Below are 115343 nucleotides of genomic sequence, written 5' to 3'. Positions count from 1 at the left end.
CTTTTGTTTGGCTGGCTGTTAAGTATTTTTTCTCAATGATCATTCGTTCTTCATCGTCCAGGCTGTTTTCTAGCGCCCTTTCCATCTGCTTAACCTTCAGTTCATTTAATATGAAAGAATCTCTGATTGAAGGAAACGGACTGATGCCAGCGTCAACCGATTCCTTTTTATTCTCAAGCTGTACTTTTAATGCTCGATAATCTTTGAGTTCTTTGATCACGATTTTACGGACTGCCTTCAAATCCACAGGATGAAGGAATGAAAGTTGTTCTGTCACACCCGTCCTCCTTTCCTTATTTTTCACGTTCCCATTTTTGTATTCGTCGTTCAGTTAAGCAAACCCACACAATGAGGGCAAATGAGTTCAACATGAAGAGAGCAGCTATAATAGAGATAATCATTCCGCGGCCTCCCTACCTAATCTTGTGGGTATCAAATATCATTTGTATAGAAATACTCACTAAATAATTCAGATCGTTTATACTTTCGGCGTGCGCTATTCTTCTAATAGTCGCGATTTCAAAATCATTAAACTCGTGGCTTTTTCTGTCACACTTTGCAATAAGCCGATCTATTTTTCTTTTTAATCGCGCCAGTTCCTTATCCTCACTCACTTCATACCCTCCCGTCCTTTTGGTTTTTTCAAACCGCATTCCAACGCATTCAAAATATCTTTCAACTTGCTGTTATCATACGGGCCGTATATTTTATTTTTTATCACTAATACAAACTCACGTTCGGTTTCAATGTATGCAAAATCCCCCAAAAGGTAGTTCCTGACTACCCCCATTTATTTCACCCTTGAGAGACGCTGTACATCCGAAATAGTCAGTTGGTGATCAGCTTCACGGACAGCCTCGGCAAATGTTTCAATTCCGGTATCCCACAAACCATGACGCTCTATAATCTCAGAAAATTCCTCAACATCATGCTCACGGATACCCCAGCTGTCTGGATCAGTAGCGGCACCGTATACCTTCACCCATTTCCTTTGATCTTCCGGGTCCGGCTCTTCCCATTCTTCTCGAGTAAAATGGCAAAGCTCATGATCTACCAGGGCAGCGCGCTGTTCCTCCGGCATCGTCTTCCATGCAGCCTTATTGATAAACACGAATAGCATGTAATCCGTCATATGACGTTCGAACGCTGTGCATTTCTTCGCCTTTCCTGCCCACTTGCTGTTACCCTCACGGAGATAAAACCCTATTTGTTGTTTAGCGTCTTTTAAATGTGGGTGATGCTCGTCAATTATGCTTTCAGCCAGTTGCCGTACTCCCTTCGATTCCTCAAAACCTACAAATGCCATGTTACTTCCTCCCTTTGGTTTTTATTGATTTATACAAGCCCGCCTTTCAGCAGTTCCCGAGCCATATAATGAAAGTGGTGATAAATGTAATTGCCGGTAGCGTTAGGACTGATAAAAACGGTCGAAAAGCCGTAGCGCACTTCGAATGTTTTCAAACTGCCCAGCAGCGCTTTCGGTTCATACTTTGAACGATATTTTCCGTTCAATATTTTTTGATACCCCTCCAGGTCTTCCACCAGAAGAGTGAAAGGATGCCTGGACGCCCGAATCAATTCATTTTCAAAACGGGAACGGTCTTTTATCGACTGAACCAGCTCGTCCACTCCGTTTTTCCGTTCTATGGCTGCATTCAAATACATGTCCCGGCTGATTCCGTATTCTTCGTTTTTTGGAATCATGGCGGAATAGTCGCCTGTTTTCATCCCTTTGAATTTAATTAAAGCTTTCTTTTTGCGGAGATACTCAAGCACGTGCTGGTTCTTTTGCTCTCTCGTATCCACAATAATGATCATGCTGTCCAGAATCTCTTTTAACTCCGTTTCCGAATAGTTATAGTGAATAATTGTCATGCTTTCTTCCCCTTAAAATACGACATGGCTCGATCATAAATTTCTATGGAAAGCTGGTCCGTTTCCTCACTCTCAAAGTTTGAAACGGATTCTTTTAGCTCCCTCCAGCCGTTCTCCCAAAAGAGAACGAGTAATTTCATCACTTTCATAACTGATTCAAAATCATGATTGAACCAGTCGTCTATTTTTCTATTAATATCTTGATCAATGCCCATGTAATAATTAATAATTTTATCTATGGTCTGTTTCACATTATGTTCATCATCCGAGTATTCACCTTTCAAATACCGGATAATACGCTTTTTATAAGATTGGACAAACGCTTCAAGCTCTGGATAGACTTTTTCATGATTCTCAATATAGAGATCGTTTCCATCAAGAACCAAACGAGACCCCAACACCTCTAAATCGGAACAAATTTGTTTTGGGTGCAATTTTCTCACCTCTTTTTATCAAAACGGGTTAATGAGTTAACGAAGGTTAATGCATTTTGTATTAAAGCTCTATATATATATTTATTTTTTTATTAATTAATTTTCATGTGAGGGGAACAAACAAAATCATTAACCCTTATTAACCCTAAAAATAATTAAAATCTATAGATAGAGCCTTAATCCCTTGATACTAAAGGATTTATAGCTTTTTTCTATTTATAGAAGTAACCTTTTTGGAGTCACTGTTTGCATTTGATTCATTAACCCCTTCGTTAACCCTTTCCGAAAAATTCAAGTGGCTCTGATATTTGTTTAGCCCTATACCATAGAAGAAGACTTTATTTTTCGCTCCGTTTTCCTTCTTAAACCCTCGAATTTCAATTTGTCTATAAAAAGCACGATTTTTGAGTTCAATCTCATCATTTTCATAGCACCAGTTTTTGTAATCCTTATAGAGCTCTTTTGCTTCAATTTTTGCTGAGGGATGAACAACACATCTTTCTGACATATACGGCCCTAATATATCCATATCCTCGCGGTAACCTTCCGTTGCTTTTCGGATCACTTCTGGTTCTTTAAGCCCTTCCTTCTGCCATTTCAAGCAGCCTTCGACCGCCCACCTGAGAATCCCAGGCATTTCTACGGCAAGTTTCTGCGGGAGCTTTTTGTCCACTTTTTCTTTCGGAATAGTAACAGTGAATGGTACAAGCCGGATACGGCGCCAGATACCCTCATCGCTGCCTTTTACAATTGGTTTATGGTTTGTCGTAAAGAACACTTTGAATTCTGGGGTAAACTCAAAATACTCCTGACGTAAGAAACGCGCGGACATCTTTTCGCCCCCGGTGATCTGCTTCACCAAAGACTCAGACAGCTGCTGGCCTTCTTCACTCTCAACGGCCGACACAAAGCGCGCCCCGTCGAGCCGGGCAATATCATTGTTGATGCTACTATCATTCTTCTTTTTTATGAATGTGTCACTGTTCGTCTGCCGGCCGTAGTCGCCCAACAGTTGTTGTACGGTATTGATAAACGTTGACTTACCGTTACGGCCATTCCCGAACAGGAAGAACATGACCTGTTCCGTAGTTTCCCCGGTCAATGAATAACCAATTGCTTTCTGCAGAAATTCAATAATTTCATAGTTCGGGTTGCCCTCTTCATCTATGAAAATACTCTCCATGAATGCTTTCCAGTTAGGACAGTCAGCATCCTTTTCATATGCAACCGGTGAAATTTTTGTAAATAGCAAATCGCGGTCATGCGGCAGAAGATCGCCGGTTTTTAAATCAATTACGCCATTTTCGCAATTAAACAAGTATTTATGTGAATCAAGCTCCTGTTTTCTCACGGAAACCATTGGCCGTGCGTCGAGGATCGTATTCATCCGAATATTACGGCGCTCGCATTTCTTGGCCCAATCATTCAATTGCTTTTTCCTATATCCGTCTTCAGTAGCCTGGGCCTCGCCATAAATCGCCCGGAGGGTTTGAGCTGTTATAGCTTCAATCTTTCGCTTGCTGTCCTCCTGCCACATCTTCCCGTTCCATATAAGCCATTCAAGCTCATTACAATAGCGAATATTTTTCCCGTGGTAATATACGATGCGTTCAGCATTGCCGAGCTCCGTTAAGTGAAAAGTCGGCGGTGTATCTATGATTTCCTCAGTGTCTTCTACCTGGGCGGTAGGTGGCTGAGAAAAATAAACCTCATATGGCTTTTCCTGCTGTTCCATCAGGTCGGATATTGTGGGGCCGGTCGAGTAGATAGCTGCAGCAATGGTCATTTCTCCATATGTAGCCCCGTCGGCTGAATGCTGCCGATCCCACTTTTCGCGAAACAAATTTGATTCACGAAACATAGAATCCATTTTCGATGCGTCCTTATCCGTCCAGAATGCCAAGTGATTACATAAAGCCATATCTGTGGAGGAATGGTCGCCATTAACCAGTTGGCCGTTAAACAGGTCCTGTATGCTTTTTCCGTTTTTACTGTTGAACATTCTTTCCCAAATTTCTTTATTTGAAAGGTTACTCATATCGCTTTCTGGTTGCGATCGGGTGCTGGCCGGTCTTGCTTCTTCCTTCTCAGTCAGATACTTATCAAAGATGGTTTTGATCTCTGCCGATCGTTCCTGAACAGGCCCAACATCAAGGCTGCTTCCCGTGAATGTAAAATAACGGCCATGCCTGTATACTTCCAAGCCCTTATCTATATTTTTTCTACCTGTGCCCGGCCCGCGTAATGGGAGCTTACCTTTGGCGATAATATGAACGCCCCCGCCACTCGGAGAGTATTCAGTATAACTGCTGACCGTTTGAATAATTTCCTGGGCGAAAGGAGACAGGACACCATCATTTACACAGTGATCTATATCTATTCCAATGAACGGATCATCTTTAGAGAACATGAAGCCGATGCCGTCATACTCCTGTTCATTGAAAAACTTCATGATAGTTGCAAAGGTGGACCAGGTTCGCTTATTGCTTGATTGGGCCATGCTGCCGTCAATCTGATATGGCACTTTCGTTTTTTTACCGTTACGCTCTTCCGAACGCCATAGAATCCACTGAGGGGCGTTTTTTAGCTCTTGCGGTATATTTTTAAAGTCGTACATGTGGTTAACTCCCCTTTAAAAACGAGGGAGCTATACACTCCCTCAAATGTGTTTCTTGTGATCAAAATGGTACATCTTCGTCGCTCACTGTAAATGAGCCGGTAGCCGGTGCCGGCGCTTCTGACGGCTTGAATGCTTTAACTTCTGGATATTTTTTGCCGTTATGCTCTCTTTCTCCGACAACTAAGCGAACCGGTTTATTGAGAAAAGCATTTGCCCATTCAATATGATCCTTAAATTTCATTCCGTTCGGGAAGCCCGCGGCCTTTGATGCTTGATGAAATCTCCACATGGCGTTATCTGTAACAGTGAAATTGTCATATAAAATTTTCTGCCCCTGACATGGCTGCTCAACGTCGGAACGGATTTCATAATCAACAACAAGACGCTGGTTGCCGGATGCGGCTGTTTTTCCTTCAAAGTTGATAACTGTTGCCTCATATTCTCCTGGTTTAATTGGTTCAAATGAATCGCCTTTGCTGTGGTCTACTGTAAACATATTTAATTCCTCCAAATTTTTTATTTGCCGTTCAGTACGGCTACAAGATTTTCAGTAATTTGCTCAACTACATGTGGATTGGTGATGTCTTCATTTCTCAGATCATAAAGCACGCTGTCTATGCCACTGTTTAATCTATCAATCTCTGAAATTAACCAGAGTATGTCTTGACGGGCGTGTGCGATGAATCTGGCGTCTTGCTCTCGTTCACACTCACCGCTAATGAGGTCACTGTCTTGATCGAGTATATATGCCCCTTCCGTGGTGATAACATAATGCCACGGACCTTCCGTTGCTGCATCGGCACGCTGCCGGATTTCCTCAAGCTTCATTTTGATCACCTCCCGCAGCCTTTAATCTCTTAAGGGCAGCTGTCGCCAGTTTGATATTCCATTGTTCAAGCTTCTGGTTGGCTTTAATCTGAAATTCCTCAATCATTTGAGCAGCCTTTTCGTTGTCCTCAATCATCATTTTGATGTGAGTAATCAAGCCGACGCGTTCTGTTTCTTCCTCCGCCTTTACGTCAATACCGAGCTCAAGCCACTGATAAAGTTTCCGGCCGACTTCCGGGCTTAACTTGATTGAAGAGCCTTCAAACATACGCGTATTGTCCTTGGACGTCTCAGCCATATGATCAATGCCGATAGTGAAATTGAGCATGAATTCATATTCCATTTCATCTTTTTGGACGGGCTTTGTCCCAACCTTACGCGGAGCCATTTTGCCTTTATCATCGGGCTCCACTACATACTCCGTTTTTGTTCTCAATGTCGCCAAGATGTGAACATCATTTTGCGTTAACGTCTTAATTAGCTTGGTTGTTTCCGGCGCAAGCTTGCCCCAGTTTTGAAACGAGTTACCGGACATGCTGCCATGTGTTTCAACTATTCCGCCTTCACCCTGCCAGTTGTGTGAGAGTGAATCAATTACGACAACTTCGGCTCCGGCGTTCTTAATTGCTTCGACTGCCATTTGATATCGTTCTGTTGTGTAAGGCGGGGTAAAATCGATGTGCTTAAAGCTCCCGATCCGCACATCATCAAATTGCAAGTTTGCATATAGTTTGGCGCGCCGGTGTTCGGTATCAACTACGCCGATCTTTGACCAGATTTCCTCATCGCTTACCTCTGGGTATGCTTCACACATCATTCCGTAGGCTACCAGCAGGGCGCCGGCTGTTTTACCAGAACCACTTGGACCAATAAAACCCACAATTGCTTTTTCCTTTTGACGCTGCGCGTCTGTTACTTGAAACATCCCTTACACCTCCACTTTGAAGCTGACTGTTTCCGGCTGCACTTCTACGCCCGGGACAGCTTGTCCATTTGAATCAATTACGATCGGTTTACCTTCAAGCTCAGTGACAGTCAATGTCTTCTTAAGGTCACCCCAGGATACAGACTCTTTTATAAACTCTGTCATACCGGCATCCTTCACATGCTGCAGAAGTTTTTCCTTGTCCACTTCTTTAGGGGCTGCTTTTGTTGTCCGGCTTTTAGATTTCCCGTAAGGTGTGGAAAGTGTTTTTACCTTCGGGTCTTCCTGCAACTGCTTTGTATGATAGACATTCACCAGATTCTCAAAGAATGAAAGACTGTCAGCTAAAGGCTTAAGCTCCTGCCTTTCCCATTCTTCAATACGTTGCTTTTCTGTGGCTGCCAGCGCTTTGATTTCCTTTTCCTGCGACTTGAGAGCAGCTATTTTCCGGAAAGCCCAGTTCAGGCTGTTCATATCAGTAATTTCAAACTGTGGACGGTCTCCCGGCAGTTCGCCGTTATTAATTTCATTTAGTTCAAAATCCTGTAATGGATTCATATGAGGCACCTTCCTCTATTTGATTTTGTTGAGAGATCCATTTAAAATGGAATTGCTTTTGTTTTTATAAGTCCACATTGCCGTGTGGGCTTTTTTATTGATCTTCTTCATCGGCATCCTCTTCCCGATCCCGGTCATAATGGAGATACTCTTTTGGATAACCGTAACGGTTTATTTCCGTTATGATTGGATGCTCAAGGTTCATGAACCTGGCCGCCTTATTAGTTCGACGTTTATCCCCCTGTTAAAAAATCGGGTTGCTATTTCACGCAATTGAACAACTTGTATCGGGTGATGCATCCGTTTGAGTTCTTCGCAATGCTGCTTTAGGGTTTCAATCATTTCTAAACAGCCGTCGAAGTCACCATCTTGAATGGCGTCCGGAATCAAGTCTTGTAGAAGAAATTCCATTGACTTGATTTTTCGTTCTGCATTTTGACGATCTGTTTTCAAAAATTCATTTAAGTTCATGGATTGGCTCCTTTCCTTCCGCATTTAAATAAACAGCACAGTATTTAACCATTTTTTTTCTACAGTAATCGCCGATGAGTGGCCGATTTTTTTTGATCATCATTTGTTCAAATTCAGCGAAGAAGGCCGCGAGGTCAAGCGCCTTTTCTTTCCGCATTCGGCTTCTCTCCTTTCTCCAGGGCTTCTTTCTCAAGCAACCTTGGAACTGATAGTTTCATAAAAATCTCATAAAGCCTGTCTTCTACATGTGCCGGCAGCTCTATCATATCCACCCTCCTCAACTACTTGTATTTCCGTCATTTTTAACACATTTAAATCCAGATTTATTAAAATCGCTATTCTGGAAAGTGTTTTTGTACTCGGCAGATATCTGCCGTTTTCGATATCAGAGAGATAAGTTCTGGACATACCCAGTGCCTTCGCCATTTCTGTCTGTTTCAAGTGCTTTTCTTTTCTTTTGTCCTTAATTAAAGCCCCAAGCTTTTTCCCATCCAGCATGATTATCACCTCCCGTTAAGGTACGTCTAAATTGTATGGTATTCACGACATTTTGTAAAAGTCGAAATTTGACGAAATTCAAGCATTTTAAAGATTCAGAGAGTATTTATCTTGTATTTCCGTCAATTTACTAAAAAATACTTGTATTTCCGTCTTTTTTAGTATTGTATTTCCGACATTCGGATACTATAATTGTGTCATGCCACAAGACACAGTGGCACAGTGAGGCACTATGTGTTGTAAAGGAGATAGGTGATCATAATGACTGTAGGGCAAAGAATCAAAGCCATTAGGAAGGAACGTAAATTAACCCAAGTGCAACTGGCTGAAAAAGCCAATCTTTCACGTTCATACCTTGCAGATATTGAAAGAGATAGATACAACCCAAGCCTTTCCACATTAGAAGCAGTTGCAGGCGCGTTGGGCATTCAGGTCTCTGCCATTGTTGGCGAGGAAACTCTTATTAAAGAAGAGCAGGCCGAATATAATTCAAAAGAAGAAAAGGACATTGCAAAACGTATGGAGGAAATAAGAAAGGACTTAGAAAAATCGGACGGTCTTAGCTTTTCTGGGGAGCCCATGAGTCAAGAAGCTGTTGAGTCTCTCATGGAAGCGATGGAGCACATAGTTCGTCAAACGCAAAGAATAAATAAAAAGTACACTCCAAAGAAATATAGAAAAGACGATCAAGAATAGGGGGCCTTATACTTTGATAAAAGCAGCTGTGCAAAGACTAATTAAAAAGTATAAAACCAGTAATCCTTATGAGCTTGCATCATACATAAATATAAATGTTATTCCATGGAACTTGCATCATGAAATAATGGGTTTTTATAAGTATGATAAGCGAAATAAATATATCGTTATCAATTCCAACTTAAACCAGGCAGAAAGAACTTTTGTGTGCTCCCATGAATTAGGGCATGCACAGTTACACCCACGGGCAAATACACCATTTATGAAAGAGCGTACTCTTTTCTCAGTTGATAAATATGAGGTTGAGGCAAATACCTTTGCGGTTGAGCTCCTTCTTCCCGATTGGGTAGTAAGCCAATATAAAAATACTGAATTCACCCTTGATGATATAGCTGTCATGAATGGGGTTCCTGCAGAGTTAGCCCACCTAAAAGACCTATCAGAGCTAAAAAATTTTTAGCCCAAAAACAGAACATACGTTTCCAAAAAGGGAGGATAGATTATCATGAACTTGATGGATGAAAACACTCCAAAGAATGTCGGGATATACGTTAGGGTTTCAACAGAAGAACAAGCAAAAGAAGGGTACTCAATATCTGCCCAAAAGGAAAAGCTAAAAGCGTATTGCATTTCTCAAGGATGGGATAGTTACAAATTTTATATTGATGAAGGCAAGTCCGCAAAAGACATACATAGGCCGTCGTTGGAGCTGATGCTTAGGCACATAGAACAGGGCATTATTGACACAGTTTTAGTCTACAGGCTCGACCGTCTGACCCGCTCTGTCCGTGACCTCTATTCCCTTTTAGATTACTTTGATAAATATCAGGCAGTCTTTCGTTCTGCTACGGAAGTTTATGACACAGGATCAGCAACAGGCCGGCTATTTATTACATTAGTGGCCGCCATGGCGCAATGGGAGCGAGAGAACTTAGGGGAGCGGGTTAAAATGGGGCAAGTTGAAAAAGCGCGTCAGGGACAATTTAGCGCGCCCGCACCATTCGGATTCACAAAGGAGGGTGAGAGCCTGGTCAAGAATCCAGAGGAGGGCGAGGTCCTTTTAGATATGATAGATAAGATCAAGAAAGGCTATTCGCTCAGAGAACTGGCTGATTATCTTGACGAATCTGACGCTATTCCGAAAAGGGGGTATAAGTGGCACATAGCTTCTATCCTGGTTATCTTGAAAAACCCGGTATTATATGGCGGATTTCGTTGGGCGGGTGAAATATTAGAGGGTGCATTTGAGGGCTACATATCAAAAAAAGAATTCGAACAGCTCCAAAAAATGTTACACGATCGGCAAAATTTCAAAAGAAGGGAAACCTCATCAATATTTATTTTCCAAGCAAAAATATTATGCCCCAATTGCGGCAGCCGCTTAACGTGCGAGCGCTCCATATATTTTAGGAAAAAAGACAATAAGAACGTAGAAAGTAATCACTATAGATGCCAAGCATGCGCCCTAAACAAAAAACCGGCAATTGGAATAAGTGAGAAAAAATTCGAAAAAGCACTTATAGAATATATGCAGAATGCGAACTTTAAGCGCGAGCCTAAAATACCTCAAGAGAAGCAACAGGACTACGATAAACTCCATCAAAAAATAATTAGTATTGAAAAGCAGAGAAAGAAATATCAAAAAGCCTGGTCCATGGAGCTAATGACTGATCAAGAGTTTGAGCAGCTTATGGCTGAAACAAAAGAGGCACTGCAAAAAGCTTTGGCCAAACTTGAGCAGAATGATTTACACCCCATAGAAAAACCTTTGAATATTGAGCGAGCTAAAGAGCTAGCAAAGATGTTCAGGGAAAACTGGTCTGTCTTAACAGGAGAGGAAAAAAGGCAAACTGTACAAGAGTTAATAAAACATATTGAGTTTGAGAAGAAAGACAATAAAGCCAGGATTTTAGACATTCATTTTTATTAGGGTTTATGTAAAGTATAAACAGACAAAATGCTCCTGGGATAAAAAGCGCATATCCTCCATCACATACTTCGCCCCGTCTTCCGGAGAGCGGATGACGCAATGCTCCCCGGCGGATGTCTTATGAATGCGGCTCCCCAGCTCAATTGCGGCAAGAATCTGAACGGCTTTCACCGTGCCGATTCCCGGAATGCTGGAAAGCTCCTGGGCAGAGGCGCCTTTTAACAGTCGCAGCCCGTCAAACGTCCGCAGCAGCCGGTGAGCGAGGTTCATGACGGACTCATGTTTCGTTCCCGTCCGCAGCAGGATGGCGAGCAATTCATTGTTAGAGAGATGTTCGGCTCCAAAGTGCAGAAGCCGCTCTCTCGGTTTTTCTTTTTCGGGGAAATCTCTTAATTTTAACGGCAGATCACGGATGATCAACCCCTCCTTGTTCCCCTTCCCGGTTTGAACATCAAGCTTTTATATTAAATTCTTTCAAGGCTCTCATTGTTTTAGCGACAGGAAGCCCGACGACAGAATAAAAATCACCGTCTATTTTTTTCACTAAAAGCGCGCCTTTTCCTTGGATGCCGTATGCACCTGCTTTATCCATCGGTTCTTTTGTTTCAATGTAGAGCTGTATGTCGTCTTCACTGAGCGGCCAAAACGTCACTTCCGTCGTGTCACAGAACGTTTCTTTCCGGTCATGCGTCTGAATGCTGACCGCCGTAATGACTTGATGGCTTCGGCCGGAAAGCCTCCGCAGCATGTGTGCCGCTTCTTCTCTGTCATGCGGTTTGCCGAGGCATTCGCCGTCTATGCACACCATCGTGTCAGCCCCGATAACGACTGCATCGGGATTTTCGGCCAATACAGCACCGGCTTTTTGCTCGGCCAAACATTGGACGTTTTCTTCCGGCGAAAGGTTTCGATTTAATTTTTCTTCTGTGCGGCTTGCAATAATGCTGTAAGGAATCTGAAGAAGATTAAGGAGTTCTTTTCTTCGCGGAGATTGTGATGCGAGTATTAAGCGTTTTGTCATGATTGTCATCCTTTCAGGGTTTGCTTAAGAAAAAAAGATACTTGTCTATCCTACCAAATCAAACGGGCAACCACAATTTCAGAAAAATAACTTTTTGATGACAAAATAAAAAATCCCGCCGGATGACGGGAAATGAGATACTATTTTACAACACTTAAAAGCTCTTTTTGGGCTTTCCAGCCGGATTCCGAACCCGACGTTTCCAGTTCTTTCAGCGCTTGAAGCACGGCCTCTTTCTGCTTTTTGTCAGCGGCGTCTGCACCGTCTGCCGTTTTTGCCGCTTCAGCCACTTCCGTTTTTGAAAGATCTTTGCCGGTAATCGCTTTGGCGGAGAGCTCAGATGCTTGTTTAAAAGAGTCTTCCAGTCCTGAATCGACCGCAAAGCTGAGCTCTTTACCGCCCCAAGCCTCAAAATCATGGTCTATCAGTGTCTGACCCAATTGCTGTGATAAGCTTTTTTCCGCTGCAAGCCCGGCGATCACGTATGTGTATCCGTCTTCTTTAGCCAGAGAGACGGCCGAGTATCCTTTTTCAGTCAGCTGGTCAACAAGCGTTTGCGCTCCTTTTTCTGATGAAAATTTTCCGGCCTGCACCGCATATGTTTTATAGTTTCCCACTGAAGATTCCGCATCTCCTGTGCCGGCTGTTTCAGATTTGTCTTTAGAAACATCTCCCGCTTTCACCGTCTGCCCTTGTGAACCTTTGTCAGCTGATGCCGGAGCGGAGGCTTCTTTACTTCCCGACATATTTAAGGCGACAAGGCCGAGCCCGGTGCCTAAAACAGCCGCAACGGCAATTGTCGTGACCGCTTTTTTAACCGGAGAAGACGGCTGCTTTTTTTTCGGAAAATGAGGGCCTGTTTTTTTCTTCTGGTATGGCGGAACGACTTTCGGGTCATCTTCAAATACCTCAGAATTCTTCTCATGATCCCAATTGAAATCTTCTTCTTTCGGATCTTCATGGGAAGCGGCGGTCTCCTGCTCCGCCTTTTTTGTTTCCTCCCAATTTGAAAATGTGACGGTTTTCTCCCCGCCTTCTTTCACATCTTCTTGTCCATACATCGTTTCTTCTTGTCCGTTAATGGTTACTTTAAGGGCATTGTTTTTTGCTTTGCTGTGCTTTTTGCTCTTCCTTTTTTTCAACGTCTCTTCCCCCTTGCATTCGTCTTGGCCGTACCTTGAACTGATCATGGTTCACACTTTAGCATAGGCAAAAAAAAAAAGAACAAGACTTTTGTCGTCTTGTCCAAAAAACGTTCGCCAAATTTTTTAAGCTCCGCCTGAAGCGAGCTTGATGTAAAACGAAAACAGCTCTTCTCCGTATAAATAACTCAAAGCGCTCCCGGCTGAGATGGCCGGCGCAAACGGAAATGGCTGCTTTTTACCAAGCCTGCCCCGGGCTGCGGCGCACATACCGTATACGGTTCCGATCATAACGGAAAGAAAGAATGCAATGAGCACGAGCTTCACGCCGAGCGGCAGGCCGATCACCCCAAACAGTTTCACATCACCTGCACCGATGCCTCCTTTACTGACAAACATGATAAAAACAAGCAGAAAAAATCCGCAAACGGCTCCGGCAAACCCTGCATACCATGTATCCAGCGGAGAAAACATACGGCCGGCGATGAAAAGCGGAAGAAAAAACAGCAGAACCTTGTCAGGAATCAGCATATATTGCAGATCCGTCATAGTAACAATCATGAGCAGAGACAGAAATAACAGCGCGACTAACAGTTCTTTTGAGAAACCGAAATGAATGCCTGCAGCCGTGAATAAACACGCCGTCCAGCATTCCGCCGCCGGATACATAACCGACAGCTTCGCACGGCAGTTTCTGCATCTGCCTCTTTGCAGAATATAGGAAACGACGGGCACAAGCTCCCCCCAGGAGAGCGGCAAGCCGCAGAACGAACAGGCTGAACGCGGCGAAATAACCGAGATTCGAAGCGGGATACGACACGCTGCTGTATAAAAAAAAGAACCGAAAATCAAGCCGAGAAAAAACAGAATCAAAAGCACTAGAGACCACACCTTTACTATCAATCTGGCTCAGATTATAGCAAAGAAAAACACCATGACTGAAATGGCTGAAAATATATTTTCAGCATAAAAACACCCGGCAAAACCGGAAAAGGGTCTGCCGGGCATCCGAGGGGCTGTCAGATAAGCCGCTTTCTCATTTCTGAAATAAAATATAAGGAGCCGGTAATGATGATGACATCATCCGCCCCGTCTTTTTGTTCTATCCATTCTTTCACACTGTCCGGGTTCTCATCGAAGCTCTTATCCGTTAAACTGCTTGCATTGTAAAGGGCTTCGGCGCTTGAAGCACGCGGAAAGTCAAATGATACAAAGTGAATAGAGTCCGCTTCGGTTTCAAGCTTTTTAATCATTTCCTGATACGGTTTGTCTTTTAATGCGCTGAATACGACATGGACGTTTTTATCGGCAAAGCGCTGCCTGATCGTTTCTGTCAGTGTGTCAACGCCTTCTTCGTTATGTGCGCCGTCCGCAAACACTAAAGGGCGGCTTTGAAGACGTTCAAACCGGCCCGGCCAGGAAGCTTTTTTCAGACCGTTTCGCATCGCTTCTTCAGAAATGGCTGCGGCTCCCAGACGATTCATCCATTCAGCGGCCAATATCGCCAATGCTGCATTGTGCCTTTGGTGAATGCCGATCAGCGACGTTTGAATGTCTTCATAGCATTTCGTTTCCGTTTCCAGCGAAAAGCTTTCACCGGACGGAAGCGCCGCTTCATTAGACAGTCTGCACGTTTTATATAGTGACTGATACGGAGCCTGCTTTTTTTCGGCTTCCGCTTCAATAACGCCGAGTGCTTCCGGCTGATTGACGCCCGTAATGACCGGAATGGAATTTTTAATGATACCGGCTTTCTGCCCGGCGATCTCCTCGATGGTATTGCCTAAAATCGCCATATGGTCATGTCCGATACTTGTAATGACCGACAGAAGCGGATTCACAATATTGGTTGAATCAAATGTGCCGCCCAGTCCCGCTTCAAAAATGACAAAATCGATATCAGCCCGCTTCGCAAAATATAAAAATGCACACGCTGTAATGATTTCAAATTCTGTCACCGTCCCGGCATCGGTCTTATCAAGCTCATCGACTATCGGTTTTATGTCATTAACGAGCGTTCTCCATTCCTCATCAGAAATCGGCGTGCCGTTGACGCTGATACGCTCATTAAACGTAATAATGTAAGGCGATGTGAACGTGCCGACCGTATAACCGGCTTCTTGAAGCACGGAACGGATAAAAGCGACGGTCGATCCTTTGCCGTTTGTGCCCGCCACATGAATAGCGCGAATGTTCTTTTCCGGGTGTTCCAGTTTTTCCATCAGCTTTTCCATACGGAGAAGGCCCGGCTTAACGCCGAACTTGAGTCTGCCGTGAATCCAGCTGATCGCTTCTTTGTACGTATTAAACAATGAAATCCCCTCTTTTATACGACAAGGCGGTTTCTTAGGAAACCGCCCCGCTGTTTTATCAGCCTTTCAGCTCTGCAATCCGCTGCCGGACAGCTTCGCGTTTTGCCGTGTAGTCTTTCTCTTTTCCGCGTTCTTCTTCAATGACATGCTCAGGAGCTTTTTTAATGAATCCTTCGTTGCCGAGTTTTTTCTGAACGCGTTCGACTTCTTTTGTCAGCTTGTCGAATTCTTTTTGCAGACGGGCGATCTCTTCATCAATGTTAATCAGCCCTTCAAGCGGCAGAATGACTTCCGCTCCGGTGACGACCGCTGTCATCGCTTTGTCTGCCGCAGTGATATCCGTCCCGATTTTCAGCGTGCTCGGATTCGTAAAGCGTTCAACGTAAGAACGGTTCTTCTCAAGGCGGCCGGCAATGTCTTCCGTAGATGTTTTAATGTAAAGCTCAACCTGCTTGCTCATCGGCGTGTTGACTTCGCTCCGGATATTGCGGACAGAACGGATTAATTCGACGAGCAGTTTCATATCCGCCGCTGCCTCTTTATCCGTATGTTCCGGCACCGGAACCGGCCAAGAGCTGATCGTGATTGACTCGCCTTCATGAGGAAGGTGCTGCCAGATTTCTTCCGTTAAGAATGGCATAAACGGGTGAAGAAGACGCATCGTCTGGTCAAGCACGTATGCCAGAACAGAACGGGTTGTTTTCTTCGCCGCTTCATCTTCCCCGTACAGCGGAAGCTTCGCCATTTCGATATACCAGTCGCACACATCGTCCCAGATAAAGTTGTACAGGTGGCGTCCGACTTCACCGAATTCATAACGATCCGCAAGCTGTGTTACGTCTTCTATCGTTTCATTCAGTCTTGTGAGGATCCACTTATCAGCAACTGATTTTTCACCGGACAGATCAAGCTCGTCATACGTCATGCCGTCCATGTTCATTAATGCAAAACGGGAGGCGTTCCAAATTTTATTTGCGAAGTTCCATGTGGATTCCACTTTTTCATAGCTGAAACGGAGATCCTGTCCCGGTGAACTTCCGGTTGCCAGGAAATAGCGCAGGGAATCCGCTCCGTACTTGTCGATGACATCCATCGGGTCCACGCCGTTCCCAAGGGATTTACTCATTTTTCTGCCCTGCTCGTCACGGATTAAGCCGTGAATCAGCACGTCTTTGAACGGACGCTCGCCGGTAAACTCAAGACCTTGGAAAATCATCCGGGATACCCAGAAGAAAATGATGTCATATCCCGTTACAAGAACATCGGTTGAGTAATACCGCTTAAAGTCTTCAGCGTTTTCATCAGGCCAGCCCATTGTAGAAAACGGCCAAAGCGCGGAGCTGAACCATGTATCAAGCACGTCTGAATCCTGTTCCCAATTTTCACTGTCCTCAGGCGCCTCAAGGCCGACGTACACTTCTTTTGTTTCTTTATGATACCAAGCCGGGATGCGGTGGCCCCACCACAGCTGACGGGAAATACACCAATCACGGATATTTCCCATCCAGTGCAGGTACGTTTTCTCGAACCGGTCAGGAACGAAGTGAACTTTCTCTTCTTTTGACTGAAGGTCAACCGCAGCATCGGCCAGCGGCTGCATTTTGACAAACCATTGTGTGGACAGGTACGGCTCAACAACGGCGCCGCTTCTTTCACTGTGGCCGACAGAATGCATATGGTCTTCGATTTTAAAGAGAACACCGGATTCCTGAAGATCTTTGACGAGTTTTTTGCGGCATTCAAACCGGTCCATGCCGTTATATTGCAGCGCTTTTTCATTCATTGTTCCGTCTTCATTCATGACGAGAATCCGCTCTAAATTGTGGCGGTTTCCGAGTTCAAAGTCATTCGGGTCATGGGCAGGCGTGATTTTAACAGCGCCTGATCCGAATTCCATATCAACATAATCATCGCCGACGATCGGAATTTCGCGGTTTGTAATCGGCAGAATCACCGTTTTGCCGATTAAGTGCTTGTAGCGCTCATCTTCAGGATGAACCGCGACAGCCGTGTCGCCAAGCATCGTTTCCGGACGGGTGGTCGCGATTTCAATTGAGCCTGAACCGTCTGCTAACGGGTAGCGCAAATGATAAAACGCGCCCTGTACGTCTTTGTAAATCACTTCAATATCGGATAAAGCCGTTTTTGTGGCAGGGTCCCAGTTGATGATATATTCGCCTCTGTAAATCAAGCCTTTCTCGTACAGCTTGACGAATACTTCACGCACGGCTTTGTTCAGCCCTTCATCAAGAGTAAAACGTTCGCGTGAATAATCGAGTCCGAGTCCCATCTTGGCCCATTGGCTGCGGATGAAATCAGCATACTCTTCTTTCCACTTCCACGTTTCTTCTAAAAACTTTTCACGGCCGAGGTCATAACGGCTTGTGCCCTGTTCGCGGAGTTTCGCTTCGACTTTTGCCTGAGTGGCGATGCCGGCGTGATCCATGCCCGGAAGCCAGAGCACGTCATAGCCCTGCATGCGTTTCATACGCGTAACGATATCTTGCAGCGTCGTATCCCACGCATGTCCGAGGTGCAGCCTGCCCGTCACGTTCGGCGGCGGAATGACGACAGAATACGGCTGTTTCGTTTGATCGCTGCCCGCTTCAAAATATTTTCCTTTCAGCCAAAAATCATAGCGGCCTTTTTCAATCGCAGACGGATCATATTTTGTCGGCATTGTTTGTTCGTTTGTATCCATGATAACCCTCCAGCATGTTTAGAAATGGCTGAGCAACTAAAAAAGAGCCTTCATCCTGATAAAGGACGAAAAGCTCTTTCGCGGTACCACCTTTTTTCATGAACAGATTTGTTCATGCACTTAAACGGATAACGGGTGCGGCCCGAATTTCTCTACTGTATGTTCAAGAAATTATGCTCCCGGGCGACCTTCCAATGAGACGGCATAAGAAGCCTTTCAGCACAGTAGCTTCTCTCTCTTCATGCGTCTTTCTTGTACTCTTCCCGTTCAAAGCAGGTGTATTTATATCAGCTCATGATCTTATTTATTATGTTCTTTATTATAGTAAAAGTGTTTTTGATTCGTCAATCATCTTTTCCAAAAACCGCTGCCGTCATACATAAATGGGCATGCACCCCGCCCTTTCCCTTACATACGATACATAGAAAGGCGAATGTGAGGAGGAATTGCCCGTGAGAAAAAAATTCAATTCTTATTCGCTCCCCCAGTGGGCCAGACAGGTCCGCCTTGTATCCGTGCAAGTCATTATCCCGATTACGATCTTTCAGGGGATCAGGACGATTTTCTTTCCGACGACTTTTGATGTCCTGCTGCTTGCCATCCTGCTGTTTTTAGCGTGCGCCCTGCATTTGGAATGGATATAAAAAAACGAGTCCCGTTATGAAGAGGACTCGTTTTCCGCTTTTATTTTTTTCTCCCGCTCAATCTGATGAACCTTCATGAGAAAAGGCTCAACATTTTTCATCTGCCAAAACGCTCTTAATAATTGCGTGCACTCTTCTTTTTCAGAGCCCCTTTGGCCGGTCTGATACCGTTTCAGCACTTTGTACATGGCGGACGGATAAGCCATATAGCTGAGAAACAGGCTGATTTCCGCTTCACGGAGCGGGAATAATTTGTGATACGTATAAAACCAGTCCAGACACTCCGGGCATGCTTTCGGATAGCTTCTGAACATTCTGGAGTAAAAGCCGAGCAGGTCGTTTTGCGGAGGGCCCAGCGCAGCTTTCTCGAAATTCGTGAAAAAGCCCGATCCCGCATCATTATACAGAAAGTGGCGGCTCGATAAGCTGCCGTGGTTGATCACCGCTCTCGTCTTGTCATGGTCCTTTGCCGCCTCAAACCATTCTTCCAGACGTTCCAGAGCAAAATTGACGGCGGAAACCGTTTCTGTAAGATACGTAACAGCCTGCAGTTCAAAAGGTGAAAGGTACCACTCTTTTTCCGCCCGGTCGGCGAATTGTTCATAGACAAGCTTATCATTTTCCCAATCTCTTTTCGTTGCTTCATAAAAGCCGCTGATATCTTCAGTCCGGATTTGGATGTCCCGCACAGTCGCGGAATGGAGCTTCGCGACCTCTTTAAAAAGGTAAACATGTTTTTGATCCCGTTCCTCTTCCTGATCGTACTGAAGCCAAGGCATTAAATAATAAGAATTCTCCGTCTGTCTTCCCGCAAAAAAATCGCCGGCATACGTGCGGCAGATCGGCACAAATGATCGGTAGCCCTTCTCCTCAATCTCAATCATAAGATCCGTAAATTCACTGCTGCGGGCCGGCTTGAGCTGTTTCAAAGCAAAAATGCCGTAGTTTGAGTAGACCTTCCAAACATGCGGGCTGACAGGCTCAATATACTCTGCCGCCAGCCCGTATTCCTGAAGCACTGATTGGACTGCTTCCATTCCATTCACCACATTTTTACGGCCTCTTTGTGCTTACGCATGGCTGTTATTATATTCAGGTATATACAGAAGCTGACCTTCTTCAAGCTCGTCATCAAACGATAAAGCATTCGTTCTGATGAGCTGCTGGGATGTTATGTCATATCGTTCACACACCCGGTCGATAGTATCTTGCTGCTGTACGATACAAATTTTCATTCTTGAAAACTTTTCTTCTTCCCTTGTAAATAATTTTGTCAAGTAATGAGAGTTGTCATTTTCCTTCTGCTCGGTTCCCGGTGCCGCTTCTTCATTCTTTCTTTCAGACTTAAGCGGCTCAGGCGGTTCAGCTTGCGCCGGCTCCTCAGGCTGCAGTTTGGAAAACTGAAATGACAAATCGAGAGGCTTCCCGGTTTCCTCCTCCGGCTGCGCCATCTTCCTTACCTCAATTTCAAACCCTTCTTCATCATGAGCCTCTTCTTCAAGCAGCTTAGGAGCGCTGTAAAACTCCTCTTCCTGCTGTTCCGGAACGAACTCGCGATAAACGGGCGCCTGCTCTTCTTGAAAAACCGCAGGCTCATCTTCGTCTTCTGCCGCCTCATGATCGCTCTGACGGAGAAGCGGCTCGGCCTCTGGCTGCTCTTCTTTTTGAAGGAAGGGCTGTTCCGCAATTTTTGGTTTTTCTGCATGCGGAGTCAGAGTGAACGCAGGGAAAACCGGCTCGTTATCATCTTTTGGCTCTTCCTGCACTTCTGCTGAATCATCCTCAAATACAGGTTCATTCCTCACAGCCGACATGATTGCAGGCTCCTCAGCTTCTTCCGGCTCTTCTTCGTGTTGAAAGGAAACGGGAGGAGGAGGCTCAGTAAAGGAAACAGGTTTCGGCACCTCTTCCTGCTCCCTCAGAATCGGGGCAGTCTCATGCTCTTCTTCTTCCCGCTCCCTCAGAATCGGGGCAGTCTCATGCTCTTCTTCTTCCCGCTCCCTCAGAATCGGGGCTGCTTCCTGCTCTTCTTCTTCCCGCTCCCTCAGAATCGGGGCAGTCTCCGGCTCTTCTTCTTCCCGCTCCCTCAGAATCGGGGCAGCTTCCTGCGCTTCTTCTTCCCGCTCCCTCAGAATCGGGGCAGTTTCTTGCTCTTCTTCTTCCTGCTCCCTCAGAATAGGGGCAGTCTCCGGCTCTTCTTCTTCCTGCTCCCTCAGAATAGGGGCAGTCTCCGGCTCTTCTTCTTCCCGCTCCCTCAGAATAGGGGCAGTCTCCGGCTCTTCTTCCCGTTCCCTCAGAATCGGAGCAGTCTCCAGCTCTTCTTCCTCCTGCCTGAGTAAAGGCGGAGTTTCTTCCTCGTTCTTCTCGGTTTCTTGTGCTGCTTCTTCTGATACAGTCAAAGGTATTTCAGGCTCATGGCGTATCATTAATTCTGGTTCGTTTTCGTCCTCAGAATAATGTCCGGCAAGATTGATCATTTCTTCTCTGGCAAATTCAGGCGCCACGTACAAAGGGATCTCCGGCTCTTTTGGCTCGGATTCCTCAAGCAGCCCTTCAATTGCCAAATCAGCTTGAATGGTTAAGATCCTTGAATCCGTCAGCTGATAATCAAAGGCATCAATAAATACGAAAACATCATTGAGGTGGCTCACTTTATTTTTCGGAATCGTGATGTCCACCGGGAAACAATGAATGAGCTCGGCCGTGCCATCCTCCCTCGCCCTCACTTCCTCTACATGCCTCAGCTCCCTATCAAGCTCTTCAAAATGACTGCTGTGATCTATGTTGTACTCGCCAGTAAGTTCTAATGATCCTTTAATTGAGACATAATCATTTACTTCCTGCACCCTGATGTCAGGGTCTAATGAAATCGAAAGTAATTCAGAAACTTCCTGTCCTTTTTGGAAACAGATTGATTCTTCAACAGAAAATTGCAATCGGTGATTATGCGGCAAGTTCATATCCTCCTTTCATCTAATCCATACAATTAGATGTCACTAAAGGTGTATGCCGCAATCCGGGAAAATATGATAATGGAGGCATTGAAAAAAGCCGATACAAGTCTTGCTTGCATCGGCTTTTCGTTATCAGCGGCTGATCGCCTGGAACACTTTCTCAGCGGCTTGAATGGTTTTTTCAATATCCTCCATTGTATGCGCAGTGGAGAGAAACAATCCTTCAAATTGAGACGGCGGCAGAAATACGCCTGCGTCGGCCATCCCTTTATAATATTTGGCGAACAGCTTTAAATCAGAAGATTTGGCTGCTTCATAGTTAATGACAGGCTCATTTGTGAAAAAGAAGCCGATCATGGAACCCGCCCGGTTAAACGTGTGCGGAATGCCATGTGCTGCAGCTGCTTTTGAAATGCCTTCTTCAAGCATATCGCCTTTTTTCACAAATTCTTGGTAAGATTCAGGTGTGAGCTGCTGTAGCGTCTCAAGTCCCGCTGTCATGGCAAGCGGATTTCCTGACAATGTTCCCGCCTGGTAGATCGGACCGCTCGGCGCGATTCGTTCCATAATGTCAGCTTTTCCGCCATACGCACCGACAGGAAGACCGCCGCCGATGACTTTGCCGAGACACGTTAAGTCAGGCGTCACGCCGAAATACCCTTGCGCACAGTTATAATCCACGCGAAAACCGGTCATGACCTCGTCAAAAATGAGCAGCGCGCCATACTGTTCCGTAATGTCGCGAAGTCCTTGTAAAAAGCCTTCCTGCGGCGGAACAACGCCCATATTGCCTGCTACCGGTTCAACAATGACCCCGGCAATATCTTCACCGTACTCCCGGAATGCGAGTGCAACGCTTTCCAAGTCGTTGTATGGAACGGTAATCGTATTCATTGCTATTCCTTCCGGCACGCCCGGGCTGTCCGGTAGGCCGAGTGTCGCCACTCCGGATCCCGCTTTGATCAGCAGCGAATCACCATGGCCGTGGTAACAGCCTTCAAATTTCAAAATTTTGTTGCGGCCGGTATATCCTCTTGCCAGACGCAGGGCGCTCATTGTCGCCTCTGTGCCGGAGCTGACCATCCGCACGATTTCAACAGACGGCACACGGTCAATGACCAATTTGGCCAGTTCGTTTTCCACCTCAGTAGATGCCCCGAAACTTGTCCCGTTCTCGGCTACTTTTTTCAGGCTTTCAACGACCCGGTCATTTGTGTGGCCCAAAATGAGCGGCCCCCAGCTCAGGACGTAGTCGATATATTCATTGCCGTCAATATCAAAAATTTTCGATCCTTTTCCGCGCTGCATAAAGATCGGGTCCATATCAACTGATTTAAACGCGCGCACCGGGCTGTTCACTCCGCCCGGCATCAGTTTCTGCGCTTCTTTAAAAGCGGCTTTTGATTTTTCATAGCTTCTCATCTGCCTCAGCTCCCGTCAAATGAAATCGTTACTCAGCAAGCCATTTTGCTGCGTCTTTTGCATGATACGTCATAATCAGATCGGCTCCTGCACGTTTCATGCTCGTTAAAATTTCCAGCACCATTTCTTTTTCTTTAATCCAGCCGTTTTGGGCTGCCGCTTTCACCATGGAATACTCCCCGCTCACATTATATGCGACCAGCGGCAGGTGATGGCGGTTTTTCACATCACGCATAATATCTAAGTATGACATAGACGGTTTGACGATTAAAAAGTCAGCGCCTTCTGCCGCGTCTGATTCAGCCTCACGGAGCGCTTCCAAGCGGTTGGCCGGATCCATCTGATATGTTTTTCGGTCTCCGAACTGCGGCGTGCTGTCAGCCGCGTCGCGGAACGGACCGTAAAATTCACTTGAATATTTCACGGCATAAGACATGATCGGAATATTCGTGAATCCTTCTTTGTCGAGCGCTTCTCTGATCACTGTGACAAAACCGTCCATCATATTTGAAGGAGCGATGATGTCAGCGCCTGCTTTGGCCTGGCTGACGGCTGTCTGCGCCAGCAGCTCAAGCGACTCGTCATTTAAGATTTCTCCGTCTTTCACGACGCCGCAATGGCCGTGATCCGTGTATTCACAGAGACACGTATCAGCGATTACGATCATTTCAGGATAATGCTTTTTAATTTCAGCAATCCCTTTCTGCACAATGCCGTGATCGTGAAAAGCCTGGGTTCCGCAGGCGTCTTTTTCTTCCGGCACGCCGAAAACGATGACCGACTTAATGCCGAGCGATATCAGCTCAGCCATTTCATCCTTTAACAAATCGAGTGATACATGATAAACCCCCGGCATGGAAGGAACTTCTTTTTTTCCTTCAAGTCCTTCAACGACAAATAACGGGTAAATAAAATCTGAAGGGTGAAGACGTGTTTCTTTTACTAAATCTCTCATCTCAGCGTTCACGCGCAAACGGCGGTGTCTGTTAAATGTTTGATTCATCATTATCAATCCTTTCCCGACATGCTGCACATGACGTCCAGCATGCCTTCAATCGTATAGATGTCAGGCACATGGGATGAGATCCCGTATTCCAAGAGCGCTTTCTCTGTCAAAGGGCCGATGCTGATATAGCTCGCACCGCTGTTTTCCCACGCTTTTTCTCCGTCTCCGACCGCGTGCATAAACGTATGCACCGCCGATGAGCTGGTAAACGTAATAAAATCAAAATGAGAGCGGGATGCAGCCCGTCTCAGCTCGTCCATGCCTTTTTCATCCTGAATGGTATTGTATAACACCCATTCCCTTATTTGATAGCCAAGCGGCTCAAGCTCCGCTTTTATGACATCGCGTGATAAATTGCCCTTTATCACTGAAATGGGTTCGGCAGCTGATGCGTGCCGTTTTAAAGTATCAGCCAGACATTCCGCCACATACTCGTCAGGCATCGCATCCGTCCGGGCTCCCCGCTCTTTCAGGGCGCGCGCAGTCTTTTCACCGACGGCTGCGATTTTTTTCCGTCCCGAAAGCGCAAGACCGTGCCGATCAAGATAGGAAAAAAAGAACCGGACACCGTTTACGCTTGTAAACACAAGCCATCCCGGCTCAGAAAGGTCTTCCCTGAGACTGTCCGCACATTCATCCGGGAGCGCTTCCTGAAAAGCGATCAGCGAAGCGGAAACAGCCGTTCCGCCGAGCGCCTCCACTTTTTTTCGGAACGGTGCGGCCTGTCTTTTGTTCCGGGTGACAAGCACGGTCTTTCCTTGTAAAGGAAGGTCATTTGCCATCCTGATCGAGCTCCTGTTTCACGCTGTCGATTAATGCTTTGGCTCCTTTTTCAGACATCATCGCCGCACAGCGTTTCCCGATTTCTTCCGGATCATGTCCCGCCGCTGTTTCTTTATAAATCGTCTTTCCGTCCGGAGACGCGACAAGACCGACCAATTCAACCTCATCCCGGTCATTGACGGACGCATACCCGGCTATCGGCACTTGGCAGCCGCCTTCCATCGCGTGTAAGAAAGCCCGTTCGGCTGCCACCGTGCGCTGCGTATACTCATCGGTAAATTGCGCAAACAGCTTCAAAAGCTCCTCATCCGACTCTCTGCATTCAATGGCAAGAGCGCCTTGGCCGACCGCAGGCAGACAGCGGTCCGGTTCGAGAAATTCAGATACGACATCATCTTTCCAGCCCATTCTCGAAAGTCCCGCAGCCGCTAAAATAATAGCATCGTAATCTTCCGTTTCAAGCTTTTGAAGTCTCGTATCGATATTGCCTCTGATCCACTTAATTGTAAGATCAGGGCGTTCAGCAAGAATCTGGGCGCTTCTTCTTAAACTGCTGGTGCCGATGATGCCCCCTTCTTTTATGCCGTCCAGCTTTTGATGCCCCTTTGAAATCAGCGCATCACGCGGATCCTCACGTTTCGGTATGCAGCCTATGACAAGACCCTCAGGCAAAACGGCGGGCATGTCTTTCATGCTGTGAACCGCCATATCAATCTCCTGATGCAGCAGCGCCTGTTCAATCTCTTTGACAAACAAACCTTTGCCGCCCACTTTTGACAGTGTAACATCAAGGATGCGGTCGCCTTTTGTGACAATCTCCCGGATTTCAAAGTTATAGGAAGGGTTCAATTCCTTCAGTTTGTTAATCACCCATTTTGTCTGGGTCATAGCCAGTTTGCTCCGTCTGGAACCTACCTTAATCGTTCTCATTTTCTTTCCTCCCGAATCTGTTTGGGCGCGTGCGTTAACTGAACCAATGGAATTGCGACAGGCTTCCGAGCAGGAAGTAATTAATCATCAGCACGAGAAAACATGCTGAATTCCATAACGCCGCCACTTTTCCCTGCAGTTCCTTAATCATTCTGATATATAAATAGTAGCTGTATAAAAGCAGCACAATAAACGAACCGAGCACTTTTGAATCAAACCAGTACAGCGTTTCCAGCGACACATACGCCCAGATCACGCCTAATATCAGGCTCAACAGCAGCATCGGAACCCCGATGACATTTAAAACGTAAGCCATATAATCAAGTTTTGACAAATCTTCAATTCTCAACAGCCATTTTCCCCACTTTTTCTTCTTTAATAAAGAATATTGAAACTGATAAAGAAGCGAAAAGACAAAAGAAAGGGAAAAAGCGCCGTAAGACAGAATCGCCATTGTAATATGAATGACCAAAAGCTCTGAGACCAGCTGGCCGGAAAAAGCGGCCGAATGCTGATCCGTCGGTGAAAACGTATGGATCGCAATCATCGAGAAACCGATGACATTCGTGAAAAATACGATAAAATCAACGCGCAGAATCTGCGTGACCACAAGTGAGAGCGTGACAAGCACCCACGCATAAAAGTAAAGGGCCTCTGTAATATTCAAGACCGGAAATCTGCCCGTCTGCCACATGAAATAAGAAAGATAGACGGTTTGCAGAGTCCAGACAATAGAAAGCAACCAGAAGGCCATTTTCCCAGCCTTCCGGTTGTGTTGAAGAAAATCTATAAAGTAAAAAAGGACGCTTACTGCATAAATAACAATTGTCGCTTCATTAAGTCTTGCCATTGCTGTATCAATCATACAGCCCTCACTCACTTACAAGCGGACGTAAGCCCGTTTTTGCTTCTGCCTTTTGAAACGAATGAACCGTCTGGCGGTTATCCAGGCTTTTGTCCAGCTGGCGGCCGGCCTCTTCCTCAATATCGAATATCTGCATAAACAGCTTCAGCTTTTCATCTGAATCCGCTTCAGCCGCAAGCTCTTTCGCTTTCAGAATCGGGTCGCGCAGCATTTGGTTAATGATGCTTTTCGTATGTTTGCTGAGAAGTTTTTTCTCTCTTACCGTCAGATGAGGCAGCTTGCGCTCAATGCTCTGCATCGTATCGGACTGGATGGACAGCGCCTTTTCACGCAGCGCCGAAATGACCGGCACGACGCCGAGCGTATTAAGCCACTGCTTAAACTCAACAATTGCCGCTTCAATAAACAGCTCGACTTTTTCAGCGGTTTCACGGCGTTCTTGTAAGTTAGCTTCAACGATTCCTTCAAGGTCATCAATATCGTACAGAAAAACACCTTCAAGATCGTTAAGCGCCGGATCGAGGTCTCGCGGCACAGCGATATCCACCATAAATAACGGACGGCCTTTCCGCTGTCTGCCCGCTCTCTCCATCATTTCTTTGGACACGACGAAATCACTTGCGCCTGTCGAACTGATTAAAATATCAGCTTCAGCAAGTGCATGTTCAAGCTGGTTTAAGCTGCGCGCTTCTCCGGAGAAACGGTCAGCAAGCGCTTTTGCCTTCAAAAACGTTCTGTTGATGACCGTTACTTTGCCGATGCCCTGACCGTGCAGGTTTTCTGCGGCGAGCTCGCCCATTTTTCCCGCACCGAGAATCAAAATGTGCTTATTTGACAATGAGCCGAAGATTTTTTTCGCGAGTTCAACGGCGGCGTAACTGACGGAAACGGCATTGGCGCCGATATCGGTTTCGGCATGCGTGCGTTTGCCGACGGTCACCGCCTGTTTAAACAGCTCATTGAAAATGGTGCCGATCGTCTTTTCTGCCTGCGCCGTTTTAAAGCTCGAGCGGACCTGGCCGAGTATTTGCGTTTCTCCGATGACCATGGAATCCAAGCCGCACGCCACACGGAATAAATGCTCGATCGCCGCGTCGCTCTCATAAAATTTCAGAAACGGAGACAGCTCTTCTTTCGGCAGCGAGAACCATTCGGATAAAAATGTTTTTATATAATAACGGCCGGTATGGAGCTGGTCGACCACCGCATATATTTCGGTGCGGTTGCAGGTTGACACGATAATGTTTTCAAGAACGCTTTTTTCTTCTTTTAAACGGAGCATCGCTTCTGCAAGCTCATCCGGCTGAAAACTTATTTTTTCGCGTATTTCAATAGGGGCGGATTTATAATCTACTCCCACAACAAGAATATGCATCGCTTTCATGCACCCCCGTACATCGCAATTTATTTATAATCATTCTAACATAGAATTTATTATTTATAATAATTATAACATAGTTTCTTCGGGAAAATGTGAACAGATTTCAAAAATGTTATGCTATAGTATAAAAAGCTCGTTTCCACTTAATCATCATACTAAAAATCCTTTACTGCGGGTAGGTGACAGGATGAAAAAAACATCAATTTTATTACCGGGACTTCTGCTTGCCGCTTCATTATTCGCATGGCTTCAGAGCGGACAGGTTCACCTGTTTGCGAATCAGGGGGAATGGCCGGTGCTCCTTATGCTCTTGGGCGCCGTGCTCTTGTATCAGGGCAAAAAGGAAGCGGCCGGGCCTCACGTCCTGATCGGCTTGCTTCTTTTCGGCATAGGTTTACACTTTTTCGCCAAACCTGAGCTCTCATGGTGGCCGGGAGATTTTGAAATGATTCTCTTCGTCTTCGGATTCTCCTTATTTGCGGCAGCCAGAAAAGAATATGTATACGAAGCGGCTGCCATGATTGGTTTTTCCCTCTTTTTATACTTCTTTAAACAAATTACGGCGTGGCTGGAGTCCGTCCATATTCCGACGGAACACTTCAAAACATACTGGCCGTATGTTTTCATCGGAATCAGCCTTTTATTATTGTTTATCAAGCGGAACAAAACTATACGATAAAACCCAAAACGCACTGCGTTTTGGGTTTTTCATTATCGGCTGATCATTTTTTTAATGGCTCCCCATGCTTCATCTTTGCCTTTTTTCGTTTCAGAGGAAAATAAAATCAGCTCATCTTCAGGATCCATATCAAGCGTCTGTTTGACAACCTTTAAGTGCTTGTCCCATTTTCCTTTTGGAATCTTATCCGCTTTTGTCGCGATAACGATGACGGGAATGCCGTAATACTTCAGGAATTCATACATGTTCACGTCTTCAGCAGACGGCGCGTGCCTGAGGTCGACAATCTGCACGCAGGCTTTCAGCTCTTCGCGGGTCGTCATATAGGTTTCAATCATTCTCCCCCATGCTTCCCGCTCGCTTTTGGAAACTTTCGCAAATCCGTACCCGGGAACGTCGACAAAATGCAATTCATCATTGATGATGTAAAAGTTTAAGGTCTGTGTTTTCCCCGGTTTTGATGACGTTCTGGCCAAGTTTTTCCGATTGATTAATGAATTGATAAAAGATGACTTTCCTACATTTGATCTTCCCGCCAGCGCGATTTCCGGAAGCCCCCCATCAGGGTACTGTTCGGGTTTGACCGCGCTGATCACGATTTCTGACTTTGTGACTTTCATTTCTTCTCTCCTACTAAGGCATGTTCCAAAACGTCATCCAGGTGAGAAACGAATATAAACTTCAGTCCTTCTCTGACGCTTTCTGGAATATCCTCTATATCTTTTTCGTTATCTTTAGGCGCAATAATAGTAGTCAGGCCCGCTCTGTGCGCGCCGAGCGCCTTTTCTTTCAGTCCGCCGATCGGAAGCACGCGGCCCCGCAGCGTGATTTCTCCCGTCATACCGACTTCGCGTTTTACCGCACGGTCCGTTAATGCTGAAACGAGCGCCGTGGCCATCGTAATTCCGGCAGAAGGGCCGTCTTTCGGCACCGCTCCTTCAGGGACATGGATATGAATGTCATACTTCTCATGGAATTTCGGGTCGATTCCGAACTGTTCCGCTTTCGAGCGGACATAACTGAAAGCGGCCTGCGCTGATTCCCGCATGACATCTCCAAGCTTCCCGGTCAGAATCAGCTTTCCTTTTCCCGGTGACAATGACACTTCGATTGACAGCGTATCTCCGCCGACCGTCGTATACGCGAGCCCCGTGACAACCCCGATTTGATCTTCGGTTTCCGCCTGTCCGTATCTGAATATCCGTTTTCCGAGATAGTCGGCCAGATTTTTCTCTGTAACGGTAATGCGTTTTCTCTCCTCAGACACAATGGCTTTCGCAGCCTTTCGGCAAATGGCGGCAATCTGGCGTTCAAGCGTTCTCACGCCGGCTTCCCTCGTATAGTAGCGGATGATGTCCGTAATCGCCTGGTCCCGAATCTGCAGGTTGCTCTTTGTGAGCCCGTGCTCTTTGATTTGTTTCGGAAGCAGGTGGTCCTTCACGATTTCCAGCTTTTCGTTTTCAGTGTAGCCTGACAGGCTGATAATCTCCATTCTGTCTCTGAGAGGTCCCGGTATGGAAGCAAGGTTATTCGCAGTCGCGATAAACAGCACTTTCGATAAATCGAACGTCTCTTCAATATAGTGGTCGCTGAATGTGCTGTTTTGTTCCGGATCCAGCACCTCAAGCATCGCCGAAGACGGATCGCCTCTGAAATCAGACGACATTTTGTCGATCTCATCCAGGAGAAAGACGGGATTTTGTTTACCGGCTTTTTTCATCCCCTGTATAATACGGCCCGGCATCGCTCCGACGTATGTACGCCGGTGCCCGCGGATTTCAGACTCATCGCGCACTCCGCCCAGTGAAATTCTCACAAAACGGCGCCCCATGCTCGTACTGATTGATTTTGCAAGAGATGTTTTACCGACTCCCGGAGGTCCGGCCAGACAAAGAATCGGCCCTTTCAGCGTTTTCGTCAGCTGTTTCACGGCCAAATACTCCAAAATCCGCTCTTTCACTTTCTCTAAGCCGTGATGCTCTTTATCTAAGATTTCCCCGGCTTTTTTAATGTCAAGTTTATCTTCTGTTTCATCCGACCACGGAAGGGCGATGAGCCAGTCAATATAGTTGCGGATAACAGAGCTTTCCGCTGAGCTTGACGGCACTTTTTCGTAACGGCTTAATTCCTTAAGCGCCGTTTCTTTGACACGCTCAGGCATGCCTGCTTCTTCTATCTTTTCCGTGAGCGACTGAACTTCGCCGGTTTTTCCTTCTTTGTCGCCAAGCTCCTTCTGAATGGCTTTCATCTGTTCACGCAAGTAGTATTCCTTTTGAGTGCGTTCCATCGAACGTTTGACGCGCTGACCGATTTTTTTCTCAATCTCCAGCACTTCTTTTTCATTATGAATGGAACGAATGACCTTATTCAGACGTTCTTTAATATCCGCCGTTTCTAAAATGTCCTGCTTGTCCTTTAATTTCAGCGGGAGATGAGAAGCGACGATATCCGCCATTCTGCCGGGCTCTTCAATATCAGTCACAGCCGCATACGTTTCTGCGGAGATTTTTTTAGAAATTTTTATGTACTGGTCAAAATGGTCCAGCAGCGTCCGCATAAGCGCTTCGTCTTCCACGTCTTTTGAATCATCCTCATGCATCAGCTGTATATCGACCGAAGTATAATCTTCGAGCTCGGTGTATTCAAGGATCTGCGCCCGCTGAATTCCTTCTACAAGCACTCTGATCGTACCGTTGGGCAGCTTCAGCATCTGTTTAATTTTTGTATAAGTGCCGACGGCGAAAATATCCTCTTCACCCGGTTCGTCTATCGAAATATCCTGCTGAGTGGCTAAAAAAATCATATGATCATGCATCATTGCCTGTTCAAGAGCCTGAACCGACTTGTCACGGCCTACATCTAAATGTAAAACCATTGTCGGGTATACCAATAAGCCTCTTAAAGGGAGGAGCGGGATGCTGCGTTTTGTATCTTCTGCCATGTGACTGACACCTCCGTGACTTTAGTATGAACCATTATAATACAACTTTTTCATCGTTGTACAATTCCGGGATCGGGCAAAATCGGCTTATCCGCCTGCCCTGTATATAAAACAGTCTCTTCGTAGTATACCCTTTCTTTCTGTTCTGAAAAAGGAAAAGATGTCCTCCATAAAAAAACCCCATTATAAAAATGGGGTTTATACGGATTCTTTATTCATTTGGATATCAAACGGTTTTTGTTCTGAAGGAGGGTCAACCAATATGACGTCCAGCACTTCCTGGAACGTTTTTACCGCTTTAATGGTGATTCCGTCTATTCGTTTCAAAATGGACTGCTGATTTTCATATGGGATAATGACCGTTTTTGCTCCGGCCTGTTTTGCGGCTTTAATTTTCGGAATGACGCCGCCGATCGGTTTGACAAGCCCCGTCAGGCTGATTTCTCCCGTCATCGCCACCGTATGGTCGATCGGGATGCGGTGAATCGCGGAAAAAATCCCCGCGGCCATCGCGATACCTGCTGAAGGTCCGTCAATCGGGCCTCCGCCCGGAAAATTGACGTGAATGTCATAGTCTGAAGGTTTGATGCCCATTGTGCGCAGAACCGTCAGAACATTTTCCACAGATCCCTTCGCCATGCTTTTGCGGCGGATCGACTTCGATTGGCTGCCGATGCTTTCTTCCTCTGCAATTCCCGTGATATTCAGGCTTCCTTTGTCCTGCGCAGGTGTGACATTCACTTCGATTTCCAGCAATGCGCCGCTGTTCGGCCCGTAGACAGCAAGTCCGTTCACGATGCCGACTTGCGGTTCATCGGCGATTTTCTGCTCATTTTTAGGTGTAAGCTGACTGGAATGAACAACCCATTCTATATCTTCTGTCGTAATTTCTTGTCTGTCCTCAGTCACCGCCATGCCGGCGGCGATCTGGATCATATTGACGGCTTCACGTCCGTTTCTCGTATATGCGGTCAGCACACTGAGAGCTTCGTCAGAAATCTCTTTCTGAATTTTGTCGGCTGCTTTTTTCGCAACGATTTTAAGTTCATCCTTTTCCAGCTCGCGGAAAAATACTTCAAGACAGCGCGAACGGATGGCCGGCGGAATTTCATTCGGCATTCTCGTTGTCGCTCCGATCAAACGGAAATCTGCCGGAAGCCCATTTTGAAAAATATCATGAATGTGATTCGGTATTTGCGTATTTTCTTCACTGTAATACGCACTGTCTAAAAATACTTTTCGATCTTCAAGCACCTTCAGCATTTTATTCATCTGAATCGGGTGAAGCTCGCCGATTTCATCAATAAACAATACCCCGCCGTGAGCATGGGTCACAGCCCCCTGTTTCGGCTGCGGAATGCCTGCTTGGCCCATCGCACCCGCTCCCTGATAAATGGGATCATGCACTGAACCGATAAGCGGATCGGCAATCCCCCGTTCATCAAACCGCGCGGTCGTCGCATCAAGTTCAACAAAAACAGCCTGCTTTTGAAACGGTGACTGTTTATGTTTTTTCGCTTCTTCCAATACCAGCCGCGCCGCAGCCGTTTTACCGACTCCCGGAGGACCGTAAATAATGACGTGCTGCGGGTTCGGTCCGCAAAGCGCTGCTTTTAACGCTTTAATTCCGTCTTCCTGGCCGACAATGTCCTGAAAGCTTTTCGGCCGCACCTTTTCTGATAAAGGTTCTGATAAACTGATGGCGCGCATTTTGCGCAGCTGTTCCATTTCTTTTTTTGATTCTTTATCTATCGTCACTTTTTGTGTACGCTGGTTTTTGAGCAGATTCCAAAAATATAATCCGATGACTATTCCGAAAAACAGCTGTACAAATAATGCGATCCCTGTCCAACTCATGCTGGTCCCTCCTGAAAAAACGATTTATGTATCCAATTCATTCCTCTGTCCGCTAGTATCTCCCAGCAAAGCCCGGAATAAACATTTTCAGAAGGGTCAGGACAAGAAAAAAAACCTCCTGATCAATTCGGGTCAGGAGGTTTTGTCATGTTATGCTGATGTTTTATCTTGGCCGACAACTGTGCCGTCTTTTAATACAAGACGCGGTGCTTCACCGTCTGCGACTGTCGCTCCGGTAATGACACATTTTTCAATATCATCGCGGGACGGCAGATCAAACATGACGTCAAGCATGATGCCTTCAATGATAGAACGCAGGCCGCGTGCGCCTGTTTTACGCTCGATCGCTTTTTTCGCAATTTCAGATAATGCCTCGTCTTCAAATTCAAGCTCGACATCATCAAGTTCTAACATTTTCTTGTATTGTTTGACGAGTGCGTTTTTCGGTTTAGTCAGAATTTCAACCAGTGCCGTTTCGTCAAGCTGCTCAAGGCTTGCAATGACAGGAAGACGGCCGATGAATTCAGGAATCAGACCGAAACGGAGCAAGTCTTCCGGAAGAACTTTAGAAAGCAGTTCTTCTTTTTCCAGATCTGCCGCTTTATTATCAGAGCCGAAGCCGATGACTTTTTGTCCGAGACGGCGTTTGATGATTTGTTCGATGCCGTCAAATGCACCGCCGCAAATGAACAAGATGTTCGTCGTATCGATCTGGATGAATTCCTGATGAGGATGTTTGCGTCCTCCTTGAGGCGGCACGCTTGCAACCGTTCCTTCAAGAATTTTCAGCAGCGCCTGCTGAACGCCTTCGCCTGATACGTCGCGTGTAATGGACGGATTTTCAGATTTTCGCGCTACTTTATCGATTTCATCGATATAAATAATGCCTTTTTCTGCTTTTTCCACATCATAGTCTGCTGCCTGAATCAGCTTGAGGAGGATGTTTTCTACGTCCTCACCGACATATCCGGCTTCAGTCAGAGATGTAGCGTCCGCGATCGCAAACGGCACGTTCAGAATACGCGCAAGCGTCTGGGCAAGAAGTGTTTTCCCGCTTCCAGTCGGTCCGATTAAAGAAATATTACTTTTAGAAAGCTCGACATCATCCACTTTACTGTTGGAATTGATGCGTTTGTAATGGTTGTATACCGCAACCGCAAGTGATTTCTTCGCCTGATCCTGTCCGATGACATATTCATTCAGAATCTCACGGATTTCCTGCGGCTTCGGAACGTCTTTAAATTCGACTTCTTCTTCCGTACCAAGCTCTTCCTCTACGATTTCTGTACAGAGCTCAATACATTCGTCGCATATATATACACCCGGTCCTGCAACCAGCTTACGAACCTGATCTTGCGTTTTTCCGCAGAACGAGCATTTCAATTGTCCTTTTTCCTCGTTGAATTTAAACATTCTTTCACCCCTTAATCTTGTCTCACTTTTTCTTTTACCTGAAGGGCAAAAGAAAACGGTTCTTGCTACGATCGAGTATGTATTGCATTTTACCATACTTTCCAGTAAGACGGTAACAATGTGTTTCGCACTTGCACATTCTATATGTATGACGAAAAACAGCCCGGCAATGACTATCTTGCCCCAAGAAAAAGAGTTATATCATAATTGTACAAAACAAGGCACGAATTAATCGCGCCCTGTTTTATTATGTCTATTATTATGAACCATATTAACGGTTTTCTACAAGAAAATCAATTGCTTTTCGAACTTTTAAATCTTCTTTCATCGCGTCAGTTGAACCGATTGCCTGCTTAATGTTTTCAACCGGCATGTTGTAAGCTTCAGCCATTTTAGTCAGCTCAGCTTCAACTTCTTCGTCCGTTACTTCAAGGTTTTCAGCTTGAGCGATCGCTTCAAGAGTCAGGTTTGATTTTACGCGTTTTGCGGCATCTTCTTTCATTTGCTCTTTTAACGCGTTTTCATCTTGGCCTGAGAATTGAGTGTAAAGCTCAAGGTTCATGCCTTGCATTTGCAGACGCTGTTCGAATTCTTTCAGCATGCGGTCAAGCTCAGTGTCGATCATCGCTTGAGGAACATCAGCTTCAGCGTTTTCAGATGCTTTCAGAACAAGCTCTTCACGCAATTTAGCGTCAGCTTCGTTTTCTTTTGCTTCTTCAAGGCGTTTTTTTGTTTTCTCAGTTAATTCAGCAAGCGTTTCAACTTCTTCGTCAATGTCTTTTGCGAATTCGTCGTCAAGCTCAGGAAGCTCTTTCGCTTTGATTTCATGAATTTTCACTTTGAAAACAGCTGGTTTTCCGGCAAGCTCTTCAGCGTGGTACTCTTCAGGGAATGTTACTTCAACATCCTTTTCAGCGCCTGCTTCAAGGCCTGTTAACTGCTCTTCGAAGCCCGGGATGAATGAACCTGATCCTACTTCAAGTGAGTAGTTCTCAGCTTTTCCGCCTTCAAACGCTTCGCCGTCAACGAAACCTTCGAAGTCAAGAACGACTGTATCGCCGTTTTCAACAGCGCCTTCTTCTTTCACGACAAGCTCAGCCTGACGCTCTTGAAGAGCTTTAAGTTCGTTTTGCACATCTTCGTCAGTAACGGCAGTGTCATCTTTTTCGATTCCTAAGCCTTTGTAGTCGCCAAGTTTCACTTCCGGTTTTACAGTCACTTTTGCAGTGAAAATCAAGCTTTCGCCTTTTTCGATTTTTTCAACATCGATTTCAGGGCGGTCTACAGGTTCGATGCCGGCTTCTTCAACCGCTTTAGGGTATTCTACAGGAAGTAAAATATCTAAAGCATCCTGGTAAAGAGCTTCAACGCCGAAACGCTGTTCGAATAAACCGCGGGGAACTTTCCCTTTGCGGAATCCAGGAATAGAAACCTGTTTTACTACTTTTTTAAATGCATCATCAAGAGCTGTTTTGAACGTATCCGCGTCAACTTCAACCGTTAATACGCCTTCGTTGCCTTCTTGTTTTTCCCATTTTACAGACATGTGTTTCCCTCCAAAAATCTATTCAGGTTGTGTCGGTCTTCCATTCTAAAGCAATCCGCGGCTTTGTCAAAGAAAAAACCGCTTGAATCAGAATCATTATGTAATGAACTGGCAGCCTGTCCAACCGTAATTCTCATTTCAGTTAAACCGCTATACATAAATACAACCACTATATTATAACATAACGCCTACCGCTTTCAACTATATGGTGTGATTTACAAATAAGAAATTTCTTCAATATCCTTAATCATCGTGCAGGCTTCTTCGAGTTCGCGGCTGTCAAACTCGTACATCATGTGAAGTTCCTCCGGCTCAATGTCAATGCCGTGCATCTCGTAACCGACCTTATGAAGCGCCGCCGCCCATAAATCTGCGTTCAAAAACTTCGGCATAAAAGGGTGCAGGACGTACAGATGCCTTCTCCACAGCTCCTCGACGGCAGCGTATAATGTAGGGTTTTCATTGCCGAGCGTTTCATCAAGCACCCGGAGAACGCGATGCAAAACCGGAGCCGCATCAGGCTGAACCGTTTCACTCGGAACCGCGGTCATTGAATCGCCGAATTTTGTAATATGGACCGGCTTGCTGTAGTCATGGTCCGCCATCAGCGTCAAAATCATCGTCTTGATAAGAGGATGAGCGCCCGGATCTTGAAGAATTGTTTTTAAGAGACCCGTGTATTTTGCAATATTGCGGTCTTTAAGAGAATGAATCAGATTCATTTGTTCAGCGGGGCTGTTCAGCACTTTTTCCGCATCAAGAATGTCCTCGTATTCCTCCTCCCATGCTTCATCCTGCTGGTCGGGATCGGTCATTTTGCGGCTGAATTCGAGCAGCCGGTAGAATTGCTCCGCACTTTCTGCGGGCAGCTGGTTTTCTTCCAGCACAGCTTCAATTGTGCTTTTGACTTCTTCATATTGTTTCAGCTGAATTAAAATGGTCATATACACCTGCAGTACGGTAAAATAATGGCCGTACCCTTCATTCAGCATTTTCTCGCAAACTTGTTTTGCTTCTTCCAATTCCCCGAGTTCCAGAAAACAAATCGCCATGCCTAAATGTACGTCGGACTCGGTATCACCGTGGCTTACCGCCTCTGAAAACAGTTCGAGGGCCTCCTGATACTGTTTATCCTTCATGGCGGCCATCCCTTTATCAACCAAGCGTTCTTTCAGACGGGGGAAAGGAATGATATCAGCTTTTTTCTTGTCATGCGTCATACTTTATTTCCTTTCAGGCGCTATTTTGTTCAAGTGTATCAACACGCGTCAGGAAACACAAGAAAGGATGGTGCGCACGGTAAAAAAAGCCGCCGGACAGATGCCGGGCGGCTTTTTTCAGGCTTGAAGCCATGAACTTCTTTTCGATTCAAACTGCTGAATGTCGTCCTCCAGCAGAAGCGTTAATGAAATTTCATCATAACCGTTAATCAGCATTTCCTTCCAGTGCGGATCGACTTCAAATGAAATCTCTTTTCCTTCACTGTCGTGAATGAGCTGGTTTTCCAAATCAACCGTCATGTTAAGAGACTGATTTTCATATTGACCGGCGAGTTTTTTCCACTGATCATACGGCATACGGATGGGAAGCATACCGTTTTTAAAACAGTTTTGATGAAAAATATCGGCAAATGACGGAGCAATGATGATTTTGAAGCCGTAATCATCCAGCGCCCAAGGAGCGTGCTCACGGGATGATCCGCAGCCGAAATTCTCTCCGGCAATTAATATGGACGCGCCTTCATAGACTTTGCGGTTTAATTCAAATTCAGGATCAGGCTCACCGTTCTCAAGGTATCTCCAATCAAAAAACGCGAATCTGCCGTATCCGGTTCTTTCAATTCTTTTCAAAAACTGTTTCGGAATAATCTGGTCCGTATCGACGTTGATCCGGTTTAAGACGGCCGCTTTTCCCGTATGCGTTTTTAAAGGTTCCATCTTTTCGCGCACTCCTTACACAACTGTTTTTTCTTGATAAAACTTTCTTACATCGACGAAATGCCCGTGAATGGCTGCCATTGCCGCCATCGCCGGACTGACAAGGTGTGTTCTCGCGCCTTTTCCCTGTCTGCCTTCGAAGTTGCGGTTGGAGGTGGAAGCGCATCGTTCCCCTTCAGGCACGACATCATTGTTCATACTGAGGCACATGCTGCAGCCTGATTCTCTCCATTCAAATCCGGCCTCGAGAAACACGCGGTGCAGCCCTTCTTCCTCGGCCTGCTGTTTCACGCTTTGAGAACCCGGCACCACAATGGCCCTGACGCTGTCAGCGACTTTTCGGCCTTTGATCATATCCGCAGCCTGGCGAAGATCGGTCATCCGCGAATTTGTACAGGAGCCGATAAACACATGCCCGACTTTAATATCTTCAATTTTTTGATTCGGTGAGATTCCCATGTATTCGTACGCGCGGATGGCTTCTTTTTTACCCTCTTCAGAATCAATCGTTTCCGGCGCCGGTATTTGGGCATCGACCGGAAGAACCATACCGGGATTGACGCCCCATGTTACCATTGGAGAAATCTCGCTGCCGTCTAACACGATGGAATGATCGTATACGGCGCCCGGATCGGTTTTTAACGCTTTCCATTCTGCGGCGGCTTTTTCAAATTCCTCGCCTTTTGGCGCGTATTTACGGTTTTTACAATATTCAATCGTCGTGTCATCTGGAGCGATCAGTCCCGCCCGTGCTCCCGCTTCTATTGACATATTGCAGACCGTCATGCGTTCGTCCATAGACATGTTTCTGAATACTTCCCCGGTGTATTCAATGACATATCCGGTACCGAATTTCACCCCGTATTTTCCGATGACCGACAAGATGACATCCTTCGCGGTCACTCCTTTTTGGAGCGTTCCGTCAACGCGGATTTCAAGCGTTTTCGGCCGTTGCTGCCATAATGTCTGTGTGGAAAGAACATGTTCCACCTCACTTGTGCCGATACCGAAGGCAAGCGCTCCGAACGCGCCGTGAGTCGATGTATGGCTGTCTCCGCAAACGATCGTTTTTCCCGGAAGTGTCAGACCAAGCTCAGGCCCGACCACGTGAACGATTCCCTGGTCTGCGCTGTGAAGATCCGCAAGACGGACGCCGAACTCCTCACAATTCCGTTCAAGCGCGGTTACTTGGCGCTTTGCGACTTCATCTTTAATGTCAAAACGGTTGACGGTCGGAATATTGTGGTCCATCGTCGCGAATGTGTTCTGCGGCCGTCTGACCTTTCTCCCCTTCTGCCTTAACCCTTCAAACGCCTGAGGAGACGTCACCTCATGAATTAGGTGCAGATCAATATAGAGAAGGTCGGGTTTTCCTTCACCGCTTTTTACAACATGCCGATCCCAAATCTTTTCGATGATTGTTCGAGGCATCATCTTTGTTTCCTCCCTCTACCTATGAACTAAGACCGCTTTCTTTAAAGCGTCACACTATAGATTTTGTATTCGAGCCGGCTAATGCGGCTTTTACTTTTTCAGTAATGTCATGCGTTCCGGCATATTGGCCGTCCCGGGCGATATCACGTGTACGGCTGCCGTCTGCAAGCACCTTTGCGACCGCCTTTTCCACCGCCTGAGCTTCGTTTTCAAGTCCGAAAGATGTTCTCAAAAGCATCGCCGCTGATAAAATCGCCGCAAACGGATTGGCCATCCCTTTACCGGCGATGTCAGGCGCAGATCCATGCACGGGTTCAAACAAGTGAAGACCTGAACTTGATAAACTGGCTGACGGCAGCATGCCGAGCGAGCCTGTCAGCATGGAGGCTTCATCGCTTAAAATATCGCCGAACATATTCTCAGTTACGATGACGTCAAACTGGCTCGGAGCATAGATGAGCTGCATCGCGGCATTATCGACAAGCATATGTTCAAGCGTCACATCAGGAAATTCTTTTGCGATTTCATCCGCTGTTTCCCGCCATAGCCTGCTTGAAGAAAGCACATTCGCCTTATCGACGGACGTCACTTTTCCTTTTCTGCCGGCAGCCATCTTAAAGGCTTCTCTTACAACGCGTTCGATTTCTTCTTTCTTATAAAAAAGGGTATCGACCGCTTCCTTTTCTCCCGCTTCATTGACATACTGTCTGCTCGGTTCTCCGAAGTAGAGGCCGCCCGTCAGTTCCCTGACGATTACAAAGTCGACGCCGCTGATATATTCTTTTTTCAGCGGAGACGCTTCAGACAGGCTTTCAAATACGGTCACGGGACGCAGATTGGCAAACAGGCCGAGTTTTTTTCTGATGCCAAGCAGGCCTTTTTCCGGTCTGAGCTCTGGAGGATTTTGGTCCCATTTCGGCCCGCCGACTGCCCCGAGCAGGATGGCGTCAGATCTTTCACAAAGAGCCACCGTCTCCTCAGGAAGGGGGTTTTGATGGGCGTCAATGGCCGCTCCCCCGATCAGCCCGTTTTCAAATTCAAATTCATGTCCGAATTGTTCGGCAACGCTTTTCAATACATCTGCCGCTGATTCCGCCACTTCCGGTCCGATTCCGTCACCGGGCAGCAAAGCAATGCGTTTTTTCAAATCAAACGTTCTCCTTTCTATTACGAGCCGACCGCAGTCTGTCTCTTTAATCCGTCTAAATTGCAATCCAGCACCAGCTGCCGGTTCACGGCGTTCAGATAAGCTTTAGCAGAAGCTTCCAGAACATCCTGCGCGATTCCCCGCCCTGATGTTTCTTTTCCGTTCACGGTCACTCTGACAAAAACTTGAGCCAGCGCGTCTTCGCCTTTCCGGTTGGATTGGATGCGGTAGTCTGTCAGTTCAATATTTTTATCGATGCAGCGCCCGAGCGTATTATAAACGGCTTCTACGCTGCCCGCCCCCGTTGCCGCCTCTTGAATCAGCTGTTCGTTTTCCTGATTTTTTAAAGAGACTGTTGCAGTCGGCACCTGAGACGTCCCGTAATGCACTTGCAGAGACAAAAATTCATAGCCGATTTTTTTGTCCGTCACTTTTTCTTCTAAAATAAGAGAAATCAAGTCATCATCGGTGATTTCTTTTTTCTTTTCGGTCAGTTCTTTAAACATCGTAAAAAATTTATTGATTTCCTCACTATCAAACTGGAATCCAAGCGCATTCAGGCGGTCTTTGAACGCATGGCGTCCGGAATGCTTTCCGAGTACGAGCGCATCAGCAGTCACGCCGACAAGTTCCGGTGAAATGATTTCATATGTTGATTTTTCTTTCAGGAAACCGTCTTGGTGAATGCCGGACTCATGTGCGAAAGCGTTATCTCCGACGATTGCTTTATTGCGGGGAACGGCCATGCCCGTCAGTTTGCTGACAAGATCACTCGTCCGCTTCAATTCATGAAGATTGAGGGATGAATCGGCTTGATGCGCGTCATTTCTGACATGAAGCGCAACGGCGATTTCCTCTAGCGCGGCGTTCCCGGCTCTTTCTCCTATGCCGTTAATGGCGCATTCAATTTGATCTGCGCCGTTCTCAATTGCCGAAAGTGAGTTGGCAACCGCCATTCCGAGATCATCGTGGCAATGGGCTGAAAGCTTTACCCGGCCGATATTCGGAACGTGTTCCTTCATATATTTAAAGATGTTTCCGTATTCAGCCGGCGTCAGGTAACCTACAGTGTCCGGCAGGTTGATGACGCTCGCGCCGGCATCAATCACTTTTTCTACGATTTCAGCCAGAAACGGAAGTTCGGTGCGGCATGCGTCTTCTGCTGACCATTGAACGATCGGAAAGCGTTCTTTTGCATACTTCACCATTTCAACCGCTTTTTCCTTAACCTCTTCCCGCGTCATTTTCAGCTTATGCTTCAGATGAATGCCAGAGGTGGCGATAAAGATGTGAATCCGCGGGCTGGCCCCGTCTTTCAGCGCTTCCCAGGCTGCGTCGATGTCACCTTTGACAGATCGGGCAAGCCCTGTTACCGAACAATTTTTAATCGTTCTTGCGATTTCCTGCACGGCTAAAAAATCACCTCGGGATGAAGCGGGAAATCCCGCTTCAATAATGTCCACCCCGAGTCTTTCAAGCTGCTTGGCTATCGCCAGTTTCTCCCGGGAATTGAGGTTGACCCCGGGGGATTGTTCACCGTCACGAAGGGTCGTGTCGAAAACATTAATTTTGCGCAACGGAGACCACCGCTTCCTTCTTTTTGCCTTGTTTGACAAACGGCATCATTTCACGAAGCTGTCTGCCGACCTTTTCAATCTGATGCTCGTTTTCACTTGCATTGATCGCATTGAAACGAGGACGGTTCACTTGGTTTTCCACGATCCATTCTTTTGCGAATGTACCGTTTTGAATATCCGTTAATACTTGTTTCATCGATTCTTTTACCTTCGCATCGACTACGCGCGGTCCTGATACAAAGTCTCCCCATTGAGCCGTATCGGAGATAGAGTATCTCATGCCCGCCAATCCTTCTTCATACATCAAGTCTACGATCAACTTCAGTTCGTGCAGACACTCGAAGTATGCGAGTTCAGGCTGGTAGCCGGCTTCTGTCAGCGTTTCAAAACCCGCTTTGACAAGCGCTGTTAAACCTCCGCACAGAACAGCCTGCTCACCGAACAAATCCGTTTCCGTTTCTTCCTTAAATGTTGTTTCAAGAACGCCCGCACGCGCTCCGCCGATTCCTTTTGCATAAGCAAGAGCCGTATCTTTCGCTTCGCCTGATACATCCTGGTAGATGGCAAACAATGCCGGTACGCCCGCGCCTTGTTCATATGTTCTTCTGACAAGGTGTCCAGGTCCTTTAGGGGCGACAAGGAATACATCCACATCAGCAGGAGGCACGATCTGATGGAAATGGACGTTAAATCCGTGTGCGAATACCAATGACTTGCCCGCCGTCAATTCATCTTTGATTTCAGATTCATATACTTTTTGCTGCTGTTCATCCGGAAGAAGAACCATAATGATATCAGCCTGGGCAGCCGCTTCTCTTACCGAAAAGACTTTATGACCGTCTTCTTGGGCCTGTGTAAATGATTTGCCTTGTCTGACGCCGACAATGACATCAATTCCGCTTTCTTTTAAGTTCAGCGCGTGTGCATGACCTTGTGAACCGTAACCGATAATCGCTACTTTTTTACCTGCCAATACGTTCTCTTTGATATCACCGTTATAATATACTTTTACCATTTTAATCTCTCCCTTTTTTGTGTTATACAATTGAAATTGTTTTATTGGATGACGCCTTCTGCTGGGTTCCCCTCGCAAAAGCCGTTGTGCCCGTTCTCGCGATTTCTTTAATTCCGTAAGGTTTGAGAAGCTCTATGAGCGCTTCGATTTTATTAGATTCGCCGGTAACCTGAACGACGATGCTGTCTCTTGAGACATCAACGACGGAAGCTCTGAACGGCTCAATGATTCCATTGATTTCCGTTCTGGCCGACGGTGCGGAAACAACTTTGATTAATGCCAGCTCACGCTGTACAATTGATTGGTTTGTAATATCCGTCACTTTCAGGACGTCAATTTGTTTGTTAAGCTGCTTTGTCAGCTGCTCTACGTCATTTTCGCCTTCCACATGGACGACAAATGTAATCCTTGAAACACCGCTTGTTTCCGTGTGGCCTACAGTGATGCTTTCGATATTATAGTGTCTTTTTGTAAACAGGCCGGTGATCCGGTTTAATACTCCCGAGCGGTTGACCACCGTTAATGTGATAATGCGTTTCAAGGTTTCACCCCCACCATTTCATGAAGTCCTTTACCCGGCGCAATCATCGGGAATACTTTCTCGCTTTTGGCGACCCGGACGTCAATAACGGCCGGTTCTTTTGATGAAAGCGCCTTTTTAAGCTCTTCTTCCGCCTCTTCTTCCGATGAAATCCGGACGCCTTTAATGCCGTAGGCTTCTGACAATTTGACAAAGTCAGGCTGCGCCGAGAATTTGGATTCAGAGTAGCGTTCTTCATAGAAGATTTCCTGCCACTGTCTGACCATGCCCAGACATTCGTTGTTCAAGATAACCACTTTGACAGGAAGATTCAGCTGCCGGATGACATCTAATTCCTGAAGGGTCATCTGAAAACCGCCGTCTCCGAGGATGGCAACGACCGTGGCGTTACGATCGGCCAGCTGCGCTCCGATAGCCGCCGGAAGGCCGAAGCCCATTGTGCCGAGTCCCCCCGAGGTCACCCACTTATCAGCCTTTCGGAAAGGATAAAACTGAGCCGCCCACATCTGGTGCTGGCCGACATCCGTCGCCACAATCGCCTCACCGTTTGTGAATTGGTGAATATACTCAATCAGCTTTTGGGGTTTCAAGCCCTCTTCTCTGTTGTCTGTATACCAAAGCGGATATTCTTCTTTCCATTCTGAAAGCTGCTGTTTCCATTCCTCTGTCTGTCCCTGTTTTCCGTTTTGCTTCAATAATTCCTGAAGGACGATTTTACTGTCGCCGACCACCGGAATCTGCGTTTCGATAATTTTTCCGATTTCAGCAGGATCAATATCGATATGCGCCACTTTGGCCGATTTTGCAAAATGCTTCAGATTTCCGGTCACGCGATCATCGAACCGCGCTCCGATGCTGATCAACAAGTCACAGTGGTAAAGCGCCATATTCGCTGTGTATGTGCCGTGCATCCCCGCCATTCCCAGAAAAAGAGGATGGTCTGCCGGGAAACCGCCCAGACCGAGGAGCGTGTGCGCTACCGGAATTTGCTGCTGTTCGGCATAATTTTTTAAATCTTCTGAAGCTTTACCGTGCAAAACACCCGCTCCGGCTAAAATAACCGGCTTTTTCGCACTGCTGACAGCTTCCACGAGCTTTCGGATCTGCAGATAGTTAGGCTCTTTTACAGGCTGATAACCCGGAAGGCTGATCTCGTGATCATATCTGAACTCTCCTTCAAATGCTGCGACATCCTTCGGTATATCAATTAATACCGGACCCGGTCTTCCCGTCGTGGCGATATGGAATGCCTCTTTAATCACACGGGGGAGATCTTCCGGACGGCGGACTTGGTAGCTGTGTTTCGTAATCGGCATCGTAATTCCTAAAATGTCGGCTTCCTGGAAAGCGTCGCTGCCGATGACCGAAGTGGCCACCTGACCGGTAAACACTACGAGCGGCAATGAATCTATCATCGCATCCGCAAGACCGGTAACTAAATTTGTCGCTCCGGGTCCGGAGGTAGCAATCACAACCCCCGGCTTTCCGGAGACTCTCGCATACCCTTCTGCCGCGTGAATCGCGCCTTGCTCGTGGCGGGGCAGGATGTGAACCAATCCCGACTGATACAGCTTATCGTAAATCGGAAGGACGGCTCCCCCCGGATAGCCGAAGATCATCTCGACATTTTCTTTCTTTAATGATTCAATCAGCATCAGAGCCCCGTTCATTGTTTTTGTACATTCGGCAGACAAAGAATCCGCCTGTACATTTGTGCCCATTTTCAGTTCCTCCTTTTCAATGTTCCCTTCTAAAATCCAATTCATAAAACGCAGCGCCGGCTGACGCAAATAAAAAAGCCTTCCCACCCACATTCAGCCAAGCATTTCATGCGATAGCCAAAAGGGGCGAAAAGGCTTTGCTCTCCGCGGTACCACCCTTGTTTACGGTCATATGCAGACCGTCTCATGGATAATGATTATCCGTTTTGATAACGAGTAAACATTGCGTTCACTCGGCCGAGTCCTACTCTTTACATTTCAGACCGGCACTCTGAGGGGAGTTCACTTTGATTTGTTTTACCGGCTCTCAGCGTTACCGGCTCTCTGTGAAAAACTTCAGCAAAGCTACTTATCCTCTTCTGCGCTTTTTATTATGGCAGCTCTTTTATTAAAAAAGAACCTTCACTTGTTTGTTTTTTCAGTGTTTTATGATTTTTCTTTTTAGCGTGAATCATTTATTTATTTTTGTTTGAACTCATATTACGCCCGTTTGCAGGCAGTGTCAACAGCATTTTTATAATTATTAGACAATTTAGATTAATCAATCTACTTTGTATACGCTTTCATTACTGGTACAAAGGGATCTGTAAATATTAAAAGTTTTTATCATTTTTTTATTAATCTCTCAAGATTACATGAAATTTTTCCGTTCATATACGAATATGTCACATTTTATTACACAATTTTTCTCTGTCCTTCCGGCATGCTTGTCAGATATTCTGTTCGATTGAACAGGCTCTTTCTACAGACATACGCATACACTGTTCTTATCTCGTAAGAAATGAGTGATGTCATGAATAAGATGTTATCAGGCATGCAGGGCCTGCCTCCCGGATTTCCGCCTTTACCGGTCTTACCGCCGCAGTCTTATTATCCTCCGGCCCCGATGCATACAGCACCATATCAAGGCGGCCCTTCTTTTCAGCAGGGATTCCCGTCATCCGGATACGGACAGCAGACCCCGCAAAGCACGCTGTCATTCGCCGGACAGCAATTCGTCCCATACCCTTATACATCCGGGTACTACGGCCAATCCTTCAGTGACGTCGGCGGAAGCCTCGGCGCCGGGGCACATCCCGGCGCGCTCGGGGGCGGTTTCAGCGGCCATGCCGGGGGCTTCAGCGCTCCGAGCGGATTCAGATGATACAAAAACCGGTCTCACACGGCCGGTTTCTTTTCTTATTCACAGAGTATAACGGTCATTCCATTGATTCATTTCCTGCTCCGTATAGTAATCAGCCCTTGAAACCTCAACAATGATTAAACCGCATTGAGTGATTAAAAATTGTTTCAGTTCCTCAAACAGCTCGTCTTTTCCGCAAAAGATTGTTTCTATATTGTGATTTTTATATGCAAATGCGTACTTCAAAAGCTAATTCCTCCTGCTGTCTTTCTATCAATCATTGACAAAATGTATGATAGAAATTAGATAATTTATCACTCAAGGGCGCCTTAAGTATCTTTATACATATATTTATTATGGTAAATATTACATTAAGTTTCATTTATATTAAAATTACTTTACAATTTTCATCAAATACGGAACTTTTGTTTCGTAAAATAAAATACAAAAAAACCTCAAGCCCATTGTCAGGGCTTGAGGTTTTTATACGTCCCAGGAGAGATTCGAACTCCCGACCGACGGCTTAGAAGGCCGTTGCTCTATCCGGCCTTCATCCTTTACATATCGCTATCGTTACGTTCATGTATAACGGTCACTTTCCGAACTTTGACCGATTGACTTACTTTCTATTATATTTGCTTACACTTTATAATTCAAGCATTCATATAGTAGAAAACAACCCTATTTAAAAGGTAAAACAGTTGTACTTAAATCTGCTATAAAACGTAAAGGTATTTATTTAAAGGAGTGGTTTCATGAGAGATAACAAAGAATGCTGTCCCTATTGCGATGCTGATGCAACCCACGATAATACCTGTAACACCAAGTAAGCTATGAAAGAATCGATGAGTCATTGTGTATACAACAATGGCATATCCATTTCAACAATATGTACTTTAATGCTCTGTGTGATATCTTTCCACTCGTTTAAAATCCTCTCTTTGTTACGACCTAGCCTATCTAATGAATGTATGTATAACGTATCTCCTTTTCGCAAACGCAATTTCAAAGCTTGGTATTGAGGTCTATTGAAGTCTTTCCCGATTTGCTTATCGATATGTATATCACGCTCATCAATTCCAAGAGCATACATACTATCCAGTTGTCATGCTTCATTTTGGTCTCTGCTGCTTACTCTAACGTGTCCAAATTCTTTGTTGTCCATAATTGATTCCACCTTGAGGCATCGGTATCTTTTCTTTGATATCACTTATAAGTCTACACCCTCTGCTATCGATATTATTATCGAACTCGAATAGGGTTTCACTGCAACTCTTATTACTTTACCATGTTAAATCACATTGAGAATCTGAGTCGTATCGAAAATTTACCGATTGTAGTTTGTGAATGAGAGTGGTTCTGTATCAAACCAATACCACAACTTGGCATGTATACAACCATAAAAGACACCCAATTAATTTGGATGCCTTCTTATAACTATTTTACTTGTTCTTGTAGCACTTCTTTTAGCAATTCAACAGCACTTTCTTCACTTGGAACATTTGTTCCAAGTACGCCACGAAAAGCTTTCGAAAGGATGCATTGTTTCAATATGTCCAACTCAGATTCGAGTTGAAGATTGAATTTTGAATAATTGTCCTTAGCGAAGATATCATCCAAAATGTTTACAATAGCATCTTGTTCCTCTTTAGGAGGTAGAGGAAATGGATAGTTCAATAAAAATTCTTTTGGCACTCGTTGCTGACCAACCGCTCCCGTCATTTCTCTCTTAGCTTCTGCCCTAAACCTTTGTGAACGAACCAAATAGTGAATATACTGTTCATTCACATACTCAGAAGTACGTAAAACATGAAATTCTGTTGAACCATAGCCAAATCCGTTTTTTAATTGTCTAGCTATAGCTGATTTTCCATTTTCCATACAAGGGGTAATCTTAGCAAACAGTACATCATTCTCTAAAAAAAACGTATAGCCTTTTTTAACTTTTCCATATTCTCTTTCTTCTGGTTCTTCGATTTTACCAGTTTTATCACTCACTGCAGGCATCGGTATAAATGTACATTTTTGTTCTTCAGATACTTCATTTAACTTTTTCTTTGGGGGATTTACTTGTACAACTTCTCCCAGCCTGACCCATTTCCATTTACATGGAATATACTCACTTTGCTCTTCAATAATCTCGAATTTTTCAGGCTTAATTAGACTAATTATTTTATCGTATAACACTTCTGCATTTTCTATATCAGGGTGTTCTTCTCGCCACTTCCTCGTCAACTCTCCCCTAAACGCCTTATCCAAAATAGCCGCTCGACGAAGTTCAAACGTTTTCTTCGCTTCCTCAATCAACTGCTTTGCTTCTTCAATTTTACTTAAAAGCCGCTCCACTTTCTCAGCAATCCGTTTTTGTTCAGATAGAGGAGGTAAAGGGAAATGCATGTTATCCATAGCCTTTGGAGAAACCCTTGGCAGATTTATACCATTACTGTTTTCATTAGCATACTGTAATACTTGAGGTAATCCTAAGTACATGTTTAATAATTTATTAGTACTTATATTTTTATTACGATACACAAGTATGTCGGTTGATGCTACCCCGTCAAATTCTACATGAGCATGCTTATTAAGATATGGTCGTAACTTTCCATATAATACATCATTCTTTTTGAAAACTACTTTTTTACTTTTTACGCCTTCCGTATTACCAACTTCTAATATACCTCCCCCTTTATTCATGTGTTCTAAACCAATATACTTTTCGTTCCCTGTGGGTTGAATTTGTTCTTTCACTTGTTCAAATACGCATTCAAGTTTAGTCCACACCCAATTTTCTGGCACTTCATACGGTTGTTCTTCATCTGGTACTACTGCTTCTTCTAACAATTCCTCGATGTTCTTCTTTTTCTTACTCACTGTTTGACCCCCCCATCTTCTTCAACAGCACGCAATTCTTCAACTACTTCACCTAATAAATCCATTGCTTGTTGAAGTTTCGCAATCGCCTCTTCTGCCGATTCAATAGGGTCTGGTAGGTTTTCATATGATGATAAAGACTCGTCAGCAATCAATCCGATATCTAGACTGTCATTCTTCTTTGCAATTTCTTCTCGCGAAAACTTGTTCCAACGTTCATCTTCCACTTTCGATCGGTCTTCTGCCACATATGCCTTCATGAAGTTTTCAAAATGAGCCATCGTTAGCTGATTACGTTTTCCAAATGAAGACATATTTGTGCGAAGGTCATAGACCCAAACATCTTTCGTGTTATCTTGGTCTGTTGTTCCCCTTGTAAAGAATAAGACATTCGTTTTTACACCTTGCGCATAAAAAATTCCTGTTGGTAAGCGTAAAATCGTGTGTAGATTACACTTGTTCATCAAGTCACGACGAATTTGTGCGCCAATACCACTTTCGAACAACACGTTGTCGGGCAAGACAACCGCTGCTCTTGCATTTCCATCATCTTTTAAAGCGTTATAAATCAACTGTAAGAAATTCAACTGTTTATTCGATGTTTCAAACGTTAAATCGTCACGGGATACCCGTTCCCCGCCTTTTTTTGTACCGAACGGCGGATTTGTTAAAATAACATCAAAGTTCTTCATCCATTTCCCGTTGCCCGATAACGTGTCTCCTTGTTCCAAACGACCTTCGATATTATGAAGCAACGCATTCATGAGTGCCAGACGATGCGTATCTTTAACAAGTTCCATCCCTACAAAGGCTTCTTTCTTTTGGAACTCGGCTTCTTGTGGTTCTATATCAAAGTAATCATCTGTTTGATTCTTTAAATATTGGTCTGCAGCAATCATGAAACCGAATGTTCCAGCTGCAGGGTCAGCACACCGCTCACCAATTTTCGGGTCAATTAATTGAACCATCACATCAATTAATACACGAGGTGTGAAGTATTGCCCCGCTCCCGATTTCTTTTCACTGGCATTCTTCTCTAACAATCCTTCATAAAGATTGCCCAGTCCTTCTTCTTTTGCATTGTACCAATCAAGGGCATCAATCGATTTAATAATCTTCTCTAAGTTTTTCGGCTCAGCAATACTTGTAGAAGCATCACTGTATATTAGACGCAGCCGCTCATTTTCACTGCTTCCTAATTCAAGTAATAATCGCTGATAAAATGTCTTTAATTCCAAACCTTCTTTTTCTAACAAATCATCCCATCGATATCCTTCTGGAATCACACCTTCTGTTTCCTGCTCCTTCATCATTTTGAGGAATAATAAGTAGGTTAACTCTGTTACATATTGCTGATAGGTAATCCCATCATCACGTAACACATTACATAAATTCCATAGTTTTTGAACGATTTCTTGGTTGTTCATTTTTCAGCCTCCTGCTAACTCCGAGTATATTTTAATGTTGGATTCTCATTCAAACCTCATTAAAGTGAAAATCAAAGATAAAGTAACTTATCTATTATAACTGAAAAAGTGCCCCTATGAAGAGGCACATTGTTAACTAATATAAAGGTTCTCATTTATAGTGGTAACAACCGTATCAATATAGTCACCGAACTCCCGCTTCAGCAATTTATAGCCGCCCGGAGTTTTAAATGGTTCTTCCGAGAATGCCTCTTCTGCAGTCGGTGCTAATACAGGCACTTTAAGTAATTGCTTTTCTATTCTCTCTAACCATTTCTTCTGTCTTGGAGTCCAATCATGCAGTGAATACACTTTTTGCATCGCTTGTTTAATACGTGCTTCATGGGCAACTAGTGCTTCACCTAATGCAGCTTGGCGAATAAAGCTAATAATGTCTGCTGCAATGTCTTCATTTTTTGTCTGCTTCCAAGCTGTCTGCAAATGCGATTGCTTAAAGCCTTTCGTTTCTAGAATGGTAATAAGTTCTCGTAAATCCTGCCTTGTTAAATCTTTCGGTCGTGTGCAAATAAGATGAAGAGCGGGAATTTCATTAATATTTTCTTGGATAAAACGAACGAAACCTTCTAAATAATCTTCTGGTCTCTTGTTTCCTTCACCATATCCCCGAACCACATCTGTTACTTCATCCTCTTTGTTGGAGATATATCGTTTCTCGCCTTTTACCCGATAGGCTTCCATATATTCAAATAACATGTTGTGCTGTTTTGCTTCTTGCGGAGTATATAACTGAATTTCTTTCGCCCACTCATCCACATTTTTTCCATTCGACAATTCTTCAAACTTTTGTTTTCCTTCTTCATTCAGCCTTTGCTTGCGACGCTGAATTTTCGCTGCCAATTGGTTACGATAAAACGAAGCTTCATCTTCTGCAGTAGCATTGGCAAGTGATTCATATAGTTCAACGATACTGTAATTTTGTTTCTTTACAACAGGTTTCATCTCCGTATAGCTTTGCAATTTATCGTAGATGCCCACTGCATCGTAAATGTTAAAGTGTGTTTTTCCAATGTCGGGACAAAGACGGGTTGCACGTCCAAGCATTTGGTCATAAAGAATACGAGACTGTATACGCCGTAAGAATACTAGATTTGTTATTGGAGGAACGTCAATGCCTGTGGTGAGTAAATCAACCGTTACAACGACATTTGGCAGCCGCTCGTTCTTAAACCTTTTAATGGCATCTAATGGCTTATAGATATAGCCAGTAATTTTCATAATAGCATCATCTTCAATTTCATCGCCACGTTCTTTAAAGGCTTCCTTTAATAACCGAACAACCAAATCTGCGTGTTGGTCAGTGGCTGCAAAGATAAGAGTTTTCTCTTTTCCTGTCGGATCAATGTATTCAACCAGTTTGTTTAGAACCGCCCGATTAAAAGGTTCAGTAATTACCCGTTTATTAAACTGCTCAACCTCAAAATGAATGGTATCTTCCATTTTTTCTAGTTGAATCTCGCCTTTATCAACATCATACACTTCAACTTCTTCGTCTTTTTCAAGAGTAATGCCGACTTGTGAAAGTTCTGTCTTAAACAGATATGGTGGTTCATGGTCAACTAAGTAGCCATCCAGAACCGCTTCACTATAAGAATACTTAAAAATAGGCATACCAAAAATCTCTGTTGTATGAAGAGCTGGTGTTGCAGTAAGTCCTAAACATGCCGCATCAAAATAATCAATTACACGTCGATATTGGCTAATATAATCATTTTGGTCACGGAATTTCAATTCTTCCTCTGACATTTCTTTGTCACTTGTATAGCCACGATGTGCTTCATCTACAATGATGAAATCATACTGCCCGACACTTGGAAGCTTTTCGTTATCGCTATAGAAAAGTCTTCTAACCATTCCCTGCACCGTCGCAATTTGCACCTTCGTTTCAACTTCTGGAGACATGTCTTCTAAAGACTTCACATCGTATATATCAGCAAATGAGTAGCCTTCAATTTTTGTATCCTTAAGTGCATCCTCTGTCTGTTTTCCTAACGAATTACGGTCTACAAGGAAAAGAATACGACGACATTTTTTGGACTTAATTAAGCGATACATGAGGGCGATAGCTGTACGAGTTTTCCCAGTTCCAGTTGCCATCGCAATAAGCATTCTTCGTTGCCCTTCTTTTAATCCCTCTTCAGCGGAAAGTACCGCTCTTTGCTGATAATGACGCAAACCAAACTTCGTAATATCCTCTTCTTCTAATCGTTTATTCGCATCCTTATCATCTTGACTAAGAAGAAGCTGCAAGTCGTCAGGTGAATGCCAGCCTTCTAATGGGCGAGCATGTTCTAACGGTTTACGTGAATCCCAAAACCAGATGCCCGACTCTTCTTGAAGTTGTTTCAAGTATGGTCGGCCGTTCGTTGCGTATAAGAACGGCACCTTATATTCACCTGTTGTAGGTGTGATGACTTCATCTTCGACTTGTGCCGCATTTTTTGCATACACTTTTGTTTGACTTTCTAATGCGCCAGGAATCGTTTTCTTTTTTGCCTTAGCTTCAATAAAGCCAACAAGCTTTAAGCCAATAAACAACGCATAGTCAATCCTGCCGCCATTGACCTTCCATTCAGCAATTGCCATGTTTCGATTTTTCTCTGGCAGCGTTCCGTTCTTTTGATGATTGAGTACAGTTGTGTCTACTTCCCATCCAACAGCACGTAGTTTTCCATCAATAATCGTACGCGTTTCGGCTTCAGTTAATTGCTGTCGACGCATAAAGTTTTTGGATATTTTTTTACGCTCGATTTTTACCTCTTCTTGTTCCACTTCCGCCTGTCGACGAATTGCCTCTAATTCTTCTTCAAGTTTTTTGACTTTCTCCTCATATTCTCGCTGAAGTGTTTCTGTACTCTGTTCTGTTTGTTCTTGAAGTTCTGTATACTCTGGTGCTTGAAAATCCCAATCACCATATACCTCCATGAACCAAATGGACAAGCGGAACGTTAATTGCAACAAAGCCTTTGCTTCTTCTACTTTTCCATAATCCGCTTCATGCATCGCTACATTCCCTTTGCGACGAAGAGCCTCTAATATATCAATTAATTCAGGCTCAAGTAACCTTTCCCGACGCAAAGTGTTAATGCGATCCACTTGCGTTGTACCATATGCCTCTTTAATATTTTCAGCGGCAAGAATAAATTTAGTTAGTGTTTCAGCGAACAATCGCAGTTTCATTACTGTTGTATGGGGGTCATGATATACATTTCTCTCAGCTGTCTCTCCCAAGTTAGCAAGTACATCCCATTTCCCTTGAAAAAATGAAAAGTTGCCACTCATTGTTATCACCGGTTTTCCTAAAAGGTTGTTTGTGTCTATTATACTATAATCATGCAAAAATTAGGAATAATATGTATCGCTCTTTTTTCTACTCTGCTCCTTAGTTTAGGTTCATTCTTTAACCAAGTGAATAAAAGACGGGTTTTATTAGTTATTGTTTAAATATCGGAGCTGCGACATCAGATTTGATCGATAAAAAGAAGAGCCTCAATTAAGAGACTCCTACAAAGTTTGTGCCTTTTAGGTTATATAAATCGAATAATTGCCGCATCCGCTCCATATATAGATTCTGCAAGTGTAACCTCTTAACTCCCAAGTCATAGCCAGCAAAGATATCTTCAAGTTCTTGCTGCGTGTAGAAGAGTCTAATAAATACTTCCTCCTCCTCAGTGGCAAATCTAATATTCTGTTCCTTGTATTCCTGAAGCCTTTGCTCGTGATGTTTCTCAGCCTTTTTCATGATATTTACCTTACGCTTCAGCACATAGTCAGCTTCATTCTCATTTATGATAGGAAAGCTGTAGCATCCCTCAGCTGAATGAAATTGCTTAAGTCCAATAAAGAGAGCAATACATAACTTCACGCTCTGCATCCCCTTCTTTAACCTTTTGATCGACCTTTATATTAATCGTTTTCCAAAATTTTATTTCAATCCAACCGTTATCAAAACAGCGGGAGAGGAAGGCTTTTAGACATTTCAATCGTGTTAATTTGGTTTGATTGCTTACATTCATACTGTCTAGCCACTTATAGACCGTATCGGCTGTAATATCAGCAACATGGTTTACGTTTGTTCCACTCTGAAAATACTCTACATGGAGGACATAATCGCTTATTGTACGGCTTCTATTCCCGCTCACCTTCATTTGCCTAGTGTTGGTTTCGAGAACATCAGAAACCAACATTGAGTCATCCAAGACCTCAAATTGTTTTATTTTTTCTTTTGGAGCGGTGGAACTAGTACTAGTAATGGTTAATCCATTTAATAATCCCTTTACATCCACATCAACATCTAATAATCCTTTTCTTTTGGTCACAACAAAAAACCTCCTATACCGAAAGTGATATAAGCCAATAACAGGTGTAATTTCTTACGTGACCATTATACTGACCGTTTCACTAAACGATATAGAAGGTTGATTTGACGGGGTTTACTTTGATACGTCCCAGGAGAGATTCGAACTCCCGACCGACGGCTTAGAAGGCCGTTGCTCTATCCGGCTGAGCTACTGGGACATGAAAATCAAATTGTTCTGCTGATCATTTTACCATGATATCAGCGAATTGACAATATAGTCATCCGATAAAAAAGGCCAGCGGCATCAGTTTTCACTCTGATGTCACCAGCTCTTTTTTTGTACGTCCCAGGAGAGATTCGAACTCCCGACCGACGGCTTAGAAGGCCGTTGCTCTATCCAGCTGAGCTACTGGGACAGCTTTTGCTTTATGTATCAGCGACAAGATTTATTATATACAGGTTCAAATCATAAGTCAATATTTTTTTAAAAACTTTTGATGGGGAAGAATGAAATCTCCCCCATCAGTTGTTAAAAACTGATTGTATTCCCCAAGTCCTTCAATTCCCGACCCGTTTCGTCGTAAAATGTCACGGCGCCTTCTCTTTCTGTAAGAGTAAGAATGGCATAGCTTTTCACATTGCGGACTCTCGGAAGACGGATGCTGCCCGGATTAATCAAAAGCTTGCCCCGAAGCTCTTCACTCCCGGCAATATGTGAATGGCCGAAGCAGACGATATCCGCCCCAAGCTCTTCCGCCCGGTAAAAAACAGTTAAAAGTGACTGTTTAATGCCGTGAAGATGCCCGTGAACGGCCAGAATTTTCTTTGAACCGGCGTCCAGAAGGAGTTCATCCTGAAACCCGCCGCCCAAGTCGCAATTGCCTTTTACCGTGTGATACGGCGTAAGCGCCGGATGTGCGGCGTCAAGCTCTGAATCACCGCAATGAATCATCAGATCCGCTTCGTCTTCGTGCCGCTTTGCAATCGTCTCCAGCTCATCTTCAAGGCCGTGACTGTCACTTATTATCAGCACTTTCATTGCATACGCTCCCCCTTATGAATCAAGCAGCTTTGACAGTTTCTTGAGCGCCTCAGCCCTGTGGCTGATTTTGTTTTTCTCAGCGCTTGTCAGCTGGGCCATGGTTTTATCTTTATCTTTTACAATAAAAATGGGATCATAGCCGAACCCGTTATCCCCCTCGGGTCCTTCCGCAATATACCCTTCAACATGACCTTCGACCGTTTTTGTTTCCTGCCCCGGCATGCTGACGGCAAGGGCGCAGCGGAAACGGGCCGTGCGCTGCTCTTTTTCGATGCCTTTTAATTCTGACAGCACCTTGTCCATATTCGCCTTATCATCTTTTGCTTCTCCGGCATAACGGGCCGAATAAACGCCCGGTCTGCCTCCAAGGTTGTCCACCGATAAACCGGAGTCGTCTGCAATGACCATTTTGTTTACGGCTTTTGCCACGGCTTCCGCTTTTAAGATGGCGTTTTCTTCAAAGGTATGTCCGGTTTCCTCAATTTCTTCCGTAAATCCGATTTCCGCCAAAGAAGAGACGCTGTAGCCTTTCGGTTCGAGTATTTCCTTGAATTCTTTCACTTTTCCCTGATTGTGTGTCGCAATAATGGCTTCTTTCACGGTGATCAGGCCTCTCTTTCTTATTTCAGTTCAGGCAATGTTTCTCCCAGCACTTCTTTTTGCTTTTGAATAAGCGTCTGGATTCCTTTTTCAGCAAGGCTTAACAGTCCGTTTAAATCTTCGCGGGAGAATGTGGCTTCTTCGCCCGTCCCTTGAAGCTCTACAAAACGTCCGCTTCCCGTCATGATAATATTCATGTCGACTTCAGCCGCCGAATCCTCTTCATAATTCAGATCCAAAAGAAGGCCTTCTTCTTTATCCATCCCGACAGAAATGGCCGCGAGATAATCTGTCACAGGAGAGGTTTTGATAACGCCGCTTTTTACGAGTTTGCCGATCGCAATGGCCATCGCCAAGAAGGCGCCCGTAATGGAAGCCGTTCTTGTTCCGCCGTCGGCTTGAATGACGTCACAGTCGATCCAGATCGTGCGTTCGCCGAGCTTCTCCAAATCAACGACGGCCCGGAGCGCGCGCCCGATCAGCCGCTGAATTTCCATCGTTCTGCCGGAGACCTTTCCTTTTGAAGATTCTCTTATCGTTCTTTGATTCGTCGCGCGGGGAAGCATACTGTATTCCGCTGTGATCCAGCCTTTTCCTCCGCCGCGTAAAAATGGCGGCACCCGGTCTTCCACAGATGCATTACAGATGACCTTCGTATTTCCCGCTGTAATTAAAACAGAGCCTTCCGGGTGAGTGATAAAATCCAAATCAAATGTGATAGGGCGCAGCTCATCGTGCTGTCTTCCGTCGTGTCTCATATTTTACCTCCGATTATATGTACATAAACCTTTTGTTCCGGATTGTGAATAAAGAAAGAGGCAGCCGGAACGCTAACCTCTTTTTTACTAGTATATCAAAAATCGCAAATTAAAAACTACCCGTATTCACTTGTGACGGCCTCGAAACAGGTTTTGAAAGGGATTCTCCTTTTTCATTCACCAGTTCTGATTTTCCATTTACTTTTATAGAAACACTTTTGATCGACGGCTGTTCGGTTAACGTGAGAACGATGCTGTCCAGTACGCCCGATGATACCATTTTTGTTTTTTCGTCGGCGCTTCCGTAAATAGAGCTGTTAAAGTCCAGTGTAACCTGGCCGTCTTTCACTTTCGGCTTGCTGAGAAGCTTAACATCGTTATTAAAGTCCGTCAAAAGCCCGCTTGCTTTGCCCGGTCCGTCAGCGAGCTGTTCAACGGCAGCGGTGATGTCATTTGTTTCCGAATTGTCAATCCGCTTTGTGACAGGCACGTAGTATTCGCTTGTCTCTGTTTCCGCCAGATAATATACAGTCAGCGGATGGGTGTCTGTCAGATCATTCACTCCGGCCGTTTCAATATTAATCCCGTCTTTTCTGCTTAAGTCGCCCGTAATCGGCGTGCCGCCCACAGGCATTTCTTTCAGCTCGTGCCCGTTGATTCTGATTTTGACTTTATCTATTGAGCTGAATTGGGTAAGCGTCCATGTAATCGATTGCAGGATTTTTTGTTCGTCTTCTTTTTTATAGTTTTTAAATTCCTTCGAAAAATCAGCGACGGCAGTGCCGTCTTTTTTAATATCGACATTTACCGTCGTATCCGCAGGGAGCACCGCTCTGAAGCCGTTCGGCAGGATTTCTGACACAGGCCCTCCCTGAACCAAATACTCAAGGGCCTGCTTTGCGGTTCCCTCACTGTTCGGAAGAGGCAGTGTCTGTGCTGCGACATAGCCGTTTTTATCAATCAGATACAGCTCTCGCATGACTGTATTGGCCGGCTGGTCGGCTTTAGAAGTGCCGTTTTTCTCTGACTGCTTTGGTTTTGCCTGAATTCCCGCTTCATCCTTTACATATGAAATGTCTTGAGGCGGGTCAATTTCCCCGGCTGTTTTATCGGATTGAAACAAACCGCATCCAGATAACACAAAAGCCGAAGTAAGACATGTTGCAGCAATGACTGCAGGTCCTTTTTTCAGCATACTTTTCCCTCCTAAGGCTGTTTGTACTATGATGTATACGAGCCCTGTCCGGGAAATAGACCGGGAAGCGCAAAAAAACCCGCCGTAAACAGCGGGTTTTTTGATTTATTTTCTGACCGGCTCTTGAAGGGAGATGCACTCGACATGGCCGATTTCGTGGCCGAACCAGTCTTCGGCAATTTTTGCGAAGCCGTTCCGCTCTCCCGTTGTAAGAAATTGATGCTCCGGTGCATGTTTCGATTGGTTTAACAAACCTTTATAAGACAAGATGGTGCTCACTTCTCTCGCCGTCTCGTCTCCGGAGGAAATGATTTTCACATGCTCCCCCATATAGTTCTGAATCGGATCTTTTAAAATCGGATAATGCGTACATCCTAAAATCAAGGTGTCAATTGATGTACCTTTTAAAGGCTCAAGCGATGCTTCAACCGCTTCCTCCGCTGATTCCTGAAGAAACCGTCCGCTTTCTACAAACGGCACGAGCAGCGGACAAGCCGTGTTCTCAACTTGAAGTTCTGCGTTTAACCCGAGCAGCGCCTGCTCATACGCTCTGCTTTTAATGGTATTGACCGTGCCGATGACGCCGATATGCTGGTTTTTCGTGACCTTTATCGCCGTTCTCGCACCCGGCTGAATGACGCCGACAACCGGAATATCCGTTTTGCGCTGAATATCCTCCAAGGCAATGGCTGTGGCCGTATTGCAGGCGATCACGAGCATTTTGATATGGTGGTTTTCCAGCAGGTAATCGGTCATTTCCCACGTGTATTGAAGAACTTCTTCTTCAGGACGCGGGCCGTACGGGCAGCGTTTTGTATCTCCCACATAGATGATATTTTCCTTCGGTAGCTGTCTCATGATTTCCTTAGCAACGGTTAACCCGCCAACCCCGGAATCAATGACTCCTATCGGCTGTTCCAACAAAATCGCCTCATTTTCTTTTCATTTCATGCTGCAGTTTCAATAATGATTTTTCGAAAGCGGCTGTTTCTTCTTCGGAAAATGTCGCAAACATATCCCGCAAATAAGCCTGTCTTTTCAAAATCACTTCTTGGATAATGCGCTCTCCTTCAGCGAGAAGATGAATTCTGACGACCCGTCTGTCAGCCGGGTCTTTGACCCGCTCGACAAGCTTATTTTTTCCATGCGGTCTATCAGATCCGTCGTCGTGCTGCAAGCCAAATACATTTTGGCTGATAATTCGCCTATTGTCATATCCCCCAATTCATAAAGCCATTGAAGCCCCACGAATTGCGGCGGTGTAATTGCATATTGGTTAAGGATTTCTCTTCCTTTTTGTTTAATGATCGCAGCGATATGGCGGAGTGATTTTTCGATATCCGCAACATGCTCTACAGATTTTGATGTCATTTGTCCATCCCTCACTCAAGGATCTTTCTGGGCTATGCGCTCCGTGTCTATTTTCCTTCTTTTTTTAAGAAAATGCAAGACTGACGGAGAAAAAGGAAAAACCGGGATTTTCACCGCATGCCCATCAGCCCGGGCGCCAACGCAAATAACCGGCTCCTTCTCGAAAAGAAGGAAAACCGGCAAGAATCAGAGCTCTAGCTCACCCATTCTAAGAAGCTCGACAACAGCTTGCGAACGCCCTTTCACACCTAACTTCTGCATGGCATTTGAAATGTGATTCCGTACAGTTTTTTCACTGATAAATAGCTCGCTTGCAATTTCCTTTGTTGTCTTGTCTTGAACGAGCAATTCGAATACTTCTCTTTCTCTTTTGGTCAGCAGCGGCTTTGATTGAAAATCTTTCTCCTTCAAGTATTGTAACCCTCCTTGCTAAGGTGAGAGCGAATCTGAAACGAATGGGTTTATATAGTCAAGATATCATATGTAAAGGGCGCTTCGGAGGTGACGTCTCTTAGAGAAATAGTTATCCGTTCAGGCGAGCAGAATGCCTTTCTCCCGCTCCGTCCAGCTGACCGCTTTGCCGCTTTTCTTCGACACTTGAACCATAACGACGGAACCTGTAAAGCACGGCAGGCCCGACTCATTTTCTCCAAGGTAATGAAGGGTGACGGACGCATTTCCGGCAGCGCTTGCTTTCACATAAATCCGCAGATTTTCATACGGCATCACCTGACGCATATAGTCGCACTGCTGGCTTGCGACGACCGTCATCGTTTCCGAGTTTTGCGCCGTTATGCCCCGCTGTTTAAAATAAGCGATCCGTGCTTCTTCAAAATAGATGAAAGGGGTTACATTATTCATATGGCCGAACATATCCGTTTCTGAAAAACGAACCGATACTTCAGTAAAGAAAGAAAACGACTGTCTCCATTCTTCAAACGGAATATCAATATATTGCGGTTGTTTCATCATCTTCAGCTCCTTATAAAAAAACCTCTCCCGTACGGAAGAGGCTCTTTTTCTCTTTCTTATACTCTGTCGCTTCCGAAGAAATTACGGAATGCTTGTAAATTGGTATCTCTGTTCAAAGCAGCGATTGAAGTCGTAAGCGGAATGCCTTTCGGGCAGGATTGCACACAGTTTTGTGAATTCCCGCAATCTCCGAGGCCGCCGTCTGTCATTAACGCTTCTAAACGTTCTGCTTTGTTCATCGCGCCCGTCGGATGGGCGTTAAACAGACGGACTTGCGACATCGGGGCAGGCCCCATGAATTTCGACTTGCTGTTGACGTTCGGGCAGGCTTCGAGGCAGACGCCGCATGTCATGCATTTAGACAATTCATATGCCCACTGGCGGCGTTTTTCCGGCATTCTCGGCCCCGGCCCCAAATCATAAGTCCCGTCAATCGGCACCCATGCTTTCACTTTTTTCAGTGAATCAAACATTCTGCTGCGGTCAACCTGAAGGTCACGGACAACCGGGAATGTTTTCATCGGCTTCAGACGGATCGGCTGTTCCAGCTTATCAATCAGCGCCGTACATGACTGGCGCGGTCTCCCGTTGATGACCATGGAGCAGGCGCCGCATACTTCTTCAAGACAGTTCATGTCCCATGCGACCGGAGTGGTTTTCTCTCCTTTTGCATTCACGGGATTTCTGCGGATTTCCATCAGGGCGGAAATCACGTTCAGATTCGGGCGGTAATTGATTTCGAATTCTTCATCGTATGGCGCGCTTTCGGGCGTATCCTGACGTGTAATGATAAACCGTATCTTTTTCTCACTCATGATTATTTCGCCACCTTCTTCTTCGAGTAGTCGCGTTTACGGGGCGCAATCAGTGATACATCGACATCCTGATATTCAAATTCCGGAGCTTCAAACGGACCGGCATGTTTAGCCATCGTCGTTTTGAGCCACTCATCGTCATTTCTTTCAGGGAAATCCGGTTTATAGTGCGCTCCCCGGCTTTCATTTCGGTTATATGCGCCGAGCGTGATGACTCTGGCAAGCTGAAGCATATTGGAGAACTGGCGGGTGAACATCGCCCCTTGGTTGCTCCATTTTGTCGTATCGTTGATATTGATTTTCTTAAAGCGTTCCATCAGCTCTTGGATCTTGTCATCCGTTTTCAAAAGTTTGTCGTTGTGGCGGACCACCGTGACGTTGGCCGTCATCCATTCTCCGAGCTCGCGGTGAAGCACGTAGGCATTTTCGTCGCCGTCCATCTTCATGATATCGGCCCATTTTTCTTCTTCTTTTTTCACATAGGAATCAAATAATGAAGAAGACAGGTCTTCCGCTGATGTTTCAAGTCCGGAAACATATTTCACCGCATTCGGTCCGGCCACCATTCCTCCGTAGATGGCGGAAAGCAGAGAGTTCGCCCCTAAACGGTTTCCTCCGTGCATTGAATAATCACATTCTCCCGCCGCGAACAGTCCGCGGATGCTTGTCATCTGATCATAATCAACCCACAGTCCGCCCATTGAATAGTGAACGGCAGGGAAAATTTTCATCGGAAGCTTGCGCGGGTCATCGCCCATGAATTTTTCATAGATTTCGATAATGCCGCCAAGCTTAACGTCAAGCTCTTTCGGATCTTTGTGCGACAGATCGAGATACACCATGTTTTCTCCGTTGATGCCGAGTTTCTGATTCACGCACACGTCAAAGATTTCACGTGTCGCAATATCCCGCGGCACGAGGTTTCCGTAAGCCGGATATTTTTCCTCAAGGAAGTACCAAGGTTTTCCGTCTTTGTACGTCCAGACTCTTCCGCCCTCGCCGCGCGCCGATTCACTCATCAGACGCAGTTTATCGTCCCCCGGGATTGCTGTCGGGTGAATTTGGATAAATTCGCCGTTTGCATAATAAGCGCCCTGCTGATAAACGATTGATGCGGCAGATCCCGTGTTGATCATGCTGTTTGTTGATTTTCCGAATACGATTCCGGGTCCTCCCGTCGCCATAATAACGGCGTCAGAACGGAATGACTCGATTTGCATATTGGTCAGATTTTGGGCTACGATACCGCGGCACGTGCGCTCATCGTCAAGAACGGCGCCGAGGAATTCCCAGCCTTCGTATTTTGTGACGAGACCCGCCACTTCATATCTGCGCACCTGCTCGTCCAGTGCGTAAAGAAGCTGCTGACCCGTCGTCGCTCCCGCGTATGCGGTTCTGTGATGCTGTGTACCCCCGAAACGGCGGAAGTCCAAAAGCCCTTCCGGCGTTCTGTTAAACATAACCCCCATGCGGTCCAATAAGTGGATAATGGACGGCGCCGCTTCACACATCGCTTTTACAGGAGGCTGGTTTGCCAAAAAGTCGCCTCCGTATACCGTGTCATCAAAATGCTCAAACGGAGAGTCTCCTTCCCCTTTTGTGTTGACAGCTCCGTTTATCCCGCCCTGCGCGCAGACCGAGTGAGAGCGTTTGACCGGAACGATGGAAAACAATTTAACGGCCGTGCCTGATTCCGCTGCTTTAATTGTCGCCATGAGGCCGGCAAGACCCCCGCCGACTACGATAATGCTTGATTGACTCATGATAGCCCCTCTCCCTCTAGTAATCTAGTTCTCTTACACAAACGCAAAAATCGCTTTTAAACCTACATATGAAAGCGCTAAAAATATAATCAGCGTCACGTAAGTCGAAATTCTTTGAGAACGCGGCGTGACCGTGATCCCCCATGTGACCGCAAAAGACCATAAGCCGTTTGAAAAGTGAAAAATGACCGATAAAACGCCTACAATGTAAAAGCCGAGCATAAACGGCGAGCTCAGAATATTCGCCATCATATCGAAGTTGACTTCAGCGCCCATCTGCGCGGCAATCCGCGTCTGCCATACATGCCAGCTGACGAAAATAAGGGTGAGAATACCAGTGACACGCTGAAGCACAAACATCCAGTTTCTGAAATAACTGTAGTGGCCAGCGTTGTTTTTCGCAGTAAATGCTATGTACACACCGTAAACCGCATGATAAATTAAAGGTAAGAAAATAATAAAAATTTCTAACGCATACCTGAACGGCAGACTGTCCATAAAGCCGGCCGCCTTGTTAAACGCATCCGCTCCCCTTGCGGCAAATTGGTTGACGACTAAATGCTGGATCAAAAAGATGCCGACCGGAATAACACCGAGCAAGGAATGCAATCTTCGAAAATAAAACTCTCTGTTCCCAGACATTACTTTACCCCCTGTTTGATTTAAGTGCGAAATGTACTAAAATCTCTGCCCCCACTTCGTTTCAATTGTAAGCACTTTATTAAAATTTATTGACAATTTCATTTTACTCCTCCCTCAAAAGGGCGTCAAGAAAACGTGTACATAAATTATAATTTTCGGAATTGATTATCTGGAGGGAAAATTTTATTTTCCTGCGATATCTTTCTCACATTTTTTCGCTTGTTTTATAGGATCATCCTGTAATCCTCCCCCCTGTTTAAGCTATAATAAACGAAGGAGAGAGGGGAATACATAATATGAAGAATAATTATGAAGCAGCTTTAGAACCTTTAACTGAACTCGACGTCAGCGCATACGGCTACGAATTAATCCGGGAAATCGTGCTTCCGGATATCCTCGGCCCGGAACATTCATCGATGATGTATTGGGCGGGAAAACGCCTCGCCCGCAAATTTCCTCTTCAATCGTGGGAAGAAATCCCCGCCTTTTTTGAAAAAGCCGGCTGGGGAACTTTGACAAACGCAGGATCAAAAAAACAAGAACTGGAATTTGAACTGGAAGGACCGCTCGTATCCAGCAGGCTCAAACATCAGAAAGAGCCTTGTTTTCAGCTTGAAGCCGGTTTTATAGCCGAACAGATTCAATTGATGAACGATCAGATTGCAGAATCTTATGAACAGGTAAAAAAGAGAGCGGATAAAGTCGTCCTGACCGTAAAATGGGATATGAAGGACCCTGTATAATTGAAAAAAGGCGGTGACTCCAAGTCCCGCCTTTTTGCCTGCCCGTTTATACGGCAGACGGCTGTTTAGAAAGCTCAAACGCATCATGAAGCGCTTCGACCGCTTTCACCATATCATTTTCGCTGACAACCGCTGATACTTTTATTTCAGATGTGCTCACCATTTTGACTTGTACATTTTTTTCCGCCAGTACGGCAAACATGTCCGCGGCGACGCCGGGATTTGAAACCATGCCCGACCCGACAATAGAGACTTTCGCCAGTTTTCTTTCGGTTTCAATTTTTTCATAGTCAAGCGCGTTTTTATATTCTTCAAGCACGGCGACCGTTTGCGCGGCATCTTCCGTTTTCACTGAGAAAGAAATATCCGCTTCCCCATCGTCCGACTGTGTCTGAATAATAATGTCAACGTTGATGTTTCGTTTTGCCAGCGCGGTGAAGATTGTTGAAAGTGTTGTCAGTCCGCTTGCAAGACCCGTAACGGACACCCTTGTGATCTGGTCTTCAAATGCAATTCCTCTGACGATTAAATTCTGCTCCATTGATGATTCCTCCTCAATTAATGTTCCCGCTTCATGCTCTGTGCTTGACCGCACTTCCAAAGGCACTTGGTAGTTTTTCGCGAACTCAACCGCCCGCGGGTGAAGAACACCCGCTCCTAGATTTGCAAGCTCCAGCATTTCATCATAAGAAATTCCCGCCAGTTTTCTCGCTGACCGGACATACCGCGGATCTGTCGTAAATACGCCCGGAACATCTGTATAAATGTCGCATTTATCCGCTTCCAGCGCTGCTGCAAGAGCGACCGCCGTCGTATCGGAACCGCCCCGTCCGAGCGTCGTGATGCCGCCGTCTTCCGTTACACCCTGAAAACCGGCAACGACTGTGATTTTGCCTTCTGCAAGCTGCGAACGAATCGCCGTAATATCAATATCCGTAATTCTCGCATTACCGTGAACGGCTTCCGTGCGGACACCCGCCTGCCAGCCCGTATAAGAGACGGCGCCATATCCTTTTTCCTGAAGCGCCATGGCCAAAAGGGAAATCGTGACCTGCTCTCCCGTTGACAAAAGCATATCCATCTCGCGTCTGCTTGGTTCAGATGTGATTTCAGCCGCGAGGTTAACGAGCGCGTCGGTTGATTTTCCCATTGCCGAAACGACGACTACGATATCATGGCCTTTTTGCTTTTCAGCAATGGCGCGATTTGCAGCATTTTGAATTTTTTCGGCAGAGCCGACGGAAGTGCCTCCGAATTTTTGTACGATAAGACCCATACTAGACCACCCTTTACATTTTGGTTCGTGCGGGTGAGGAGAAAAGAGCGTTTTGTCCACAATAAAAAAAGCAATGAGAGGAATAGCTCTCATTGCTTTTTCATATCATTACGATTGATTATGAACAACGAGATAGCCCTCCAAGAAAATGAATTCTTGACAGCCTTACATTTATTTAATGCAAGGCCAGCAAATCACACCGATGGGATGTGATACACTTCGGCGACGCTCCCCTTTCAGCCTTTTTCGCAGAATCCATCATTCTCCAAAGGCTTACTATTGAAGTTCGCACCTCTATCTTCACCATATAACACGATCTTATGAAATTAGTTCACATTCTAGCAGATTTTTCAGAAAAGCACAATACTATTTTTTCAATTTTTCAAACAGCAGCTGGGCCGCCGCGGCCGGCACACCGGCTTTTTTGATATCGTCAAGGCTTGCTTCCTTCATCTTTTTGACAGATCCGAAATGTTTTAAGAGCATTTTTTTGCGTTTTTCGCCGATTCCGGGGATATCATCCAGAACGGATTGAAAGACGCTTTTTCCCCGGATCTGTCTGTGAAAGCTGATCGCAAAACGGTGAACTTCGTCCTGAATACGCTGAAGCAGGTAAAACTCTTGGCTGTTCCGCTCCAGAAACACCGGTTCAAGCGGGTCGCCGATCAAAAGGTTCGATGTTCGGTGTTTATCATCTTTCGCCAATCCCGCTACCGGGACATCAAGGCCGAGCTCATTCTCGAGCACGTCGCGCGCCGCGTTAATCTGCCCTTTTCCGCCGTCAATGATGATTAAATCCGGCAGCGGAAGATTTTCGCGGAGCACCCTCGTGTACCTTCTTCTGACGACTTCCCTCATTGAGCCGTAATCATCCGGCCCTGTTACGGTTTTAATTTTATATTTGCGGTATTCCTTTTTATTCGGTTTTCCGTCAATAAAGACAATCATGGCCGATACGGGGTTTGTGCCTTGAATATTGGAGTTGTCAAACGCTTCAATCCGATGCGGCGTGTAAATATTCAGCGCTTCGCCGAGCCGTTCGGCTGCACCGATCGACCGTTCCTCATCCCGCTCGATTAACGAGAATTTTTCCCGCAGAGCAATTTTCGCATTTTTGTGCGCAAGCAAAAGCAGCTCTTTTTTCGGGCCTTTTTTCGGCTGATGCACGGCGGTTTCCAACAGCTCGCTGATCATGTCCCTGTCAACGCTGTCAGGCACCAGAATTTCCTTAGGCAGAAAGTGATTGTTTTTGGAATAGAACTGGCCGATGAAGGTCAGGAATTCTTCATCCGCTTCCTGATACATCGGAAACATGCTGACGTCGCGTTCGATCAGTTTTCCTTGGCGAATGAAAAAGACTTGGACGCACATCCAGCCTTTATCGTAGGCATATGCAAACACATCGCGGTCCAGAAGGTCATTCATGGTCATTTTTTGCTTCTCCATCGTCGATTCGATGTGAACAAGCTGGTCGCGGAATTCTTTAGCCCGTTCAAATTCAAGCTTTTCCGCCGCTTCTGCCATTTTCGCTTCGAGCTCTTTTTTGATTTCGTTATGCCCTCCCTTTAAAAAACGGGTGATGTCTTCAACAATCTCGCGGTTTGTCTCCTCAGATATATCCTTTACACATGGGGCGAGGCATTGTCCGAGATGATAATAAAGACAGACGCGGTCCGGAAGCTTTGAGCACTTCCTGAGCGGGTAAAGGCGGTCCAACAGTTTTTTCGTTTCCCGCGCCGCCTGCACATTCGGATACGGGCCGAAATAGCGTCCTTTGTCTTTTTTGACATTCCGGGTGACAATCAGCCGCGGATGGCGTTCATGGGTGATTTTAATAAAGGGATAGGTTTTATCATCTTTCAGCATGACATTGTATTTCGGATCGTATTTTTTAATCAGATTCATTTCCAAAATAAGCGCTTCAAGATTGGAGGAAGTCACGATATATTCAAAGTCCTCAATCTCCGTCACAAGCCGTTGGGTTTTTGCGTCGTGAGAACCGGTGAAATAAGATCGCACCCTGTTTTTCAAGACTTTCGCTTTCCCCACGTAGATGACTGTTTTTTGACGGTCTTTCATTAAATAACAGCCCGGCTGATCGGGAAGGAGGGCCAGCTTTTCTTTCAGTTGTTTATTCATACGTTACCCTTCCTTACATTCATTTCTCGTGTCCATTCAGTGTATCACGAACATTTGTTTTTCTCCATTTTCAGCTTTTGGAAGATCAAAAAAGGCGATTCCCTTTCAAAGGAATCGCCCTGCCGTAACGGAAGCTTTCGGCTTACAGATGTTTGTTTACAAGCTCTTCAAGAGCTTCTTTCGGTTTGAAACCGACAGATGTTTCAACGACTTCTCCGTCTTTTAACACGAGAAGTGTCGGGATGCTCATGACGCCGTATTTACCGGCAGTTTCTTGGTTTTCATCCACGTCGATTTTGACGATTTTCAGTTTGTCTCCCATTTCTTGATCAAGCTCTTCAAGAACGGGCGCGATCATTTTACAAGGTCCGCACCAAGGAGCCCAGAAATCAGCCAATACGACACCTTCACTTGTTTCAGCTGAGAACGATTGATCAGTTGCTTTTACGATAGCCATTTGTTATTCCTCCAATTGTCAAATGATGATTTTTAGTATAGCATCTCCCATTCGTTCATGCTAATTTAATGCTTATATTATTTTCTCCCGAACCCGCCGGAAATAATCTTATTTATACAGTGTATTATAACCGGGCGGCGGGCGTTCAAAACTTAAGATGGACCCGCAGGCAGCGTGATTAATACAATCGCCATCGGAGGAAGCTCCGCCTCAAGTTTTCCGCTCTTTTGAGCAAACCCGGAAAACGGCTTCGGTTTGACGTTTTCCGGACTGCTGAATGTATTGTGGGCATTCATTTTTTCCGCGTGCAGAATCGTTCCCGAAGGCGCCCCTGTCTTTTTCATGCCCCGCAGTTCAATCTTCACGTCAGCTTTTTGCAGATGATCGATATTGCAAATGCTGATATGTATGTCTCCGTTTTGCTGTTTGGACGCTGAAATGCTGACTTGCGGGAGCCGGCCGTCATTCCATTCGTACCCGGCTGCATTTGTTTCTGCCGCCAAAAGAGATGCGTCCTGGTGCACCTTAAACATATCAAACACATGATACGTCGGCGTCAACAGCATATCGTTCCCTTCTGTCAGGATCATTGCCTGAAGCACGTTGACGGTTTGCGCGATATTGGCCATCTGTACGCGGTCTGCGTGCTGATGAAAAATGTGAAAATGCGCGGCGGCGACAAGGGCGTCGCGGATCGTATTCTGCTGATACAGAAAGCCCGGATTCGTGCCCGGCTCAGGGTCAAGCCACGTGCCCCATTCATCAATGATCAGCCCGACTCTTTTTTCGGGATCGTACTGATCCATGATGGCACTGTGCCTTGTGATCAATTCATCCATATGCGCCGCTTTTTTCATCGTGATGAACCATTCATCTTCCGTAAACTCCGTCGCTGATCCTTTCCCCTTCCAGAAGTCGCCCGGTATTGTGTAATAATGCAGGCTCAGCCCGTCCATGAGATCAGCGGCTTTTTTCATTAAAATTTCAGTCCAGCGGTAATCGTCGACATTCGCGCCGCCGGCAATTTTATAGATTTCATTACCGCTGTAATTGCGGACATAGGTTTGAAAGTTTCTGTAAAGGTCGGCATAATACTCAGGATGCATGTTTCCGCCGCAGCCCCAGTTCTCATTTCCTATTCCGAAATATTTCAGCTTCCACGGTTTTTCCCGCCCGTTTTCTTTTCTCCAGTCGGACATCGGCGTGCCTGCTTCAAACGTCATGTATTCAATCCAATCAGCCATTTCTTTAACCGTTCCGCTGCCGACGTTTCCGGCGATGTACGGTTCACATCCGAGCAGTTCACAAAGCATCATAAACTCGTGCGTGCCGAATTCATTAGAATCAATCGTCCCGCCCCAATGGGTATTCAGCATGGTTTTGCGTTTCCCTACACCGTTTGCCCAATGATATTCATCAGCAAAACAGCCGCCCGGCCACCTGAGGACGGGAATCTGAAGCTGTTTGAGGGCGGCGGCGACATCCGTCCTGACCCCTCCGGTATTCGGAATATCGGAATCTTTTCCGACCCAGATGCCCTCATATATGCCTCTTCCCAGGTGTTCCGCGAAATGTCCGTATATGTTTTTATTAATGGTTCCCCGTGTGATATCAGTTTGAATGACTGCCGTATTGTGAGACAAACTTGATCATTCCTTCCCCTTAATAAGAATGAAAGCACTAGAGCCGATCTATCTGGGATGTATGCTGAATGGATAAGTTTGTAAGCGCTTTACAAAAGCTTATTACATTGGTTCGTACATGTCAATCTATTGTTTTATTAATCTGTAATTTGTACGAACTAATTAACACAAATCAAAACCCTCTGACAAATAAGCCAGAGGGTTTTGATTATGAATGAATATTGGCATTTTTAAATTCCTGGGTCAGAAGCGGTACCACTTCGAACAAATCGCCGACAATTCCGTAGTCCGCTATTTTAAATATTTCCGCTTCCGGGTCTTTGTTAATGGCAACGATGACCTTACTGTTTGACATGCCCGCCAAATGCTGAATCGCTCCGGAAATGCCGCAGGCGATATACAAATCCGGCGTGACAACTTTTCCCGTCTGGCCGATTTGAAGAGAATAGTCGCAGTAGTCCGCGTCACACGCGCCGCGCGAAGCGCCCACCGCTGCTCCGAGCACCTCGGCAAGTTCTTTTAACGGTTCAAATCCATCTTTGCTTTTTACACCGCGGCCGCCTGCTACGATAATTTTCGCTTCTGATAAATCCACGCCGTCCGCCGTTTTTTTGACTACTTCTTCAATGACCGTCCGCAAATCTGCCGGAGGCGCCGCAAGCTCTTCAATATCACCCGTCCGGTTCGCGTCTTTTTCTAATGCCTGAATATTATTCGGCCGAATTGTCGCCAAAATGAAAGGATCGGTTGAAATCACCTGTTCAAAGGCTTTGCCGGAATAGATCGGTCTTGTAAAAACGATGTTGTCTCCGGTAACGCTTACATCCGTGCTGTCTGAAATCAGCCCCGTTTCAAACCGGGCCGCAAGCTTAGGCGACAAATCTTTTCCCATAGAAGTGTGGCCGAAAATGACCGCATCAGGCTTTTCATTTTCGATCAAATCCCCGAGAACCGCGGCATATCCGTCCGCCGTATACTGAGAAAGCCCCGGCGCATCGGCCGTAAATACTTTGTCGGCGCCGTACTGAATGAGTTCTGATGCTGCATCAGCCGCGCCTTTTCCCATCAGCACGCCGATGACATCTCCTCCGCCGGAAATGGTTTTGCCTGCGGCTATGGCTTCAAAGGTGACGTTCCGTAAGGCGCCGTCACGAATTTCTCCGAGTACGATCACTTTTTTTCCCATTCTGACATCCCCCAGTTTCTTTAATATCGGTTTATACGACTTTGGCTTCTTTTCTCAGCAGTGACACAAGCTCTTTCGCCTGCTCAGCGGCTTCTCCTTCGATCAGTCTGCCCGCTTCTTTTTGCGGCGGCAGAAAACGTTCGATCGTTTTGAGCTTCGGTGCGGCATCATCTTCATCAATATCGAGATCATCGAGCTCAAGTTCTTCCAGCGGTTTTTTCTTCGCCTTCATAATGCCCGGAAGCGACGGATAGCGCGGCTCGTTTAAGCCTTGCTGTGCCGTGATGACTAAAGGAAGTGAGGTTTTAATGATTTCGGTATCCCCTTCGTTGTCTTTCTCTGCCACAGCTTCATCGCCGCTGATTGTCAGTTTTGTAATCGTTGTGACGCAAGGAATGTTCAGCAGTTCGGCAAGCCTTGGAGCCACTTGGCCGGAACCGCCGTCAATCGCGACATTTCCTCCGAGAATCAGATCATATTCGCGATCCTTGAAATAATGATATAAGATAGTTGAAATGGAGTATTGGTCAGGATCGCTCAGATCATCTTCAATATTGATTAACACCGCCTGGTCACAGCCCATCGCAAGGGCGGTTCTCAGTTCTTTCTCCGCATCTTCTCCGCCGACGGTTACGGCGGTAACGGTTCCGCCGTGCTCTTCTTTCAGCTGAATGGCTTCTTCAATGGCGTATTCATCATACGGATTAATGATAAATTCGGCTCCGTCCTCCTGAATCTTTCCTGCTTCAATGACGATTTTCTCTTCTGTGTCAAACGTCCGTTTCATCAGTACAAATAGATTCATAATCTTATCCCCTTTATCTTCGCCCACCGAATTGAGGCTTTCTTTTTTCGAGAAATGCCTGAATGCCTTCTTTTGCGTCATCTGATGCAAATGCTTCCCCAAAGCGCTTTGCTTCAAGCTTTAAGCCGCCGTCATAAGAATAGATCTTGTTTGAATAAAGGAGCTCAAGCAGATAAGCCATTGACTGCGGGCTTTTTTCCGCAAACTTGCCCGCGAGCGTTTTCGCTTTTTGCAGCAGCTCTTCCTCATGTTCGGCGCCTATCGTGACAAGGCCGAGGCTGAGCGCTTCTTCTCCGGTCACAGGTTCTGAAGTGCCGATCATTTCAAGCGCTTTCGCCGTACCGACGTACCGGGGAAGCCGCTGCGTCCCGGCAAAGCCCGGAATAATGCCGAGATTCAGCTCGGGCAGGCCGAGCTTTGCATCCAATGTAGCGATTCTGATATGGCAGGCCATGGCTAGCTCAAGACCGCCGCCGAACGCAGCGCCGTGAATCGCTGCGATAACGGGCTTCGGAAACCCTTCAATTCTTTCCATCAGCTGCTGGCCTTTATCCGCCATGGCAGAAGATTGCTCAAGATTTTCAAGCGACGTAAATTCCTTTATATCGGCGCCCGCCGAGAAAAATTTTCCCTCACCGCGAATAATGATACTTCTGACGCTGTCATCTGTTTCACACCGGTCGAACAGACCGGACAACTCATCTAAAACCGCACCGGACAGCGCGTTGGCCGGCTGATGATTAATGGTGATCACCGCAACAGATTGTTCTACCGCCATCGAAAGGCTGTTCATCCGTCAACCCCCTTTAGTTTTGATGAATCCCTGACACCAACAGCTCCAATACCTTGTCTGACAAATCCGGAAGATCATATTTCTGATCGTTCATCACCCATGTTGTCACTGTTTCATCTATCGTCCCGAATATCATCTGCCGGGCGAGGCGGACGTCGAGATTGTCTTTCCATTCCCCCGACTTGATTCCTTCTGTCAAAATGGTGTCCAGCATGTTTAAATAACCTTTTAAAATATCATTGATTTTCAGGCGCAGCTTGATATTCGACTGTCTGAGCTCAAGCTGGGTCACAATCGCGAGGTGGCGGTCATTGCCGAGCAGTGTGAAATGCTGCTTAATAACGAGGGCGAGTTTTTCTTTTGCCGTCGTTTTTTCTTTCACTTCTTCTTCCATGCGTTCAATGAACTGGCCCATCTTTTCTTTAAAAAGAGAAATGAGTATATCCTCTTTGTTTTTGAAATATAAATAGATGGTGCCGTCCGCAACGCCGGCCTGCTTGGCGATTTTGGACACCTGTGATTGGTGATAGCCGTTTTCCGCTATGACTTCTACTGCTGCATCAATAATCTGCATATACTTTGGCCGTTTTTGGTTCAATGTCATCGTTCCTTCCTTCGATAAATGAATGACTATTCATTCATAACTTCATGATAAAAAGGAATCCGGATTTTGTCAAGTTTTTCTTTTAAGGCACCTTGTTTTCACGGGAAACATCTTCCTCTTCAACTAAACGCCTTCTTAATATTTTTCCGACGGCCGTTTTCGGAAGCTCTTTTCTGAATTCGTACAGCTTCGGGACTTTGTACGGCGCAAGCCGCTCTCTTGCAAACGCATCAAGCTCATCGGCATCTGCCTCGGCGCCTTTTTTCAAAACGATAAATGCTTTCACCGTTTCCCCCCTGTAGGAATCAGGAACGCCCGCTACGACGATTTCCTGAACGGCTTCATGCTCATACAGCGCCTCTTCCACCTCCCGGGGGTAAATGTTGTATCCGCCGGCAATGATGATGTCTTTTTTCCTGTCGGCGATGTAGAAAAATCCTTCCTCATCCATATATCCCATATCTCCGGTAAACAGCCAGCCGTCTCTGATGACACGCGCCGTCTCCTCCTGCTTATTCCAGTATCCTTTCATGACCTGAGGACCTTTTACGATCAGCTCGCCGTGTTCATACGGCCCCGCAAGCCCGCCTTTTTCTTCTGAATAGATTCCGGCGTCGGTATTGGGCCAGGGACAGCCGATGCTGCCGGGTTTATTTTTTCCCCAAATGAAGTTTGAATGGGTAACCGGTGATGCTTCGGATAATCCGTAGCCTTCCACAAGCTTTCCTCCGGTCACTTTTTCAAATTTCTGTTTGACCTCAACCGGAAGCGCCGCTGAACCGCTCGGACAGCTTTCAATGGAGGACAAATCATACTTATTCAGCTCCGGGTGATGCAACAGCCCGATGTAAATCGTCGGCGCCCCTGGAAAAACCGTCGGCTTCAGCCTGTCGATTGTTTTCAGGGTATCCAAAGGATTGAATTTGGGAAGAAGGATCATTTCACATCCCTGCATAATGGAAAAATTGAGCACGGCGGTCAATCCGTACACATGAAAAAAAGGCACGATGCCGAGCACCTTTTCGGCTCCCTTTTTCATTTTGTACATCCAGGCGGCGCACATTTCTGTATTGGCCTGAATGTTCCGGTGTGTGAGCATGACGCCTTTCGGGTAGCCGGTTGTTCCGCCCGTGTATTGAAGCACGGCGATGTCATGCGCAGGGTCAATATCAAATGGCTCCGCTTCCTCCGCTCTTTCGTTTTTTAAAATATCCGCTAATTTGTGAATTTGTTCGCAGCCGTCATAATCAATATGCACCTGTTGTTTTTGCGTGAGCGTATACAGCATATTTTTCGGGAACGGCAAAAAGTCTTTTATACTCGTTGTAATAATGCGTTCGACGATTGATAACGTTTTCATTTTTATCACCTTCGGAAACAGCATATCGAGGGTGATGATCACGCGCGGCGCACTGTCTTTCAGCTGATACTCAAGCTCGTGTTCCGTGTAGAGAGGATTGGTCTGAACGACAATGCCGCCGGCAAACAATACGCCGTAAAAAGCGATGACCGACTGCGGACAATTGGGCAGCATAATGGCGGCTCTGTCACCTTTTTTCAGGCCTGTTTTGCGTAAAAAAGCGGCCAGCTTTAACGAATCTGTGAGAACGTCTTGGAATGTGAGTTTTTTTCCGAGAAAATAAATGGCGGTGTGGTTCGGGAATTGAGCTGCGGAGTTTGTCAGATTGGATGGCAGGGTTTGATCAGTAAATTCAAGCTCATGCGGAATCTCTTCGGGATATTGAGAAAGCCATGGCTTTTCAGACTGCATAATACCTCTCCCTTCTGTTTTCCTATACACTATTATTATAGCAGAAGGGTGATTGGAATTGGAAAGCGTTTCATGTGAAATTTCGAGTCTCAGGAGGTGTTGAGTTTGCTGGAAACGCTGCATTTTGAAGAGGGAGTTCCTATCCTGCGCCAGCTGCCTAAGCCGTTTACGTCGGCCGCCTTTTTGCTTCATCCCTTTGTCCTGATGTCTGATGGGTGGGAAGAGCAAAAGCGCAAACGGCCTTATGAACATATATATCCGAGTGATGAGGAGATCATCGCGATGGGCAGACCCGTTTCCTGGAAAACCGTCATGACCGTTTGCGGATTGCGTTCTGAAAAAGAGACGGCGCTTGCGCTTATGAGCGCTGTCACGGCACTGCGGGATGAATATGCACATCCTGAATCCGCCGAGCTGTTAAATCGGCTTCATCATCCCGATCTGTACTTGCCGAGCGATGATGTCACTTCGCCATTTTTGATACCGGGACTCTTGGACGTGTTTCGTTCAAAAGACATTGAGCGCTGCACTTTTTATGAGCCGATCGAAGCGGAAGGTCTATTTTCACTCAATCAAACGGCGGCTTCGGATGTATGCGGATTGCTGCGGGCTGACATGATCATTTCCGACGAAAAACGGCGCGCCGCTTTTATGAGCATATATGATTCTTTTACGACACTCTTTCTCATGGAAGAACAAGACATGCCATCTGTCATCCGCGCCATGAGTTGGGAAGCCGGCATTTGCTCCGATACGGCCTGCATAAACTGGTATTCTCAATAAAAAAGGCCGCCGATTTTAGTTCGGCAGCCTTTTTTCAGTATTAAGATGTCATGACCAGATAAATAAGTCCGATGAACAGAAAAATTCCCGCTGCCGACAGCAGCACTTTCGCAAGCTTCTCCATTTTTCCCCGTCCCCTTAAATCCCGGCGGCCACCACAAATGACAGGCCGACTGAGATGACAAATGAAATAAAGCCGACAGCTCTGTTATCTTTTTCAATTTCTTTATCAATTTTAAACCGGGGCGTCAGAAATTCAAAGATAAAATAGCTGATTAAAAGCATAATAAATCCATATACGCCCCAGCCGATCATTTGCAAAAGCGAATTATGCTGGGCGATGCTGTGCTGAAAGACATTTGCGATACCGAGAATTTTCCCTCCGGTCGCCATTGCCACCGCAAGATTGCCTTTTTGGATTTCCACCCAGTTTTTATAGGATGTCACCAATTCAAACACGGTCAGAAAAATGACGAGACACAAGACGGCTACACTGTAATAAGCCGCGATTTCAACAAGCTCATTTTCCCAAAAAGCATTCATGACGTTTACTCCCTTTTTATTTTAGTTCGACAATCGTTACGCCTGATCCTCCTTCTCCCGCTTCCCCGAACCGCGAGCTTTTCACACTGCGGTGGTTTTTCAGAAGATCCTGCACCCCTTTTCGGAGGGCGCCCGTGCCTTTTCCGTGAATGATGGACACTCTCGGATAGCCGGCAAGCACCGCGTCATCTAAATATTTTTCGACGCGGCTGAGGGCGTTTTCGTAACGCTCTCCCCTGAGGTCAAGTTCAAGCGATACGTGATAATCCTTCCCTTTTACGGCGGTGATTGCTTTTTCTTTTTTCGGTTCAGGAGCCGATTTGAGAAACTCAAGATCTTTTTCCTTCACCTTCATTTTGAGGATGCCGATTTGAACGTTCCATTCTTTCTCGCCGGTTTTTTCAAGCAGCGCCCCTTTTTGTCCGAATGTGAGCACCTTTACTTCGTCGCCCGGCTTCAGCTCGCGTTTTTTCTCTGTTTTTCTTTCCGGCTGCTTTGATTTTTCAAAAGCCGGCATCGCGTCTCCGAGGCGTTTTTTGGCGTCAATCAGCTCGTGTTCCTTAAAGGATCTGTGTTCTTGCTTGATGGACCGGAGTTCGCGGATAATCTGTTCGGCTTCATTTGCGGCGGCTTCCAGTTTTTCCGCAGCTTTCTGCTCGGCTTCTTCCATCATTTTATCTTTTTGGGCGTTCAGCTCAATGATTTGCTGCTGAAGCTCTTTGTGCAGTTTTTCTGCTTCTTTTCTGATTGATTCGGTTTCTGAAAGCTCTTCATCCGCTCTTTTTTTGCTTTTTTCAAGCGATGCGATCATCAGATCGACTTCGTTATGTTCGGCGGTCATTTCTGACTTCGCCTGGCCGATGATATGCTCCGGAAGCCCAAGGCGTCTTGAGATTTCAAATGCGTTGCTTCGGCCCGGCACTCCGATCAGAAGCTTATAGGTAGGCGAAAGCGTTTCAATGTCAAATTCAACGCTGGCATTCATGACGCCTTGTCTGTTATATCCGTATGCTTTCAGTTCCGGATAATGGGTTGTCGCAAGCACTCTGGCGTTTGTCCGGTGAACTTCGTCAAGGATGCTCATGGCAAGCGCCGCCCCTTCCTGCGGATCTGTTCCGGCACCGAGTTCATCAAACAGCACAAGACTGTTTTCAGACACGTCTTTTAAAATATTAACGATATTGACCATGTGGGATGAGAACGTACTCAGACTTTGTTCGATCGACTGTTCATCGCCGATATCGGCAAACACATTGTCAAATACTGCTGCTTCCGATCCCTCATCAGCCGGTATGTGTAATCCTGCCTGCGCCATAATCGTCAGCAGCCCGAGTGTTTTTAACGTAACGGTTTTACCGCCCGTATTCGGCCCCGTGATAACGATCGTTGAATAATCTCCGCCCAGTTCAATATCGTTGGCCACGACTTGATCTTGGGGCAGCAGCGGATGGCGCGCTTTTTTCAGCCGGATAAAGCCGTCTCCGTTCATGAGTGGTTTTGTCGCCTTCATCGCTTTTGCGTATCTCGCTTTGGCGAAAATGAAATCCAGTGTCTGCAGCACTTCCACATTTTGAGCGATTTCTTGTGTGTGTTCAGCCGTATGCTCCGTCAGCATCCGGAGAATCCGTTCGATTTCCTGTTTTTCTTTTACTTTCGCCTGCTGAAGCGAGTTGTTCATATCTACGATCGCCTGCGGTTCAATAAACAGTGTCGCACCGGATGAAGATGTATCGTGGACAATTCCGCCGTAGCTTGATCTGTATTCCTGTTTGACCGGGATGACAAAGCGGTCATTCCGAATCGTAACGATGGTGTCAGACAGCATTTTAGAAGCGGAAGATGAACGCAGCATCGATTCAAGCCGGTCTCTGACTCTTGATTCAAGCGTCCTGAGCTGCGTGCGGATTCCCCTTAAAGCGGGAGACGCATGATCAAGCACTTCACCATGGTCATCAATGCAGGAGTTAATCTCCCTTTCCAAATCGCCTAATGTAATCAGCTCTTCTGCATGGGCCTGTATCAGCGGAATGCCGACGCCGTCTTCTGTCATTTGGCTGATAAAATGCTTCATTTGTTTAACGGCATACAGCAGCCCGGACAATTCGGTGAATTCCGCCGGCGTCAGCACACTGCCGATTTCCGCCCGCCGTAAAGCGGATCTTATGTCGGTCAGGCCGCCGAACGGAGCATGGCCTCTCAAGCGCATGACCGCGGATGCTTCTTCGACTTCATCCAGCTGTTTTTGGATGTCTGAGAGATCCGTCAAAGGTTTCAGCTGCAGAAGCTTCTCCCGGCCGAGCGATGAGGCGGCATGTGCGGTAATCTGTTCTTTTACTTTATGAAATTCAAGTGATGATAACACTTTTTGCTGCACGGTTTTGTGATCCTCCTTACTTAATCATTGCGCGTCAGAAATGCTTTGACCTCGTGTAGCGGCCGGGCGTTTAACACATGTTTTGTCTCCGTCCACCCTTTGCGCGCAGCGGTCACGCCCGTTTTCATATCATCGAGCATCTCGATATTATGGGCATCGGTATTAATGACCAAAGTCACACCTTTTTCATTCGCTTTGATCAGATGCTCAGTCCGTAAATCGAGGCGCGCGGGATTTGCATTTAGCTCAAGCGCCGTATTTGTTTTGGCGGCGAGTTCAATCAGCATGTCGATGTCGACTTCATAGCCGGCCCGTCTGCCGATCAGGCGGCCCGTCGGGTGGGCGATAATGTCCACGTGCTTATTCGTCAGCGCCTGTTCAAGCCGTTTCATAATGACATGTTCCGGCTGGCTGAAGCTTGAATGAATAGATGCGATGACAAGATCCATTTCAGACAGAACACTGTCATCATAATCAAGCGAACCATCGGGAAGGATGTCCATCTCTACGCCTTTAAAAATATGAAAATTTTCAAATTCAGCGTTTAACGCGTCAATTTCTTCCGCCTGTTTTTTGAGCCGTTCGGCCGTTAACCCGTTGGCTACCTTTAAATATTGAGAATGGTCGGTGATCGCCATGTACTGATAGCCTTTTGCCATACATGCTTCTGCCATTTCCCTGATGGAAAAAGCGCCGTCACTCCAGGCTGAGTGCATGTGGAGATCGCCTTTTATCGCTTTATGCTCCACAAGGTCCGTTTCTTCCCGGTACGTGTCGACCTCCTGCCCGCTTTCTCTGAGCTCAGGAGGAATAAACGGCAGACCGAAGTGGGCGTAAAACGCTTCTTCGCTCGGGAATGTTTTGACGTCTCCCGTTTCTATAGTTTCTACTCCGTATTCACTGATCCGTTCACCGCGCTCTTTCGCCAGCTGGCGCATTTTAATGTTGTGATCTTTAGAACCGGTAAAATGATGCAGTGTGGTGGCAAACTGTTCCTCTGTCACAAGCCGGAAATCCACACTCGTCTCATATTCAAAGGTCAGGATGACTGATACTTTTGTGTCCCCGCTCGCTATCACGTCTTTTACGTTCGGGAGGGAAAGAAGCTGTTCTCTGACAGCCTCCGGATGATCTGTAGCGATAATGTAATCCAGATCTTTTACGGTTTCCCGCGCTCTTCTGAGACTGCCGGCCCGGGAATATTTCTGAATATCCGTCAGCCGGGCCAAATGTTCTTCAATTACTGAAGCAATGCTGAGCGCATAGCCGATCGGAAAACGTTCCGGCTGTTTTCCGGCTTCTCCGAGAGCCTGAAGGATTTTCTCCTCCGTTTTTTTGCCGAAACCGGCGAGCCCCTGTACTTTTTGCTGCTCGCATGCTTCTTTCAGCGATTCCGCGTCATGAACGCCAAGCTCCTGATACAGCTTGGCGATTTTTTTGCCGCCGAGGCCCGGAAGCTTCAAAAGAGGAACCAAGCCTTCCGGAACTTCTTTCTGCAATTGGAGAAGCGTGCCGGACACACCTTCCTGCATATATTCACGAATGACGCCGTAGGTGCCTTTTCCGATTCCGGATAAAGACATCATGTCGTCGATTTCCGACAGGCTGCGGTCATCCTGCTCAAGCGCCGCTGCCGCTTTTCGGAAGGCTGATATTTTAAACGGGTTGTCCCCTTTCAGTTCCATATAGACCGCAATCGTTTCAAGCAGCCTGATGATATCTTTTTTATGCATACTGTTAACCCCCAGTCGTTTCCTGCTTTTCATCATACAAATTTTTCTCCTCCGGCACAACTGACGCAGAGCTTGAAAAAAACTTCTCCGGTCAAGAGAAGTTTTTTATGCCCCGTACTGGGCCCACAGTTCTTGCAGGAGCCCTGACAGATACGGCGTATGATGTGTGATGATATTTGCAAGCGTCGATTGTGCGAGCATATCCTGAAGCGCGCTTACCGGCAGTACGGATGCGACGTATAGCAGGATAAACGCAAATAAATAGACTTCCAGAAACCCAAGCACCCCGCCCAGCAGTTTGTTGATCTGTTTAATGACCGGAATGCCGGCGATGATATTAAGCGCCGCTCCGATAATCCGGAGCAGAATCTTTGCGATGATAAACAAAATGACAAACGCGATCGCGTTGTAATAAGCCGTCTCTACGTTTCCTTTAATAAAAGACAGAGCCGCCTGCCCGCCGGAAAAATCAGGCGCGGGTATAAAGCTCAGATGCGGGGCCAGGCTTTTGTAAAAAAGCGCCGCAAACGCAATCGAGAGGATGAAACTCGTTAAATATATAAATTGGAGGATAAATCCTCTTTTTAATCCAAGCAATGTGCCCATTAAGAGCAGAACTAAGATGATGATATCTATCATATGGTGTTCATTCCTTTTCTTTAAGCTGCCGCTCCAGTATTTCATATTTTTCTTGCAGTTTCATATAATCATGCACAACATTGACCGCAGTCAATACAGCGAGCTTATTTATATCAAGATATGGATTTTTCTCGTTGATTTCTCTCATTTTATCATCAACCACTCCGGCCACATGACGCATGTGCGCTTTGCTTTCTTCCCCGATAATGGTGAAGTGCTGGCCGTAAATGTTTACTGTCGTTTTGGTTTTTTTGCCGTCAGACAACGTTTCTCCTCCATTCCGCGAGAATCCTAGTTCCTATCATACCACGATTATCGTTTGAATGGAAAGACGAGCCTCGGGCTGTTATGATACACTGGTATATACAGTGAAAAGTGCCAAAAAAGGAGATTATATCGTGTCCCATTCTGTTATAAAAGTATCCGCTTCCGCTATGGAACAAATGAAACAATCCTATGCCGGCTCCCTTACTCCCGCCGTTCCGCAGGGCGCCGTCTTCCAGGCTAAGCCTCCGGGCTGTACCATTACAGCCTACCGCTCGGGCAAGGTTCTCTTTCAAGGAAAAAACGCCGGCACAGAAGCGGCCCGCTGGGGAACGGCTGAGGCGCCGAAAGCAAAGAAAACCGTCAAAAAAGCGGCCGACCCGCTCTACGCTCCCCCGGCGGGCATTGCCTCCATGTCAGTGATCGGCTCTGATGAAGTCGGAACAGGCGATTACTTCGGGCCGATAACGGTTGCCTGCGCCTACGCCGACAAAACAAAGCTCTCTTTAATGAGAGAACTCGGTGTGAAGGATTCGAAGGATTTAAAAGATCCGCAGATTATTGAAATCGCCAAACTGTTAATTAAAACCATTCCTTACAGCCTGCTTGTGTTAAAAAACGAAAAATACAATCAGATGCAGGAAAAAGGCATGAGCCAAGGAAAAATGAAGGCGCTCCTTCATAATCAGGCGATTTCCAATCTGCTGAGAAAAATGAACGGCGTTAAACCGGAAGCGATTTTGATTGACCAATTCGCAGAGCCCGGCATTTATTTTAAGCATCTTTCCGGACGGGATATCGTAAAAGAAAAAACGTTTTTCAGCACGAAAGCGGAAAGCATACATCTTTCCGTCGCCGCAGCCTCTATCATTGCGCGATATTCTTTCTTAATTGAAATGGATAAGCTTTCGCGTGAGGCTGGGATGACGATTCCAAAAGGCGCGGGGCCGCACGTCGATGAAGCTGCCGCCAAGCTGATCATCAATAAGGGAGAAGGTGCGCTCAGAACGTTCACTAAACTTCATTTTGCCAATACGCAAAAAGCGAAACGCCTTGTTGAACGGAAGCGGTCATAGTAAAAAAGCTTGCAGAGTGATCTGCAAGCTTTTTCTTTATCCTCTTAATACGGCCTGATACGTTTCTTCCAGCGCTTTCAGCACGTTTTCATGTACTTTTGTCACTTCTTCTTCTGTCAATGTTTGTTCAGGGTTAACATATTGGAGCGAGAAGGCGACGGATTTTTTGCCTTCTTCCATATGCTCACCTTCGTACACATCAAATACGGTGACTTCTTTCAGCAGCGCGCCGCCGGCTTCTTTGATCACGGCTTGGAGCTGTCCGCTTGTAACGGTTTTATCTGCCACAAGCGCAATGTCGCGCGTGACGGACGGGTACTTCGGAATCGGCGTATACACGACAGGTTCTGTTTCCTCGGTCAGAAGCGCGTGCAGATCAAGCTCGAACACATACGTTTCTTTGATATCCAGCTCTTTTTCCATTGCCGGATGCACCTGGCCGATAAATCCGGCAAGCGAACCGTTCAATAGAATGTTTGCCGTCCGGCCGGGATGCATGTTTTTGCGTTCAGACTGGACAAATTCAACCCGGTCTGACACATTCAATTGATGCAGCAGGCCTTCAACGATTCCTTTGGCGACGAAGAAATCAACCTGCTTTTTCTCACCCTGCCATAAATTTTTGCGCCACAATCCGGTTACAGCTCCGGCAACCCGTTCTTTTTCAACCGGTTTTGTGTTTTCTTCTTTCGTCAGAAATACAGAACCCGTTTCATATAAAGCAACGGAATCAGTCTGTCTGGCCAGATTGTATGAAACGGCTTCAAGAAGATTCGGCACGAGGCTGTGTCTGAGAATGCTTCTTTCTTCGCTCATTGGCAGAGCAAGCATCGTGTTGAATGATTTTTCAATCGCAAAAGCGGCCGCTTTTTTATCATTCGTTAATGAATAAGTGGTCGCTTGTGAAAGACCCGCTCCTTCAAGAAAACGTCTCACTTTCCGGCGTTTTGCCTGATACGGTGTCAAGCCGCCTGTCGTGCCGGCCGTTTCCGGAAGCGTGGACGGAATATTGTCATATCCGTACAATCTCGCCGCTTCTTCAATCAGGTCTTCTTCTATTCTAATATCTCCGCGGCGCGACGGCACCGTTACGACAAGAACGTCTTCAGCTTCACCGACTGCAAACCCGAGGCGCTTGTAAATGCTGATGATTTCTTCTTTAGCGATTGCCATGCCGAGCACGGCGTTCACTTTTTCAACAGACACGTGAATGTTGTTTGCTTCGATTTTCAGATGGTTTTCTTCAACCGTGCCTGAGAGCACTTCTCCGCCGGCATACGCCTGAATGAGACTGCAGGCCCGTTCAGCCGCCAGCAAAACGCGGGCCGGATCAATGCCTTTTTCATATCTGGCGCTCGCTTCGCTTCTCAGTCCGAGGTCTCTCGATGCTTTGCGGACGGTCTGTCCGTCGAAATAAGCGGCTTCCAGTAAAATCGCAGTGGTGTCTTCACGGACTTCAGACTCAGCTCCGCCCATGACTCCCGCAACGGCTTGCGCTTTTTTTCCGTTTGTGATGACCAAATGGCTGCTTGACAGCTTGCGCTCTTGTTCATCCAGCGTCACGATGGTTTCATTTTCCGCCGCTTTTCTGACGACGACCTCTTTTGAACCGAACCGGTCGTAATCGAAAGCGTGAAGCGGCTGTCCGTACTCAAGGAGGACGAAGTTTGTAATGTCCACGACGTTATTATGCGGGCGGATGCCTGCATTCATCAGCTTCGTCTGCATCCAAAGCGGTGACGGGCCGATTTTGACGTTTTTAATGATTTTTGCGGCATAATGCGGATTGGCCTGCGTATCTTCAATCTTGACGGAAACAGCATCCGCCGCTTTTTCTGCCGCTTTTTCATATGAAGCCGCCGGAAGCTTTACCTCTGCGCCGAGGATAGCCGCCACTTCATAAGCCACGCCAAGCATGTTCATCGCGTCGGCGCGGTTCGGCGTTAAGCCCAATTCTAAAATCGCATCATCAAGCTGAAGGGCCGCCATTGCGTCAGCTCCCGTTTCAGCATCATTCGGAAAAACGAAAATGCCTTCCGCATATTCTTTCGCCACGAGCTTGCTTTCAATGCCGAGCTCCTGAAGGGAACAGATCATGCCGTGAGACGCTTCGCCGCGCAGCTTGGCTTTTTTAATTTTGAAATTGCCGGGAAGCACGGCTCCGACCGTTGCAACGGCAACCTTCTGTCCTTTATCAACATTCGGGGCGCCGCAGATAATCTGCACGGGTTCCTCCGCACCGATATCAACAAGGCATTTGTTGAGTTTGTCGGCATTCGGGTGCTGTTCACGCTCAAGCACGTGTCCGATGACAACGCCTTTTACGCCTTCCCCTTTATACTCGATACCCTCAACTTCAATACCGGCTCTTGTAATTTTTTCTGCAAGCACGGCCGGGTCGATTCCCTGCAAGTCAACGTAATCTTCTAACCATTTATATGAAACAAACATGTGTATCCTCCTCTTACGCCTGTTTAAACTGCGAAATGAATCTGACATCATTGGTATAGAAATGGCGGATATCTTCAATGCCGTATTTCAGCATCGCGATACGTTCAACACCCATTCCGAAAGCGAAACCCTGGTATTCCTCAGGATTGAATCCGGCCATCTTCAGCACGTTCGGGTGAACCATGCCGGCGCCGAGAATTTCGATCCAGCCTGTTTTTTTGCAGACGGAGCAGCCTTGGCCGCCGCACTTAAAGCAGGTTACATCCACCTCGACAGAAGGCTCTGTGAATGGGAAGAAGCTCGGACGGAGCCTGATTTCACGGTCTTGGCCGAACATTTTTTTGGCAACCAATTCAAGCGTGCCTTTCAGGTCGCTCATGCTGATTTTGCGGTCCACGACGAGACCCTCGATCTGCATGAACTGATGGGAATGTGTCGCGTCATCGTTGTCGCGGCGATACACTTTACCGGGACAAATGATTTTGACGGGGCCTTTTCCTTTATGCTTTTCCATCGTGCGCGTCTGCACCGGTGACGTCTGCGTTCTCATCAGCATTTCTTCTGTAATGTAAAAGCTGTCCTGCATGTCGCGGGCCGGATGTTCCTTCGGCAGGTTCAGCGCCTCAAAGTTGTAATAATCCGTTTCCACTTCAGGGCCTTCTTCGACGGTATATCCCATTCCGATAAATAAATCTTCAATTTCTTCAATAACGACCGTCAGCGGATGGCGTCCGCCGATGTTTACCTGACTGCCCGGCAATGTGACGTCAATCGTCTGGCTGCTGAGTTTTTTATTCATCTCTTCTTGTTCAAGCTGTTCATTTTTCGCCGTAATGGCTGCTGCAATGCGCTCTCTCACTTCATTGGCGAGCGCTCCCATTTTCGGGCGCTCTTCGGCGGACAGTTTGCCCATGCCGCGGAGAACTTCTGTAATCGGCCCTTTTTTTCCGAGATATTGCACCCGAATGTCGTTAACTTCTTTTAATGAACCCGCCGCTTCTACTTTTTCTGCAGCTTCCAGTTCGAGCTGTTTAAGCTTCTCTTCCATCATGCATCCTCCTTTTATGTAAACCAAACCGTTCTATGCCTTTTTCAGAAAACAAAAAAACCCGCCCCTTGAGAGAAGGGACGAGTTGTGGCCGCGGTACCACCCTTTTTAAGGCAGACTTCATCTGCCGACAGCTTCATTGACATAACGGAAACGATCGTTCCGGTTCACCTTTACGCGCGTTTGGCGCGGTCCCGGTGACAACTCGAGAGGTGAAAATCAATTTTTGTGCTGCGATAAAAATGCTCTCAGTCAGCGGCATTTTCTCCCTGGAAGGCAGTGTGTGCAAAAATTGACGTCCTCTGTCACGGTTTTTACATTATTGCTATCTATTATAGTGAAATCCAAGGCTTTTCGCAACCTATCCTCTGAGATGATAAACGAGGATGGCGGCCGCTACCGCCACATTCAGCGATTCCGCCTGTCCGTACAGCGGAACGTACAGGTTGAGATCCGTTTTTTGCAGAAGGCCGGCGTCCACTCCCGCCCCCTCGTTCCCGACGATTAACGCGAACGATTCTTCAGGCTTCACGCTTTGATAAGCCGCCCCGTTTTCAAGCGCCGTGCCGTAGATCGCGACGCCTTGTGATTTCAGCTCAGCGGTAAACTCATCAAGCGGACGTTTCAAAATGGGAATATGAAAATGAGATCCTTGTGCTGAACGCAGCGTTTTTCCATTGTACGCGTCTGCTGTTCCCTCACCAAGGACAACGGCGTCGATCCCCGCCGCATCTGCCGTTCTGATCATTGTTCCTAAATTCCCCGGGTCCTGCACGGCATCAATCAGAAGCAGCCGTTTCAGCTGATCAGGCCGCTTATCCGGCATATGGCAGACCGCGGCGATCCGCTGCGGCGTTTCTGTTTCCGTCACGGCTGAAAACGCGTCTTCGCTCAGCACGTAGCACGGGATGCTCATGTCCAGATCGGCCGGGATGGCGCTCTCATCGTTTACGAGAATTTCTTTTACCGTTCCCTTTGATTTGAGCGCTTCTTCTGCCAGATGCTCTCCTTCTATCAGAAATGTATTCGTTTTAAGTCTCTCTTTTTTTGTGTGAAGTTTTTTCCAATCCTTCACTTTTTGGTTTTTTGCAGAGTCGATTCGTTTCACTTTATGTCTGTGCTCTCCTTTTTTCATGCATGTTGTTATTATATCTTAAGAACAGCACATAATAAACCGCGTGCGCGGTAAGAATATGCGTATCACATTCAGGAAAAAGGAGCGGTTGTAATGGATCTTAATTTACGCAACGCCGTTATTGCCAATGTAACCGGCAATAACCAGGATCAGCTGGAGCATACTATCGTTGACGCCATCCAAAGCGGTGAAGAAAAAATGCTTCCGGGCCTCGGCGTCTTATTCGAAGTTCTTTGGCAGCATGCGTCGGACTCAGAAAAAAATGAAATGCTCAAAACACTTGAAGGCGGATTAAAACCTGCGCAATAAGCATGAACCGGGTGATGGCACACCCGGTTTTTTTTGTATAATAATGGCGAGGGGGATCGCCATGCAGTTACAGCCGGAACTGGCAAAAAAATTGATTGCCGAAGTCAAACATATGTACAGCCGCGAAGTGATTATTGCCGATACAAAAGGGATGATCATCGCAGGCACCAACGAGGCGCGCGCCGGATGGTTTCATGAAGGCGCACTGATCTGCGCCCGCGAAAAACGGAATGTCATCATTACGAAAGAAGATGAAAAACGGCTCGAGGGCGTAAAAGCAGGACTGAACCTCCCCGTTTTTTCAGGTCATGAAGTGATCGGAGTATTCGGTCTGACAGGAGACCCTGACGATATCCTTCCTTTCGGAGAATTGCTCAGAAAAATGACGGAGCTGTTTATTAAAGAAACGCGCCATATGGAAGAAGCGCAGTGGCGTGCGAGAATGCTTGAATCCTTTATGGTTGATTGGCTGCAGCTGAAAGAATGGTCTCCGGGCTTTTTAGAAAAAGCAAAGCTCATCGGCGCAGACCTTCACGCATACCGCCGGATCATACTCATTCAAGGCCGTTATGAGCAATATAAAGCGGAGGAGCTCGGGCGGCTCTGGCAGTACGAATGCCCTGAAGACCTGTTTGTCCGCTGGGGAAATGAACGCATTCTCATTAATCATGAAGCAAATTCGGCTTCCAAAACACAGCTCATTAAAAAGATCGGCGCCGTTTTCGGGCAGCCTGTCACCGCCGGCATCGGACGGATCGTTCCGGGAGAGCGCCTCACGGAATCATACGAACAGGCGGATAAAGCACTTTCAGCCGGTATCGGTGACAAGCAGGCCGTCTTTGAAGAAGATTTAAAACTGGATATGTGTCTTGCCGATATCACACCCCGCACGAGGTCGGAATTTTCACGGCGGGTTCTCGAGCATGTACTGGACCGGGAAGAACTTCTGGATACGCTGCGCGCCTTTTTCGACCGGCAATTATCGTTAAAGCGCACCGCCGACGACATGCATATTCATATCAATACATTGCGCTACCGTCTTTCCAAACTGGAATCACTGACAAATATGAAACTTGACCGCCCCGAAGACATAACGGCTTTTTATTTGGCGCTGCGCTTTTTAGATCAACATACAAAAATCACGTAATCATATCATCATTTTTCATATGTTTCTCCATAGTGTGCGGAATCGTTTTTCTTTACAATTAAATGAAAACGCTTTTCTTATCAGGGAGGTTGGGAGAACATGATTTCACGAGAGGCAAAAGAAGCGTTCATCCGGACGGTCGGGAAGGAGAATTATGATGATTCGGCGGCGGGCCGTCTTGTGTATTCTTATGATGCGGCTCCTCAGCTGCAAGCCATGCCGGATGCGGTAATCGCCCCCCGCAGCGCGGATGACGTGTCGCGTATACTAACGATTTGCAGCAGGCATGACATTCCGATCGTGCCGAGGGGTTCAGGCACAAACTTATGCGGCGGCACATGTCCGTCTGAAGGCGGGCTTGTGCTTTTATTCAAACATATGAACCGCATTCTAGAAATCGATGAAGAAAATTTGACGGCAACCGTCCAGCCGGGCGTAATCACGCAAGATATGATCCGTGCGGTTGAACAAAAAGGTTTATTTTATCCGCCTGATCCGAGCAGCATGAAAATATCGACGATCGGCGGGAATATTAATGAAAATTCCGGCGGGCTGCGCGGTTTGAAGTACGGCGTCACCCGGGATTATGTCCTCGGCCTTGAAGCCGTCTTGGCTTCAGGCGATATCATCCGCACAGGAGGAAAGCTGACAAAGGATGTCGCCGGTTATGATCTGACCCGGCTTTTCGTCGGATCAGAAGGGACGCTCGGCGTTGTGACGGAAGCGACTTTAAAGCTGGTTCCGAAGCCGGAAACGAAAAAAACGCTGCTTGCACTCTATGAACATATTGAAGCGGCTGCGGAATCGGTTTCTGCCATCATCGCTGAAAAAATCATTCCGGCGACACTCGAATTTCTGGATCAGCCGACACTGCAGGTCATTGAAGATTACGCCAAGATCGGGCTTCCGACCGACGCAAAAGCCGTGCTGCTGATCGAACAGGACGGTGACATCGAAACGGTCAGACGAGATATGGAAAAAATCGAAGCCATCTGTAAAAACGGAGCAGCCGTATCCGTCCAAACGGCTGAAACCGAGGAAGAGGCATTCGCGCTTACAGAGGCCAGACGGACCGCATTATCAGCCCTTGCCCGGCTGAAACCGACAACGATTCTGGAAGATGCGACCGTGCCGAGATCACAAATTGCCAGCATGGTCAAAGCCATTAACGAGATTGCAGAAACATACGGCCTGTCCATCTGCACATTCGGCCATGCCGGAGACGGCAACCTTCATCCGACGTGCACCACCGATATCCGAAATGCAGAGGAGATGGAACGTGTCGAAAAAGCTTTTGCCGCCATTTTTGAAAAAGCGATTGAGCTGGGCGGGACGATAACGGGTGAACACGGGGTCGGCATCGTAAAAGCGCCGTATTTAGAAATGAAGCTGAAAACAGAAGGCATCACCGCCATGAAAGCGATCAAACAAGCGCTTGATCCCCAAAATCTGCTGAATCCGGGAAAAATATTCGCCAATTCATCAAGGAAACGCGTGGTGGTGATGAAATGACAACGGCTAAAGAGCAGCAACACATTCAAACAGAATTCAAAACCCGCATGGATGAAGGTGAATTGCTGAACTGTATGCGCTGCGGCTTTTGCCTTCCTTCCTGTCCGACCTATATCGAATCGGGATTTCAAGAATCCCATTCGCCGCGCGGCCGGATCGCCCTGATGAAAGCCGTCACAGACGGACTGATCGAACCGGATGAAGATGTCGAGCGCTCACTTTCGCTGTGTCTCGGATGCCGGGCATGCGAGCCCGTTTGTCCGGCAGGGGTCAATTACGGACAGCTGCTTGAAGAAGCGAGGGATATCATTCATCAAAATAAAAAACATAAGCCGGGCGTGCGCCTCTTGCGGAAAGCCGCCTTCACCGGGCTTTTCCCTCATCAAAACCGCATGCAGGCAGCCGTGAATCTTCTCGGAATATACCAAAGATCGGGACTGCAGACCGCCGTCAGAAAAACCGGTATGCTGCGCGTTTTGCCTGAACATCTGCGCACAATGGAACAAGTGCTCCCGCCCGCCCCGAAACGGAAAGACATGAAGGAAAGGCCGCGTTTTCTTCCTGCCGCGGGTCCCGTCCAAAAACGGGCCGCTTTTTTCTCGGGCTGCTTAATGGATACGATGTTTTTAGCAACAAATCATGCGACAACGGCGCTTTTACAGGCGGCCGGGTGTGAAATCGCGGTTCCGGACGGCCAGGCGTGCTGCGGCGCGCTTCACGGGCACAGCGGAGAAAAAGAGATGGGAAAAGAACTGGCCAAGCGGAATATCGCCGCTTTTGAGGCGCTTGACGCTGATTATATCATTACAAACGCCGGCGGATGCGGCGCCTTTCTTCAGGAATATCCTCATTTACTGAAAGATGAACCTGGATGGGCGGAACGTGCCGAACAATTTGTCCGGAAGCTCAAAGATTTTTCATCCGTACTGGTTGATCTGAAGTTCCATCAAAAAAACCTGCGGGCGCAGTCTCCTCATATCGTCACATATCAGGACTCCTGCCATCTCCGCAATGTGATGCATACGTCAGAGGAACCGCGAACGCTTTTGAAAAGCATTAAAGGGGCTGAGTACAGAGAAATGGAAAAGGCCGACAGCTGCTGCGGGTCGGCAGGAATTTATAATATAACAGAGTCAGAGATGTCTATGAAAATATTAGACAGCAAGATGAAAGCCGCCGGAAAAACGGAGGCGGCCGTCATCGTGACAGCCAATCCCGGATGCCTTCTGCAAATGCAGCTCGGCATTTTACGCGAAGGATTAACAGACCGTGTCCGCGCGGTTCATTTGGCGGATTACCTTTTGGAAGCGGCGGATTTGTCATAAGCCGAAAGCAGAGAGACCGATCGGCTCTCTGCTTTTATGATGCTGCAATGTTCGGATCGGCCGCGGATTTATCCGGGTATTGATGCTTCCAGTCTGGCACTCGGATCACGCCATACATTCGCCCATTTTTTCACAGCCGCAATGATAATCACAAGCCCGAGAATAAGCATGATAATGGATAAAACGCCATTCAGCACGTTGTATCCCGCCGCTTCGGGGTTCAAATACACATACCGCACCATCCAATAACCCGCATAGTTGACGGTCACGTACAAATAAGCGAGAGGAATCAGGCATGTCAGCATATAGCGCCGCTTATCCGCTATTTTTAATACGACGGTCGCACCGATAATTAAGCCGACAGACGCCATAAGCTGATTGGATACGCCGAACAGCGCCCAAATGGAGCTGATGTCGCCCGAATACAGAAGATAGCCCCACAGCAGGCAGGCGAGCGCGCTTGAGAAAATCGAGCCCGGCAGCCAGTCTGTTTTTTTCAGCGGCTTATAGACCTCTCCGAAAAACTCTTGAATCAAGTACCGGGCGACACGGGTTCCCGCATCAATCGCCGTTAAAATAAACACCGCTTCAAACATAATGACGAATTGAAAAAAGTATGAAGCCAAATGACTGAAAAACGGAATCTCCGTAAAGATATACGTCATTCCGACGGCAAGCGTAACGGCGCCGCCCGTTCTTCCTTCCAGACTGAGCCCGATTTCTTTGCTCAATTCAGGCAGATGGACGACATTCATCCCGAGGGTGCGGAATATTTCAGGCGTGCTGTTAATAGCAAAATAGTCGGCGGGCTCAAGAGCGGCAGCTGCAATGAGCGCCATAATTCCGACGAGACATTCCACAAGCATCGCTCCGAAAGCAACCGGCTTTATATCACTCCATTTATCCAGCATTTTCGGCGTTGTGCCGGAACCGACAAATGCATGAAAGCCCGAAATGGCGCCGCAGGCAATCGTTATTGAAATAAACGGCCAGACAGGACCCGCGATCACCGGCCCTCCGCCGTGAATAAACTCCGTTACGGCAGGAAATTTAATGGCGGGATTGACGAAAAAGACGCCTGCGATCAAAGCGGCAAAAACCCCGATTTTCATAAAACTGCTTAAATAGTCACGAGGAGCCAGCAAAAGCCAAACCGGAAGCGCCGCGGCGAAAAACGCATAGACAGGAAGCGCCACTGCAAGCGTTTTCGCATCCAGTGTCAGCATGTCCCCGAAAGCCGTTGTCTGCAGCTGCGGCCCGATGACAACACCGGCCATTAACAATAGAAACCCGACAGTTGATGCGAGTTTGAGATTGCCCGTTTTTTTATAGTAGAGGCCGACCCCCATCGCGATCGGAATCGTAATCCCCACCGCAAACGTTCCCCACGGGTTTTTCTCAAGCGCGTGCAGCACAACCATGGACAGTCCCGCCATCGTGATCGTAATGATAAACAGCATCGAGAGACCCGTGCAAAAACCCGCCACCGGGCCGAGCTCTTCTTTGGCGACTTCAGAAAGCGTTTTCCCGTTTTTCCGCATTGATGCAAACAATACGACAATATCGTGCACGGCTCCTCCGATCACCGCCCCGATTAACAGCCATAAAAGCCCGGGCAGATAGCCGAACTGAGCTGCCAGAATCGGTCCGACAAGCGGGCCGGCAGCGGCGATTGCCGCGAAGTGGTGGCCGAATGACACCCACTTATTCGTCGGCACATAATCTTTCCCATCCTCAAGCACATGGGCCGGAGTCGGTGTCTGATCATTGATTTTTAATACTTTGACCATCATAAAGGTACCGTAAAGCCGATAGGCGATCGCCAAAATACATATAGACGCTATGACGATTGTAATCGCATTCATTTAATCCCAGCCCCTTTTCTCTTTTTCTAAATATTATCACAATTATCAGATAACAGGAGATGATTTTTGCGTGAAAAAAAAGCCGGCAGCGCAGCCCGGCTTTTCGGAACATTATTTTCCTGATAAACGGATGACATTCCAGGACAGCGGAGTAAAATGAGCCGTTATCCCTTCAGCATTTGCCGAAGACGTTCCGTTGGAGTGCGGAATGACTTCTTTTCTGTTTTTTTGATTGGTCGCTTTCATATCCTGATGCTCCAGCACGATATGCTCAATGATGCGGTAATCTTCAAACCCCCTCAGCCTTATCTCCGTTTCCATCAGTTCCTTGCTTTTGTTGACGGCAAAAATGGTCAGTGCTTCATCCTCTTCATGGTAAACGGCCGCGGCATCAACATACGGTACATCCGTAAAATCCGCTGAGTCGTATTTCGGGGAGGTGATCAGCAGCTTCATTGAAGTCCCTCTCCCGTAGACAGAGGCGTGCATGTAAGGATAAAAGATCGGCTGTCTCCATGCTTCTCCGCCCTTTTCAGTCATGATAGGCGCAATTACGTTGACAAGCTGGGCGAGACAGGCGATCTTCAGTCTGTCCGCATGCTGCAGCATCGTAATCAGCAGTGAACCGATCAACAGCGCATCTTCAAAATTGTAGATGTCTTCGAGGATCGGCCGGGCCGTAATCCATGGCTCCACTTTTTTATCCGCTTCATTTGAGTGATACCACACATTCCATTCATCTAAAGAAAGGTGAATCGTTTTTTTGCTGCGTTTTTTCGCTTTCATATAATCACATACGGCTGTGACGGATTTAATAAAATGGTCTAAATCCATCGACTTCGCCAAATAGTTCTCAAGATCATTTTCATGGTTGCCGTAATACGTATGCAGTGAGATGTAATCCACATGCTCGTACGTATGCTCAAGCACCTCGGCCTCCCACTCGATGAAGGACGGCATGCCGCTGTTTGAGCTTCCGCAAGCCACCAATTCGATCGTCGGGTCCGTCCATTTCATCACCTTTGCCGTTTCAGCAGCGAGCCGTCCGTATTCATGCGCCGTTTTATGACCGATCTGCCAAGGGCCGTCCATCTCATTTCCTAAGCACCATGTTTTGATGCCGTAAGGTTTTTCATATCCGTGCGATTTTCGTAAGTCGCTCCAGTATGACCCTTCAGGATGGTTGCAGTATTCGACGAGGTTCCGGGCGGCATCGATCCCTCTCGTCCCGAGATTGACCGCCATATTCACTTCGGCGTTCACTTTTTTCGCCCACGTTAAAAATTCATTCGTCCCCACTTCGTTCGTTTCTGTCGTCTGCCATGCCAAATCAAGCCTCCGCGGGCGGTCCTTCACCGGTCCGACGCCGTCTTCCCAATTGTAGCCTGAGAGAAAATTCCCTCCCGGATAGCGGATGAACGGCACTTGCAATTCCTTGATTAACTCCTGCACGTCTGTTCTGAAGCCGTCCTTGTCGGCTTTCGGGTGTCCGGGCTCATAAATGCCTTCATACACCGCCCGGCCCATATGTTCTATAAATGATCCGTACATCCGTTTGTCCACTTCACCGATGATATATTCTTTATCTGCTGTAATCCCCGCTTTTTTCATTATATTTCCTCCCTCTCTCTATCCCTTCACTCCGCCTACTGTGAGGCCGGAAATGAAGTATTTTTGGAAAAACAAGAATATGATGATCACCGGCAGTATCGCAAAAACGGACCCGGAAATCAGCATGTCATAGTTGTTGCCGTACGGACTCAGCAGCCCTGAAAGTCCGATTGGAAGCGTAAACATTTCTTTCGACCGAAGCACGATCAGCGGCCATAAAAAGTTATTCCAACTGTTTAAAGATTGAAGAATGATCATTGCCCCGAATGCCGGTTTCATGAGCGGCGCCATAATTCTGAAAAAAATGCCGAATTCGGTGCAGCCGTCCATTCTCGCTGAATCAAGCAGATCCTTCGGAAGTCCGAGCGCATATTGCCGGAAAAAGAACACGGCGACAGGCGACACAATAAACGGCAGAATCACCCCCGTATAAGAATCGATCAAATGAAGACCCACCGTCAATTTGAACAACGGAAGCATCATCACTTCAAGAGGCACCATCATAATGATCAGCACAAGAACGAAAATAATATTTCTGCCTTTAAATTCGTAGACACCGAGTCCGTAGCCGATCAAAGAGGAAAAAAACAGCGTGAGAACCGTGGTGAGAACGCCGAGCAGCAGGCTGTTAAAAAACCATTTGAAATAAATGCTCCCCCCGTTGAACAAATAGGTGTAGTTATCAAGGCTCATCACATCCGGATCAAGACGCAGATTCAGCCCGATGCGCATCAGCTCAGATGACGGCTTTAAAGAACCGAGCAATAGGCAGATCATCGGAAAGATATACAATAGGCTCAGCATGATAAAAAACAAGGTAAACGCGACTCTGTACACAGAAAACATGTAATTGTTACGCAACGCTTATCCCTCCCCTTTAAACGAACCGGACAGTTTCAGTGAAACAAGGCTGACTAGTAAGATGACAAGCAAAAGGACAATTCCGATTGCGGCCCCGTACCCCATTTCGTTGTATGCAAGCCCCTGCTGATATAAATAACCGACAAGTGTGAGGCCGATATTGCCCGGGGAATTATTCTGCCAAAGCACATAGCTTTCCTCAAACATTCTGAAACCGCCGATAATACTGATCGTTAACACATAAACGGACACCGGCTTTAAAAATGGAAGGGTAATATGCCGGAACTTTTTCCACGTACTCGCCCCGTCAATTTCAGCCGCTTCATACAATTCTTTCGGCACGTTTTGCAATCCGGCCAGAAAGTAAAGAATGTTAATGCCCATCCACCTCCATGACGCAAGCAGCACCATTAAAAACATGCCGGTACCTTTGTTGTTGAGCCAGTTTTGGGGTGATGCGCCAAGCTTCATCATCAGCTCGTTTGCAAGCGACGTATTCATTTCTCCGAACATCAGACGGAAAATAATCCCCGCTACGATCGTCGATGTTAGAGCCGGTACAAACAGAGCCGATTTAAACACATTTCTGAACCTGACGAGCTTCGAATTCAGAATCACCGCCAAAAGAAGCGGCACCGGAATCAGCACGATCAGCGTCCAGAAGGTATATTCCAATGTGTTAAACAGTGCGGTGTAAAAGGTTGGATTAAGAAGAGCGGTATAATTGGAAAACCCGACAAATGTAATTTCTCCCGGCAGTATCCGCTGAAAGCTCATGATAAACACGCTGATGATCGGATACAAAAAGAAAACGAGAAACGAAATGATAAATGGCGCCGTAAAAAGATAAGGCGCCGCTTTTTTTGAATACAGCACATTGCGCCGGCGCGGCTTCTCCCGGACTGCAGAAACGGTTTGCGCTGTCTCTGTCTTTACAGGTCTCATAAAAGCTCCCCCGCTTTCACTGTTAAATAGGGCGGCTTCTCCTATTTCTCTAATTGCTCTGCCGCCTCGTCCAAGGCTTCCTTAGGTGTTTTTTCCTGCGTCTTCAGCGCATCAAACAGCACTTGTCTGACAACGAGATCAGCCGCTTTAGAGAAGTCTTCATGCAGATAAATCGGATTGATCTCATCTTTTATTTCAAGGAGCGAGGAAAAAATTGACGTACCGTTCCGGAAGAAATCCGTGTACTTGTTTTTCTCCTTCAATTCTTTTGAATCCCACACGTCCCAGCGGAGCGGGTCAAAGCCGAGCACCGTCCAAAGCTTTATATTCCCTTCTTTTGAACCTTTCGCAAAACCGAGAAATTCTTTCGCGAGCTTCAGATGTTCAGCCTGCTTCGGCACGACGGTGGCTGTTCCGCCTAAACCCGCTGATCTGTCACCGCCTTCTTTCCAGGCCGGCATAGGGTAAATCGCCATTTTTCCTTTTAAATCAGGCATATAATCGATAAACCGTCCCATGTACCAAATGGGCATCAGCACTGAGGCTGCCCCGCCCTGATTCATAAAACCGTAGTATTCTTCGCTGTGATGGCCGCCGCCGGGAGCCGGCAGAAGGGTTTTATCATTTACCATGTCCTTTACGTAATTCAGTGTGTCTGTATTCGTCTTGCTGTTCAGAATCAATTTTCCGTTTTTGCTGTAGTAGCCTGACCCTTGCTGCGAAATCATGGATAGGAATGTGGCGGAGTCGTTTGTTTCAACCGTTCCCATCGGTTTCCCAGATGCTTCACGCACTTTTTTCCCTGCCCGCCGATAATCTTCCCATGTCTTAATGGAGGCGGGATCAACGCCCGCTTTTTGCATAATATCCATGTTGTAAAACATGACGGTCGTCCCCACATGTGTATCAAGGCCGTACAATTTTCCGTTTTTGCTGTACAAGGCCAGACGCGCTTCCACAAACTTATCGCGGTCTTTTTCAATCAGCGGCGTCAGATCGGCAAGCGGGATATCCTTCCCCTTCAGAAAGTTCGAGAACCGGCTTAATTCCACGTCGGCTATATCGGGAAGCCCCTCACCCGCGATCAGCGAAACCGATAAATTATCATGCATTTGTCCATAAGGATAAACAACGGTATTCAGCTTGATTTTGCGTTCCGGAAATTTCTGATTCCATTCTTTGACCATTTCCTGATAAAACTGTTCGTGCAGACCGTTAAACGTCCAAAACGTCAGCTCCGTTTCTCCCGGCCGGCCGGCAGTCCGTTCTTGTGAACAGCCGGCGGTAAACAAGAAGAGCATCATCAGCACCAAACATACAGCGGTCGTTTTTTTCATGTCATTACCCCTTCCACTTTAGGCCGTGCGGCTATTGATGCAAATGAGCAAAGAGCGCTGCATTTTCATTTATGATGGTTAAACCGGTATAACGGTCTCTCAGTGTGTGCGCATGCTTAAGCGCATCGCTGACAAGGTCCTGTTTTACACCGATCTCATCGAAACAAGCGGGACCCCCCGCAGATGCGAGCCATCCGGCAATTGTTTTGCCGTCGGGAAGCCCTTCATATGCAGATTGAATCGCCTCGCGAAAGTGCGGCGGCAGTTCCGCAAGCTTTTCGTGACAAGCCAGTTCTTTGTAAATATCACTCAGCACCGCGCACGCACAGCCGACCTTCGCACCGTGGAGAATCGCAGGCTGTTTTGCCTTCAGCATTTCCATCTCAATCCAATGCGAGATGTGATGTTCTCCTCCTGAGGCGGGGCGGGAGTGGTCAAGCGCAAGCATGACAAGACCCGAAACGATCAGCGCTTCCATCAGTATCTGAATGCCGGCCTCCGTTCCCATGGCAATGTCAGCGCGGTGATCAATGCACTGCCAAAGCGCGTCTTTCACAAGCTTCGCCCCGGCTTCTGAGTACGGCTCACCCGCTAGCCTGCGGGAAATCTCCCAATCTGCCAGCGATGTTATTTTTCCGAGCATGTCTCCGAAGCCCGCGGCTGTCATTGAACGGGGCGCTTCTTTTAATACATTCGTATCCGCAAATAAGGCGATCGGCGCTTTCGTTTGAATCGTCGTTTTGATTCCGTTTAATATGAGCGGCGCTCCCGCCGATGTAAAACCGTCGACTGACGGAGCGGTGGGGAATGAGATAAACGGCAATCCGCGCTGGCAGGCGGCAAACCGTGTAATGTCGTGAATCGTTCCTGAACCGGCCGCAATGATGACATCCGTCTCTTCCGCGAGATTGATCAGCGTATAGACCAATGTCCTCTCATCAGCCGCGGCGGTCCCGGCTTCATGCTCCGGAATGATGACTTTTGACGCTTTGATCCCGCCTGCCCTCAATTCGTCCGCAAGCAGACGTCCCGCCGCCTCGTACGTGTTCCGGTCACAGACGATGACCGGATGATTCCAGCATTTTTTTTGCAGAAATGTGAGAAGCTCTTCTTTTGCATTCGACCCGATCACGATATCTTCTATTTGAATCGGTGAGCGGCTGGCCCCTTCCTTGTCAAACTCGGATTGAATGTCCTCAGGAGAACGTTTCATAAAAGGATTCCCTCCTTCGCTAATTCTGTCAGGTCTTTAATAGAATCAAGGACGATGTCAGGTTCATATAGACGGGGCTCCCCAAGTTTGGCCGCCCCCGTCAGAACCAATACGCTTTTCATTCCGTACAGCCTGCCCATTGCGATATCAGATTCGAGGCTGTCTCCGATAATGGCGCATTCCTCAGGGGGAAGTCCGAGCGCTTCACATGCCGCCTCAGCCATCAGCCAAGACGGTTTGCCGATGACAAGCTCCGTTTTTGCTCCGGCGGATGCTTCAATGGCCCCGATCATTCCCGCGACGTCCATGGCATGGCCGCCTTCATTCGGAAAGGAGCGGTCCCGGTTCGTGGCGATGATACGCGCGCCGGAGGAAGCCGCCTTAAAAGCGAGATTCAGATCCTCATAGGTGACGGTTTCATGCAGGGAGATGACAAGCCAGTCTGCCGCCTGCGGGTTTTGCGCCAAGGCGACACCCGCTAAAGCGAGTTCATCAGTCAGCCCTTTCTCTCCTAACACCCACACCTTTGACAAAGGATAATGCTTCTTTAAAAATGATGCCGTCACACTGGAGGACAGCACGATGCTCCGTTCATCCGTGCGGATACCGGCACCCAGCAGTTTCTTTCGGCACATTGCTCTTGATAGATTGCCGCGGTTGCTTAAAAAGACAACGGCTTTGCCCAGTGACTGAAGGGTATGAACGGCTTCTTTTGCGCCGTCAATCAGCTCCCGCCCCCTGAATACGGTTCCGTCTAAATCAATCAGAAACCCGGCTGCGTCAAGTTTGGCCATAATAAGCATTCGCCCCGTGTTTTCTGTAAAAATGCTTATCATGCAGCACTCTGTCGATCGGACTGAGCTGTTTGTTCAGCATAAGCGAATGGTAGGCCATTTCCGCTACCGTTTCGAGCACAACGGCGTTATGCAGGGCATTCAGCGCGTCCGTTCCCCAGCAGAACGGGCCGTGGCTGTGGACGAGGACACCCGGATTTTGTTCATACGGTTCGTTTTGAAAGGTTTCGGCTATGACTTTGCCTGTATGATATTCATAATCTTTCACAATTTCTTCTTCATACATTTCCCTCGTACAGGGTATAGCGCTTTCAAAGTAATCCGCGTGAGTCGTTCCGAGAGCGGGTATGTCTCTTCCGGACTGTGCCCAGCTCGTCGCCCAGCGGGAATGAGTATGAACGATTCCGCCGATAGCCGGAAACGCTTTATACAGATAAAGATGGGTCGGCGTGTCAGAAGACGGTTTCAGCGAGCCTTCGAGAATGTCTCCGTCCTCATTCAGGACGACCAGTTTGTCAGCGGTCAGCTCACTGTAATCGACACCGCTCGGTTTAATGACGATTCTCCCGCTCTCTCTGTCAATGCCGCTGACATTCCCCCATGTAAACGTGACAAGGTTATGTTCCTCAAGCTTCAGATTGGCGGCGAGCACTTCTTCTTTTAACGCTTCAAGCATGGCGGCTCCCTCCTTTTGCAAAATCACGGTTTTTAATGGCTTTCAGGCGTTTCATGACATTGTTTTCTTTGCCGAAGTAGTGTACGAGCTCTTTATATTCCGCATATAAATTGTCATAAATCTCAGCTCTTTCCGGGTTCGGGGCATAAAAGCCGTCTTTTAATTTCCCCATATGCGCGCATGCTTCAGCAATATTGGAGAATCCCCCGTTTTCCCGTCCCGCGGCGAGCGCTCCGAAAATCGCGGAGCCCAGTGCAGGCGCCTGCGGAGACCCGGATAATTTAATATCCATATTTGTGACGTCTGCATAAATCTGCATGACAAACGGATTTTTTTCGGCGATTCCTCCGGCTGCGTAAAGCTCTTCGACCGGAACGCCGTTTTCCCGGAACGTTTCGATAATCATCCTCGTTCCGAACGCCGTCGCTTCAATCAATGCCCTGTAGATTTCTTCCGGCTTCGTGTGCAGCGTCATACCGAGCATCATGCCCGTCAAATCGGCGTCCACCAAGGTTGACCGGTTTCCGTTCCACCAGTCAAGCGCGAGAAGGCCGCTTTCCCCTGGAACAAGTTCAGCTGCTTTTTTGCTGAGCAGCTCGTGAATGTCTATGTGTTTATCCTCAGCTTCCTTCTCATAGTCTCTCGGAACACACGTTTTGACGAACCATTCAAAGTGGTCGCCGACACAGGACTGCCCCGCTTCATATCCCGCATATCCGGGCAAGATGCCGTTATTGACGACCCCGCACATACCGGGGACGATATGTTCTTCCTCGCCGAGCAGCACATGGCAGGTAGACGTTCCCATGATCATCAGCATTTTCCCCGGCTCTGTAATACCGACCGCGGGCACTGACACGTGAGCGTCGACATTGGCGACGGCAACGGCCGTCCCCGGCAGAAGCCCGGTCAGCTCCGCCATTTTTTCGGTCAAACCTCCTGCTTTTTCCCCGACTGAATAAATGGTGCCGCCTAATTTATCCTTTGTAATCGTTTTCATTAACGGGTTGAGCTTTTCGAAAAAATGATCCGGCGGATACCCCGTCTCCTCATTCCAGATTGCTTTGTAGCCGGCCGTGCAGTTGCTTCGCTTCAATGAACCGCACAATTGATAGACGATCCAGTCTGCCGCTTCCACAATCCGATCTGCCGCCTCGTATATATGCGGCGCTTCTTCCGCGATTTGCATGATTTTCGGGATCATCCATTCAGAAGAAATTTTACCGCCGTATCTTTTAAGGAATGTTTCTTTTGTGTCTTCGGCAATCGTGTTCAAACGGTCTGCATGTTTTTGAGCCGCATGATGCTTCCACAGCTTCACATAACTGTGGGGCTCCCGTTCAAATTCCGGCAGCATACAAAGCGGCTGCCCCGCGCCGTCTATCGGCAAAATCGTGCAGGCGGTAAAATCAATTCCTATGCCGATCACGTCTTTTGGATCAGCGCCCGCCTGCTCAAGCAGGTTCGGAATCGCCGTTTCCAGAACTTCGATATAATCGGCAGGATGCTGAAGCGCCCAGTCCCGAGGGAGTTTTTCACCCGTCTTCGGCAGCGTGCGGTCGATGACGGCATGAGTGTATTCTTTTACCGCAGACGCGATTTCTTCGCCCGTGCGGACATTGACAAGCACCGCCCGGCCGGACAATGTGCCGAAATCAACACCAATCGTATACGCCATATCAATTCCCTCCCAGCCGGTATAATACGTCATTCCATTTCAGCTCTTTTTTCAGCTCATGTATTTCGGTATTGCGGGAAATAAAGATGCTTTCAATGCCTGCCATCTCAGCCCAGTCAAGCATCTGTTCAGCCGTAAGCCGGAAGGACATACAGGTATGGTGGGCGCCTCCCGCCAAAATCCATGCTTCCGCAGCTGTTTTCAGCGATGGCTCCGGCTTCCACAGCACCCGCGCCACAGGGAGATTCGGCATATCATGATCAATTTCCCTGCCTTCCGCTTCATTCAGAATGAGACGGAATCGCCCGCCGATATCAATGATGCTGGCGATGATGGCTGAACCGCCGATTCCGTTAAAGACCAACCGGGCCGGATCTTCCTTCCCTCCGATTGAGAGAGGATGGACTTCGATTTTCGGCTGATCAAGGGCGATCGTCGGACATACTTCAAGCATATGTGATCCGAGAATCATCGCACGCCCCGGTTCAAAATGGTACGTATAATCTTCCATGAAGGAGGTTTGTTCTCCGTCCGCCATTATTTTCATCATTCGCACAAGGGCAGCCGTTTTCCAATCGCCTTCGCCGGCAAATCCGTACCCTTTTTCCATGAGACGCTGAACGGCAAGACCCGGAAGCTGCTTCATTCCGTGCAAAACTTCAAAGGAGGTCGAAAACGCTGTATATCCGCCCCGTTCGAGAAAGGCCGTTAATCCGAGTTCAATTTTCGCCTGTTCTTTAATGGAAGAAACTTTTGCTTCATCCCGTTTTGTTTCGTCGCTGATGACATACAATTTGTCGTATTCCTCATAAAGCGCCTCAATTTCTGAGTCGGTGACGTTGTTCATCACCTCAGTAAGATCGCCGATTCCGTACCCGTCAACCTGCCAGCCGAATTGGATGTGGGCGCCGACTTTGTCTCCGTCAGTAACCGCCACATTCCGCATATTGTCGCCGAACCGGGCTACTTTAATATTCCTGCTTTCATTCCAAGCGGCAGCAGTGTTCATCCATTGCGAAATGTCATGTTTGACTTCCTCATCATTCCAATAGCCTGCGATGACTTTTCTCGTCTGCCCCATTCTTGACTGGATATATCCGTATTCCCGGTCTCCGTGAGCGGATTGGTTGCTGTTCATAAAGTCCATATCAATCGTTTCCCACGGGATGTCCCGATGATACTGGGTATGCAGATGAAGCATCGGCTTTTGAAAAGCGGAAAGACCTTCAATCCACATTTTCGCAGGGGAAAATGTATGCATCCACGTCACGACCCCGGCACAGTTTTCTTGATACTGCGCTTCCCGCAAAACCTCTCTGATCGTTTCAGATGACGTGACAACCGGTTTATGCCTGATCTTGTATCTTGATGACACCCCGCTGAGACCGTCACATATCCCCTTTGCGTGTTTATCGACAAGCTGCAGCGTTTCCTCTCCGTATAAGTGCTGGCTTCCCGTTACAAACCAAAATTCATATTCTTTGTTCTGAAGCACATTCATTTCCCCTTTCCATTAAAATAAAGCGCTTGCATTTTTAGAAATATACGTATGAATATAAACTATAAAACTTTTATCCTTCTATTTGTACGAACAATTTTATTATAGTTAAGGAGGAATCAAACTGTCAATCTTTTATTGCAAGTAAAAAAGCCGGACACACATGCCCGGCTGATCAATTAATAGGAAGGCCAGCCTGAACTCCAATCGATATCATTGATGAGCATCTTCGGAATTCCGCTGTTTTCGGCATCATACGCATGACGCACTAAAATATTTCCGTTCACAATGTCTTGACCGCCCGGACCTTTCCAGCGGTCATTGCCGGAGTCAAGAATCGTCCCTCCGCCTTCTGACATGCTTTTCCCGCTTTTATCGAGATATGGGCCGGTGATGCTTTTGGATCTTCCATAAGCAATTTTGTACGTACTATTCACGCCTGAACAGCATTTATCAAACGACACCATTAAGTAATAGTAGCCGTTCTGGTAGGTGATGGCCGGCGCTTCCAAAGCTCCGCCGTTATTCGGTCTGGCAGCGATGGAATAAAGTGATCCCGTCGGTTTCATTGTATTTTTATCAAGCTTTGTCAGCTTAATGCCGCTCCAAAAAGAACCGAAGGCAAGCCAAGGGTTTCCGTCTTTATCAATTGTCAGCTCCGGATCAATTGCATTGTAGTTATCGGCGCTTGTTGAACGGATGACGAGCCCTTCGTCCTTCCAGTTTCCCGAACTGAGGCTTGTAGATGATGCAAGACCGATCGCGGAGGTATTTTTGCCGAATGAAGAAACGGCATAATACAGCCAATACTTTCCGTTAAAATATTGAACATCGGGGGCCCATTGATTCAGCCCGTAATTCGGCACATAATTGCCCCACCATGACAGCGGGGAAGTAAAGATTGATTTCTGAACGGTCCATACGCCGCCGCTGCCCGCCTTTAAGACGCGAAGCCCCCTCTCCCCTTCCAAACCGGTTCCGAAAGCGTACCACGTGTTTCCTTCCTTCGCCATTGTCGGATCGTGAAGCAATTCATTTGATGCCCCCCAAAACGCGGCAGATGCCGGAGATGAAGACATCAGCAGCAGCCCGGCTGTAACGGCTGCGCACGAAAAGCGGATCATGCGTCTGAATCTGTTTTTCATTTGTAAACCCTCCCCTTTTTTAAAGCGCTTTCAAAAACATGTTGTCAGATTTTTCTATGTCTTCTCTTATTGTAGACGCAGGGCTCATATTTGTACAGACAAAAAAAAGAATCTGCTTAAAAAAGCAGATTCTTCCGTATCTTTATTGGTAAGTAATACGGTCAACTGTTTCCCGGTCTAATTTTTTAATCACTTCTGTGATCAATTTTACCGTATTCTCATAATCATCCCGATGCAAAATAGCGGCATGAGTGTGAATGTAGCGCGTCGCGATCGTAATGGACAGCGCCGGCACTCCGTTTGCGGTTAAATGAATGGAACCTGAATCCGTGCCCCCTCCGGCAATAGAATCGAATTGATACGGAATTCCCGCTTCTTCCGCCGTGTTCACGACAAGGTCGCGCAGCCCTTTGTGAGATACCATTGACGCGTCATACAGAATAATTTGCGGCCCTTCGCCGATTTTGCTTTGCGCCTCTTTTTCAGAAATTCCCGGTGTATCTCCGGCAATTCCGACATCCACACCGAACGCGATATCAGGCTGGATCGTATGTGCCGCTGTTTTCGCCCCGCGCAGCCCGACTTCTTCTTGAACCGTTCCGACCCCGTATACTTCATTGGGGTGATCACTGTTTTTCAGATTTTTTAATACATCGATGGCAATCGCACAGCCGATACGGTTGTCCCATGCTTTCGCCAATAAATGCTTTTCATTGTTCATCACTGTAAATTCAAAATACGGCACAATCTGGTCACCCGGAAGAACGCCCCATTCCATTGCTTCTTCACGGCTGGACGCCCCGATATCGATGAACATCTCTTTAATATCGGCGGCTTTTTTTCTGGCGTCAGGAGGCAGAATGTGAGGCGGTTTCGAACCGATGATCCCCGTGATGTCCCCTTTTTTTGTCACGACGGTGACGCGCTGGGCCAGCATGACCTGAGACCACCAGCCGCCGACGGTTTGAAAGCGGAGAAAGCCTTTATCAGTGATTTGCGTCACCATAAAACCGACTTCGTCTAAATGCCCTGAGATCATGATTTTCGGACCGTTTTCTTTGCCGGTTTTTTTGGCGATTAAGCTTCCCAGCCGGTCTGTTGTGACGTCATCGGCAAATAGTTCTATGTATGATTTCATCACTTGTCTTACTTCTCTCTCATTTCCCGGTATCCCTTTTGCATCCGTTAACGCTTTCAGCATGGTGAGCGTTTCATCTAATTTTGTCATCAATAAACCTCCTTTTTTTCACTACCCTTCTTATTATACAAAACCAATGCTGAAGCATACGATTAATTCGCCTGAAAAACGGGTAAATGTTTTTATCTATTTCTTTTAAAAAAATGAAACCTTTTGTTTTGTTTTTCGTATTACATCAGATCATGACAAAGGTGAGGAGGTGCCTTCACACATATGGCCATTACAGTATTGAGGATTGTCTTGCTTGCACTTCTTATTTATTTTATTTACATGTGCGTCAAATTTTACGCAAACCCGAAAAGAAGGCTCAGACTGGCACAATCAAAAGAGAATTTTTATTTTATTGACGAACAGAAAAACACGCGAAAAAATCTCCAGCTTACTTATAAAGGAGTGCTCTTTGAAGGAGAAAAGCATATCCCTTCCAAAGATCATCCGCTGTTTATTCATACGATATTTGTATGGACCGAAAATCCGGAAAAGCTTAACCGCTTTTCTGCAGGTGATTTTGAAGAAGTCGAAAAAAAGGTATTGGAGCGGTACCCGAATTGTAAGATTGATTGGGACCAGCCCATCAAAAAAGCGAAAAAAGCAGGCGAGCGATAAGCTCTCCTGCTTTTTATGTTTTATACATCAAATACATCAGCACAAGGGCGGCTTCAGTGAGAAAAAGCAGCGGCACCCCGTATAAAAAGGATTTGTGTTTCGTCTTATGCCTGAAGGTGCGCATGCCGATCCATACGCCGAGTGAGCCGAACATGGCGGCTGTGAGCCATATTCGTTTCTCTGATATTCTCCACCGGTGTGCCTTTGCTCTTCTTTTATCAGCGCCCATGATCCAAAAGCCGTATCCGTTTATCAATACGGCGTAAATGAAGAGAGCCATTGATTGTCACCCTTTACGTAAAAAAACCGCTCCCGGAAAGAGAGCGGCTTTTTCAACTTACTTGTCTAACTGAGCTTTAGCAGCATCAGCAAGCTGATTGAAAGCAGTAAGATCGTTTACAGCAAGATCAGCAAGCATTTTGCGGTTTACTTCGATGCCTGAAAGCTTAAGACCGTGCATTAAACGGCTGTAAGAAAGACCGTTCATACGTGCAGCAGCGTTGATACGAGTGATCCAGAGCTTACGGAAATCACGTTTTTTCTGACGGCGGTCACGGAATGCATAGTTTCCTGATTTCATGACCTGCTGGTTTGCTACTTTGTATAATCTATGTTTTGAACCGAAATAACCTTTTGCTAATTTAAGAACCTTTTTACGACGCTGACGCGACACAGTTCCGCCTTTTACTCTTGGCATTATATTTCCCTCCTAATTGTTCCTTGTCCGATTACTTGATGTTAGCAAGCTGTTGTTTGATGCGTTTGAAGTCTCCTGCGCTTACAATAGCACCCTTGCGAAGCTTACGCTTTTGCTTTTGGGATTTGTTGGCGAATAAGTGACTTGTATATGCATGAGAACGTTTTAACTTCCCAGAACCTGTCTTTTTAAAACGTTTAGCAGATCCGCGGTGAGTTTTCATTTTTGGCATGGGATTTCCTCCTTATTGCTTTTCGTTTTTCGGCGCGAGCATTAAGAACATGCTGCGGCCGTCCATTTTTGGTTTTGTTTCGACTGTCGCAACTTCCGCACATGCTTCAGAGAAACGGTCCAATACGCGCTGGCCGATTTCTTTATGAGTGATTGCGCGCCCTTTAAAGCGGATAGAAGCTTTCACTTTATCGCCTTTTTCAAGGAATTTAATCGCATTGCGCAATTTCGTGTTAAAGTCATGCTCATCGATCGTCGGACTTAATCTAACTTCTTTTAAGTTAATGATTTTTTGATTTTTGCGTGCTTCTTTGTCCTTTTTCTGCTGCTCGAATCTGAACTTACCGTAGTCCATGATGCGGCAGACAGGCGGTTTTGCATTTGCTGCAACTAACACAAGGTCAAGATTTGCGCGGCCGGCGATTTCAAGTGCTTCCTGACGGGACTTGATGCCGAGCTGATCGCCATTTTGTCCGATCAGACGAACTTCACGTGCACGGATACCCTCATTAACCAATTGATCTTTGCTAATAATGAGCCACCTCCATAGTTTCTTCGAATTGATTCACAACGCTTTTTGACTGCATTCTGCAGGCAAACAAAAAGTGCGGGCATGACAACACACCCACACTACGAACATCTGCATAAATAAAAATGTACGGTCAACCTGCCAACTACATGAATGTGTCAATCAGGTGAGAAGCGGGTGCCTCTGCTTGTGATTTATATTCAATTCAATAACTATTCTACACAATACCGGATCATTAGTCAAGAATGACTTCTCCGGATCAACTTTTTCATTTTAACACGATGCCGGGGCGAGCGCAAGGAAAAATGTGAAATTTCGTTCTTTGCCGCACGCGGATGCTGCCGGACAATAAAAAACCCGGGTCTATGACCCGGGTTTATCCTCCGATGAGCTGAACGAATACCGGAATGACCAGCACCGTCACCACTCCCACGACGACAACCGCGATACTTGCCATTGCCGCTTCTACTTCCCCCATCTCAATACCGACCGCAACACCGAGTGCGTGTCCTGATGTGCCGAGAGCCAGTCCTTTAGAGATTGGGTGCTTTACTTTAAACAGTTTTAAGAATAGAGCGCCCAGAGCATAGACGATAACGGCGTTGAAAATGACGGCGAAAGCGGTGATATCGGTGATGCCGCCGATTCCTTTTGACAGCGGAAGGGCAATTGCCGTTGTCGCCGCCTGCGGAAGCATGCTTTTCATAACGGCCGCGTCAAGATGAATGCCTTTTGCGATCAAATAGACAATCGTCACTGAGCAGATAGAGCCGACAATGATAGAAGACATGATCTGCCACCAGTATTTTTTCAGTTTGTCACGCTGTTTGTATAAAGGGATGGCAAAAGCGATCGTTGCGGGCTCCAGGAAGAATTTAATAATGTCTCCCCCGCTTTTATAATCTTCATATGAAAAACCGCCGAGCTTCAGAAAAAGGATTCCAAGCACCATTGCGACAAACAGCGGGGTGAAGAGGAAAAAGCCTCTCGTTTTTTTAAATAAATACGTGCCGATGCCAAAGGCCGCAAGTGAAACGACAATACCGAAATATGGACTCATCCGATTTCCCTCCTAATGCTGCACAAGTTCTTTTTCCTGATTGGAACGGCGCACCGTTTGTTTTTCAGGAGCAGTCTTCTGACGTTTTTGGCTGGCAGACAAGATCAGCTGAGAAAAAAGGCCCGTGGCCCCTAACAGAATGATGGTGGCGAGTAAGATGACGAGTGCGATCTGCACGCCGTACTGCTGCATGACGCCAAGTGAATTCATCACGGAGATGCCCGACGGGACAAATAAAAATCCGATCAGTGACGTTAATGATGTTCCCAGCGTTTCTACTTGTTCAAGCTTAATCACTTTCAGACATAAGAGGACAAATAATAACACCAAACCTACTACGGAAGCGGGTATAGGAATGGGGACAATCGCTGCAATCCCATTAGATATGAGCATAATTACGGCAAAAATAAATGCTTGTGTCAGAAATCCGTACACTTTTTTCGCACTCATTTTCTTCACCTCTTTCTCTTTGTTAGGTCCATTATAAAAGAGAAATCGCCTTTTAAAGCGCTTTCATAACAAACGGCTGAATATTCATTCTGAAATGCAAAAAACGGCTGCTGAAATGCAAAAGCCGCCTCATATAATATGAAGCAGCTTTTTTAAGTCCTTGGCGTATGTACGGCTGACGGGAATTTTAGAGCCGTCTTTTAAGATAAGATTGTACGTCGAATTAAACCACGGATGAATTTCAGTAATATGCTCCGTATTCACGATGAACGCGCGGTGCACTCTCAAGAAACCCGTATCAGGCAGTTTTTTCTCAATGACCGCCAAAGTTTCATGAACGGAATAAGAAGCGGCAAACGTTTTGACAGAAACGTGTCCGTCCTCCATGCCGGCGAAAATAATGTCCTTCGTATCTAAAATGACAATAGATTCACCGGCTGATACAGCCAGTTTATGCGCTCCGGCTGCGGACGGCTGCTCTGAGACGGCTCCTGCCCTGTCCTGCTTCACTCTTTTAAACTTTCTGATCGTCTGGCGCACTCTTTCTTCATCAAAAGGCTTCGTTAAATAATCGAGCGCGTCGACTTCAAAGGCTTTTAAAGCAAATTGGTCATACGCCGTTGCAAAAACGACGGCCGGCGGATTTTTCATGTTTTTCAGCCGTTTGGCAATGTCAAATCCGTTTTCTCCTGACAAATCAACGTCCAAAAACAGCAGATCCGGTTTTTGATCCATCATACTGTCAAAAGCGGATTCAATATTTTCTGCTTCGTTTATGTCACTTACTTCATTCGTCCGTTTCAGCAAATAAGCTAATTCATCTCTTGCCAGCATTTCATCATCAACGATTAACACCTTCAGCATGTTCTTCTCCTTTAGTCATCAGTTTCAAAGGCAGCTCAAATGATACGTCCGTACCTTTGCCGGCCTCACTTTCCAATCGCAGGGCTGCTTTGGGGCCGAACAGCCCGATCAGCCGCTGATTTAAATTGTAAAGCGCGGTTCCCGTCCCTTCTTTAGACGGGAGCGGACGGTTTCCGAGCACGGACAGCAATTCCGGATCAATTCCCCGCCCGTTATCTCCAACCCGCATTAAAACCGATTGACCGGCGGATACCACGCTGACATTGACGGCACAGCTGTCCTGCTTTCTTGAAAATGCATGGCGGAGCGCATTTTCGACGAGGATCTGCAGCACAAAAGGAGGAATTTCGATGTCCTCCAAACCGCGTTCGATCTCAAGGCTGATTTTATATTTCCCGGGAAAACGGGCCTGCTCCAATGATAAATATGCCTGCAGATGGTTCAGTTCTTTAGAAAGCGGGATGAGCAGCTGCCTTGCCCCCTGCAGATTGGAACGGAAATAGACGCTGAGCTGCAGCAGAAGCTTTCGGGTTTTTTCCACATCCGTACGGCAAAGAGCAGAAATCGTATTGATCGCATTAAACAGAAAATGCGGATTGACCTGTGCTTGAAGCGCCTTTATTTCTGCGTCTTTCAGCAATTTGCTCTGCAGTTCCGCCTCGCCGAGTTCAAGCTGGGTGGAAAACAGCATGGCGAGTCCTTCTGCAAGCTCTTCTTCAACCCGGCTTAAACCTGACGGGCTTTTAAAGTACATTTTCAGCGTCCCGATCGTTTTGCCGTTTGACGTCAGCGGCAATACGATCGCCGCATGCAGCGGACAGGGATCGTGCGTGCATTCAATTTCTGCCTTTGATGTCGCTTTCATAATATGACCCGTTTTAATGACGCGTTTTGACAATCCGGTGATCAGGCTTTCAGACGGAATATGATGGTCGGCACCCGCGCCGACGTGCGCCAAAATCTTTTCGTTATCCGTAAGCGATACCGCGTCCGTTCCCGTTTGCCTGTGGATGATGGCGGCGACGCTTTTGCATGAGCTTTCATTCAGCCCCTGGCGGAAAAACGGAAGCGTCTGATCGGCAATCATCAGCACCCTGTGGGTTTCAAGGGCTCTCGCCCGTTCTTCCTTCCGGATAATCGACTGAATGATCGAAAGAAAAATAAAAGTCCCTGACCCGTTTACCAATATCATCGGGATGCCGATGATGCTCACAAGCGTCCAAGCATCAGAAAACGGCTTGGCCATCAAGAGGATGAGCAGCATTTGCAGCGATTCCATTCCGAGTCCGACAAGCGCGGCCACCCGCGGTGTCGGCATCGCATAGCGTTTTCTGAAATACCGTCCGATCCAGCCGGACAAAATGCCCGCTAAAACGGATGAGACGGCACAGCTGACTGCGGTCGCGCCGCCGAGTGATAAACGATGGAGGCCGGCCAGTATGCCGACGCCGATTCCCACATACGGGCCGCCTAAGAGTCCGCCGATTTCAACGCCCATAATTCTTGTATTGGCAATTGAACCTGACGGATTAATTTGAAACACCCAGTCATTATTCATGATTGTATTCCGCTGAATTTCTATTCCCGTATAGTTGCTGATGATACTGAACAGCGAGAAAATTGAAATCAGCACCGCTTTGCCTTTATAGCTCTCAGGCTGCTGGAGCGCCTGTCTGAACAATCTGGTATGAGCCAGAACAAATCCCAATATGACGATAATTCCGACTCTTTCCAGCATCATGATGATCAAATGCAGCATACTTTTCACCTGTTCTTTCAAATTTTATTTTATCACGTTTTAGAGCCTGAGACAGAATCTGACACAAACCTGCCTGTTTTTTTCAAATCATCTGAAAACAAATCTTTCACAGTCTATATATCTATTGTAGAATAAACGGGAGCCTTGCGGCAGAGAGTTTCAGAATATAACAAAGAGGAGAAGATCATGAAAGCCGTATTTTTTGATTTGGACGATACACTGTTATGGGATGAAAAAAGCGTCAGAACAACATTCAGGGAAACATGTTTACAAGCGGAAAAAAAATATGGCCTTGACCCGCATACATTTGAAGAGGCGGTTCGGAAAGCGGCACGGGAATTGTATATGTCATACGAAACCTATCCTTATACGGTCATGATCGGCATTAATCCGTTTGAAGGATTGTGGGCGAATTTTTCCGAGCCGGTCAGCGAAGGGTTTAAAAAGCTGAATCGGATTGCGCCGGAATACAGACGAAACGCCTGGACGAACGGCTTAAAAAGCGTCGGTATAGACGATGCGGCTTACGGCGAATATTTGGCGGAGTTTTTCGCGGCGGAACGCAGACAGCGTCCGTACGTGTATGATGAAACGTTTGCAGTGCTTGATAAGCTGAAAGGTGTTTATGAATTGCTTCTGCTGACAAACGGCGACCCCAGCCTGCAGAAAGAAAAACTCGCCGGCGTTCCTGAGCTCGCGCCTTATTTTAATGAAATCGTCATCTCAGGCGCTTTCGGAAAAGGGAAACCCGACGCCTCCATATTCGAACATTGCCTCGGCCTCCTGAACCTGAAAAAAGAAGACGCCATTATGGTCGGAGATAACCTCAATACTGATATATTGGGAGCGAAACGGGCAGGCATTACGACAGTCTGGGTAAACCGGACGCAAAAGAAAAATGATACGGACATTGCCCCTGATTACGTGATCAGCGATCTTCACGAGCTGTTTGCGATTATAGAGAAACAAAAAGAAAGATAATGTTATACGCAAAAAAACCCCATTCTGAATGAACGGGGTTTTTTGTATTTCCGGTTATTTTTTCGCTTCGGCTACAGCCTTTTTCACAAAATCGTCCAATGAGACGGTTTCTGATTTCTGCTCACCGTATTTCCGGACGTTTACCGCGCCGTTTTCCGCTTCTTGGTCACCGACCACAAGCATGTACGGGATTTTTTGCATTTGCGCTTCACGGATTTTATAGCCGATTTTTTCGTCCCGGCTGTCAAGCTCGACACGCAGGCCTTCACGCTGCAGGCGCTCCTGCACTTTTTTCGCATAGTCAAGATGCACGGACGGTGATACAGGAATGACTTGGAATTGCACCGGCGCAAGCCATGTCGGAAGGGCGCCTTTGTGCTCTTCGATTAAGAAAGCAACGAAACGCTCCATCGTTGACACGACGCCGCGGTGAATAACGACAGGGCGGTGCTGTTTGCCGTCTTCTCCGACGTAAGTGAGATCAAAGCGTTCCGGAAGAAGGAAGTCAAGCTGTACAGTTGACAATGTCTCTTCTTTGCCGATCGCCGTTTTCACCTGCACGTCAAGCTTAGGGCCGTAAAACGCCGCTTCGCCTTCCGCTTCATAATAGTCGTGCCCCATCTCATCCATTGCCGCCTTCAGCATGGACTGCGCTTTGTTCCACATCTCATCATCATCAAAATATTTTTCCGTATCTTCAGGATCACGGTAAGACAGGCGGAATGTGTAATCACTCAGTCCGAAGTCTTCGTATACGTCTTGAATCAAACGGACCGTGCGGATGAATTCTTCTTTAATCTGATCAGGGCGGACGAAAATGTGCGCGTCATTTAACGTCATGCCGCGTAC

At 46.6% G+C, this 115343-nt stretch carries 107 protein-coding genes, 2 tRNA genes, 3 pseudogenes, 1 riboswitch and 3 other annotated features (2 of these 116 only partly in view); of the genes and pseudogenes, 15 read left to right on the top strand and 97 right to left on the bottom strand.

The annotated features are described in order from the left end of the window. The 12 genes from OVA33_RS11270 to OVA33_RS11215 all read right to left on the bottom strand — a co-directional run. Positions 1-277 carry the 5' portion of an ArpU family phage packaging/lysis transcriptional regulator gene (locus OVA33_RS11270; protein ID WP_019260088.1) on the bottom strand. Its footprint begins 101 nt before the window's first position, so the window shows 277 of its 378 coding nt (coding positions 1-277); the start codon lies at positions 275-277; the stop codon falls past the left edge of the window. Between the two features lie 513 nt (positions 278-790). After that, the gene (locus tag OVA33_RS11265; protein WP_071181901.1) at positions 791-1306 is read right to left on the bottom strand and encodes a putative metallopeptidase; all 516 of its coding nucleotides are present in this window, start codon (positions 1304-1306) and stop codon (positions 791-793) included. Positions 1307-1335: 29 nt separating this feature from the next. Beyond that, positions 1336-1875 carry an ERCC4 domain-containing protein gene (locus OVA33_RS11260; protein ID WP_071181902.1) on the bottom strand — a complete coding sequence of 180 codons (540 nt, stop codon included), beginning with the start codon at positions 1873-1875 and terminating at the stop codon, positions 1336-1338. After that, a complete protein-coding gene (locus OVA33_RS11255) occupies positions 1872-2309 on the bottom strand; it encodes a hypothetical protein (protein WP_071181903.1) in 438 nt (145 codons plus the stop codon). Before OVA33_RS11255 ends, OVA33_RS11260 begins: the two co-directional genes overlap by 4 nt. Before the next feature lie 199 nt (positions 2310-2508). Beyond that, positions 2509-4926, bottom strand: coding sequence for a phage/plasmid primase, P4 family (locus OVA33_RS11250; RefSeq protein ID WP_071181904.1), 2418 nt, complete (start codon positions 4924-4926; stop codon positions 2509-2511). Positions 4927-4987: 61 nt separating this feature from the next. After that, a complete protein-coding gene (locus OVA33_RS11245) occupies positions 4988-5425 on the bottom strand; it encodes a DUF669 domain-containing protein (RefSeq protein ID WP_046559959.1) in 438 nt (145 codons plus the stop codon). A gap of 20 nt (positions 5426-5445) precedes the next feature. Then, positions 5446-5757 (bottom strand): hypothetical protein, encoded by a 312-nt coding sequence (locus OVA33_RS11240; protein WP_071181905.1) that lies wholly within the window; start codon positions 5755-5757, stop codon positions 5446-5448. Then, positions 5747-6682 carry an AAA family ATPase gene (locus OVA33_RS11235; protein ID WP_071181906.1) on the bottom strand — a complete coding sequence of 312 codons (936 nt, stop codon included), beginning with the start codon at positions 6680-6682 and terminating at the stop codon, positions 5747-5749. The genes OVA33_RS11240 and OVA33_RS11235 overlap by 11 nt, the downstream gene beginning before the upstream one ends. Before the next feature lie 3 nt (positions 6683-6685). Then, positions 6686-7240, bottom strand: a complete 555-nt coding sequence (locus OVA33_RS11230; protein WP_071181907.1) for a host-nuclease inhibitor Gam family protein — start codon at positions 7238-7240, stop codon at positions 6686-6688. Positions 7241-7441: 201 nt separating this feature from the next. Further along, a complete protein-coding gene (locus tag OVA33_RS11225; RefSeq protein ID WP_071181908.1) occupies positions 7442-7711 on the bottom strand; it encodes a YqaH family protein in 270 nt (89 codons plus the stop codon). Next, a complete protein-coding gene (locus OVA33_RS11220) occupies positions 7698-7868 on the bottom strand; it encodes a hypothetical protein (RefSeq protein WP_164967577.1) in 171 nt (56 codons plus the stop codon). The genes OVA33_RS11225 and OVA33_RS11220 overlap by 14 nt, the downstream gene beginning before the upstream one ends. 68 nt (positions 7869-7936) lie before the next feature. Continuing rightward, complete coding sequence (locus tag OVA33_RS11215; RefSeq protein ID WP_046559963.1) at positions 7937-8209, bottom strand: helix-turn-helix transcriptional regulator; 273 nt, start codon at positions 8207-8209, stop codon at positions 7937-7939. 261 nt (positions 8210-8470) lie between these two features. Here OVA33_RS11215 and OVA33_RS11210 point away from each other — a divergent pair, with 261 nt between their 5' ends. From OVA33_RS11210 to OVA33_RS11200, 3 genes are read left to right on the top strand one after another with little or no spacing between them, the layout of a single operon-like run. Further along, positions 8471-8905, top strand: a complete 435-nt coding sequence (locus OVA33_RS11210; RefSeq protein WP_046559964.1) for a helix-turn-helix domain-containing protein — start codon at positions 8471-8473, stop codon at positions 8903-8905. A gap of 13 nt (positions 8906-8918) precedes the next feature. Next, on the top strand, positions 8919-9365 hold the full coding sequence (locus OVA33_RS11205) for an ImmA/IrrE family metallo-endopeptidase (protein ID WP_015968241.1): 447 nt from the start codon (positions 8919-8921) through the stop codon (positions 9363-9365). A 45-nt stretch (positions 9366-9410) separates the two neighbouring features. Beyond that, on the top strand, positions 9411-10835 hold the full coding sequence (locus tag OVA33_RS11200) for a recombinase family protein (protein WP_015968240.1): 1425 nt from the start codon (positions 9411-9413) through the stop codon (positions 10833-10835). A 12-nt stretch (positions 10836-10847) separates the two neighbouring features. Here OVA33_RS11200 and radC read toward each other — a convergent pair. The 6 genes and pseudogenes from radC to OVA33_RS11170 form a co-directional block, all read right to left on the bottom strand. Continuing rightward, a pseudogene (gene radC / locus OVA33_RS11195) lies at positions 10848-11255 on the bottom strand (RadC family protein); the annotation flags it as partial. 31 nt (positions 11256-11286) lie between these two features. Beyond that, positions 11287-11856, bottom strand: coding sequence for a Maf family protein (locus tag OVA33_RS11190; RefSeq protein ID WP_012118105.1), 570 nt, complete (start codon positions 11854-11856; stop codon positions 11287-11289). A 140-nt stretch (positions 11857-11996) separates the two neighbouring features. Next, entirely contained in the window at positions 11997-12998 is a 1002-nt protein-coding gene (locus OVA33_RS11185) for an SPOR domain-containing protein (protein WP_063636760.1), read from the bottom strand. Positions 12999-13124: 126 nt separating this feature from the next. Beyond that, positions 13125-13877 carry a prepilin peptidase gene (locus tag OVA33_RS11180; protein ID WP_063636761.1) on the bottom strand — a complete coding sequence of 251 codons (753 nt, stop codon included), beginning with the start codon at positions 13875-13877 and terminating at the stop codon, positions 13125-13127. A gap of 140 nt (positions 13878-14017) precedes the next feature. Further along, positions 14018-15310 (bottom strand): bifunctional folylpolyglutamate synthase/dihydrofolate synthase, encoded by a 1293-nt coding sequence (locus OVA33_RS11175; RefSeq protein WP_017418285.1) that lies wholly within the window; start codon positions 15308-15310, stop codon positions 14018-14020. A 58-nt stretch (positions 15311-15368) separates the two neighbouring features. Continuing rightward, positions 15369-18011: a valine--tRNA ligase gene (locus OVA33_RS11170; RefSeq protein ID WP_017418286.1), complete on the bottom strand. Its 2643-nt coding sequence runs from the start codon at positions 18009-18011 to the stop codon at positions 15369-15371. 58 nt (positions 18012-18069) lie between these two features. After that, positions 18070-18291 (bottom strand) — a binding site (T-box leader). Positions 18292-18463: 172 nt separating this feature from the next. Between OVA33_RS11170 and OVA33_RS11165 the strand changes: the two genes are divergently transcribed. Then, on the top strand, positions 18464-18655 hold the full coding sequence (locus OVA33_RS11165; RefSeq protein ID WP_003152639.1) for a hypothetical protein: 192 nt from the start codon (positions 18464-18466) through the stop codon (positions 18653-18655). Between the two features lie 14 nt (positions 18656-18669). Here the strand turns inward: OVA33_RS11165 and ysxE are convergent, their stop codons facing one another. The 8 genes from ysxE to hemA all read right to left on the bottom strand — a co-directional run bounded on the left by ysxE (position 18670) and on the right by hemA (position 27990). Beyond that, positions 18670-19692 carry a spore coat protein YsxE gene (gene ysxE / locus OVA33_RS11160; RefSeq protein ID WP_025649689.1) on the bottom strand — a complete coding sequence of 341 codons (1023 nt, stop codon included), beginning with the start codon at positions 19690-19692 and terminating at the stop codon, positions 18670-18672. Between the two features lie 33 nt (positions 19693-19725). Further along, a complete protein-coding gene (locus tag OVA33_RS11155; RefSeq protein ID WP_117363995.1) occupies positions 19726-21609 on the bottom strand; it encodes a LysM peptidoglycan-binding domain-containing protein in 1884 nt (627 codons plus the stop codon). A 132-nt stretch (positions 21610-21741) separates the two neighbouring features. Next, positions 21742-23031, bottom strand: coding sequence for a glutamate-1-semialdehyde 2,1-aminomutase (gene hemL / locus OVA33_RS11150; protein WP_014418553.1), 1290 nt, complete (start codon positions 23029-23031; stop codon positions 21742-21744). A gap of 28 nt (positions 23032-23059) precedes the next feature. Further along, complete coding sequence (gene hemB / locus OVA33_RS11145) at positions 23060-24034, bottom strand: porphobilinogen synthase (RefSeq protein ID WP_025649692.1); 975 nt, start codon at positions 24032-24034, stop codon at positions 23060-23062. A gap of 5 nt (positions 24035-24039) precedes the next feature. Further along, positions 24040-24819 (bottom strand): uroporphyrinogen-III synthase, encoded by a 780-nt coding sequence (locus tag OVA33_RS11140; protein ID WP_014418554.1) that lies wholly within the window; start codon positions 24817-24819, stop codon positions 24040-24042. Further along, positions 24809-25750, bottom strand: a complete 942-nt coding sequence (hemC, locus tag OVA33_RS11135) for a hydroxymethylbilane synthase (RefSeq protein WP_012118114.1) — start codon at positions 25748-25750, stop codon at positions 24809-24811. The genes OVA33_RS11140 and hemC overlap by 11 nt, the downstream gene beginning before the upstream one ends. 34 nt (positions 25751-25784) lie before the next feature. Beyond that, positions 25785-26615 (bottom strand): cytochrome c biogenesis protein, encoded by an 831-nt coding sequence (locus OVA33_RS11130; RefSeq protein WP_007408154.1) that lies wholly within the window; start codon positions 26613-26615, stop codon positions 25785-25787. A gap of 7 nt (positions 26616-26622) precedes the next feature. Beyond that, positions 26623-27990 carry a glutamyl-tRNA reductase gene (gene hemA, locus OVA33_RS11125; protein ID WP_003152628.1) on the bottom strand — a complete coding sequence of 456 codons (1368 nt, stop codon included), beginning with the start codon at positions 27988-27990 and terminating at the stop codon, positions 26623-26625. Positions 27991-28183: 193 nt separating this feature from the next. Between hemA and OVA33_RS11120 the strand changes: the two genes are divergently transcribed. After that, complete coding sequence (locus OVA33_RS11120) at positions 28184-28675, top strand: hypothetical protein (protein WP_017418292.1); 492 nt, start codon at positions 28184-28186, stop codon at positions 28673-28675. 32 nt (positions 28676-28707) lie between these two features. Here the strand turns inward: OVA33_RS11120 and yihA are convergent, their stop codons facing one another. The 13 genes from yihA to ilvB all read right to left on the bottom strand — a co-directional run bounded on the left by yihA (position 28708) and on the right by ilvB (position 45804). Continuing rightward, on the bottom strand, positions 28708-29295 hold the full coding sequence (gene yihA, locus OVA33_RS11115; protein ID WP_003152626.1) for a ribosome biogenesis GTP-binding protein YihA/YsxC: 588 nt from the start codon (positions 29293-29295) through the stop codon (positions 28708-28710). Continuing rightward, entirely contained in the window at positions 29292-31616 is a 2325-nt protein-coding gene (gene lon, locus OVA33_RS11110; RefSeq protein WP_007612896.1) for an endopeptidase La, read from the bottom strand. The genes yihA and lon overlap by 4 nt, the downstream gene beginning before the upstream one ends. Positions 31617-31814: 198 nt before the next feature. Next, a complete protein-coding gene (lonB, locus tag OVA33_RS11105) occupies positions 31815-33473 on the bottom strand; it encodes an ATP-dependent protease LonB (protein ID WP_014418557.1) in 1659 nt (552 codons plus the stop codon). Between the two features lie 150 nt (positions 33474-33623). Beyond that, entirely contained in the window at positions 33624-34886 is a 1263-nt protein-coding gene (clpX, locus tag OVA33_RS11100) for an ATP-dependent protease ATP-binding subunit ClpX (RefSeq protein WP_007408149.1), read from the bottom strand. A 271-nt stretch (positions 34887-35157) separates the two neighbouring features. Beyond that, the gene (gene tig, locus OVA33_RS11095; RefSeq protein WP_007408148.1) at positions 35158-36432 is read right to left on the bottom strand and encodes a trigger factor; all 1275 of its coding nucleotides are present in this window, start codon (positions 36430-36432) and stop codon (positions 35158-35160) included. A 215-nt stretch (positions 36433-36647) separates the two neighbouring features. Further along, on the bottom strand, positions 36648-37652 hold the full coding sequence (ddcA, locus tag OVA33_RS11090; protein WP_007408147.1) for a DNA damage checkpoint antagonist DdcA: 1005 nt from the start codon (positions 37650-37652) through the stop codon (positions 36648-36650). A 117-nt stretch (positions 37653-37769) separates the two neighbouring features. Continuing rightward, a complete protein-coding gene (gene leuD, locus OVA33_RS11085; RefSeq protein WP_007408146.1) occupies positions 37770-38369 on the bottom strand; it encodes a 3-isopropylmalate dehydratase small subunit in 600 nt (199 codons plus the stop codon). 15 nt (positions 38370-38384) lie between these two features. After that, positions 38385-39803, bottom strand: a complete 1419-nt coding sequence (gene leuC / locus OVA33_RS11080; protein WP_063636763.1) for a 3-isopropylmalate dehydratase large subunit — start codon at positions 39801-39803, stop codon at positions 38385-38387. Positions 39804-39852: 49 nt separating this feature from the next. Next, positions 39853-40950: a 3-isopropylmalate dehydrogenase gene (gene leuB / locus OVA33_RS11075; RefSeq protein ID WP_014418560.1), complete on the bottom strand. Its 1098-nt coding sequence runs from the start codon at positions 40948-40950 to the stop codon at positions 39853-39855. Positions 40951-40970: 20 nt separating this feature from the next. Beyond that, positions 40971-42527 (bottom strand): 2-isopropylmalate synthase, encoded by a 1557-nt coding sequence (locus tag OVA33_RS11070; protein ID WP_017418295.1) that lies wholly within the window; start codon positions 42525-42527, stop codon positions 40971-40973. Continuing rightward, positions 42514-43542, bottom strand: coding sequence for a ketol-acid reductoisomerase (ilvC, locus tag OVA33_RS11065; RefSeq protein WP_014418562.1), 1029 nt, complete (start codon positions 43540-43542; stop codon positions 42514-42516). The genes OVA33_RS11070 and ilvC overlap by 14 nt, the downstream gene beginning before the upstream one ends. Before the next feature lie 22 nt (positions 43543-43564). Beyond that, a complete protein-coding gene (gene ilvN / locus OVA33_RS11060; protein WP_003152598.1) occupies positions 43565-44083 on the bottom strand; it encodes an acetolactate synthase small subunit in 519 nt (172 codons plus the stop codon). Next, entirely contained in the window at positions 44080-45804 is a 1725-nt protein-coding gene (gene ilvB / locus OVA33_RS11055) for an acetolactate synthase large subunit (RefSeq protein WP_032866714.1), read from the bottom strand. Before ilvB ends, ilvN begins: the two co-directional genes overlap by 4 nt. Before the next feature lie 119 nt (positions 45805-45923). After that, positions 45924-46175, bottom strand: a binding site (T-box leader). Positions 46176-46597: 422 nt separating this feature from the next. Between ilvB and OVA33_RS11050 the strand changes: the two genes are divergently transcribed. Beyond that, on the top strand, positions 46598-46948 hold the full coding sequence (locus tag OVA33_RS11050; protein ID WP_025649695.1) for a hypothetical protein: 351 nt from the start codon (positions 46598-46600) through the stop codon (positions 46946-46948). A 39-nt stretch (positions 46949-46987) separates the two neighbouring features. On the opposite strand, the gene OVA33_RS11045 is transcribed toward OVA33_RS11050, so the two are convergent. The 20 genes and pseudogenes from OVA33_RS11045 to sdhC form a co-directional block, all read right to left on the bottom strand. Further along, entirely contained in the window at positions 46988-47173 is a 186-nt protein-coding gene (locus tag OVA33_RS11045) for a hypothetical protein (RefSeq protein WP_007408136.1), read from the bottom strand. Positions 47174-47780: 607 nt separating this feature from the next. Then, a pseudogene (locus OVA33_RS11040) lies at positions 47781-48020 on the bottom strand (recombinase family protein); the annotation flags it as partial. A 344-nt stretch (positions 48021-48364) separates the two neighbouring features. Continuing rightward, the gene (locus OVA33_RS11035; protein ID WP_128974212.1) at positions 48365-49798 is read right to left on the bottom strand and encodes a restriction endonuclease subunit S; all 1434 of its coding nucleotides are present in this window, start codon (positions 49796-49798) and stop codon (positions 48365-48367) included. Further along, positions 49795-51225, bottom strand: coding sequence for a class I SAM-dependent DNA methyltransferase (locus OVA33_RS11030; RefSeq protein WP_065181018.1), 1431 nt, complete (start codon positions 51223-51225; stop codon positions 49795-49797). The genes OVA33_RS11035 and OVA33_RS11030 overlap by 4 nt, the downstream gene beginning before the upstream one ends. Before the next feature lie 132 nt (positions 51226-51357). Next, a complete protein-coding gene (hsdR, locus tag OVA33_RS11025; RefSeq protein WP_017418302.1) occupies positions 51358-54564 on the bottom strand; it encodes a type I restriction-modification system endonuclease in 3207 nt (1068 codons plus the stop codon). A 211-nt stretch (positions 54565-54775) separates the two neighbouring features. Then, complete coding sequence (locus OVA33_RS11020) at positions 54776-55147, bottom strand: hypothetical protein (protein ID WP_017418303.1); 372 nt, start codon at positions 55145-55147, stop codon at positions 54776-54778. Further along, a complete protein-coding gene (locus OVA33_RS11015; RefSeq protein WP_050556567.1) occupies positions 55113-55601 on the bottom strand; it encodes a hypothetical protein in 489 nt (162 codons plus the stop codon). Before OVA33_RS11015 ends, OVA33_RS11020 begins: the two co-directional genes overlap by 35 nt. Positions 55602-55726: 125 nt before the next feature. Next, positions 55727-55800: transfer RNA gene (locus tag OVA33_RS11010), tRNA-Arg, on the bottom strand. Between the two features lie 124 nt (positions 55801-55924). Beyond that, a tRNA-Arg gene (locus OVA33_RS11005) sits at positions 55925-55998 on the bottom strand. Between the two features lie 113 nt (positions 55999-56111). Then, on the bottom strand, positions 56112-56621 hold the full coding sequence (locus tag OVA33_RS11000) for a YfcE family phosphodiesterase (protein ID WP_017418304.1): 510 nt from the start codon (positions 56619-56621) through the stop codon (positions 56112-56114). A 15-nt stretch (positions 56622-56636) separates the two neighbouring features. Next, positions 56637-57233, bottom strand: a complete 597-nt coding sequence (locus OVA33_RS10995; protein ID WP_087920775.1) for an XTP/dITP diphosphatase — start codon at positions 57231-57233, stop codon at positions 56637-56639. An 11-nt stretch (positions 57234-57244) separates the two neighbouring features. After that, positions 57245-57982 (bottom strand): ribonuclease PH, encoded by a 738-nt coding sequence (gene rph / locus OVA33_RS10990; protein ID WP_007612934.1) that lies wholly within the window; start codon positions 57980-57982, stop codon positions 57245-57247. A 109-nt stretch (positions 57983-58091) separates the two neighbouring features. Then, a complete protein-coding gene (locus OVA33_RS10985) occupies positions 58092-59177 on the bottom strand; it encodes a GerMN domain-containing protein (RefSeq protein ID WP_014418573.1) in 1086 nt (361 codons plus the stop codon). A 105-nt stretch (positions 59178-59282) separates the two neighbouring features. After that, entirely contained in the window at positions 59283-60101 is an 819-nt protein-coding gene (gene racE, locus OVA33_RS10980; protein ID WP_012118125.1) for a glutamate racemase, read from the bottom strand. A gap of 7 nt (positions 60102-60108) precedes the next feature. Further along, a pseudogene (locus tag OVA33_RS10975) lies at positions 60109-60548 on the bottom strand (MarR family winged helix-turn-helix transcriptional regulator). Positions 60549-60734: 186 nt separating this feature from the next. Beyond that, positions 60735-60959 (bottom strand): spore germination transcription factor GerE, encoded by a 225-nt coding sequence (gene gerE, locus OVA33_RS10970; protein ID WP_003152579.1) that lies wholly within the window; start codon positions 60957-60959, stop codon positions 60735-60737. A 120-nt stretch (positions 60960-61079) separates the two neighbouring features. Continuing rightward, positions 61080-61517, bottom strand: coding sequence for an acyl-CoA thioesterase (locus OVA33_RS10965; RefSeq protein ID WP_012118126.1), 438 nt, complete (start codon positions 61515-61517; stop codon positions 61080-61082). Between the two features lie 59 nt (positions 61518-61576). Next, on the bottom strand, positions 61577-62335 hold the full coding sequence (sdhB, locus tag OVA33_RS10960; protein ID WP_003152575.1) for a succinate dehydrogenase iron-sulfur subunit: 759 nt from the start codon (positions 62333-62335) through the stop codon (positions 61577-61579). Between the two features lie 2 nt (positions 62336-62337). Next, positions 62338-64098 (bottom strand): succinate dehydrogenase flavoprotein subunit, encoded by a 1761-nt coding sequence (gene sdhA, locus OVA33_RS10955; protein ID WP_003152573.1) that lies wholly within the window; start codon positions 64096-64098, stop codon positions 62338-62340. A gap of 33 nt (positions 64099-64131) precedes the next feature. After that, positions 64132-64740, bottom strand: a complete 609-nt coding sequence (gene sdhC, locus OVA33_RS10950) for a succinate dehydrogenase cytochrome B558 (RefSeq protein ID WP_003152571.1) — start codon at positions 64738-64740, stop codon at positions 64132-64134. Positions 64741-65036: 296 nt separating this feature from the next. Between sdhC and OVA33_RS10945 the strand changes: the two genes are divergently transcribed. Continuing rightward, positions 65037-65483: a YslB family protein gene (locus OVA33_RS10945; protein WP_007612940.1), complete on the top strand. Its 447-nt coding sequence runs from the start codon at positions 65037-65039 to the stop codon at positions 65481-65483. A gap of 46 nt (positions 65484-65529) precedes the next feature. Here the strand turns inward: OVA33_RS10945 and OVA33_RS10940 are convergent, their stop codons facing one another. From OVA33_RS10940 to OVA33_RS10900, 9 genes are all read right to left on the bottom strand, one after another. Further along, a complete protein-coding gene (locus tag OVA33_RS10940) occupies positions 65530-66759 on the bottom strand; it encodes an aspartate kinase (protein WP_014418576.1) in 1230 nt (409 codons plus the stop codon). Positions 66760-66884: 125 nt separating this feature from the next. Then, positions 66885-67064: riboswitch (Lysine riboswitch) on the bottom strand. A gap of 61 nt (positions 67065-67125) precedes the next feature. Then, entirely contained in the window at positions 67126-68898 is a 1773-nt protein-coding gene (gene uvrC / locus OVA33_RS10935) for an excinuclease ABC subunit UvrC (RefSeq protein ID WP_017418307.1), read from the bottom strand. Between the two features lie 142 nt (positions 68899-69040). After that, positions 69041-69355 (bottom strand): thioredoxin, encoded by a 315-nt coding sequence (gene trxA, locus OVA33_RS10930; protein ID WP_003152560.1) that lies wholly within the window; start codon positions 69353-69355, stop codon positions 69041-69043. A gap of 152 nt (positions 69356-69507) precedes the next feature. Continuing rightward, entirely contained in the window at positions 69508-70998 is a 1491-nt protein-coding gene (locus OVA33_RS10925) for an alpha-N-arabinofuranosidase (protein WP_063636766.1), read from the bottom strand. 208 nt (positions 70999-71206) lie between these two features. Further along, entirely contained in the window at positions 71207-72184 is a 978-nt protein-coding gene (locus OVA33_RS10920; protein WP_021494410.1) for an electron transfer flavoprotein subunit alpha/FixB family protein, read from the bottom strand. A gap of 31 nt (positions 72185-72215) precedes the next feature. Further along, complete coding sequence (locus OVA33_RS10915; protein WP_007408121.1) at positions 72216-72989, bottom strand: electron transfer flavoprotein subunit beta/FixA family protein; 774 nt, start codon at positions 72987-72989, stop codon at positions 72216-72218. Positions 72990-73002: 13 nt separating this feature from the next. Beyond that, positions 73003-73782, bottom strand: coding sequence for an enoyl-CoA hydratase (locus tag OVA33_RS10910; RefSeq protein WP_017418311.1), 780 nt, complete (start codon positions 73780-73782; stop codon positions 73003-73005). Between the two features lie 13 nt (positions 73783-73795). Continuing rightward, positions 73796-74380 (bottom strand): fatty acid metabolism transcriptional regulator FadR, encoded by a 585-nt coding sequence (locus OVA33_RS10905; protein WP_007408119.1) that lies wholly within the window; start codon positions 74378-74380, stop codon positions 73796-73798. 88 nt (positions 74381-74468) lie between these two features. After that, positions 74469-76157, bottom strand: coding sequence for an AMP-binding protein (locus OVA33_RS10900; RefSeq protein WP_017418312.1), 1689 nt, complete (start codon positions 76155-76157; stop codon positions 74469-74471). A 105-nt stretch (positions 76158-76262) separates the two neighbouring features. Between OVA33_RS10900 and OVA33_RS10895 the strand changes: the two genes are divergently transcribed. Further along, positions 76263-76940: a DUF2711 family protein gene (locus OVA33_RS10895; protein ID WP_063636768.1), complete on the top strand. Its 678-nt coding sequence runs from the start codon at positions 76263-76265 to the stop codon at positions 76938-76940. Between the two features lie 138 nt (positions 76941-77078). Here OVA33_RS10895 and OVA33_RS10890 read toward each other — a convergent pair whose 3' ends face one another. The 5 genes from OVA33_RS10890 to zapA form a co-directional block, all read right to left on the bottom strand. After that, complete coding sequence (locus OVA33_RS10890; protein WP_003152541.1) at positions 77079-77483, bottom strand: DUF350 domain-containing protein; 405 nt, start codon at positions 77481-77483, stop codon at positions 77079-77081. Between the two features lie 16 nt (positions 77484-77499). Further along, the gene (locus OVA33_RS10885) at positions 77500-79857 is read right to left on the bottom strand and encodes an endonuclease MutS2 (RefSeq protein ID WP_015240335.1); all 2358 of its coding nucleotides are present in this window, start codon (positions 79855-79857) and stop codon (positions 77500-77502) included. 20 nt (positions 79858-79877) lie between these two features. Continuing rightward, the gene (polX, locus tag OVA33_RS10880; protein WP_007408115.1) at positions 79878-81590 is read right to left on the bottom strand and encodes a DNA polymerase/3'-5' exonuclease PolX; all 1713 of its coding nucleotides are present in this window, start codon (positions 81588-81590) and stop codon (positions 79878-79880) included. A gap of 105 nt (positions 81591-81695) precedes the next feature. Then, positions 81696-82229 (bottom strand): CvpA family protein, encoded by a 534-nt coding sequence (locus OVA33_RS10875; protein WP_014418586.1) that lies wholly within the window; start codon positions 82227-82229, stop codon positions 81696-81698. 7 nt (positions 82230-82236) lie between these two features. Then, positions 82237-82494: a cell division protein ZapA gene (gene zapA / locus OVA33_RS10870; protein WP_007408114.1), complete on the bottom strand. Its 258-nt coding sequence runs from the start codon at positions 82492-82494 to the stop codon at positions 82237-82239. A gap of 133 nt (positions 82495-82627) precedes the next feature. Here zapA and rnhC point away from each other — a divergent pair, with 133 nt between their 5' ends. Further along, positions 82628-83569, top strand: coding sequence for a ribonuclease HIII (gene rnhC / locus OVA33_RS10865; protein WP_017418314.1), 942 nt, complete (start codon positions 82628-82630; stop codon positions 83567-83569). A 36-nt stretch (positions 83570-83605) separates the two neighbouring features. On the opposite strand, the gene pheT is transcribed toward rnhC, so the two are convergent. The 3 genes from pheT to OVA33_RS10850 form a co-directional block, all read right to left on the bottom strand. Further along, the gene (gene pheT / locus OVA33_RS10860) at positions 83606-86020 is read right to left on the bottom strand and encodes a phenylalanine--tRNA ligase subunit beta (RefSeq protein WP_063636769.1); all 2415 of its coding nucleotides are present in this window, start codon (positions 86018-86020) and stop codon (positions 83606-83608) included. Between the two features lie 13 nt (positions 86021-86033). Then, positions 86034-87068, bottom strand: coding sequence for a phenylalanine--tRNA ligase subunit alpha (gene pheS / locus OVA33_RS10855; protein ID WP_003152530.1), 1035 nt, complete (start codon positions 87066-87068; stop codon positions 86034-86036). 361 nt (positions 87069-87429) lie between these two features. Beyond that, positions 87430-88176: a TrmH family RNA methyltransferase gene (locus tag OVA33_RS10850; RefSeq protein ID WP_063636770.1), complete on the bottom strand. Its 747-nt coding sequence runs from the start codon at positions 88174-88176 to the stop codon at positions 87430-87432. Positions 88177-88296: 120 nt separating this feature from the next. Here OVA33_RS10850 and sspI point away from each other — a divergent pair, with 120 nt between their 5' ends. The 4 genes from sspI (at position 88297) to OVA33_RS10830 (ending at position 92496) form a co-directional block, all read left to right on the top strand. Next, complete coding sequence (sspI, locus tag OVA33_RS10845; RefSeq protein ID WP_003152527.1) at positions 88297-88512, top strand: small acid-soluble spore protein SspI; 216 nt, start codon at positions 88297-88299, stop codon at positions 88510-88512. Between the two features lie 61 nt (positions 88513-88573). Further along, positions 88574-89659, top strand: a complete 1086-nt coding sequence (locus OVA33_RS10840; protein ID WP_014418589.1) for a CdaR family transcriptional regulator — start codon at positions 88574-88576, stop codon at positions 89657-89659. Positions 89660-89758: 99 nt separating this feature from the next. Beyond that, positions 89759-91171: a glycolate oxidase subunit GlcD gene (gene glcD, locus OVA33_RS10835; protein ID WP_128974213.1), complete on the top strand. Its 1413-nt coding sequence runs from the start codon at positions 89759-89761 to the stop codon at positions 91169-91171. After that, a complete protein-coding gene (locus OVA33_RS10830) occupies positions 91168-92496 on the top strand; it encodes a (Fe-S)-binding protein (RefSeq protein ID WP_025649708.1) in 1329 nt (442 codons plus the stop codon). The genes glcD and OVA33_RS10830 overlap by 4 nt, the downstream gene beginning before the upstream one ends. A 68-nt stretch (positions 92497-92564) precedes the next feature. Here OVA33_RS10830 and cstA read toward each other — a convergent pair whose 3' ends face one another. From cstA to OVA33_RS10770, 12 genes are all read right to left on the bottom strand, one after another. Continuing rightward, the gene (gene cstA, locus OVA33_RS10825; RefSeq protein WP_053573136.1) at positions 92565-94361 is read right to left on the bottom strand and encodes a carbon starvation protein CstA; all 1797 of its coding nucleotides are present in this window, start codon (positions 94359-94361) and stop codon (positions 92565-92567) included. A gap of 111 nt (positions 94362-94472) precedes the next feature. Beyond that, positions 94473-95972, bottom strand: a complete 1500-nt coding sequence (gene arfA / locus OVA33_RS10820) for an arabinosylfuranosidase ArfA (protein ID WP_017418319.1) — start codon at positions 95970-95972, stop codon at positions 94473-94475. A gap of 18 nt (positions 95973-95990) precedes the next feature. Next, a complete protein-coding gene (locus tag OVA33_RS10815; RefSeq protein ID WP_007612991.1) occupies positions 95991-96818 on the bottom strand; it encodes an arabinooligosaccharides ABC transporter permease AraQ in 828 nt (275 codons plus the stop codon). 18 nt (positions 96819-96836) lie between these two features. Next, complete coding sequence (locus tag OVA33_RS10810; protein ID WP_007612994.1) at positions 96837-97778, bottom strand: arabinooligosaccharides ABC transporter permease AraP; 942 nt, start codon at positions 97776-97778, stop codon at positions 96837-96839. Between the two features lie 41 nt (positions 97779-97819). Continuing rightward, the gene (locus OVA33_RS10805; protein ID WP_017418320.1) at positions 97820-99115 is read right to left on the bottom strand and encodes an arabinooligosaccharides ABC transporter substrate-binding protein AraN; all 1296 of its coding nucleotides are present in this window, start codon (positions 99113-99115) and stop codon (positions 97820-97822) included. 31 nt (positions 99116-99146) lie between these two features. Continuing rightward, on the bottom strand, positions 99147-100328 hold the full coding sequence (locus OVA33_RS10800; RefSeq protein ID WP_017418321.1) for a sn-glycerol-1-phosphate dehydrogenase: 1182 nt from the start codon (positions 100326-100328) through the stop codon (positions 99147-99149). Then, complete coding sequence (locus tag OVA33_RS10795) at positions 100325-101131, bottom strand: sugar-phosphatase AraL (RefSeq protein WP_370530869.1); 807 nt, start codon at positions 101129-101131, stop codon at positions 100325-100327. The genes OVA33_RS10800 and OVA33_RS10795 overlap by 4 nt, the downstream gene beginning before the upstream one ends. Further along, complete coding sequence (gene araD, locus OVA33_RS10790; RefSeq protein WP_003152509.1) at positions 101109-101798, bottom strand: L-ribulose-5-phosphate 4-epimerase; 690 nt, start codon at positions 101796-101798, stop codon at positions 101109-101111. The genes OVA33_RS10795 and araD overlap by 23 nt, the downstream gene beginning before the upstream one ends. After that, positions 101791-103476, bottom strand: a complete 1686-nt coding sequence (gene araB / locus OVA33_RS10785; RefSeq protein ID WP_014418598.1) for a ribulokinase — start codon at positions 103474-103476, stop codon at positions 101791-101793. Before araB ends, araD begins: the two co-directional genes overlap by 8 nt. 1 nt (position 103477) lies before the next feature. After that, positions 103478-104971, bottom strand: coding sequence for an L-arabinose isomerase (gene araA, locus OVA33_RS10780; protein WP_017418324.1), 1494 nt, complete (start codon positions 104969-104971; stop codon positions 103478-103480). A 182-nt stretch (positions 104972-105153) separates the two neighbouring features. Continuing rightward, the gene (locus tag OVA33_RS10775; RefSeq protein WP_012118149.1) at positions 105154-106119 is read right to left on the bottom strand and encodes an arabinan endo-1,5-alpha-L-arabinosidase AbnA; all 966 of its coding nucleotides are present in this window, start codon (positions 106117-106119) and stop codon (positions 105154-105156) included. Positions 106120-106261: 142 nt separating this feature from the next. After that, positions 106262-107347 carry a M42 family metallopeptidase gene (locus tag OVA33_RS10770; protein ID WP_063636773.1) on the bottom strand — a complete coding sequence of 362 codons (1086 nt, stop codon included), beginning with the start codon at positions 107345-107347 and terminating at the stop codon, positions 106262-106264. Positions 107348-107530: 183 nt separating this feature from the next. Here OVA33_RS10770 and OVA33_RS10765 point away from each other — a divergent pair, with 183 nt between their 5' ends. Continuing rightward, positions 107531-107923, top strand: a complete 393-nt coding sequence (locus OVA33_RS10765; protein ID WP_003152498.1) for a hypothetical protein — start codon at positions 107531-107533, stop codon at positions 107921-107923. A gap of 13 nt (positions 107924-107936) precedes the next feature. On the opposite strand, the gene OVA33_RS10760 is transcribed toward OVA33_RS10765, so the two are convergent. The 8 genes from OVA33_RS10760 to OVA33_RS10725 all read right to left on the bottom strand — a co-directional run bounded on the left by OVA33_RS10760 (position 107937) and on the right by OVA33_RS10725 (position 113513). Then, positions 107937-108203 (bottom strand): DUF1294 domain-containing protein, encoded by a 267-nt coding sequence (locus OVA33_RS10760; RefSeq protein WP_007613018.1) that lies wholly within the window; start codon positions 108201-108203, stop codon positions 107937-107939. 57 nt (positions 108204-108260) lie between these two features. Continuing rightward, entirely contained in the window at positions 108261-108620 is a 360-nt protein-coding gene (rplT, locus tag OVA33_RS10755; protein ID WP_007613019.1) for a 50S ribosomal protein L20, read from the bottom strand. A 31-nt stretch (positions 108621-108651) separates the two neighbouring features. Continuing rightward, the gene (gene rpmI / locus OVA33_RS10750; RefSeq protein WP_003152493.1) at positions 108652-108852 is read right to left on the bottom strand and encodes a 50S ribosomal protein L35; all 201 of its coding nucleotides are present in this window, start codon (positions 108850-108852) and stop codon (positions 108652-108654) included. 12 nt (positions 108853-108864) lie between these two features. Beyond that, complete coding sequence (gene infC, locus OVA33_RS10745) at positions 108865-109386, bottom strand: translation initiation factor IF-3 (protein ID WP_071543361.1); 522 nt, start codon at positions 109384-109386, stop codon at positions 108865-108867. 58 nt (positions 109387-109444) lie between these two features. After that, positions 109445-109575, bottom strand: a sequence feature (ribosomal protein L20 leader region). 181 nt (positions 109576-109756) lie between these two features. After that, positions 109757-110440 (bottom strand): antiholin-like protein LrgB, encoded by a 684-nt coding sequence (gene lrgB, locus OVA33_RS10740; RefSeq protein ID WP_007408093.1) that lies wholly within the window; start codon positions 110438-110440, stop codon positions 109757-109759. A gap of 12 nt (positions 110441-110452) precedes the next feature. Then, on the bottom strand, positions 110453-110890 hold the full coding sequence (lrgA, locus tag OVA33_RS10735; RefSeq protein WP_017418327.1) for an antiholin-like murein hydrolase modulator LrgA: 438 nt from the start codon (positions 110888-110890) through the stop codon (positions 110453-110455). Positions 110891-111019: 129 nt separating this feature from the next. Continuing rightward, the gene (locus tag OVA33_RS10730; RefSeq protein WP_014418602.1) at positions 111020-111754 is read right to left on the bottom strand and encodes a LytR/AlgR family response regulator transcription factor; all 735 of its coding nucleotides are present in this window, start codon (positions 111752-111754) and stop codon (positions 111020-111022) included. Then, positions 111732-113513, bottom strand: coding sequence for a sensor histidine kinase (locus OVA33_RS10725; protein WP_017418328.1), 1782 nt, complete (start codon positions 113511-113513; stop codon positions 111732-111734). Before OVA33_RS10725 ends, OVA33_RS10730 begins: the two co-directional genes overlap by 23 nt. A 186-nt stretch (positions 113514-113699) precedes the next feature. On the opposite strand from OVA33_RS10725, the gene OVA33_RS10720 reads away from it, so the two are divergent. Next, positions 113700-114494, top strand: coding sequence for an HAD family hydrolase (locus tag OVA33_RS10720; protein ID WP_017418329.1), 795 nt, complete (start codon positions 113700-113702; stop codon positions 114492-114494). 54 nt (positions 114495-114548) lie between these two features. Here OVA33_RS10720 and thrS read toward each other — a convergent pair whose 3' ends face one another. Beyond that, a protein-coding gene (thrS, locus tag OVA33_RS10715; RefSeq protein ID WP_025649713.1) for a threonine--tRNA ligase crosses the window boundary here: on the bottom strand, positions 114549-115343 show its 3' end. 1137 nt of this gene lie beyond the right edge of the window; only the last 795 of its 1932 coding nucleotides appear in the window; its start codon lies beyond the right edge, outside the window; the stop codon is at positions 114549-114551.

It is taken from the genome of Bacillus sp. KICET-1, from assembly GCF_027721405.1.
In the GTDB taxonomy this organism is placed as follows: Bacteria; Bacillota; Bacilli; order Bacillales; family Bacillaceae; genus Bacillus; species Bacillus velezensis.
Note: the sequence above shows the minus strand (reverse complement) of the source record. Positions and strands in the feature narration are given on the sequence as shown.

Bases quoted from the DNA above. Each gene is read 5' to 3' on its own strand.
- ilvC (WP_014418562.1), bottom strand. From the start codon at position 43,542: ATGGTAAAAGTATATTATAACGGTGATATCAAAGAGAACGTATTGGCA.
- OVA33_RS10720 (WP_017418329.1), top strand. From the start codon at position 113,700: ATGAAAGCCGTATTTTTTGATTTGGACGATACACTGTTATGGGATGAA.
- OVA33_RS10910 (WP_017418311.1), bottom strand. From the start codon at position 73,782: ATGAACAGCCTTTCGATGGCGGTAGAACAATCTGTTGCGGTGATCACC.
- OVA33_RS11190 (WP_012118105.1), bottom strand. From the start codon at position 11,856: ATGACAAAACGCTTAATACTCGCATCACAATCTCCGCGAAGAAAAGAA.
- OVA33_RS11000 (WP_017418304.1), bottom strand. From the start codon at position 56,621: ATGAAAGTGCTGATAATAAGTGACAGTCACGGCCTTGAAGATGAGCTG.
- OVA33_RS11265 (WP_071181901.1), bottom strand. From the start codon at position 1,306: ATGGCATTTGTAGGTTTTGAGGAATCGAAGGGAGTACGGCAACTGGCT.
- OVA33_RS11225 (WP_071181908.1), bottom strand. From the start codon at position 7,711: ATGAACTTAAATGAATTTTTGAAAACAGATCGTCAAAATGCAGAACGA.
- clpX (WP_007408149.1), bottom strand. From the start codon at position 34,886: ATGTTTAAATTCAACGAGGAAAAAGGACAATTGAAATGCTCGTTCTGC.
- lonB (WP_014418557.1), bottom strand. From the start codon at position 33,473: ATGAGTTGGACAGGGATCGCATTATTTGTACAGCTGTTTTTCGGAATA.
- OVA33_RS10815 (WP_007612991.1), bottom strand. From the start codon at position 96,818: ATGTTTTCTGTGTACAGAGTCGCGTTTACCTTGTTTTTTATCATGCTG.
- OVA33_RS11130 (WP_007408154.1), bottom strand. From the start codon at position 26,615: ATGATTGATACAGCAATGGCAAGACTTAATGAAGCGACAATTGTTATT.
- cstA (WP_053573136.1), bottom strand. From the start codon at position 94,361: ATGAATGCGATTACAATCGTCATAGCGTCTATATGTATTTTGGCGATC.
- lrgA (WP_017418327.1), bottom strand. From the start codon at position 110,890: ATGAGTGCGAAAAAAGTGTACGGATTTCTGACACAAGCATTTATTTTT.
- OVA33_RS10875 (WP_014418586.1), bottom strand. From the start codon at position 82,229: ATGATAGATATCATCATCTTAGTTCTGCTCTTAATGGGCACATTGCTT.
- rplT (WP_007613019.1), bottom strand. From the start codon at position 108,620: ATGCCAAGAGTAAAAGGCGGAACTGTGTCGCGTCAGCGTCGTAAAAAG.
- polX (WP_007408115.1), bottom strand. From the start codon at position 81,590: ATGCATAAAAAAGATATCATCAGGCTGCTTGAAACGATTGCGGTCTAT.
- OVA33_RS11245 (WP_046559959.1), bottom strand. From the start codon at position 5,425: ATGTTTACAGTAGACCACAGCAAAGGCGATTCATTTGAACCAATTAAA.
- OVA33_RS11210 (WP_046559964.1), top strand. From the start codon at position 8,471: ATGACTGTAGGGCAAAGAATCAAAGCCATTAGGAAGGAACGTAAATTA.
- hemL (WP_014418553.1), bottom strand. From the start codon at position 23,031: ATGAGAAGCTATGAAAAATCAAAAGCCGCTTTTAAAGAAGCGCAGAAA.
- OVA33_RS10890 (WP_003152541.1), bottom strand. From the start codon at position 77,483: ATGAATGCTTTTTGGGAAAATGAGCTTGTTGAAATCGCGGCTTATTAC.
- sdhB (WP_003152575.1), bottom strand. From the start codon at position 62,335: ATGAGTGAGAAAAAGATACGGTTTATCATTACACGTCAGGATACGCCC.
- OVA33_RS10965 (WP_012118126.1), bottom strand. From the start codon at position 61,517: ATGAAACAACCGCAATATATTGATATTCCGTTTGAAGAATGGAGACAG.
- OVA33_RS11030 (WP_065181018.1), bottom strand. From the start codon at position 51,225: ATGAACAACCAAGAAATCGTTCAAAAACTATGGAATTTATGTAATGTG.
- OVA33_RS10795 (WP_370530869.1), bottom strand. From the start codon at position 101,131: ATGCTTATTATGGCCAAACTTGACGCAGCCGGGTTTCTGATTGATTTA.
- ysxE (WP_025649689.1), bottom strand. From the start codon at position 19,692: ATGGAAGCAGTCCAATCAGTGCTTCAGGAATACGGGCTGGCGGCAGAG.
- OVA33_RS10760 (WP_007613018.1), bottom strand. From the start codon at position 108,203: ATGGCTCTCTTCATTTACGCCGTATTGATAAACGGATACGGCTTTTGG.
- OVA33_RS10915 (WP_007408121.1), bottom strand. From the start codon at position 72,989: ATGAATCTATTTGTACTGATGAAACGGACGTTTGACACAGAAGAGAAA.
- leuC (WP_063636763.1), bottom strand. From the start codon at position 39,803: ATGATGCCTCGAACAATCATCGAAAAGATTTGGGATCGGCATGTTGTA.
- OVA33_RS10770 (WP_063636773.1), bottom strand. From the start codon at position 107,347: ATGACAAAATTAGATGAAACGCTCACCATGCTGAAAGCGTTAACGGAT.
- lon (WP_007612896.1), bottom strand. From the start codon at position 31,616: ATGGCAGAAGATACAAAACGCAGCATCCCGCTCCTCCCTTTAAGAGGC.
- OVA33_RS11240 (WP_071181905.1), bottom strand. From the start codon at position 5,757: ATGAAGCTTGAGGAAATCCGGCAGCGTGCCGATGCAGCAACGGAAGGT.
- OVA33_RS11140 (WP_014418554.1), bottom strand. From the start codon at position 24,819: ATGGCAAATGACCTTCCTTTACAAGGAAAGACCGTGCTTGTCACCCGG.
- OVA33_RS11050 (WP_025649695.1), top strand. From the start codon at position 46,598: ATGAATAAGATGTTATCAGGCATGCAGGGCCTGCCTCCCGGATTTCCG.
- pheS (WP_003152530.1), bottom strand. From the start codon at position 87,068: ATGGAAGAGAAGCTTAAACAGCTCGAACTGGAAGCTGCAGAAAAAGTA.
- OVA33_RS10765 (WP_003152498.1), top strand. From the start codon at position 107,531: ATGGCCATTACAGTATTGAGGATTGTCTTGCTTGCACTTCTTATTTAT.
- OVA33_RS10810 (WP_007612994.1), bottom strand. From the start codon at position 97,778: ATGAGACCTGTAAAGACAGAGACAGCGCAAACCGTTTCTGCAGTCCGG.
- araB (WP_014418598.1), bottom strand. From the start codon at position 103,476: ATGGCGTATACGATTGGTGTTGATTTCGGCACATTGTCCGGCCGGGCG.
- OVA33_RS11200 (WP_015968240.1), top strand. From the start codon at position 9,411: ATGAACTTGATGGATGAAAACACTCCAAAGAATGTCGGGATATACGTT.
- OVA33_RS10940 (WP_014418576.1), bottom strand. From the start codon at position 66,759: ATGGGTCTTATCGTACAAAAATTCGGAGGCACTTCCGTCGGCTCTGCC.
- trxA (WP_003152560.1), bottom strand. From the start codon at position 69,355: ATGGCTATCGTAAAAGCAACTGATCAATCGTTCTCAGCTGAAACAAGT.
- sspI (WP_003152527.1), top strand. From the start codon at position 88,297: ATGGATCTTAATTTACGCAACGCCGTTATTGCCAATGTAACCGGCAAT.
- OVA33_RS10840 (WP_014418589.1), top strand. From the start codon at position 88,574: ATGCAGTTACAGCCGGAACTGGCAAAAAAATTGATTGCCGAAGTCAAA.
- araD (WP_003152509.1), bottom strand. From the start codon at position 101,798: ATGCTTGAAGCGTTAAAAGAAGAAGTGCTCGCCGCCAATCTGAAGCTT.
- rpmI (WP_003152493.1), bottom strand. From the start codon at position 108,852: ATGCCAAAAATGAAAACTCACCGCGGATCTGCTAAACGTTTTAAAAAG.
- OVA33_RS10730 (WP_014418602.1), bottom strand. From the start codon at position 111,754: ATGCTGAAGGTGTTAATCGTTGATGATGAAATGCTGGCAAGAGATGAA.
- pheT (WP_063636769.1), bottom strand. From the start codon at position 86,020: ATGTTTGTTTCATATAAATGGTTAGAAGATTACGTTGACTTGCAGGGA.
- OVA33_RS10805 (WP_017418320.1), bottom strand. From the start codon at position 99,115: ATGAAAAAAACGACCGCTGTATGTTTGGTGCTGATGATGCTCTTCTTG.
- arfA (WP_017418319.1), bottom strand. From the start codon at position 95,972: ATGAAAAAAGCGGGGATTACAGCAGATAAAGAATATATCATCGGTGAA.
- hemB (WP_025649692.1), bottom strand. From the start codon at position 24,034: ATGAATCAAACATTTAACAGACACCGCCGTTTGCGCGTGAACGCTGAG.
- glcD (WP_128974213.1), top strand. From the start codon at position 89,759: ATGATTTCACGAGAGGCAAAAGAAGCGTTCATCCGGACGGTCGGGAAG.
- OVA33_RS11235 (WP_071181906.1), bottom strand. From the start codon at position 6,682: ATGTTTCAAGTAACAGACGCGCAGCGTCAAAAGGAAAAAGCAATTGTG.
- OVA33_RS11260 (WP_071181902.1), bottom strand. From the start codon at position 1,875: ATGACAATTATTCACTATAACTATTCGGAAACGGAGTTAAAAGAGATT.
- uvrC (WP_017418307.1), bottom strand. From the start codon at position 68,898: ATGAATAAACAACTGAAAGAAAAGCTGGCCCTCCTTCCCGATCAGCCG.
- sdhA (WP_003152573.1), bottom strand. From the start codon at position 64,098: ATGAGTCAATCAAGCATTATCGTAGTCGGCGGGGGTCTTGCCGGCCTC.
- OVA33_RS11230 (WP_071181907.1), bottom strand. From the start codon at position 7,240: ATGAATCCATTACAGGATTTTGAACTAAATGAAATTAATAACGGCGAA.
- tig (WP_007408148.1), bottom strand. From the start codon at position 36,432: ATGTCTGTAAAATGGGAAAAACAAGAAGGCAACGAAGGCGTATTAACG.
- OVA33_RS10775 (WP_012118149.1), bottom strand. From the start codon at position 106,119: ATGAAAAACAGATTCAGACGCATGATCCGCTTTTCGTGCGCAGCCGTT.
- OVA33_RS10725 (WP_017418328.1), bottom strand. From the start codon at position 113,513: ATGCTGCATTTGATCATCATGATGCTGGAAAGAGTCGGAATTATCGTC.
- hsdR (WP_017418302.1), bottom strand. From the start codon at position 54,564: ATGAGTGGCAACTTTTCATTTTTTCAAGGGAAATGGGATGTACTTGCT.
- OVA33_RS10800 (WP_017418321.1), bottom strand. From the start codon at position 100,328: ATGAAACGTTCTCCTGAGGACATTCAATCCGAGTTTGACAAGGAAGGG.
- leuD (WP_007408146.1), bottom strand. From the start codon at position 38,369: ATGGAACCTTTAAAAACGCATACGGGAAAAGCGGCCGTCTTAAACCGG.
- yihA (WP_003152626.1), bottom strand. From the start codon at position 29,295: ATGAAAGTCACAAAGTCAGAAATCGTGATCAGCGCGGTCAAACCCGAA.
- OVA33_RS10945 (WP_007612940.1), top strand. From the start codon at position 65,037: ATGAAGAATAATTATGAAGCAGCTTTAGAACCTTTAACTGAACTCGAC.
- OVA33_RS11220 (WP_164967577.1), bottom strand. From the start codon at position 7,868: ATGCGGAAAGAAAAGGCGCTTGACCTCGCGGCCTTCTTCGCTGAATTT.
- OVA33_RS11120 (WP_017418292.1), top strand. From the start codon at position 28,184: ATGAAAAAAACATCAATTTTATTACCGGGACTTCTGCTTGCCGCTTCA.
- hemA (WP_003152628.1), bottom strand. From the start codon at position 27,990: ATGCATATTCTTGTTGTGGGAGTAGATTATAAATCCGCCCCTATTGAA.
- ilvB (WP_032866714.1), bottom strand. From the start codon at position 45,804: ATGGGCACAAATGTACAGGCGGATTCTTTGTCTGCCGAATGTACAAAA.
- lrgB (WP_007408093.1), bottom strand. From the start codon at position 110,440: ATGAGTCCATATTTCGGTATTGTCGTTTCACTTGCGGCCTTTGGCATC.
- OVA33_RS10985 (WP_014418573.1), bottom strand. From the start codon at position 59,177: ATGCTGAAAAAAGGACCTGCAGTCATTGCTGCAACATGTCTTACTTCG.
- rph (WP_007612934.1), bottom strand. From the start codon at position 57,982: ATGAGACACGACGGAAGACAGCACGATGAGCTGCGCCCTATCACATTT.
- hemC (WP_012118114.1), bottom strand. From the start codon at position 25,750: ATGAGAACGATTAAGGTAGGTTCCAGACGGAGCAAACTGGCTATGACC.
- OVA33_RS11215 (WP_046559963.1), bottom strand. From the start codon at position 8,209: ATGCTGGATGGGAAAAAGCTTGGGGCTTTAATTAAGGACAAAAGAAAA.
- OVA33_RS10920 (WP_021494410.1), bottom strand. From the start codon at position 72,184: ATGGGAAAAAAAGTGATCGTACTCGGAGAAATTCGTGACGGCGCCTTA.
- OVA33_RS11170 (WP_017418286.1), bottom strand. From the start codon at position 18,011: ATGGATACAAACGAACAAACAATGCCGACAAAATATGATCCGTCTGCG.
- OVA33_RS10900 (WP_017418312.1), bottom strand. From the start codon at position 76,157: ATGCAGTCTGAAAAGCCATGGCTTTCTCAATATCCCGAAGAGATTCCG.
- OVA33_RS10830 (WP_025649708.1), top strand. From the start codon at position 91,168: ATGACAACGGCTAAAGAGCAGCAACACATTCAAACAGAATTCAAAACC.
- ddcA (WP_007408147.1), bottom strand. From the start codon at position 37,652: ATGACGCATGACAAGAAAAAAGCTGATATCATTCCTTTCCCCCGTCTG.
- sdhC (WP_003152571.1), bottom strand. From the start codon at position 64,740: ATGTCTGGGAACAGAGAGTTTTATTTTCGAAGATTGCATTCCTTGCTC.
- OVA33_RS11250 (WP_071181904.1), bottom strand. From the start codon at position 4,926: ATGTACGACTTTAAAAATATACCGCAAGAGCTAAAAAACGCCCCTCAG.